Origin of the sequence: Azospirillum brasilense, assembly GCF_022023855.1 — a bacterium.
Lineage (GTDB): Bacteria > Pseudomonadota > Alphaproteobacteria > Azospirillales > Azospirillaceae > Azospirillum > Azospirillum brasilense_F.
Window position 1 is genome coordinate 567525 of record NZ_CP059451.1, and the last position, 115343, is coordinate 682867.

The window sequence follows — 115343 nt, forward strand, 5'->3', positions numbered from 1 at the left end:
TTGGGCTGATTGTGCTCGCGATCCTCCTGTACTTTTTCTTGCGCTAGGGTGCATCATGGCCAGCGACCGCGAAGAGGTCGTTCCGCTTCATGAGGAAACCGCCTCGGTTGGCAAGCGCCAGATCGAGCGCGGTCGTGTGCGGGTGACCACCAAGGTCACCGAGCATGAGGAACTCGTCCGACAGGCGCTGAAGCGCGAGGATGTCGAGATCGTTCGGGTGCCGGTGAACCGGGCCATCGATGCCCATCCGGACATTCGCCAGGATGGCACCACAACCATCATCCCGGTCGTCGAGGAGATGCTGGTGGTCGAACGTCGGCTGGTTTTGCGGGAAGAGATCCATCTGCGCAAGACCACGAGCACTGTCCAAGCCGAGCAGCCGATCACCCTCCGTTCGGAAGAAGCCATCGTCGAATTCATTGACGAACCTGGGGAGCGTGGTGCCAGGACCGACCAACCCAACGAGGACTAGGCTTATGAACAAGACCATCATTGCCCTTTACGATACGCGCGCCGACGCCGAAGCCGCCCTTCGGGATCTCGAAGCCGAGGGCTTCGACCGCAGCGTCGGTGAGATCGTCTCGCACAGCGACGCCGGTGGCGGCGGTGGCTTCCTGTCCCGCCTGAGCAATTGGAACGTCCCGGACACCGATGCTCACGTCTATGCCGAGGGGATGCGGCGTGGCGGCACGCTTCTGAAGCTGCGGTTGGACGATGAGGACGTGGACCGGGCCATCGCGGTTCTGGAGCGCGGCACCGTTGTCGATATTGAACACCGGGGCGAGGCGTACCGCTCGGCCGGATGGACGGGTTACGATGAGACCGCCGCACCATATGACGAAGCCTCGGCTGCCGAGGAGCGGGCACGCTATGCGGTTGGCGGGGCGGGAAGCAATGCCCAGCTCGGCAACGCGGCCGAAGCATTCCGCAGCGTGAACACGACCGACACCACGGCGGATGCTGCGATGAACACCGGGGTTGGCAGCGGTCGCGAAGAGGTGGTTCCGGTCACCGAAGAGGAATTGTCCATCGGCAAGCGCGCCGTGGAGCGCGGGGTCGTGCGCGTGCGCACCTATGTGATCGAAACACCGGTCGAGGAGCAGGTTCGTCTGCGCGACGAGACGGTTTCCGTCGAGCGCCGTCCCATCATGCGCGAGGTTGGAGACGTTCCGGCCGATGCGTTCCGTGAACGCACCATCGAAGTGAGCGAAACCGACGAGGAGGCGGTGGTCCAGAAGCGCGCGGTGGTCAAGGAAGAGGTGGTCATCCGCAAGGATGTCGAGGAACGCGCCCAGACCGTGTCGGATACGGTCCGCCGTACCGAGGTTGAGGTCGAGGACAACCGAACCGGAACGTCGCGCAGTGGGGTGGAGAACACCGGACGCCGGGACGACATCGAGCGGTAACGCTCACAGTGGTGCCTCACAAAGATAAAGGGGCGGCCGTCGCCGCCCCTTGTTCAGCACACAGACCGGCCCCTAGGGCGCAGCGCGTACGGAACGTTCAACGAATCTGCCCACTCCGTTGGGAATGAATGGGCATCCGGCTGTTAAGAGCCAACCATCCCTGTTTCCCCTGACGCAGTGTGCCATGCCTGACTCTGCATCTTTGATGCAATCCGACCGCGCCGCTTTCCGCTTGGACCGGTCAATCACCTGCGCCGCCCCGGCCGAAGGCGCCCTGGCAATTGAGCTTGCCAGATGCGCCGCCTGTGAACAGGCGGCGCCATTGGTCGTGACCCGCAGCGACACCCGGGCTGTCCGGCTCGCCAGGGCGATCCGGGACGTCGCGCCGGACCTGGACGTCGTGCTTATTCCAGGTTGGGACGTCCCCCTTGGCGAGCGGGGCCAGCCATCGCGGGCCGTGCTTGGGCAACGGGCCGCTGCCCTCACCGCCTTGTCCCGACCGGCCAAAGGCGCCAAGCGGCTGGTTCTGGCGACCGCCGAGGCGGCGCTGCAGCGTCTTCCGCCTCCCGACGCTTGGCCCGACGTCGCGTTGGTCATCGCGACGGACACACCTTATGAGGAGGAGACTTGGCGGAACCGACTCGTTGCCGGCGGCTACATCCTCGACGACCGGATCGACGAACCGGGGGAAGCCGCGTTTCGCGGTTCCGTCGTGGAGATCTTTCCGGGCGACGCCGACCGCCCCGTCCGCTGCGACATCGTCGATGGCCGGGTCGCACGGATACGGACCTTTGATCCGGCAAGCCAGCGCTCGACGGGCGACTGCGACCGGATCACCGTTCTTCCGGTGACCGAAATCCCGGCGACACCGGAGATCGTCGCACGGTTGATCCAAGGGCTGGGAAGCCGCAGAGACCCAACGGCTGCGGGGCTCGCGGAGGAACTCGCCGCCGGACGGCGCCCCTACGCTTTCGAGCGCCTGCTGCCCCTGGCCTACGACCGCCTGCCGAGTTTGCTTGAGCTTCTTGCCGACAGTCCGGTCGTCATTGACGAGGGGGTCGGCGATCGGCTGGAGGCGCGGTTCGACGAGCTGGAGGAAGTCGACGCATCGGCCATGCACCTCGACCGCAACGCGTGGGAGACGGGGTTGCGTGGGCGCGCGGTTCTGACCCTGGAGCCCGACCGGCAAGCCTCGTCCAGCGAGGCACCGGCGGTGTCCGAACGCACCCTCCCCCGCCTCGCCGGAGAGAGGATTGCCGCGGGCGAATCCGTGATCATTGCCGCCGCGAACGCCACCGACGCGGCCAGGATGGCGGAGCGGGTGGCGGCGGCGACCGGCCGGGCGGTGCCGGTGCTCGACCGCTGGCCGGTGGACGGGCTTTCCGTGACGCCGGCAGCCCTGGTGCTTCGGGTCGCGGCGGGCTTCACGTTCGACGGCGTGACGGTGCTCGCCCAACGCCCCCGTCCGGAAGGCGGAGCCGGCCCGGTCGCCCCGCTGGCACCCGTCGACCTGTCGTGCGACGATCTTGCGGTCCATCTCGACTACGGGATCGGTGCGGTGCGCGGGCTCGAAACGGTCGAGGCCGGAGGCCAGCCGGAAGACGTTTTGGTGATGGAGTATGCCCGCGAGAATCGGCTCCTGGTGCCGGCGGCCGATCTCGACCGCGTGTGGCGCTACGGCAGCAGCGACGCCCAGGTGGCGCTCGATGGGCTCAAAGGCGGAAATTGGATCACCCGCCGTGCGGAGTTGGAGCGCGAGATCGGCCGAACCGCCAAAAGCCTCGTGCGCCAAGCCGAGCGCCGGGCCCGCAAGAAAGCCCCCGTGATCGCGCCGCCGGCCGGACCGATGCGGCGCGTGGCCGCCCGCTTCCCCTACGAGGAGACCGCAGGGCAGCGGCGCGCCATCACCGCTGTGATGGCCGAACTCGCCAGCGGGCGGCCCATGGACCATCTGGTCTGCGCCGACGTCGGCTATGGCAAGACCGAAGTGGCGTTGCGCGCCGCGGCGGCGGTCGCTTTCACCGGCCGGCAGGTTGCCGTTCTTGCTCCGACCAGCGTGCTCGCCCGACAGCACTTGGAGGTGTTCCGACGGCGGCTGGCCGGCTTGGGGCTGCGCATCGAGCCGTTGACCGGCGGCATGGCGGCGTCGGCCGCAAAGGCCGTGCGCGAAGGCCTCGCCGACGGATCGGTGGCGATCGCGGTCGGCACCCATGCCCTTTTGTCGAAGACGGTGCGCTTCGCCGACTTGGCGTTGGTCGTCGTCGACGAGGAGCAGCGCTTCGGCACCGTGCAGAAACGGGCGTTGGCTCGGCTTTCGGCCGGCGTCCACTGTCTGGCGCTCAGCGCCACGCCGGTTCCGCGGACGCTGCAGGGGGCGCTGGCGGGACTGCGGGGAGTCAGCGTCATCGATACCCCCCCGGTGCGGCGGCGCCCGGTGCGCACGCGGGTCACCCCCTATGACCCTTCGGTTCTGCGGGCCGCCTTGATACGCGAAAAGGCGCGGGGCGGACAGAGCTTCTGCGTGGCACCGCGGATCGCCGACCTGCCGGCGCTGGAGGCCGAGGTGCGCGCGCTCGCGCCCGATCTGTCGGTCGCCGTCGCGCACGGCCGTCTCCCCATTGCCGAACTTGATCAGGTCATGTTCGATGTGGCGGAAGGAACGGTCGACGTGCTGGTTTCAACCCCCATCATCGAGACCGGCATCGACATTCCCCGTGCCAACACCATCGTAATCCGCCGCCCCGACCTGTTCGGGCTCGGGCAGCTCCATCAGCTCCGCGGCCGGGTCGGGCGCGGAGGAGCGCAGGCCTACGCCTATCTGCTGACCGATCCGGACACTCCGCTCGGCGAGCGAACCGAGCGGCGGCTGGGCTCGCTTGAGGCGATCGAAAGCCTGGGCGGTGGCTTCGCCCTCAGTTTGCTCGATCTCGACCAGCGCGGGGCGGGCGACCTGCTGGGAACCGATCAGAGCGGCCATCTGCGCTTGGTCGGAACCGAGCTGTACCAGCATCTGCTGGCCCGCGCGCTGGCCGGCGCCGAGACGGACGATTCCCCCGAACTGCGCCTGGGCGTGCCGCAGACCATTCCCGCCGCCTACCTTCCGGAGGAGGAATTGCGCATCGGCCTGCACCGCCGCCTCTCGCGTCTGCGCGACGAAGCGGCGGTCGAACCGTTGCGCGAAGAGATCGAGGACCGCTTCGGGCCGTTGCCGGAGGAGGTCGAGCTGTTGCTGGCGGCCGCTGCGCTCCGCGCGCGCTGCCGGCGGCTGGGCGTCGCCGCCTTGGCCGCCGGGCCCTCGGGTGTATCGCTGACCCTGAACGACACGCCCTGCCGGGCCGTGCGCGAAGCGGCGCTGGAGCGTCTCGGGACTGGACAGGTGCGCCGGACAGACGACCGCCTCGTCTTTGCGCTGAGCGCCGACGGACCGTCGGAGATCCTGGACAATGCGCGCACCCTGCTCGATCAGCTTCCGCCTATCGGCACGGCCTGAGCGGCATGAGGCGATTCACGGGCTCCCGGCATGAGGGCGGTGGCGATCCGGCGTCCACCGCTGTCCCATCACTCACCACGGTGCCAGTGTACTTCGTGCCATGTCGGCTCTGAAGGCAGCCTTGTGGAGCCATGTGCGGAAATCCCCCGTTATGATGGCCGGGAGTGTCTGATCCGGTGGATGGCCCATGCCGAGGCTTGGCGAGCGGAATGGCAACGAAACGTGGCGGATCAAATCTGCGCCCCGGCGAGGCCGGGTCCTTCATGTCCGCTCCGGAATGTCGGCGGAACAGACGCTCGCCCTTCGTGTCGGGCTCGTTGTCGTCCTGATCGCCCTGGTCATCGCGGTGTTCTGGTTCGACCGCGATGGCCTGAAGGACCAGATCGACGGCCATGTCAGCTTCCCCGACATCCTCTACTTCGCGATGATCACCGTCACCACCGTCGGTTACGGCGACATCGTTCCGGTCAGCGATACCGCACGGCTGATCGACGCCTTCGCGGTCACGCCCATCCGCATCTTCATCTGGTTCATCTTCCTGGGCACCGCCTACGAATTCGTCGTGCAGCGGATCATCGAGGATTTCCGAATGAGCCGAATTCAGAAGCATCTGCAAGGGCATATCGTGCTGTGCGGCTTTGGACACAGTGGATTCATCGCCGCGCAGGAGACGGTCGCCAAGGGACATCCGGGCGAACGGATCGTCGTGATCGACCAGTCGAAGGAACGCATACGGCTGGCGGCCGAGGCGGGGTTCATCGGGTTGCTCGGCGACGCCACCAGCGAAGAAATGCTGACCCGGGCCTGCGTGGGAAGCGCCAAGGCAGTGATCGTCAGCTCGGGCCGGGACGACACCACCATTCTGGTGATCTTGACCGTCCGCCATCTGTCCGCCAGCACCAAAATCGTGGGCAACATCAAGCAGGAGGAGAACATCAAGCTGGCCAAGCTGAGCGGCGCCGACCTGGTGGTGTCGCCGCCCAGGATCGGTGGCTATCTCATGGCCGACGCCGTGGAAACCAGCCATGCAACGCCATTCCTGTGCGACCTGATGTCGGTGGGTGGCCAAATGGTGCTGACGGAGCGCCTGGCGGCCCAGGACGAAATCGGCAAGACCATGGCGGAGACAACCGCCGGCGTGGTTGTGCAGATCCACAGCAACGGCCGCGCCATTCCCTTCACGGAACGTCACCGCCATATCATCCAGCCCGGAGACCTGCTGCTTGTGATCAGTCCGGCGCACGGTGACGAGAAGGCAGAAGGCCAATGACCGCACTTCGTTTTCGATGACCCTGCCCAGATCGGCTGTGCACGGAGGCCACGATCGCCAGGAACGCTCCAAGCCCGAAAGTAATGCTCGAAGCGGTGGTTATGGGGTGACGGTGGGAGGTGGGGAGCGCCCGCCACGGCCCGCTTGCCGTTTCCAAGCCTCCTCGTAGAAGCGGCGCATCGACGCCGCTCCCGCATCGGAGGAGGCGAATGACCAATAGCCGATCTGGAAGGCGAGATAGCAGGGAAGATGGAAGGCCACCAGCCGCTTTGATGCACCCACTGCGCCGCACAGCCGGTCGGCTTCCGCCCCCGGAAGGCCGAATTCGACGATGGCCCCCGCCACGTCCCAAGCGATGTCCTGGCATCCGATCAGGTCATGCGCGTCGGCATGATCGAGCGAGTCGGTCTTCAGCAACCGGCCGTCGGTGGTGCGCAGCCACTCCCAAATGTGAAGGCGGTTGTCGGTGACGACGCGCCGGCCCTCGGCGTTCAACTCCCTCAGTATGTCCGGCGTCCAGCGATCCAAGAAGACGGTCGCGGCGGTGCCAAGCGCTTCGCCGATGTTCACGCGCGCCATCGCCAGCAGGTCCGGAAGGCTGGCGCCCGTGTCACGCTCCGCCGGAAAGCGTTGGGCGCGGAACAGGAGATAGTCGGCCAAGCGCTCCAGAGACATGGTGGAGGGCGGTTGCGCGCCGTCCAACCAACGCTCCGCCAGGAAGCCATGACGGAGTGCCATGGGTTCCGTCGTGAAACCCGCCTGATGCAACGCGCGGGCCCGGTCCAGCTTGGCCTCGCCCAGGCGTCCGAGGCCGGCGAATTTCAAAAGCCAGGAGCCGGAGATGGTGCGCAACAGGAACTTGCGGCGCTCCTGCTGCGCATGGACCGGCGGCCAGTCCGCCGCATCCGCCGCAATATCCGCCGACGCCGTCCGCCATGCGCTGCCTGACAGATCGCGCAACGGCGCGACCGCAGGGCCGAGCGTGTCCTCGAACCAGCACTGCAACGGCGGCACCGGGCCATGCGCAACATGCACCAGTTCATCGAAGACGATCACCGGACGCACCGCCTCGGCCCAGCGGCGGCGGTGCCGGTCGGATGAGCGCGGCCCCGAATCACCGCCATGGCTTGGAAGGAACACAATCCGCCGGGGCGGCACGCCCGCCTCCTCCAACCAATCGGCGACGGCGCCGAACGAACTGCCGGACAGACCCGGCCCTTCATCGACGATCACATAGGACGCGCCCGCGTCGGCCAGCAGGGCGGCCCGCTGGCGGGCCGACACGCGGACGGCGCGTTGGAACGGATGACCGATCGGACGCAGAGTGACCGGAGGCGCAGCGTCCAGCGCAACCGCCGCCATCGCCGCCAGCCCGGTTCCGATGCTGCGCAGGCCAATCACGACGACCGGAGCGGGCAGATCCGGCGGAAGCCGGGCCGCAGCCTCCAGATAGGCTTCCGGATAGAGGCCATAGAAGGCATAGCCTTCGGGCCGGCGTATCCGCACGGTTTCGGGCAAAGGTTGCGCCGACAACGTCTCCAGTTCAGCCGCCAGCGCGCAAGCGCCCGGCTGCGGCTCGCCGCGCCAGGACCGGGCGACGGCGCGGGCCAGGTCCATCACGACCGCCATCGCCGCGTCGCGGCAAGGGGTGCAATCGTCCTCCCCCAGCGCGGTGAATTCCGCGTCCGCGAGGCCCTGCGCGAGTTCCGCCGCCTCGATGAACAGGGACACCAGCAGGGCATGACGGATCAGCCCGCCAGGCTTGGCGGCGGCTGTAGGACAGGCGGCGGCGATCTGCGCCACGACGACGCGTGGGTCCTCAAGACGATCGCGATCTCCGTAAACCAGCATGGTTCAACCGCTCAACGTGGCGAGGTGTCTTGGTCTACCGTCTCCTATTCCATCGCCAGCAGGGGGGACGGCGCTACCGGAGCGGTGCTGGCGTAGCGGCGGACCATGGCGGCGCAAAAATCCGCGAACTCCTCGGCGACGTGGGGCGGGCTGGTGTGGTGTGGTTCGATTCCACGATGCTCGGGCGTGAAGCAAAAGGTGATGGTGACATCGAAATCGGCCAGCGCTTCCATCTGATAGTCGAACCAGGCGAGCGCGTTCGGCCGGAAGCTGTCGGCCCAGGACAGGCCGGTGCGCAGGTGCCGGACGCCCAGCCGCTTCATCCAGGACACCGCATCGTTCAGCCGGTGATCCTCGAAGTGAAACCATTGGCAAATTCCCATCTCGGCCGCATAGGGCGCGTAGGCGTCGAGCGCCGGCTTGGGCGTACCGTCCGCCCGCAGCAGCCCCATATGGAAATGACGGTAGTAGGAGGAACCCTCCGCCTCCTTGTGGCGCGTCGTCGCCTCCCAAGCGCTGGGCAGGTCATAGAGGCTGTACCAGTGAATGCGCGGAACCCGGCCGATCAGCAGCTCCGCGGTGCGGGTGACGCCCCAGGCCTGCACCTCCTCGGCGCCGAAGGACGAAACGCCGGCCTCCGTCACCCAGATGGGCTTGCCGGTGACGGCGCGGATTTCCTCGATTTTCTCCGGCCACTCGTGGATCTGCCAGAGATTCCAGTCGAGCGGAAAGCCATGCACCGCAACCACGTCCACATGGTCCAGCGCGCCGCGCTCGTCCAGGCGGCGGATGAAGGAGGGATCGATGGGCGAGATGCCACCCAGCACACGCGTGAGCGCACTGTTCTCCGCCCGGATCGCCTGCCCGGCCAGGATCGTCATGCAGGCGAACCGATCCCATTCCGGATCGAGATCGGGATTCCAGTGGGACTTGTTGTTGGGCTCATTCCAGATCTTGGCGGCTTCGATCATCCCTGGTTTCCCGTCTTGGCGTGGTTTTCCAGTGCCGGTCCGGCGGATGGTGCGGCGGAGGACGGCAGGGCGGGATAGACGGCGCCCGCCGCCGTCGGCCGTGCTGCGCGGCGGCAGACATAGACCTCCTGCTCCGGATGCTCGACGACCCGAAAGCCGGCGCTGCGCAGCATGGCCTCGGCGCAGGCGGCGTTCGGGACCCACCAGTTTGTCCAGTCGCCGGAATATTGATGTTCGATGAAATGCAGCTTCGGATAGCCGGGCGCGTTGAAATGGTCCTGCTGGCGGAAGTCGTAATCGATGCCCACCGGCTCGACCGTCTCGGAGCCGCGCTGCATGGATTGGAAGATCATCAGGTCGCGGGCGGCATGCTCGTGGATCAGGTCGAGAGCCAGCAACGGGTGGCGCAGATGGTAAAGCACCCCCATGAACAGGACGACGTCGAACCGCTCACCCAGCCGCGCCAGATCGTAAACAGACAGCTTGCGGAATTCGATGTCCTGGCGGGTCACTTCGGCGGCGAAGCGCGCCTGTGCGAGATAACGGTCGTCGAAGTCGATCCCCACCACCCGCTCGGCGCCGCGCCGCTTCATCTCGATGGAGTAGAAGCCACCGTTGCAGCCGATGTCGAGCACCGTCAGGCCGCTCAGATCCTGCGGGACCGCATGGGCGAACCGCCGCCACTTCACGTTCGGGTAGTCGTGAAGGAAGTGGTCGGGGGCGGTGCTGACGCCGTTCAGATCGATGTTGTGGAACCAGTCCCCCAGCGCGGCGACCCGGGCGCGGATCTGGTCGGTCGTCAGATTCGTCATTCCGCCGCCTCGTTGATGCTGTGGACCTTCAGGCCCCATTCCCCGGCGATCAGCACGCTGCGGGACGCCGGAGCAATCTCGAACCGGGCGTGGAAATCCACGGAAAGCCCCAGGGCGTGGGACAGCGCCGCCTTGATGACGTCAGCGTGGCTGACCAGCGCCACGGTCCGGCCGGCGTACCGGCGGCGCAGCCGCTCGATGCAGCGCGTCATCCGTACCTGAACCTCCGTCATCGTTTCGCCCCCAGGCGGGCGGGCGTGCGACCGCGCGCTGTTCCACACATTCCAAGCCGGGTCGCCGCGCAGTTTCTCGAAGCGCATGCCGGCCCAGGCGCCGAGATCAAGCTCGTTGAGATCCTCCTCCACCTCCACGGGCAAGGCCTGTGACTCGGCGATCGCCGCCGCCGTTTCCACGGCACGCTCCAACGGGCTGGACAGCACGGCGGCGAACCGGTGCCGCGCCAATGCAACGGCCAGCGCGTCGGCCTCGCGCCGGCCGGCCTCGCTGAGCGTCACACCGGGCATGCGTCCGCACAACACGGAGCCCAACCGGTCGTGCGACGCGTGACGCAGCAGGACCAGGATCGTTTCCACGCAGCCGCTCACGCGCGAAAGCGCGGGCCGTCCACCGCCTCGCCGGCGATGAAGCGCAGCGTGCGCTCGCGCGCTTCATGGTCGGTGAACTGCTCGGGGGGCGATTTCATGAAGTAGCTCGACGGTCCGATCAGCGGCCCGGCCATCTTCCGGTCCAGCGCCAGCTTGGCGCAGCGCACCGCGTCGATCACGATGCCGGCGGAGTTCGGACTGTCCCAGACCTCCAGTTTGAGTTCCACACTCAGGGGCACACCCCCGAAGGCGGTGCCCTCCAGCCGGATGTGCGCCCATTTCCGATCGGTCAGCCAGGGCACGTGATCGCTGGGGCCAATATGGACGTCGTCCGCGTCGAGCGGCACATCCAGTTGGCTGGTGACGGCGCGGGTCTTCGAAATTTTTTTCGATTCCAGGCGTTCACGTTCCAGCATGTTCTTGAAGTCGGTGTTGCCGCCGAAGTTCAGCTGATAGGTGTGGTCGAGCCGGACGCCGCGCTCGCGGAACAGGTTCGCCAGCGTGCGGTGGATGATGGTGGCGCCCATCTGGCTCTTGATATCATCGCCGATGACCGGCAGACCGCGTTGTTCGAACCGCTTCGCCCACTCCGGGTCGGAGGCTATGAAAACCGGGATGCAGTTGACGAAGGCGCAGCCGGCCTCCAGCGCCTGCTCGGCATAAAACTCCGTGGCCCTCTGCGAACCGACCGGCAGATAAGACACCAGGATATCGGTGCCTGAGCGGCGCAGGGAATCGGCGATGGCAACCGGCGCCTCCTCCGACTCCTCGATGTCACCGGCCAGATAACGGCCGATGCCGTCCAGTGTCGGACCGCGCTCCACTTGTACCCCCGAAGCACGCGGGGTCGAGAAGCGGCAGGTGTTGTTCGGAGGGGCAAAGATGGCGTCGGACAAGTCCCGCCCGACCTTCGCGGCGCTTACATCGAAGGCGGCGGACATTTCGATGTCGCTGACCCGATAGCCACCGAGATCGAGAGTCATCAGCCCGGGCGGCGGCTCATTAGCTTGAGCATCGGCATAATAGCTTACACCTTGCACGAAGGATGAAGCGCAATTTCCGACACCGGCAACCGCCACCCGCAGCTTTTTCCCAGTCACGGGATTCTCCTCATCCTGAAAATTTCCTTAATGGACCAGAATGATATTTGTATCTTGGAATAATAATTGCTGGAAGATCGTCCAATCTGACCACGCCTTTTGGGTAAGGTGTCGAAAATCAAACGGCGGTGTTAACATTGACGCGACCATGCTTCTTTTCACGAAGCGAACATGACGATTTCCCACGTATGTAAGTGAGAATTTGCATTACTTTAAAAATAAGAATCATGGGTATTTTTATCAATTTTATACATAACCAACGCAACCGGAAATAGCAATCACAAACATCACCATCCATCAGCGGAGGGGCTCGTGGGAGAATCCGTTCTTGTCACCGGTGGCGCCGGTTTCATCGGCCGCCACGTCGCCAGGGCACTCCTCGCCCGCGGCGACCGGGTTCGGGTTCTCGACAGTCTGATCGCGCAAGTCCATCCCACTCGGACGCGGCCCGACGAACTGGACCCGGACGTCGAATTGCTGATTGGGGACATACGCGACGAGGCTATGGTCGGCCGGGCGCTGGAGGGAGTGGATTCGGTGATCCACCTCGCCGCCGAGGTCGGTGTCGGCCAGAGCATGTACGCGGTGGGCCGCTACACCTCGGTGAACGACCATGGGACGGCCGTGCTCTTCCAGCGGTTGATCGACCGACCGGTCCGCCGGGTGGTGGTCGCCTCCTCGATGAGCATCTACGGCGAGGGGCTGTACCGGACCGCCGACGGCACGCCGATGGAGGATGTGGTGCGCGGCGCGCGCAATCCCGACGGTTCCTGGGACCCGCGGGATTCCGACGGACGGCCGCTGATCCCCGTCCCCACGCCGGAGAGCAAGCGCCCAACCCTGAGGTCCGTCTACGCCATCGGCAAATACGTGCAGGAGCGGCTGACTCTGACGCTCACCGCCCAATACGGGATGGAAGGGGCGGCGTTGCGGCTTTGGAACGTCTACGGCCCCGGGCAGGCGCTGTCGAACCCCTACACTGGGGTGCTGGCGATCTTCGCCTCGCGCATCGCCAACGGTCAGCGGCCGATGATCTTCGAGGATGGCCGTCAGCGGCGCGACTTCGTGCATGTCGGCGATGTGGCGCGCGCTTTCCTGCTGGCGCTCGACCAGCCAGCCGTCAACGGCGGAGTCTTCAACATCGGGTCCGGCGAGGACCGCACCGTGGAGGAGGTGGCGTGGCTCCAGGCCGCCTCGATGGGCCGGCCAGACCTGACGCCGGAGATCACCGGCCAAGCCCGCGCCGGCGACATCCGCCACAACGTCCCCGACCTGAGCAAGGCGCAAACGGTCCTGAACTACGAACCGCGGCAGGATTTCGCCGATGGGCTGGCCGAACTCGCCGAATGGGTTGCCCGGCAGGAGGCGCAGGACCATGTCGCCGAGGCCCGGAGCGAACTCGAAGCGCGGGGGCTGGTGGCATGAACCGCCGGTCCGGACCGGCCTTGGTGGAGGCGGCGTGATGCGTGTGGCGTTGGTCAACCCGGCCTGGACCTTCGCGCACAGCATCTATTTCGGCTGCCGCGAGCCGCATCTGCCCCTTGAACTGGGCTACGGCAAGGCGCTGCTGGAGCAGGCTGGACACGAGGTCCTGCTGCTCGATGGGCCGTTGACGGGATTGTCGAACGGCGAACTGGCGGATCGGGTGGCCGGCTTCGCACCCGGCATGACCGTGGTGACGACCGCGCCGACCTACCTGTTCTGGCGTTGTGCCCCGCCGGAGCTGCGCATCCCCCGTGATTTCCTGCTGGCGCTGGATGGACGCGGCGGCCGGACCGTCGCGGTGGGGCCGCATGGATCGACCACCCCCGGTGCAGCCCTGGACAAGCTGGGCGTGGACGTTGTCGTGCGGGGCGAATGCGAGGAGATCGTGAGACGGCTTGCCGACCGGCTGGATTCAGGACAGCCAGGGTTGGACGGCGTTCCAGCGCTGGCCTTCCGCCGCGGCGGCGGAACCGTCCTTACCGGCGGCGGAACCGTCCTTACCGGCGGCCCGCACACCGGCCGCTTCGTCGATCTGCCGGCGCTGTCGTGGCCCGCCGAATGGCTGAACCGCCACCCCCACCATCACCACCGCTACGGCACCGAACCGATCGGTGCGGGGGCCGAGGTCGAGGCTTCACGCGGTTGCCCCTACACCTGTTCCTTCTGCGCCAAGATCGACTTCCGCGATCAGTACCGCCGCCGCGGCACCGCCATCGTGCTGGAGGAGATCGACCGGCTGACCGCCGCCGGCGTGCGCTACGTCTATTTCATCGACGAGATCTTCCTGCCCCGCCGCGACCTGTTGGAAGCGCTGGTGGAGCGGCCGGTCGAGTTTGGCATCCAGACCCGCATCGACCTGTGGAAACCCGATCTGCTGGATCTCCTGGGGGCCGCCGGCTGCGTGTCGATCGAGGCCGGGGTGGAAAGCCTGACCGAGGAGGGTCGCGCGGCGCTCGACAAGAACTGCCGCATGAGCACCGACGCACTGGCCGACCGCCTGATCCACGCCCGGCGCAGCGTGCCCTTCGTCCAGGCCAACCTGATCGCCATGGCCGGCGACGACGCCGGGCTCGTCGCGCGATGGCGGGAGAGGCTGCACGGTGCCGGCGTCTGGGCCAACGATCCGGTGCCGCTCTACCCCTACCCCGCCTCGCCCGATTACCGCCGCCTGTGGGGAGAACCGGACGACCGGGCATGGGAAAGGGCGCACGAGCACTATCTGCGCCAATTCGCGCGACTGAGCGACATTCAGGAGGAGCAGCCCCTGCCCTTGCATAAGCTGGAGGCCGCATGCGGTTGCCGGTGACGCCCCCGGCAGCCCCCGCGCATCCAGCCCCCGCGCATCTGCTGATGACGGCGGACAGCGTGGGCGGAGTGTGGACCTACGCGCTCGACCTCGCGCAGGAACTGGCGGCAGGCGGCCTGCGCGTTACGCTGGCGGTGCTTGGGCCGTCACCGCAGGATGACCAGACCGCGGCGGCGCGCGCCATCCCCGGCCTGGAACTGATCGACACCGGCCTCCCGCTGGACTGGATGGCGGAGGACCCGGCCGCGATCCGGCGCGGCGCCGAAGCGCTGGGAGCGCTCGCTCGGCGGTTGGAGGTGGATCTCGTCCACCTCAACAGCCCGGCCCTGGCGGCGGACGCCGGATTCACGGTTCCGGTCGTGGGGGTCTGCCATTCCTGTCTGGCGACGTGGTGGGCCACCCTGCGCGGCGGCCCCCTGCCGGGCGACTTTCTCTGGCGGATCGAGGTTCTGGCGCGGGGCTACCGGGCCTGCGACGCGCTGGCGGCGCCGAGCGCCGCCTTCGCGCAGGCCACCGCCGCCGCCTACGGTTTGCCGCCACCGGTCGTGGTGCGCAACGGGCGCCGTCCTCCAGGCGGTGAGCCGTGCGGACGGGAGCGTTTCGTCTTCACCGCCGGACGCTTGTGGGACGATGGAAAGAACATCGCAACGCTGGACGCGGCGGCAGCGCTGCTGAAAGTGCCGGTGGTCGCCGCCGGCTCGCTGGAAGGTCCGGGCGGGAATCGCCGGACCCTGCGTCACGCCGCGGCGCTCGGACGCCTGGATACGGCATCGGTCGCGGCGTGGCTGGCGCGGGCACCCGTCTTCGCTTCCGCCGCGCTCTACGAGCCGTTCGGCCTGACGGTGCTTGAAGCCGCGCAGGCCGGCTGTGCGCTGGTGCTGTCGGACATCGCGACCTTCCGCGAGCTGTGGGACGGCGCCGCACTCTTCGTGGAGCCGAGGGACAGCGCAGCCCTCGCCGCCGCGATCCGCCGCCTGCTGGACGATCCGCGGAAGGCCGGGCGCCTCGGCGAGGCGGCGCGGCTCAGGGCCGGGCGATACGGCATGGAGTCGATGGCCTCCGGCATGCGCAGTCTCTACCGCAGCGTCCTGGAGCGTCACACCCCCACCCCCTCCCGCAAGGAGGCCGTTGCGTGAAGATCGTCTATTTCACCCATTCTCTGGCGTCCTGCTGGAACCACGGCAACGCCCATTTCCTGCGCGGCGTCCTGCGGGAGCTGATCATCCTTGGCCATGAGGTCCGCGTCTATGAACCCGAGGGCGCATGGAGCCTGCGGAACCTGCTGGCCGATCATGGCGAAGCGGGGCTGCTGCCCTACCGGACCGCCTATCCGGAGCTGACCTCGCTGACCTTCACGGCCGACGCCGACGCGGCGGCGCTGTGCGACGAGGCCGATCTGGTCATCATGCATGAATGGAACGACCCGGCTCTGGTCGCGGCGGTGGGCCGGGCACGGGCGCAGGGCGGTCGCTTTCTCCTGCTGTTCCACGACACGCACCATCGCGCGGTCAGTGATCCGAAGGCCATCTCCGCCTTCGATCTCTCCGGCTACGACGGCGTCCTGGCCTTCGGCGAAACTCTGGCCGCCGTGTACCGGCACTGGGGCTGGAAGGATCGGGTCTTCGTCTGGCACGAAGCCGCCGACATCCGGCTGTTCCACCCGCCGTCCGGAGCGGAGCCGCGCAGCGGAACGGTGTGGATCGGCAATTGGGGCGATGGCGAGCGGACGAAGGAGCTGGGGAGCTTCCTGTTCGCTCCCGCCCGCGCCGCGGGTCTGCCTCTGGACGTCTATGGCGTGCGCTACCCCGCGGAAGCCCTGGCGACGCTGAAGCGGCACGGCATCGCCTACAAGGGCTGGCTGCCCAACGTCCGCGCCCCCGCGACCTTCGCCCGCCATCGGGTCACCGTCCATGTGCCGCGCCGTTTCTACGTCGAATCCCTGCCAGGCATCCCGACCATCCGCGTGTTCGAGGCGCTGGCCTGCGGCATCCCATTGGTCACCGCGCCGTGGAGCGATTGCGAAGGCCTGTTCCGACCGGGAACGGATTTCCTGGTCGCCCGCGACGGCGCCCATATGACCGCCCACCTGCGCGCCTTGGACAGCGACGCCGACCTCCGCGCGGCGTTGGTCCGCAACGGCTTGGAAACGATCCGCGCCCGCCACACCTGCGCCCACCGTGCCAGTGAGCTGCTCGCCATCGCCGCCGCTCTGGCTGGCACGCCCACCCCCTCTTCAATGCTGGAGCCTGTCCGATGAAGATGGCCTTCTACGGTTCGAGCCTGCTTTCCTCCTACTGGAACGGCGCCGCCACCTACTATCGCGGCATGCTGAGCGAACTCGCCAAGCGGGGTTGGAACGTCACCTTCTACGAACCGGACGCCTTCGACCGCCAGAAGCACCGAGACATCGAGCCGCCCGGCTGGGCCAGCGTCGTCGTGTACGAGGCCACCGCCGAGGCCTGCCGCACCGTGATCGCCCGCGCCGCCGAGGCCGACGTGGTGGTGAAGGCGAACGGCGTCGGCGTCTTCGACGACGAGTTGCTCAACGGCGTGATGGATGCCGCCGGTCCCCACGCTCTGCGTGTCTATTGGGATGTCGACGCCCCCGCCACCCTGGCCGAACTACGGCAGGCGCCGGGCCATCCCCTGCGCCGTCGGCTGCCTCAAATCGACGCCGTGCTGACCTACGGCGGCGGCCCGCCGGTGGTAGCGGCCTACGAGGCGATGGGCGCCCGCCTGTGCCGCCCCATCTACAACGCTCTGGATCCGGCGACACACCACCCGGCACCGCCCCAACCGCGCTTCGCCGCCGATCTCAACTTTCTCGGCAACCGACTGCCCGACCGCGAGGAGCGTGTGGAGCGCTTCTTCCTGGAGCCCGCCGCGCACAACCCGCAGGGGCGCTACATCATCGGCGGCAGCGGCTGGGAGACGAAGGGGCTGCCGGCCAACGTCACCCACATCGGCCATGTCGGCACCGCCGACCACAATGCCTTCAACAGCTCGGCGCTGGCGGTTCTGAACATCGCCCGCGACAGCATGGCCGAGGTCGGCTTCTCGCCCGCCACACGGGTGTTCGAGGCTGCCGGAGCGGCGGCCTGCCTGATCACCGACGCTTGGACGGGGGTCGAACTGTTCCTCACCCCGAACGAGGAGATCCTGGTCGCCCGCGATGGCCAGGACGTGACCAATCATCTGCGCGCCCTCACCCCGGCCCGCGCCCGCGCCATCGGCGATGCCGCGCGACGTCGCGCCCTTGCGGAACACACCTACGCACGGCGCGGCGCGGAGGTCGACGTGTTGCTGCGCGACGCCCTGGCGGCCCGGCGGGAAAGGAGCGCGGCGTGAAGCTCGTCGTCCTGGGGCTGAGCCTGTCCTCTTCCTGGGGCAACGGCCACGCCACCACCTTCCGCGCCCTTCTCAAGGCGTTCGCCGCACGCGGCCACGACATCCTGTTCCTGGAGCGCGACGTTCCCTGGTACGCGCAGAATCGCGATCTCGCCGATCCCGGCTATTGCCGGCTGGCCTTCTACGAGGATCTCCCTGGCTTGCGACGGTGGGCCGGAACGGTCGAGGAGGCCGACGCGGTGCTCGTCGGCTCCTACGTGCCCGATGGTGTCGCCGTCGGCCGCTGGGCGCAGGAAACCGCGCGGGGGATCGTCGCCTTCTACGACATCGACACGCCGGTGACCCTAGCGAAGCTGGAACGCGGCGACGAGGAGTACCTCACCCCTGCCCTCATTCCCGGCTATGATGTGTATTTCTCCTTCACGGGCGGACCGACGCTGGAGCGGCTGGAATCCCGCTACGGCTCTCCGGCAGCGCGCGCGCTCCATTGCTCCGTGGATGCCGACGCCTACGCGCCCCTGCCAACGCCCAAGCGCTGGGATCTGAGCTATCTCGGCACCTACAGCCCCGACCGGCAACCGACGCTGGAGCGGTTGCTGCTGGAGCCGGCCCGGCGTGCGCCGTCGCTGCGCTTCGTCGTCGCCGGTCCGCAATACCCCGAAGGGATCGCCTGGCCCGGAAATGTCGAACGTCGGCATCATATTCCTCCAACCGAGCATCCCGCCTTCTATGCGGCCAGCCGTTTCACCTTGAACGTGACGCGCGAGGACATGATCCGCGCCGGCTACAGCCCCAGCATCCGGCTGTTCGAAGCCGCCGCCTGCGCCACTCCGATCATCTCCGACTGTTGGGACGGCCTCGACGCGCTGCTGGAGCCAAACCGCGAGATCATCCTCGCCCACACCTCCGGCGATGTTCTGCACGCCCTTCACCAACTGGACGAAAACACCCGCCAAGCGATGGGTTCACGGGCGCGGCGGCGAATCCTGGAACACCACACCGCCGCGCATCGCGCGGAAACGTTGGAGCGGGAACTGGAAGGCGCGATGCGAAGGACCGGCCGGAACACCAGTGCGGTACTGCCTTTTCAATAAAGCGGCGCAAACAGTCCATCACGGCTCCCGGTCCGCGGGCTTCTTCGAAGACTTCTCAGCCTCAATCTGGTCGAGCACCGCTTCGGGGGCGACATCCTGCTTGATGATGTCCAGATCGGAGTCGAAGTCCGTCTTCACCCCCATGTGATCGGCCATGGACGACACCAGGGCCGTCAGTTTGGTGATTTCGTGCTCCGCCAACAGGCTGATTTGCAGATCGAGATCAGCCCGCTTGCTGGCGACCTCGGACATCCGATTCTGGCTGATGAGCACGAAGGTGGACAGAAAGATGGCCTCCACGGACGCAATCATCGCCAGGACGACGAAGGAGGGATCCCAGCGCGGAACGCCGGGTACCCACCCCAAGTTGGCGATGATCCAGAAACCAAAGAATGCCAAATGCAGATAAACGAACGTCATGCTGCCGGTGAAGCGGGTGATCGCGTCGGCAATCCGCTCCTCCGCGGTCGCCTCGACCTCCTCCCGTTCCCTGCGCTGGTGCAGCGCCTGGATGTTCCGCTCGAGCACGGCGCTCAAGCCGGGGGATGGTGGCGGGTAGGTTGGTGGGCTTACGGACGTCTCCGCGCGATCTCCGCCATGCTGGGACGGTTGTGTGTTCATGGCGTCTGCCTTGCTTAAGTGAATCGTCTTTGCTTCGTTCCTCTTCCAAGATTGGGATTGCGGTCGACCCACAGGCTGCGCTCAATGGCGCTTTCGATGTCGCCCCCCGGTTGCTGGAGGTGGTGGAGGTTTTGGCCTGGGCCAGTTTCAGATCCCCCGGGAAAAGGGGTTGTGCAGCGGTAGGTTGCCGGTGACCGGCACCATCGACCGACGGACCGCGGCCATGGCTTGCAGCCCAGTCGTCCAACCGGCGAATCAGAACTCGCTCACCACAACATTAGGCGGAGACTGCCTCTTTTTCTCACGAGCGACCGCTTCCACGTCCGAACTTACGCTCCCTTTTCCGGCGTCAACAGCAGGCGGGGCACTTTTCGCCACCCCGGCGGCACGATATTTTGCGCCGCCGAGGTGGCGAAAAGTGCCCCGCCTAGTTCCTTGGGAGTGCCTTTAGCAAGAACCCGCATGTCCAGCGTTGCTGCGCCCATAGCGGCCTGACGGGCCAACCATTTCCCGGCAATCAAACAACCGACAAGGTGGCGGCGCCATTCATGCAACTTTGCAGGTGTGATCACAGCCCGATCATCAATCAAAGATCAGCGTCTCGCGCTTTAAAGTTGCTTCATTACCGCTCGATGCTTACGGCCCGATGCATTTGATCCAAGCCCGATCCAGCCCAGCTTGCCTCTCAGACGCGCCCGCTGCATTGTCTTCTGCATTGCCACCGCTCCTCCCCCCGTTTGAAAACTATGACTGGAGGTATCATGCCCTTCGGTCGACTTCCGGGCTCCAACTCGGTGTCGTACTCTGTGGCACCGTTTCCCTTCCGTTGCGATGGTCACATGTCCAGGCGCATCAGCCAGAGCATCTCCCTCACCCCGGAGCTCGACCGCTTCGTCCAGACTCTGGTGGCGTCCGGTCGCTACCAGACGGCCAGCGAAGTGGTGCGCGACGGCTTGCGCCTGCTTCAGGAGCGTGTTGCGCTGCCGCCGGCGTCGCTTGCCCAGCCTCCTGCCACAAGCGGCGGCCATGATCCCTGACGGCATCGGTTCGGAACTGGATTGGCCCAGTGGAGGCGGGGCCATGGGAGCGCTGATCCGGACCCATGATTGGGCTGCAACGTCCCTCGGACCGAAGGCGAACTGGCCCCTGTCCTTGCAGGTTGTCGTCGACCTGATTCTTGCCTCCCCGCTTGGCATGATTGTTCTCTGGGGACCAGACCTCATCCAGATCTACAACGATTGCTACGCCGAAATCACCGCCGGCAAACATCCCCGCGCCCTCGGCCAACCCACCCGCGAGTGTTGGCCCGAGGTTTGGGACTTCAACGGACCGATCTACGAGGCCGTGCTCCACGGTGAATCCCGCGGGTTCGACGACCAGAAGCTGATCCTCGAGCGCAACGGCGTCGCGGAGGAAACCTGGTTCGACCTCACCTACAGTCCGGTTCGCAACGATGCCGGAACCATCGCGGGCGTCCTTGTGACAGTGCATGAGGTGACCAACCGCAAGCGGACCGAACTCGCCTTGCGCGACAGCGAGAGCCGCTTCCGCGCCCTGGTGAAGGCCTCCTCCTACGCCATCTACCGCATGAATATCGACTGGACGGAACTGCGGCAGCTTGACGGGCACGGCTTCCTCACCGACACGACGGACGGCAACAAGGCGTGGCTCGAGGAGTACATCCATCCGGACGATCAGCCGCAGCTTCTCGACGCCGTACGGGAAGCCATCCGGACCAAGAGCGCCTTTGATCTGGAGCATCGGGTCCGGCAGGCCGACGGATCACTGGGATGGACGCATTCGCGGGCTGTGCCGATCCTGGATGCGGACGGCGAGGTCTGCGAGTGGTTCGGGACCGCCAGCAACATCACCTCCCGCCGGAGCACCGACGAGGCCCTGCGGCGCAGCGAGGCGCGGCTGTCCGCCCTCTTCGCCCGCGCGGCGGTCGGCCTGTCGGAACTCACGCCGGATGGCCGCTTCCTCCGCGTGAACGACGAACTCTGCCGAATCCTGGGACGTCCGCGGGAGGAGGTCGTGGGCTTGTCCGTGGCCGACGTCACCCACCCCGATGATCTTGCGGCGAGCCGCAACGCCATTGAACAGGCCTTGCGGACGGGTGAGACCGTGGCGCTCGACAAGCGCTACCGGCGGCCCGACGGGACGGACGTCTGGGCGAACAGCGGCATCACGATCGTGCCCGGCAACGACGGGGACGAGAGCCATTTCCTGGCGGTCACGGCCGATCTGACCGTCCGGCGGGAGACCGAAGCGGCCCTGCGCGAAAGCGAGGCGCGGTTCCGTCTGATGGCGGACGCCGTGCCGCAGATCGTCTGGATCACCGACGCCGAGGGACGGGTCGAGTTCTTCAACCGCCAATGGACCGACTATACGGGTGTCGCTTACGACGCTCGGACGGCGCCAACCACGGTATCGGACGTCATCGCCGACTTCATCCATCCGGACGATGCAGCGCTGACGACCGAGCGCTTCCAAGAGGCCCAGCGGGCGGGCAGCCTCTTCCTTGCCGAGCATCGTCTCCGTTCGAAGACGGGGGAGTACCGTTGGTTCCTGGTCCGCGGCCTGCCCTACCGCGATCCGCACGGTGGCGCGATCCTCCGCTGGTTCGGCACCTCGACCGACATCCACGACCGCAAGCACGCCGAAGCCTTGCTGCAGCAGGCACGTGACGCGGCCGAGGCCGCGAGCCGGGAGAAGTCGAACTTCCTCGCTTCGGTCAGCCATGATCTGCGCCAGCCGGTGCAGGCGGCCAACCTGTTTCTCGAGCTTTTGCGGCGGCAGCCGCTCGACCCGAAGGCGCACGAACTGCTGAAGCCGCTGTCGGACAGCATGACCAGCCTGACGGGCATGCTGAGCGGGCTGCTGGAGGTGGCGCGACTCGACGCCGGCCTGCTCACGGCGCAGGAGCGGGTCTTCGACCTCGACGAGTTGCTGAGGCGTCTTTACGGCGAGTTCCAGGGCCCGGCGCGCGAGGCGAAGCTGTGGTTGCATATGCCGCCGGCTGCCAGATCGGTCCGGTCCGACCCGCTGCTGGTGGAATTGGTGCTGCGCAACCTGATTTCCAACGCCATCAAATACACCGAACAGGGCGGCGTCACGGTGGAGACGCGGGTCGAAGAGAACCAGCTGGCGATCGACGTGACCGACACCGGGCGAGGCATCGCCCCGGAGGAGATGGAGCGCATCTTCGATCCCTATTACCAGATCGGAAACGCGACCCGTGAGCATGCACGCGGCTTCGGCATCGGCCTCGCCACCGTGCAGAGGGTCGCCGATCTGCTGGCGACCCGGGTGACGGTCCGCTCCGAACCCGGTAAAGGGTCCACCTTCAGCCTGACGCTTCCGTTGGCAGAAGACGAAGCGCAGGTGCCAGCCGCTGGACGAGAGGCGCTCTACGGGACGTTGCGGGGCCGGACGGCCCTGGTGGTGGACGATGAACCAATGGTGCTGAAAGCGTTGGAGGTCACCCTAGGGAGCTGGGGCGTGTCCGTGCGCACTGCCCGCACGCTGGCGCAGGCCCGGATCATGCTGAAGGAGTTTGAGGCTCCACCGGACATCCTGATCGCCGATCACTCCCTGGGTGCGGGAGAGACCGGCGTGGTCATCATCAGCGAAGCCCGCCGACGCGGCACGCCGATCACGGTTCTGGTGACCGGCGACACCTCGGCTGAACGGCTGGCCGAGGCCGGGCGGACCGGCATTCGCATGCTGCACAAGCCAATCGATCCCGCCAGACTGGAGGCATTGCTCGAGGAAGGGCTACGGGGGCGATGAGACCGCTTTATGTGATCGGGCCGGTTCGGTCGAGCCTCTTCCCACCGTGATATCGTCGCACCGCTCATTCTTCTGTCGGTGGCTGGCATGGTACCTCCTCATCATGCAATTGGAGAGGCGTTGTCACGGGAACCGAGCCGGGGTGCAGAACTTCCTGAATTCGCAGCTTTACTCACGCTGCGGCGGTTGCGGCCTGCCAGTCGGCCCTGGCCTGCGCCCGGAAGGTGCGCAGGGTGCGGCGGCCGACCAGGCGGCGCTGAGGGTTGAAGCAGTTGTAGACGGCGGCGTGCAGGGAGACGAAGCGCTGGGCGGACCCCGGCGATTTGAAGCGCTGGATTTTCCGTTCGCGTCGCCGTAGTGGCTGGTGCGAGACCTCGGCGCGGTTGTTCTGGCGGCGGCCTTGCTCATGGCGCGCCGTCAGGCCAATCTCCCGGAACGCCGCCCCATAGGAGCGCAACTGGTCGGTGGTCACCTGGGTGGGCGCGAAGCCGTGCTTCTTGAGGATCGACTGCCCGCCACAGGTACATCAGCCGGCCACCAATCCGGATGATCATCTCACCCAAGTGCCAGCGCGGGCTGGGCTTCGGCCGGAGCCGCCGCAGGTTGCCGGCGATGGCCGGGCCAAACTTCACGACCCAGCGCCGCACCGTCTCGTAGGACACGTTCACGCCGCGTTCCGCCAGCAGCTCCTCGACATCCCGGTAGCCCAGGGTGAACCGCAGATAGAGCCAGATCGCATGCCGGATGACGGCGGGCGGAAATTGATGGCGGGCATACAAGAGTGGCGACATCCGAGCAAGATAATGCCGCGAGCCGTCATCAACATCGTGGTCGGTCAGGGTCACCGCGAGGATCTGCCCGGTCACGGCAACCAGACCGACACGCAGCTTCTTCCACCCGCGGCGGCGCTGGGGCCCTTGCTTTTCGACCAACCATTTTCCGGGACCACACAGCTTCACGCCCGTGCTGTCGACCAGCAGCTCCACAGCGCCGCCCGAAGATACTGGCTCCGGTGGGAGGCCCAGGGTCTGGGCGCGGCGGCTGAAAGTGGAATGGTCCGGAACGGCAAAGTCCACGCCAACCAGCTGGACGATGGAGCCGACCAAGCCTTCGGTTTGGTGCAACGGCCGCCGGACCACGGCGCGCAAGGTTCAAGGCCGTCGTGATCGCCAAGTCCGAGTAGAGGCGCTGCCCGCCGGGCGTGGACGCTATCGCGTTTTTCTCTCAGAGCGTGCGCTACGTTTTGCATCATGCGTTAACAGCGCTGTTTTCAACATTTTATGACTCTCTTTGCCGTTTCGTGCGCCGCCACACGGTGCTATCGTTTCGCCGTCAGTTGTCCAATTGTTGGACCAAACTCAGGCGGCGCGATCATGAACGGCGTCTCAACCGTCAAGGCCATCTTCGAAGAGCTTCGCAAGGAGATTCCCGAGCGCTACCAGCCCGGCGATCTGCTTCCGAACGAACGCCTGCTGGCTGAACGGTTCGGCGTCAGCCGCAACACGATCCGCGAAGTCATCATCTTCCTCGAAGCCTATGGCTTGGTGGAGAAGACGCAGCGTGGCCCGCGCGCCAGCAAGCCGGACATCGAGGCGATGTTCCGTATTCTCGATCAATGCTTCGACCGCAGCGTCAAAACCTGTCGGGAAGTCTTGCAGTTCCGCAGGATCATCGAGATCGGCGTGCTGCCTGAAGTGGTCCGGCACATCACCGATGCGGAGATCGACGGGCTCAACCGTCTGGCCGAAGACATGGAGCACCAGTTGACGGTGCGCGAAGCGGCGGAGGTGGACTTCCGCTTCCACGCCGCCATCGTCGCCGCATCCCGCAACTCCATGTTGCAGAAGATGTATCAGGCGATGTCGCAGCCGATGATCTATTACATGGAGATCGGCAAGAGCAATGCGGTGATCGGGCCGACCACGGTCGATTATCATCGCCAGATCATCGCAGCGCTGCGCGAGCGCTCCGTCGAGAAGGCCGTCGAGGCCAGCAACGCACACTTCCAATTCAGCGAAAGCGTGTTCAACCAGGAGGCGCAGCCTTCAGCTACGCCCATGCCCTGAACACGGCCGCTTCCTAAAAAAGGACATCACCTGTGAAAGCACTGATGATCGAAGGCGTGGACGTCTGCGCGATCCACGAGGTGGCGGAGCCGACTCCCGGCCCCGGCGAGGTGCTCCTGGCCATCCGCCACGTCGCCCTGTGCGGCAGCGACCTCAGCACCTTCAAGGGGCTGAACCCGCTGGTTTCCCTGCCGCGCATCCCCGGCCACGAGATCGGCGGCGAGATCGCCGCTGTGGGCGAGGGCGTTCCGGCCGAATACACCGTGGGCCGGCGCGCCATCGTCATTCCCTATACCGCCTGCGGCACCTGCCCGTCCTGCCGCAAGGGTCGGGTCAACGCCTGCCGCAGCAACCGCACGCTGGGCGTGCAGCAGAACGGCGGCCTGGCCGAGCGCATCGTCCTGCCCTACGGCAAGCTGATCCTGAACGACACGCTGGCGCCGCGCCATCTGGCGCTGGTCGAGCCGCTGTCGGTCGGCTTCCACGCAGCGGCGCGCGGCCGCGTCGAGGCGGCCGACACCGTGCTGGTGCTGGGCTGCGGCATGATCGGCATGGGCGCCATTGCCGGCTCCGTCCATCGCGGCGCCACGGTGATCGCGGTCGACATCGGCGAGGCGAAGACCGGTCTGGCCCGCCGCTACGGCGCCGCCCACACCATCGACGCCGCCAAGGAGGATGTGGCCACCCGCGTCATGGAGCTGACCAACGGCGACGGCGCCGACGTGGTGATCGAGGCGGTCGGCCTGCCCGCCACCTTCACCCAGGCCATCGACCTCGTGTCCTTCGCCGGCCGCGTCGTCTACATCGGCTACGCCAAGGAGCCGGTGTCCTACAAGACGCAGTTCTTCAACCTGAAGGAGCTGGACATCATGGGGTCGCGCAACGCGACCTCCGAGGATTTCCAGGCCGTCATCCGCTATCTCGAAACGCTCGACCACGCCCCCGACGACCTGATCTCCAAGGTCTTTCCCTTCGAGGAGGCCGACAAGGCCCTGCCCTACTGGGCCAAGGAGCGCGACACCACGGTCAAGGTGATGATCGAGCGCTGACCGTTCCGGCGGCGCCCGCAAGGCGCTGTCGTCATCAGAACTGCCGCGGCGGGGCGTGCCGGTCCCGTCGCCGGGTTCCGCCCTGTTGGCGGAATCTGCCTATGGGCGCCGTCCACAGACGGGCCCTCCGGCATCCACTATGGAGGAAATAATGAAGCGCTTTCTGGCGTCCGCCCTTGCCGCGTGCGTGCTGTCCATCGGTGCCGCGTCCGGCGCCATGGCCAAGACCGAGATCATGGTCGCCTACGAGAACAACCCGGGCGAGCCGCTCGACCGGGTGATGCATCACTGGGCCGACCTTCTGAAGGAGAAGAGCAAGGGTGAGGTCACCCTGAAGCTGTTCCCCAGCTCCCAGCTGGGCGCCAAGAAGGACGTGATGGAACAGGCGATGATGGGCATGAACGTCATCACCCTGTCCGACGTCGGCTTCCTGCAGGATTACGATCCGGACCTCGGCGTTCTGTTCGGCCCGTACCTGACCGACGACCCCCAGAAGCTCTTCAAGATCTACGAGAGCGACTGGTTCAAGAAGAAGGACGAGGCGCTGCGCAAGAAGGGCGTGCACATCGTCATGTCCAACTACCTGTACGGCGTGCGCCACATCCTCGCCAAGAAGCCGATCAACACGCCCGAGGACCTCAAGGGCATGAAGATCCGCGTCCCAAACAACGTGATGCAGATCAAGACGATCGAGGCGATGGGCGCCACCGCGACGCCGATGCCGCTGGGCGAGGTCTACCCGGCCCTGACCACCGGTCTGATCGACGGCGTGGAGAACCCGATCTCCGTGCTGTACGGCGCCAAGCTGCATGAGCAGGCCAAGTATCTCAGCCTCGTCGGCTACCTGACCAACACGTCGGTATGGGTCGGCGGTGAGGCCTTCTTCAGCAAGCTGCCGGCGGACGTCGTGAAGATGGTCCACGAGACCGGCTACGAGGCCGGCCTCTACAGCCAGAGGCTGGCCGCCGAGCAGGACGCCGAGTTCATCGAGAAGATGAAGGCGTCCGGCGTCACCGTGATCCAGCCGGATCCGGCGCCGTTCCGCGAGGCCACCAAGGTCGTCTACACCCAGTTCCCCAAGTGGTCGGCCGGCCTGTACGAGCAGATCCAGAAGGACCTCAAGTAAAAATAAGCAAATCCGGGCGGGGTTGCCGCTCCGCCCGGATCGTTAGGAGGAGTATGCCATGGAGTTGATCCGGCGTCTGCCATCGGTCGTCGCGGGAGGCGCGCTGGCCGCTCTGGTGGTGATGACCATCGCGGCGGTGTTCGCGCGCTACATCTTCGACGCCCCGCTGCACTGGGGCGAGGAAATGTCCGGGCTTCTGATGATCTGGATCATCATGATCGGCGCCATCGTCGCCGAGCGTGACGGCCAGCATCTCGACATCCCGCTGTTCGTGGACCTTCTGCCCACCCGCATCCGGGCGGCGGTCGATCTGGCCGTTTCGGCCCTGTCGATCGTGGTTCTGACCTACGCCGGCTGGCTCGGCTATCTGCTCGCCCAGAGCGCCCAGTACAAGCTGACTGAAATTCTTCAGATTTCGTGGTTCTGGATCGACATCGCCGTTCCGGTCGGTGCAGTTGGCCTCGTCGCCTATCTCCTGCGCCGCTGCTTTATCGACATCATGGTGATCGCGAAGGGGAAGGCGCCATGAGCTGGCCCGTCATCATTCTTATCATGCTTTGCCTGTTCGCTTTGAACATGCGGCTCTACATTGCTATTTTCGCATCCGTTCTTGTATACTTTGTGTTCTTCAGTCCGGTTCCGGACCAGATCGCGGTGCAGCGGCTGATTGGCGCCTCGCAGAATCTGTCCCTCCTGGCGATTCCCTTCTTCATCCTGCTCGGCACGCTGATGGACCACACCGGCGTGGCGAAGCGCCTGCTGCGCGTGGCCGACCTGCTGGTCGGCAAGTTCACCGGCGGCATGGCGCTGACCAACATCATGCTGAGCACGCTGCTGGGCGGCGTCAGCGCCTCCAACCTCGCCGACAGCGCCATGCTGACCCGCATGCTGGTGCCGGAGATGGAGCGCAAGGGCTACAACCGCGCCTTCGCCGCCGCCGTCACGGCGTCGGGCGCGCTGGTGACGCCGATCATCCCGCCGGGCATTGCGCTGATCATCTACGGCCTCGTCGCCGACGTCTCCATCGGCGCCATGTTCATGGCCGGCATCCTGCCCGGCATCGTGATGGCGGCCATGCTGATGGTTGCCGCCTACATCGTCTCCAAGCGCAACGGCTATCCGCCGTCCCGCGACAGCTGGCCGACCCGGTCGGAGACCACCAGCGCGCTGGTCGGGGCTTGGCCGGTGCTGGTCCTGCTGGTTGCCATCATCGGCGGCATCCGCGCCAACATCTTCACCCCGACCGAAGCCGGCGCGGTGGCCGTGCTGATCGTCCTGGTGATCGGCTTCGTGATCTACCGCGAGATGCGCGTCGCTCATGTGGTGGACGCCCTGGTCGGCACCTTCAAGGCGACCTCGTCGGTGATGCTGGTCATCATGGCCTGCTCGGCGCTGGCCTGGATCCTGTCGCTGGAGCAGGCGGCGCAGCAGTTGGCGACCTACATCACGGCGCTGACCGACAACAAGTACGTCTTCCTGCTCATCCTCAACCTGCTCCTGCTGTTCCTCGGCATGCTGATCGAGGGCAACGCGATCCTCATCGTCATGGTCCCGCTGCTGATGCCGACGGTGCACCAGCTCGGCATCGACCCGATCCATTTCGGCATCGTGGTGATCGTGAACCTCGCGGTCGGCTGTCTGACGCCTCCGGTGGGCACGGTGATGCTGCTGGTCTGCAACCTCGCCAAGGTGAAGATCTCGGACTTCATGAAGCAGTCCACCCTGCTCTTCGTGGCGCTGTTCGTAGCTCTGATGATCGTCACCTTCGTGCCGGAACTCTCGCTGGTCCTGGCCCGCTAAGCCCTCCTGCCGCCCTCCCGCTTCCCTCGCTTCTCCCCCAAGGGGCCTGACATGTCGAAGTACCTGAAGATCCATTCCAGCGACACCGTCGCCGTCGCCCTGGAGCCGCTGGCCCAGGGCACCGCGATCGACGGTCTGGGCGTCGTCCTGCTCGACGAGGTGCCGCAGGGCCACAAGTTCGCCGTGACGCCGCACCAGCCGGGCGACCGGGTCATCAAATACGGCAGCGTGATCGGCCTCGCAAAGGAGGCGATCCCGGTGGGGCGGCACATCCACACCCACAACATCGGGACCGCGCTGGGCGGCCTGCAGGACTACGCCTACGCCGGACCGGCGAACGACGCGACGCCGGCCAAACGGGAGGCGCCGACCATCCAGGCCTTCGTCCGCGCCAACGGCGAGATCGGCGTGCGCAACGACCTGTGGATCATCCCGCTGGTCGGCTGCGTCAACGGCCTCGCCAAGAACGCGGCCAAGCGCTTCGAGAAAATGGGCCTGCTGCCCGAGGGCTCCCGCGTCATGGTGCTGGAGCATCCCTATGGATGCTCGCAGCTCGGCGGCGACCTGGACAACACCCGCAACATCCTGCGCGACTTCGCCATCCACCCCAACGCCGGCGGCGTGCTGGTCATGGGGCTGGGCTGCGAAAACAACACCCGCGCCCTGTTCACCCAGGGTTTCGAGCATCCCGACCCGCGCCGCCTGCGCTATCTGACCACCCAGGAGGTGTCGGACGAGCAGGAGGCGTCGCTGGAGGCGATGACCGAGCTGGCCGCCGTCATGCGCGAGGATAAGCGCGAGCCGGTCGGCGCCGACCGCCTGCGCATCGGGCTGAAGTGCGGCGGCTCGGATGGCTTCTCCGGCATCACCGCCAACCCGCTGCTGGGCGCCCTCTCCGACTGGCTATGCGGGATCGGCGGCGCCACCGTGCTGACCGAGGTGCCGGAAATGTTCGGTGCCGAGCATCTGCTGATGGAGCGGGCGGAAAACCGCGAGGTCTTCGAGGGCGTCGTCACCCTGATCAACGACTTCAAGCAGTATTTCCTCGACCACAACCAGCCGATCTACGAGAACCCGTCGCCCGGCAACAAGGCGGGCGGCATCAGCACGCTGGAGGAGAAGTCGCTGGGCTGCACTCAGAAGGCCGGCCTCTCCCCGGTGCGCGACGTCATCCGCTACGCCGAGCGCATCCGCAAGCCCGGCCTGACCCTGCTGGAGGCGCCGGGCAACGACGGCGTGGCGGTCACCGCCCTGGCCGCCGCCGGCTGCCACATCGTACTGTTCACCACCGGCCGCGGCACGCCGCTGGGCGGCGTCGTGCCGACCATGAAGATCGCCACCAACACCGCCATGGCCGAGAAGAAGCGGCACTGGATCGATTTCAACGCCGGCCCCATCGCCGAGGCCACCGCCACGGTGGACAGCCTGCTGCCGTCCTTCATCGACAGCATCCTCGCCGTCGCCAACGGCAAAGAAGCGCGCAACGAGGAGAACGACGTCCACGACCTCGTGATCTTCAAGTCCGGCGTCACGCTCTGAACCCCACCACCACCCTTCAGACAAGGACGCCGACCATGCAGCGCCTGAACGCATCCTTTCTCAACGGCCGGCCGCGCCCGACGACGACGCGGATCGTGCAATTCGGCGAAGGCAATTTCCTGCGCGCCTTCTTCGACTGGAAGGTCGACCGCCTGAACGAGGCCACCGGTGGCGACTGGGGCGTGACCGTCGTCCGCCCGATCGCCGGCGGCTTCCCGCAGACGCTGAACGAGCAGGAGGGCGTCTACACCGTCCTGTCGCGCGGCGTCGACGAGGCCGGCCAGAAGGTCTCGCAGGCTCGGCTGATCGGCTGCGTGCGCAACGAGATCGCCGCGCACGGCGAATGGGCCTCGGTGCTGGAGCTGGCGCGCGACCCGAACGTCACGGTCGTCGTCTCCAACACCACCGACGCCGGCATCGCCTATGTCCCGTCGGTGGCCTACGCCGACGAGCCGCCGGTCTCCTTCCCCGGCAAGATGACCCGCTTCCTGCACGAGCGCTGGAAGGCCTTCGACGGCGCACCGGAGGCCGGCCTGCAGATGCTGGCCTGCGAGTTGATCGACCACAACGGCGAGGAGTTGAAGCGCATCGTCCTGCTGCACTCCCGCGACTGGGCGCTGGAGCCGGCCTTCATCGAGTGGATCGAGACGGCGAACGCCTTTTACAACACGCTGGTCGACCGCATCGTCCCGGGCTTCCCGCGCGCCGAGGCCGACGACCTGCGCCGCGAGCTGGGCTACGACGACAGCTTCATGGCGGCGGCGGAGCTATTCCACCTCTTCGTGATCGAGCGCAAGGAGGGAATGCCGGCGCTGCGCCTGCCGCTGGGCGAGCATGACGAGGGCACCGTCGTTACGGCGGACGTCACCCCCTACAAGGCGCGCAAGGTCGCCATCCTCAATGGCGCCCACACCGGCCTGTGCGCCCTGGCCCTGCTGGCGGGCGTGGAAACGGTGGGCGAGGCGGTGAGCGACACCGCCGGGGCGCGCTTCCTCGACCGGCTGCTCAACGAGGAGGTCATCCCCTTCCTCACCCTGCCGAAGCCGGAACTGGAGGACTTCGCGGTCGCCGTGCTGCGCCGCTTCCGCAATCCCTACATCCGACACCTGTGGTATGACATCAGCCTGAACGGCCTCGTCAAGTACCAGACCCGCAACCTGGACCGGCTGCTCGCCTACCGGGAGCGGTTCGGCCGGCCGGCGCCGCTGATGAGCCTGTCGCTGGCCGCTTGGCTGGCCTTCTACCTCGGCCGCTTCCCCGGCGCCGACACGCTGCCGCCGCGTGACTCCGCCGAGATCGTCGAGCGCGTCCGCGCGATCGGCGCCCTGGACGACGGAACCCCGGCGGGGCTGGAGGCTATGGTCGCCGCCTATCTCGGCGAGACGGCCTTCTGGGGCCGCAGCATCGACGACCGCTCGCTGCGCGCCCAGGTGATCGAGGACATCCGCTTCCTGACGGATGAGCCCTTCACCTTCGCCCGCCTCGCGACGCGCCTGGAGGTCTGACAGCAAAAGGCCCCGACCGCCAATTACGGAAGGGGCCTCCTGCTTTCAACTTCGCGGTCTGCATTATCACGTCTTTATTGGACATCGTTTGGTTTCGTCATATTCTGTCGTGTCGAACGCTATCATGCCCCTGACAGCCTGTTTGGATGCAAACAAGCAAGCCTCGGGAGTCCCCTGGATTTGTAGTGCCGGCATTTGATGATGCATTGTATGACATGGTCCCTGTTTCCCGGACCTCCCGCATTTTGCGTGGATCAGGATCAGGCTGCGAGGAGGACGCGACGGCGCAGCAGATCGAAGCTGCCGCGTCCGTATATGTGACGCTTGATCAGCTTCAGCTTGTTGACCTGCCCCTCCGTCTGCCCGTTGCTCCAGGGCATGCTGAGGCCCGCATTGACGGCTGCCTCGTCCTGCCTCACGCCGTCGGCGAAGGTTTCGATAGCCGGAATGCCGCAGGACAGCGCGTCTTTGAGCCAAGGACCCAAAACGGCGGAGCAAGCCGCGACCCTTGGCGACCTCCGGGTCCTGAGAAGTTCGGGCGATGGCCTCAGTTGCGGCGGTGTCAAGGCTCTGCGGCGCATGCACCCCTCCGCGCCGCCGATTCCTGAGCGCTGCCTGCGTTGAGGCCTGGACTTTCGCGACCACCCTCCCCTCCCGACCTTCGATATCCGCTCAGTCCAGTTCTGTCGTTGTACTTTTGCGACCGAGCTGAGCCGCGTTGCTGCGCTGGGCCGTCTGCGTTAAAGTCGGTCACCTGCAACTGCGCAGTACGCGCTTTACGGCGGACAGTTGGTCTGTCGAGTGGCTGGTCAAGCCGGTTAAGGACCTCCCCTCCTTTGCCAGTTTGGAGGTCGCTGGACATCGCGCATGGCATAGCGATTTCCGCCGCCACGCTGCGACATCCAGCCTGAAGCTCGAATACGACAATGACCGGCGCCAAAGCGCCGCCAGGGATAGGAGTGGTGGTGAAGACGATCCTCGTCACGAACTGGAAAGGCGGGACCGGAAAGACCACGGTCGCGACCAACCTGCTGGCTGCAATCGCTAACTCCGGTCTGACTGTCGCTGGCTTGGATACCGATGCGCAGCCTCAGCTTGCTGAGTGGTGGGAGGCACGTCCGGAACAGGCCCCCGCCCTCTCCGTTTACATCCAGCCCTTGGCCGACCTCGAAGAGGCTCCTACCCCCCCGGAGCCTGTCGACGTTCTCGTGATCGACACGCCGCCTGGTGTCGAGGCCTATCCCGAATCCTATAGGCGGTTGATCGAAGCCGCCGACCTTATCGTCGTTCCGAGCAGCGGCACCAGCAACGACCGACGCTCCACCTCAAAGGTGCTGGAGTTCCTGCACACCACAGGTAAGCCCGTTGTGGTCGTGCTCAACCGGCTGAAACCGCGCGCCCTCGACAATGCGGAGACCAAACGGGATCTGGCACGCATCGGCGCCGACCTCTGCCCGGTCGAACTGCCGGATCTCAACGAGTTCCACAGAGCCTTCGACATTGGCGTCGGCGTGGTTGAGGTGGATGGGGCAAAGGCGTCCGACGACGTCGACGCGCTTTGGGCATATCTTCGTAAGCGGCTGGGGATTGCATCGTGAAGCTGGTCAGGAAGGGGCAACTGCTCGACCGCCGAGCCGAAACCATTGCGGGGCGGCCCACTCAGCCGGCCGGCGCCGCCAAATCTCTAGCCGGCGAGAGTTTTGAGGACTCGATCAATCGGCTGCTCGAAGAGAGCCGGGAGCGCTTCGTCCTGGTGGGCGACCTGCTTCTGGACTGGAAGGAATCCGTACCGCATGGCCAGTTCATGAAGGTACTGGCCGAACGGATCGATGCCGGTGCCCTTCGCCACCTGAGCTACCAGAGCGCCAACCGCTACATGACCGTGGCCGCAGCGCTCCGCCAGGGGGCTGTCGCTCCAGACGAACTTCCCAAGGAGTCGGAAGCCGCATACCTCCTGACGTCGCTCAAGCCCGATGAACTTGAAGCGGCAAAGCAGGAGGGGCTCGTCAGGCCGACGGTGAAAAAGGCCGAGTTGGCGCAGTTCCGCAAGCGACTAAGGTCCCCTTCCCTCTCTTCCGAGCCAAAGGATCGGAAAACGATCTTGGAAGAACGCCGTGCCGAACTGCGCGAGAAGCTGAAATCCATCAAGGCCGAGTTGGCCGGCGTGGAAGCAGAGTTGAAAGCGCTGGATTGATCGGCGCCTTCATTCCCCCGCGCAGATCACTTCAGCGATAAACAACCCGACACACCGCCTCGACCTTATCCAGGTCCAGCCAGTCGTCGAACCGGACCCTGCTTTCCATGTCGAGCCGGTACGGCCCAGTGGCGGCGATCCTCCTCAGCACCTTGGTCACATTGTCCGGGCCGAACCGGCCGGCATAGCTGACCAGCCGGGCGCCGCCGGGATGCTGTGGCCACTCCTACGACGCCCTCCCCTCCCCGGTCGAGCGATCGAACAGCCAGTCCACCGCCGTGCTGGCTGGAAACTCCAGGTCACGAGTCTGAGCAATGCGCTGTGCGCCGACCTCGGCATTCCACCGCGCCTGCGGGATGTCGGCATGACCGAGGACCGGCTGGACGAGATGGCGCGGCGCAGCCACACGACCGACCGCAACCGCTGGAGCCCGCGGCACACCAGCGGCGAGGATTTCCAGGGGCTGTTCCGCGCGGCGATCTGATCCGAACGCCCGTTCACGGACCTGCGCCGGGCGTGGGTGGATCGGCACCGCCCAGCTGCTCCGCGAGGCTCTTGAGCGGCACGGGGCCGAGGAGGTCGGCGATCCCCAGATCGACCGACCAGTCCGCGGCGATCCGCATCTGGATCTCCACCGCCATCAGCGAGTCCGCGCCGGACGAGGACAGCACGCTGTCCCCCGTCAGGTCATCCACGGAAACTCCCATGACCCGCGAGGCCAAAGCCCGCAGATAGTCCGTCGCCAGCGCGCGACGGGCGGCCGGGGAGCCGCCGGTGCGGGCGGCGTCCGCCAGGGTCGCCAGGTCGTGGCGCGGCGCGGCCGCCGCGACCGGCCCCGGCCCCCCGCCCCGGGACAGCCAATGGCCGGGCGGCCGGTGCATGGCGAGCGCCGGCCAGTCGGCGGCCACCAAGCAGAGCTGCGGGTCCGGCGACGTCCAGACCATGTCCAGAAGCTGCCGGCCCTCGGCGGGAGCGAGCGGGAAGAACCCACGGGCGCGGAAGCTGGCGGCGAGAGACGCCTCCTCTCCCATGCCGGTGGTCCAAGGCCCCCATCCCAGCGCGCGTGCGGGCACGCCCTGGCGGCACAGCCAGTCGGCCATGCCGTCGAGATAGCCGTTGGCCGCGGCGTAGACCGCCTGCCCGTAGGCGGGCAGAAGGCTGGCGATGGACCCGTAGAGCAACAGGAAATCCAGGCTACCGCCGTCGCAGGCGGCGAGAAGGTTGTGGAGGCCCGACACCTTGGGTCCCAGGACACGGGCGACGTCCGCCGGACCGGTGTCCGTCAGCGCCTTGTCGGCGATCGCCCCCGCCGCATGGACGATTCCGCGCAGCGGCGGCAGGCCTTGCGCCGCCAGCGCGCCCGCCAAGGCCGGCGCGAACGCCGGCTCGGCGATGTCGGCGGCGATGACGGCGACCCGGATGCCACGCTGCTCCAGGCTTCGGACCCAGCCGATCCGCCGACGAACATTCTCGGGGTGCCCGTCGTCCCAGGCATCGCGAGGCGGCAGGGGCCGGCGGCCGACCAGCACGACAGCACGCGCACCGTGATCGGCCAGATAGTCGGTGACCAGCCCGCCGAGGGCGCCGAAGGCGCCGGTGACGAGGTAGCTGGCGTCCCGGCGCAGCACCGGCGGCCGCGCCGCGGGGCGCGCGCCGGCGGGCTCCACTCCCGGCTCCCACCAGACGCCCGCGCCGTCCAGCCGGAATTGGCCGCCGGGGTCCGCTCCGCTCATCCGGTCATGGAGCCGCGCGCACCAGTCCGGGGGCAAGGACGCCGGAAGATCCACGAGACCGCCGAACATCTCGATCCGTTCCGCCTCCGCCACCGTGCGCCCGGCACTCCACAGGGACCGCGCCACCGGCGACCCCGCATCGCCGTCGGCGAACGCGGCGCGCGTCACCAGCCACAGCCGGGACGGCCGCCGCAGGCGCGTGCAGCTGTCCCGAAGCTGGCCGATCAGTCGGCCGATCCGTTCGCCGTCGTCGCGGCCCGGCGGTCCGGCGAGATCGAGCGGACGGAAATCCACCACCCGATCGCCGCCGGCCGCGTCCTCGGCGCTGCGGCATACGCGGACCTCCGCGACGCTCCGCGCGGCGAGGTGATCGGCGAACCGCTGGCCGAGGCCGCCCTCGTCGGCCAGGACGCGCCACGACAGCTTCGGCCGCTCCACGCTTGGCCGCTCCTCGCCGTTATGATCGGCGGCAGAGACCGGAAGCGGCCGCCAGACCGCGGTCAGGACGGCATCCGCCGGGTCGCGGCCACCGGAGAACGCCGATGGCGGTTCGATCGGCGACAGCGTCACCCCGCGCAGTTCGACGATCACCCGCCCCCGCGCGTCGGTGAGCACGGCGTCGCCGACGGTTTCCCGATGGTCGCGCCGCACCAGCCGGGTTGCCGCCGCGAGCGGCAGTTCGGCGGCCGTGATCGGGTGATGCAGGCGGACGTCGGCGATGCCGCCGAGAACACGGTCCGGCTCGCGCCGGCCGTCGGTCGAGCGCGCCGCCAGTTCCACGAAGAGGAGGCTTTGCAGCAGCCCGTCGAGAAGCACCGGCGGGAAAGCGAGCCCCGCGACGGCGGCCGCGCTGATCCGGGAGACGCTCCGCGCGGCGTCGAAGCGGATCGTCTCGATGCAGCGGTAGGTCGGCCCGTAATCGTGCCCGAGCCCGACGAGGGCGTCGTAGTAGCGGTCCCCGGACCACGCGCGGGCCTCCTCCCCGCACCAGCCGTCGAACCGTTGCGCGGCGTGGCCGGACGCGCAGGGCAGGGCGGTCGTCGCCACCGCGTCGGCAAGGCGCCCGCCGTCGTCCCGGTCGTCAACGCGGAGGTCGCCGCGCTCGGGGTCGAAGGTGAACCGCAGCCTCGCCTCGCCGGACCGGGCCAGCGCGCCCTTGTGGAACCGCAGGTCGGCGAAGCGAATGGACGCTCCACCCGGCGCCGTCCCCCGCACGGCCACCATTGCGGCGGCCATCGCCTCGATGAGCAGGGCGGCCGGCATGCGCGCCCGTCCCAGCACCTTGTGGTCCTTCCAGTCCCAGGCGGCCTCGGGCGCGATGTCGGCCTCCCAGACCCAGTCCCGCGCCGAGCATCGGGCACCGAGGAACGGATGGTCCCCGCGGCGCAGCCGGAAGGCCCGCATGCCGGCCGCCTCGCTCCAGTAGGGCTGCTCCCGCCAGGCATAGGGGGGCAGCGTCGCGACGGCGCCGGCTGATGGCGCCGGCAGGAGCGCGGACCAGTCGGGCCGCCCCCCCAGCGTCGCCCAGCGCGCCAGGCTCTCGACGAAGGCGTCCCGGTCCCGCCGCCCCCGCTGCAGGGTGGCGACGACCGGGGCACCGATCGTCTCCGTCACCGTCGCCAGCAGCGTCGGATGCGCGCTGATCTCCTGGCACACCGCCGGCCCCGCGGCGCCGATCCCGGCCACGGCCGGGGCGAAGAGAACGGTGTCGCGAAGGTTGCGCCACCAGTAACCGGGGAAATCACCGCCGATCACCGCCTCGTCGACGGGGCGGCCGGTCACCGTCGACCACAGCGCGCGGTCCGGGATCCGGAAGGAGAAGGGCGCCAGTCCCGCGCGGAACTCCTCCTCAAGGCCGTCCATCGCCGCGCTGTGATAGGCGACGCCCGCCGCCAGGGCGCGGTGGGGGACGCGCCGCCTCTTCAGCGTGAGGGCCAGGGCCGCCAAGGCCGCGCGCGAGCCGCTGAGCGTCACCGATGACGGACCGTTCACCGCCGCCAGCGCAATGCCGGGATGTCCGGCGACGAGGGCTTCCGCCTCGCCCACCGCCGCCCGCAGGGCCAGCATTCCGCCGGTGCCGTCCAGGCGGTTCTGCAGCCGGCTGCGGTGATGGACGATGGCGACCGCGGTGGCGAGGTCGATCGCACCGGCGGCGTGGAAGGCGGCGATCTCGCCGACGCTGTGGCCGACCGCCACGTCGGCCCGCACGCCCCGGGATTCCAGCAGACGGGCCAGGGCGATCTGCAGGAACAGCGTCAGCGGCTGGGCCGGCACGGGCGCCAGCCCGGCTCCGTGCGCGTCCGCCGTCGCGCTGTCGGCGAGCAGGGAGATTCCCGACAGCGCGGCGTAGCGTTCGTCGCACGCGCGCAGCGTATCGCGGTAGACGGGAAAGGCATCGGCCAGATCCGCCCCCATGCCCCGCCATTGCGGGCCCATGCCGGCGAAGATCCAGACCAGCCGGTGGCCGGCGACCTCCTCACCCTGCACCCAGTCCGGCGTTTCGGGAGCAGCGAGATAGGCCTCGCACTCCGCGCGCAGATCCCTGCGATCCGACGCCATCAGGTGGAGGTGATGGGTGAAGAGCGACCGCCGATGCAGGGTCGCGGCCGCCAGCGCCGCCACGGCCTCGTCGGCGGCGGGATCGCCGTTCCCGTGATCGTCGTTCCCCGGGTCGGCCTTATCGCCGTCACCCTTTCCGGCTGCGCCCCCGGCCGTGGTGTCGAGGAAGGTCCGGAGGGCTTCTACCTGCAAGGGCAGGTGAGCGCGCGTCGGTCCCGACAGCCGGACGACCAGCCCGTCCGCAGCGGCGGCGCTCAGCCGGTTCTTGGGCTGGCTTTTTCGGGACGGCAGGGGAGGGGGGGAGGAGGGGGCCGTCACGATGGCGTGGGCGTTGGTTCCACCGAAGCCGAAGGCGCTCACCCCGGCGAACGGGGCACGGTCCGGCCAGGGCTCCGGCCGCAGCGGCAGCCGCAGCCCCGACTCCGCGAGGTCGAGCCCGTCCGGGTCCCGCTGCCAATGCAGGTGGGGCGGGATCCGCCGGTGCGAGAGGCTGAGGACCGTCTTGAACAGGCCGGCCATTCCCGCCGCCGCCTCCGCGTGCCCCATGTTCGCCTTGACGGACCCGATCCACAACGGGCCGGAGCGCCGGCCACCGAACACGCCCGCCAGGGCGCCGGCCTCGGCCCGGTCGCCCGCGCGCGTGCCGGTGCCGTGGGCCTCGACGTACCCGACCGCGTCGGGCGACAGCCCGCCCTGCTCCAGCGCGGCCGTCACCAGCCGTATCTGCGCCGCCGGGTCGGGCAGCGTCACCCCCGTCACCGGCCCGTTGTGGTTGACCGCGGTGCTCACCACCTCCGCCCGCCGCCGCCAGCCGCGCCGCACGGCCATGTCGAGCGGGGACAGGAGAACCATCGCGACGGACTCCGCCCGGACATAGCCGTCGGCCCGATGGTCGAAGGCGCGGCAGCGTCCGGACGGCGACAGGAGCCCGGCCCTTCCCTCGATCGCGGTGTAGTGGGGGGCCAGCTGCAGTTGGGCCGCCCCCACCAGGGCAAGCTCGCATTCGCCACGGCGCAGGCTTTCCACCGCCAGATGCAGCGCCACCAGGGACGACGAGCAGGCCGTGTCGATGGTCATGCTCGGGCCGGTGAAGTGGAAGCAATGGGAGATCCGGTTGGACAGCAGCGTCTGCATCACGCCGGTCGCGGTGTGCGGCGAAACCGGCGGGTCCTCGGAGTCGCCCAGCTGAAGGAGCTGGTAGTCCTGGGTGAAGCCGCCGACGAAGACGCCGACCGGCCGCTCCCGCCAGTCGGCGGCGGCGAGGCCCGCGTCCTCCCAGCACCGCCACGTCGCCTTCAGCAGAAGCCTCTGGGCCGGGTCCATCGCCTCGGCCTCGCGGGGGGCGATGCCGAAGAAGGCCGCGTCGAACCGGTCGATGCCACGCAGGAAGCCGCCCCACCGGCTGGGATGGACGAAATCGCGGCCCGCCGGCTCCCCGGAGGGAGTCGGCCGGTGGAAGGAGTTCACCCGCCAACGTTCCGGCGGCACCTCCTCGATCAGGTCGCGACCGCCGAGCAGCGCCTCCCACAGGGTGTCGGGGAAGGCGGCCTCGCCGGGAAAGAAGCCCGCCATCCCGAGGATGGCGACACGCCCGGCCGTCGTCATCGGCGCGATCATCCCTGGCGTCCGTAGTAGAGCTGGCGGCTGAAGGGACCGCGGATCTCCTCCGTCTGCTTGCGGAACTCGGTGTTGAACGAGCCGTTCCGGGTGATCGTGTCCTCGTACCGACCGGTGACCGGCTGGTAGGGCTGCGCCGACGCCGACGATGGCGTGCTCCCGTTGTCCAGCGGCGTTTCGCGCTGGCCGTTGCCGTTGGCGCCGCCGGTGTCCGCGCCGCTGCCGGCCCCGACGATGTCGACGATGCCGAGCGCCAGCGTCGTCGCGCCCAGGCCGAAATTGGCGAACCCGGTCACCGCCAGGATGGCCGCCTTGTCGTAGCCGAGGAGTTGGCCCATTCCGGACAGCGCGCTGCGGCCCAGGAGCTGACCGCCCGACATCGGACCGATCTGAACGACGTCCCCCGCGGTCGAGCTGAACCGCACCAGCGGCGCGTAGTCGCCGGCGGCCGGCCGGGAGAAGAAACGGGCGCCGCGGGTCAGGTAGGGCGAGAATTTCTGCGAGGTCAGCAGCCCCTTCCAGACTCCCGCCCCCACCGACATCACCATCGCCGCCGCTCCCAGGATGGTCGAGATGATCCCCAGCGTGCGGATCGTCCCTTCCCGGTGCTGGCCGGTCCTCTCGTCGTCCACGGTCATGGCGGCGCTGGCGACGCCGAGGGTGGCGCCGGCGAGGCCGGTGATGGCGCCGGCCGCGTTGAACAGGGCAAAGGCGCCCGCCATGGAGAAGAGGGAGGCACCGCCCGTCGGAACGGCCGCCGCCACGGCGACAACGGCGATGACAAGCGCCGCCACCAGCGCGGCGACCGAGATGATGAGATTCCACAGGCTGCTCAACAGCCCGGAGGGATCGGCGCGGTTGATAGGGTCGCCCTTGCAGTAGGCGTAGCAGCTGAACCCGCCGCCGGAGAACGGCGCCAGCGGATCGGGGGTCAGGAACATCATCAACTCGGGGCTGTAGGCGCGCCGCCCGTGGCCGAGGTGGTAGAGGTTGGCCATCGCGTCGAACCGCTCGCCGTTGAAGGCGATGCGCTGGCGTTCGATCAGTGGGGTCCCCGGTTCGACGCCCGGCTGGCCCGATTCGCCGTAGGGCGTGTACATCCGGCCAAGGACCTGATCGCCCGCCTCGACGGCGGCGGCGACGGAGCCGGACGGGTCGACGGCGTACAACTCGCTTTCGGCCGGGCTCCCGCCGGACGTGCGCCGGGTCCGGCCGCGGACCGCCTCCTTGTCGCGCCGGTACCGCACCGACGCCGTTCCCTGGCTCTCCTCGGCGAGGCTGCCGCTGGCGTAATGCAGGTCGAGCGGCTGCGCGTCGGGAATCGCCTGGCGGATCAGCCGGCCTTCGGCGTCGTAAACATAGGAGCCCGACCGCGAGCAGTCCGTCAGATGGTTGAAGTCGTCGTAAGCGAAGGTCCGCCCGGCCCCGTCATCGATCAGGTTGCCGTTGGCGTCGTATTTGAGAACCCGCTGCGCCGCCGGCAGGCTGTCGTCGATCCGCTGCAGCTGGCTCGGGATCGCGGGGTTGTAGACGCGGGTGCTGGTGTTGACCGTGCCGTCGCGGAAGCGGGTCACCACCGAGGTGATGTTGTCGAGCGCGTCGAGCCGGAAGCTCTGCAGCGCGATCTCCCGGCCCCGGCTGTCGCTGGGGAAACGGCTGCCGGAGCAGCCATAGACGAGCAGACGGGAATAGGCATCGTAGGCGAAGGTCTCCTGGCTGAGGATCGCGTTGGCGCCGTCCCGCGTCGTCCGGTTCGCCAGGGTGCCGTTGGGGTGGTAGCCGCGCTGCACGCTCGATAGGACAGCACCGCCCAGACGGAAGGTCCGGGTCTGCTCCCGGCCGAAATCGTCGTACTCCACCGTCGTGGCGATGGTCGTCCCGTCCTGGGTCACCTGATTGCTGGCCAGCCGGCCGAAGGCGTCGTAGGTCTGCTGGATGGTGGCGGAGCCGTTGACGATCTCGCGCACGCGGCCGGCCGAATCGTAGCGGCGGACCTCGATGTCACCGGACGGTGCCTCGGTCCGGAGCAGGCGGCCGGCCGGCGAGTGGGTGTAGCGGCAGACGGAGGACGCGCCGCCGAGCGTCACCGTTTCCGTCGTCGGGTAACCCTGGCCGTCATAGCCGTAGCTCCGCGTCGCGGCGGCGTTGTGGGCGCGCAGCGGCTGGCCGCTGACCGGATCATACTGGAAATCGTTGACGGACTGCTGCTGGCGGCTGACCGCGGTCACGGCATCAATGGCGGCGTCGTAGCGGTAGGTGAGGGTGACGTTCGCCGGCGTCACCTTGCGGGACGGCCGCGTGGCGCCGCCGTCATACGCGAAGGTCGACACCGCCATCCCCGCCCGGCTTTCTGACAGCAGGCGCCCCAGCCCGTCGTAGGCGCGGCTGCCCAGCGTGATGCCGTTGACCGCCATCGACGCCACCAGCTCCGCGCTGGTGTGCGGAGCGTAGGTCACCGCCGTGGTGCGGGCGGCGGTGCCGTCCGCCGGTCGGGCGCGCGTCACGCTGACGCGGTCGAACGCGTCGTAGTCGTATTCGGTGACATGGCCGTCGACGTCGGTCACCCCGACGCAGCGGCCGAAGCCGTCGTAACGCCGGGTCAGCGTCTGCAGGCGGCTGCCGGAACGCCCGACCTGGGTGACGGAGGCCACCTGGTTGAAGGCGTTGTAGCTGTTGACGGTGGTGTTGAGCCCCTGGACCCCCGTGGTCAGCGTGTTCCCGACCGGGTCGCGCCGCGTCAGCGAAACGCTGCCGTCGGGGTTCGTCGTCCGCGCCACCTGGTTCCAGTCGTCGTAGGCGTAGCTGGTGACCAGGGTGAGTTCCGTGCCGTCGACCTGGTCGAACACTGTGTCCGACGCCTTGCGTTCGAAGCGGTCGTAGACCGTCGCGCGCATCCGGCGCTCCGTGGTTCCGCCGACGAGCTGGGCGGCGGACACCTCGCGGCCGAGGCCGTCGAACCGGCTGACGAACCGGTTGCCGCCGGCATCCGTGACCGTCACCCGGGCTTGGACGCCCTGTGCGGCATAGGAATACTCGTAATGCCGGGCCGCCGCGCTCGCCGTGCCGGGGGCCGCGGTCTCCGCCGTCACGCGGCCCATGACGTCGTAGTCGTAGCGGATCGCTACCCCGTCGGATTTGCGGACTTCGAGGGTCAGGTCGACCGCCGGGCAATAGCGGTGCACGGCATCGCTGCGGGTTCCGTCATAGCCAACGGTGGTGCAGGTCTCCGTGACGTCCGCCGAGCCGGCCTGATAGGCGTATTGGCAGGTGGTGGTGCGACCGCCGATCGCCACGTCCTGCGTCTGGATCCGGCCGTGGAGCGTCGGTTTGGACGGATCGTCGAGGTAGGTGGCGGTGGTTGTGACGTCGGCGCTGGTCGTGCTGGTCCGCGGCAGGACGAGATAGCCGTTGCCGAGGCGGGGGAACTGCAGATATTGGAAATCGGTCTGCCGGACCGACCCGCTGCCGGCGGGGACGATGCTCTCCCGCTTGCGGAACCGCACGAACAGCCCCAGCGGGTCCGCCGGGCAGCGGCCGGACTCGCCACCGACCGGGTAATAGTCCCACTGCGTCATGATCCCCGTCGGTTCCAGCCGGCTCAGGTCGTTCCCGAACTCGTCGGTTTCGATCCTGGTCTTTTCGCTCCGCGCTCCAGACGACGCGGTGGCGTAGGTCACCGTCGTCTCCCGGACCAGCTGAAGGTTGGCGGGCTGCTCGGAAAACGGCTTTCCCGGAACGTCGTTGTAAAGCATAGCCGTCGTGGTCGTCGCCTCCCCCTGCCGGACCACGGTCGAAGTCGTGAGGTGGAACTTGTTGAACGCGGTGCGTGTGCTGGACATCACGGAGTTGCCGGCGTTGGAATCGACGACGCTCTCCTCCGACCAGTACTCGTAGGTGCCGGAGACGCGGTACAGGTTGTCGGTGCCGGCGGTGAAGCCTCCGGAATAGGGATAGCCGGTGAAGTTGGTGGTGGGACTGTAGGCGTAGCGCCGCACCGAACTCGGCTGCCCGGCCGCCGGAATGCGTTCCCAGCGCGTCACGAAGGGCAGATAGGTTCCGTTGTAATAGGAGTGTCCCCGCTCCTGGTAGGCGATCGTCTCGCTGCCCCCCATCGGGTTGTCGATGCGGGTAATTCCGTAATACCCGGCGGCGAAGCGGAGATATTGGTAGACGAACACCGCCTGGGCGCCGGGATTGGCGGTGCCGCCGGTGTTGTCGTAGGGAACGGTCACCCGCTGGATCAGGTTGTTGACGACCGTGAAGGCGATCTCCGCCACCCGGCCGGCCGAAGCGACGGACCGGGCGCGGGAGGGGCCGCCGCCGCCGTAGGACAGGCTGAGGAATTCGGTTCCCGTGGTGGCGTTCCGTATCCGCGATAGCCATCCCCCGGACGTGTATTCGAAGACGAACCTCTCGCCGTTGGCGAAGGTCAGCCCCGTTGTCTTGTAAGGGCCGCCGGCAACCGGACGCGTCAGCATCTCCGTCGTTCCCTCGCTGCTGAGGATAAGGAGGGTATCGGCATCGCTTCGCCTCACCTCGATGTTTCTCAGCTTCTTGTCCCGGAAATTCAGGAGGTTTCCCGGCGGAGGCAGCGGGTCGCCCTGGAACCGTTCGCCGGTGGCGAGCCGGAGTTGCGAGGTCTTCAGGTCGAACTCGCTGATTCCAAGGGACCAGCCGATCCCGTAACCGTCATTGCCCGCCTTCATCATGGAGAAGGTCAACGCGACCTCGCGCTTGGCCTCGCCGCCTTTCCCGTCTCCGCCCCCGCCTTCCGGACGCAACGTCGTCAAATGGATCCGGGCACTGTATTGTCCCGTCCGCAGATCGACCTTTCCGCTCTGATTGGACTGGAAATTGAACGCGTTCGAATAGACGTCGTTGCTCATGTCGTCCCCCTCGCTGATTGGGCGCGGATCGGGAAGGTCGGATGCGGGGACGTGGTTGGCGCAGTCCACCAACCACGCCCGGTCGCCGGCGTGTTTCCCTGATGCGGCGGCTGAAGGATCGCCGGGAAAGGCGTCCGCTCAGCCCTTCTCAGGCCTGCTCAAGGAGCAGGGTGTTGCCCGAATCGCTCGGATTGCTTTTGAGCACGAAGCGGCTGACGCAGCCGAGATTGTCGGTGATGCTCCAGTGCAAAAGATTGTCGTAGAGCCCGCTGGAGGTGTCGGTGCGCAGATAGCGAACCCCCCGCATCATGTTGGCACCGACGCTGATGTTGATGTTGGTTGCCGGATCGACGTTGGACGGCAGATGCCCGATGTCGCCCAGCGTCAGCGACGTCACATCGTGGTGCATCGCCATCCCCATGAAGAAATTGCTGTCATTCTTGGCATACGCCCACACCAGCTTGGGCGTGGCGTAGCCCTGTCCGCTAAAATAGTCGGACATGATTTTGAGATTGTTCGGAAGCGTCCAGTAATAGACGTCCACGTCGACGTACTTTCCCTTCGCATATTCGTAATTGTAAGGATCGTCGCGGCGCGCGGCCAGTTCGCTGACGCGAATGGCATAAGGACGCTGTGGGCAAATGGTGATCTTGGACTCGAAGCTCACATTGCCGTCATCGTAGTGCGTCGTATAGGTCTTGCCGTTGTCGAGCGTGATGCGCGCCATGAACTGGTAGTTCTGCAGCGGCGTGACCGACGTGCCGCAGCGGATGTAGCGCGTGATCGAATCCCAGGTCTGCGTCCGACTGGACGCCTCCCCATCGTTCAGCGAGCGGAGCGAGGCCGAGTAACCCTGCCCCCGCAGTCCCGAATCATATTGATTCTTGCTCGTGTCGCACGACCATCCCGAGGGGAGGGGGGCATTGATGTCCGAAGAATACATGCACACGGTGATGCTGTTCTTCTCGCTCTGCGACAGCGGCACGGTGGTGTAGCTTCCGGTCGAGTCGTCGTAGACCTGTTTCTGCACATTGATTGCCACCGAGCACTGCTGGTTGCCATTCGCGTAGATCTGGTTCGTGTAGCCCTCGTTGGCCCCGATGACGGTGATGGTGAAATACTTGATCGAATACGTCTTCATGAAACGAATCCTTCTTATCAGAGGGCATCGGACGTGATCGAGAAGCCGTACAGAGGCTCCTTGAGATCGGTGTGGGGTTCGATGCGGAATTTCCCCGACAATCCCTCCGAAATGCTGGTAACCGTGTTTAGAAGTATTTCTTTCGCCTCATGACTGAACATGAAAAAGAACTGGTTGGCATTCGGGTAGTTTCTGTAATATAAAACCACCGCATCTTGCAGAGTTTTAATGAATTCGCCGGGATTGGGGATGGACGAAAGATCCTTGACGCTGCACAGATTCTGAGTCAACGCGCCATCGGCACTGATTATGTCGATGTAGCGATGCTCCAATTTGGGAATGAACACGCCCCCGTCCCGGGTTTCGAGCAGGATGCTCTCGTAGGGCTCGTGCTGCGTCAGGAAGTACGGGATGTTGAAGCGTATCAGATAGCGGTCGTTGCCGATCTTGCAGGGAACGCACTCCACATTCCGCTGCAGGCAATGCACTCCACCGATCCACCCCGGTCCCGCCGCATTCCGGAACAGGGAGTCCACCACTCCCGATCGCAGTATGATCATCGCGCCTCTCCATCGTGTGATTGTTAGTGTTCTACACAGTATTACAAATGTGTTCGATGTCTTGACGTTTCCTATAATGAGCATAACTTTGATAATTATCCGTGCAAAGGCGGAATCTTTCCTGCCCGGATTCTTTTTTATTTCTTCAATGTCTTTATTGAAACTTCTGAATACAACAGCATTCCCTGCGCACCGGATGCCGCAGTGCACCATTGGACTATCCACACTTGGCGCTTCACTTTTTCGTCCGGCATGTCACGTCTCGGCCGCCAACCCAGCTTCCTACCGCTCTCCATCCACAGCCGCCTCGACGGCCGGAGAGTCGTGAACCACACCCAATGGGGATCCAGGGAACATGTCGAGAGCGTCATGAAAGCGCCCGAGACACAGGCGCAGCTCAGGCAACTCGTGGGTTGCGCAAAATCGGCCGCACCGGAACCGTTGCTTCAGCGCCCGAACAATGCCAACAAACCGTCGCCAAGGGCGCCGCGCCATGCGAACCGGTCGTGCCCGGAGGCATAGTCGCGGTAGGCGACCTTGTAGCCTTTGGCCTCCAGCACATCCCGCAGATGGCGGGAGCTTTCAAGGATGCCGATCTCACCGTCGCTTCCGGTTTCAAACAAGCCGGCACTGAGAAAAAAGCGCACCGGACGGCGATCGCGCGATGCCACCAGACCAGCCATATGTTCCGGACGGTCCGCCGACGCGTCGGCCGGATGCCACCAGAAGGAGCCGGACATGGAAAGCGCGTTTCCGAACCGCTCCGGATGGGCCAGCGCCGCGGACACCGCCGCCAGTCCACCATAGCTGGACCCGGCCAGAACCGTGCGGTCGGGGCGGGATCGGATGCCCATCCGCTCTCTCAACCAGGGGAGAAGCTCGTCGGCAAGCATCGCGGCGAAAGCGGGATTGGCCGGCAGTTCGCGTTCCCGCGCTTCGGCCGTGGGGTTGGCGATGAAGACGGCGACGGTCGGCGGCAGGCGGCCATCGCCGATCAACCGGTCGAGCATCATCGGAACCGGCGCGTGCCGGTCGAGATAGTCCGGCCCGTCGAACAGCAGCAGCAGAACGGTGTCCTTCCCCTTCGGATCGACGCCGGGCGGTGCGTAGACCGCGACGTCGCGCGTGTTCCCGAGGGTGCGGCTGGTGAACCGTTCGGCGAGGAGCCGTCCCGCCGGTTCGGCCCAAACGCCTTCCAGTCCGGGCTGGAGCGGGGCGCCAGGCAGTTCCACCAAGGAAACCTGATTGTAGGGGTCGGGTGCGTCCGCCGGCCAGGGATGACGGTTCAGGGGATCGGCCTGAAGCTGCGCCAGGATCGCCATCCGGCATTCGCGGCAGGTTCCGGGAAAGTCCGGCACGTCCGCCGCGATCTGGTAGGACAGGCGGGTGGAGGCGGGGACGACGAAGCTCTTGAACCAGACGTCGCTCCGGCCCAGCCGTTCGAGATTTTCATGGTTCGAGGTCGGCCCTCCGAGCAGGCGCACGTTGTGGCGGGCGCCCCGCGCCAGGAAGGTCATCATGACCCGGTCCGTTCCCGTCGCGCCCATCGTCGGCTCTACCAAGGGCGTGCCGCGCCGGGCGACGTCCTGCCAGAAGGCCTCGGTTCCGCCGCCGTTTTTCACCGTTTCCGCCAAGGCGGCGATGGTTGGGCTCAGATGCCCCTGAAGGACGGGGTGCTGGTCGGCCACGGCGATGCGGCGGGTCAGCGCCAGTCGATAGCTTCCGGCCCCGCGCAACGTGACCCGCAGCGCCGCGGTGCCGGGTCCAGCGACGAAACGGAAGACCTCCCGTCCCGCCGTGCCGTTCAGCAGCAGCCGGACAGGGCGTCCATCCCGGTCGATCAGCCGCAGCTCCGCCGCATCCGCTCCGGAATCGAGCACGCCTTCCACATAATCGCCGTCGTCGAGGTCCAAGGGAAGGACGGCGCTGCGCTCCGTGCCGGACACAGGAACGTCAAGGGTCAGCGGGGAGTCGTCCGGCACCCCCACGCAGGCGTTCAGAGCCGTCATCACCATTCCTATGAACATCAGGCGCCTCCATCGCCCTTCCTTTCCGCCGATCGCCCCACGCCCCAAGGGCAGAAGGGGAGGGGAGGTCCGCACCGTCATCCACCCACCGCGGCACGGACCGGTTCCACGTCAGCCATCGCCGTGGCGATCACCCGGTCGAGCAGGGGGCCGACGATCCGCAGGGACGCCGGGGCGATGATGTCCTCGTGCGCGCAGTGGGACAGGCGGTGGACGGACAGGCGCCCGACGCGGCCCGTCCAGCTTCCCTCGGGGTCAATGTCTGGCGGGATCGACTTCTCCGCCACGAACAGCGTCAGTTCGCCGTCGTAAACGGGGGTGCGGGCCTTCGAGAGAACTCGGACGGCGTCCTTGTAATTGCCGAAGATGTGGCCGAACATCTCCACCTTCTCCCGCCGCAGATCCTCGTCCATCACGTCGGCCAAGGCGTCGCCGAGGAACTGTTCCTGCTCCCGTTCCGCCGCCTGATCGGCGTCGGTGCGGCCGAGTCCGCTCCAGTCGTGGGCCTCCGCCGGATAGGTGTCGAGCAGGCCGAGGAAGTCCACCCGCTCCCCCAGCCGCCGCAGCCGCACCGCCAGCCCATAGGCGACCGTGCCGCCCAGCGAATAGCCCAGCAGATGGTAGGGACCCTGCGGCTGCACCTCGCGCAGGATGGCGAGCTGGCGGTCGCACAGCTCGTCGAGGTCGGCGCTGAGCGCCAGCGGGCCGTTGGGGCGCGGCGATTGCAAGCCGACGATGGGCCGGTCGCCGCTCACGTAGCGCGACAGCACGCTGTACTGCCAGGACAGGCCGGACCCCGGATAGAGACAGATCAGCGGCGGCCCCGCCCCGTCGCGCAGGCGGATCACCGGCGCGAAACCGAGATTCTCCGGCTCGTCCCGCTCGCCCGCTTCGGCCAACAGGGCGGCCAGCCGGGCGACGGTGGGGGCGACCATGATCTGGCTGACCGCCACCGGCTGACCCAGGTCGCGGCGGATGCGCGCCGCCAGACGCATCGCCAGCAGCGAATGGCCGCCGATGGCGAAGAAATCATCGTCCGCACCGATCCGCTCCAGGTCCAGCAGCTCGGCGAAAATGGCGGCCAGACGGCTTTCCAGCCCCGGCGCCGGTGGACGGCCCGACGAGGCCGCTTGGGCGCCCACCGCGGGCAGGGGCAGGGCCTTGCGGTCCAGCTTGCCGTTCGGCGACAGCGGGAGGGCGTCCAGAGTCACGTAGGCAGCGGGCAGCATGTGCGGCGGCAGCGTGTCCCGCAGGGCCGCGCGGATGGCGGCCTCGTCCACTGCGTGGCTTTCCGCCGGAACGAGGTAGGCGACGAGCTGGCGCCGGTCCATGCCGGGTTCGGATGCGCCTCCGCCCAGCTCCAAGGCGGTCACCACCGCCTGGGCCACGCCGGGCAGGGCGGCCAGCGCGCACTCGATCTCGTCCAGCTCGATGCGCTGGCCGCGGATTTTCACCTGATGGTCGGTGCGGCCCAGATACTCGACCGCGCCGTCCGGCAGCCAACGGGCGAGGTCGCCCGTGCGGTACATGCGCCGTCCATGGTCGAAGGGATCGGCGACGAAGCGCGACGCGGTCAGGCCGGGGCGACCGAGATAGCCGATGGCGAGCTGGTCTCCGCACAGATGCAGCTCCCCCACTGCGCCCGGAGGCACCGGGCGCAGGGCGTGGTCGAGGATGCGGAGCTGCGTGTTCCACACCGGCCGGCCGATGGGAACGCCGCCGTCCCCCGCGATCCAGGCGCCGGACGCCGGGCAGTAGGTCACATCGACCGCCGCCTCGGTCGGACCGTAGAGGTTGTGCAGCGCCGCGCCGAAGCGGCCGGCGAAGGCGCGCGACAGGCCCCGCCCCAGCGCCTCGCCGCTGCAGAAGACGCGGGTCAGGCTGGGGCAGACGGGCGTTTCGGGACCGTGGCTTTCGACCACGCTGGCGGTAAACAGGGCCAGCATCGACGGCACGAAATGGATTGTGGTGATGCGGTGATCCTCGATCAGCCGGACCAGCGCCGCCGGGTCGCGGTGGGCCTCGGGCGGCGCCATGACCAGCCGTGCCCCGACCAGGAAGGACCAGAAGAACTCCCACACCGACACGTCGAAGCCGCAGGGCGTCTTCTGCAGGATCGCGTCGTCCGGCCCCAGGGGATACTCGTTCTGCATCCACAGGATGCGGTTGACGATGGCGCCGTGCGACACCGCCACGCCCTTGGGCCGTCCCGTGGTGCCGCTGGTGTAGATGATGTAGGCCGGGTGCTCCGGCGTCAGCCCGTCCGCGAGGACAGGCGATTCATCGATCACGCCAGCCACCGCGCCGCCGTCCTCATCAACGGACAGCACCGGCACCGCGTTTCCGAACAGCGGGCGCGAGGCCGCGTCAGTCATCAGGGCGCGCGGGCGCGCGTCGGACAGCATGAAGGCCAGCCGCTCCGCCGGATAGCCGAGGTCGAGCGGCAGATAGGCCGCCCCCGCCTCGATGACCGCGAGGATCGACAGGCTGAGGGATGCGGAGCGGGGCACGCCCACCGCCACCACGTCGCCGGAGCGCACGCCCAGGGCGTGCAGCCGCCCGGCCAAAGCGGTCACCCGCCCTCGAACGTCGCGGAAGGTCAGGCTGTCCCGCTCGTCGACCAGGGCGACGGCGTCCGGCGTGCGCGCCGCCTGCGCGACGAGGAGGTCGCGCAGCGTGGTCCGGGGCACCGCCCGCGCGGTGGCGTTCACCGCGGCGAGGTGCCGCCGCTCCGTCTCGGTCAGGGTCGGCAGGGCGGCCACAGGCGTCTCGGGATGGCGGGCCAGCATGGTCAGCAGGCCGCGGACCCGCTCCGCCAGCGCCGCCGCGTCGGGCACCGCGCCGCGGTTCTCCACCAGCAGGGTCAGTTCCCGGCCCGGCAGGACCAGCAGGGCCAGCGGATAGTGGCTGTAGCCCCGGTTGTGGACGCCGGAAACGCGGACGCCGCCGAGGTCGAGGGACTCGCAACCGCTGTCCGGGTAGTTCTCCACGACCAGCAACGTGTCGAACGGTGCGCCGCCGCCCGCCATCGCCTGGAGTTCCGGCAGGCCCAGACCGTCATGCTCCATCAGGGCGATGTGGCGTTCCTGGATGGCCGGAAGCTGCTCCCACAGCGGCTGCGCCGGGTCCAGCGCCACCCGTACCGGCACCGTGTTCAGGAACAGGCCCACCTGCTCCTCCAGGCCGGGAACGGCGGCGGAGCGTCCGGAGACCGGCGTGCCGAACAGCACGTCGTCGCGCCCCGCCAGATTGCTCAGCACAAGCCCCCACACCGCCTGCATCAGCGCGTTCAAGGTCAGCCCCTCCACCCGCAGCCGGGAGAGCAGGGCGTCGGTCAGCTCCGTCGGCAGGGCCAGCTCCGACTCCTCCATCGACGTGTCGCCGCCGGACCGGGCCGGATCGAACAGGACGGTCGGGGTGGCCCCGGCCAGCGCCGCGCCCCAGGCGTCCCGGCTCGCGGACAGGTCGCGGGCCAGCAGGCCGTTGACCACCGCCGGATAGCCGATAGGCAGAGGCGTCAGCGCGTCGGGACCCTGCCCGTAGGCGGTCAGCAGGTCGCGCAGCAGCAGCGGCGTGGACCAGCCGTCCACCACCAGATGATGCACGGCGATCAGCAGCCGATGACGGTCCGGCGCGGTGCGGACGAGGATGGCCTTCACCAGACCCAGGAAACGGTCGGTCGGGTTGGCGCGCTCCGCCGCCACGGCCTCGATGCGGGCCAGTTCCGCGGCGCGGGTCTCCGGCGCACAATCCGACAAGTCGTGGTGCTCGAAGGGCCACAGCCCGGCGCCGCCATCCGGCAGGGCCGGGATGACCAGCAGCGGCTCGCCGCGCCCGTCATGGTCGAACAGCCCGGCAAGCTGCGGGTGGCGGCGCAGCACCGCGTCGAAGGCCCGCTCCAGCCGCTCCGCGTCCAGCGGCCCGTCGAGGTCGAGCGCGGTGAAGGCGTTGTAGGCGCTGGCCTTTCCGCCGAGCTGGCTCTGGAACAGCATGCCCTTCTGCAAGGGCAGCAATGGCACCGCCGCGGCGACCGGGCCATGACGGGTCACCAGCGCCGCCAAATCGACGGCGGGCGGCGCCGTGGCCGTCCGGCGTTCGGGAACCAGCGCCTTCAGGGCGAGCGCCATGCGCCGCGGGTCGCGCCCGGCGAAGACGTCGCGGGGGCGCAGCTCGAACCCGTGGGCGCGCAGGGCGCTGCCCAGCGCGATGGCGCTGATGCTGTCGCCGCCGAGCGCGAAGAAATCGGCGTCGGCGCCCACCGACGGCAACTGCAAAACCGTCGCCATGGCGCGGCAGAGCAGCTCCTCCGCCGGGGTGGCGGGGGCCGCACCGCCGTTCTCCGCCGCCGGGGCGGGCAGACGGGCGCGGTCCACCTTGCCATTGACGGTCAGCGGGAAGGCGTTCAGCACCACCAGCGCCGAGGGCACCATGTAGTCGGGCAGCCGCTCGCGCAATCCATGCAGCAGGTCGCGGGACGTCCGATCCGCCCCCTCGGCCAGGGTGCAGTAGGCGACCAGCCGGTGGCTGGCGTTCACCGCCTCCGCCACCACCAGCGCGCCGGACACGCCGGGCAGGCGGTGCAGGGCGGCCTCGACCTCTGGGATCTCGATGCGGTAGCCGCGGACCTTGATCTGGTGGTCGGCGCGCCCGATGAAGTCGATCTGCCCGTCGTCCGTCCAGCGCACCAGATCACCGGTCCGGTAGAGCCGCCCGCCGGACCCGAACGGATCGGCGACGAAGCGCTGGGCGGTCAGCCCCGGGCGGCCCACATAGCCCGCCGCCAGACCGGCGCCGCCGATGTAAAGCTCGCCCACGGCACCGACCGGCACCGGGCGCAGCCGGCTGTCCAGCACATGGACCCGCACATTGCCGACCGGGCGCCCGACGACCGGCCGCTCCGCCACCGTGACGGGCGCGCGCAGCGTGTCCACCGTGTTCTCGGTCGGGCCGTAGAGGTTCACCGCCATCAGATCGGCATGGCCGCGCAGATCCGTCCACAGGGCGGGGGAGGCCGCCTCGCCGCCGATCAGGATCAGCGTCGGGTGATGGTGGCCCGGCTCCATCAGGCCGCAGGCCAGCATCTGCGCGCAGAAGGACGGCGGCAGATCCATGGCGTCGATGCACCGGCCCCGCACCTCCTGCACAAGCGCGTGGGCGTCGCGCCGCATCTCCTCGTCGAAGACGTGAAGCTCCTGCCCCAGCAGCATCCAGAAGATCTGCAGCCAGGAGGAATCGAAGGCGAAGGAGTGGGTGTGCGCGGCCCTGAGGACGCGCGCACCGTGGCGCCGCCGGACGGCCTCCAGCGCGGGTCCGTAGACCGTCGCCGTGTGCGACAGCAGCAGGTTCAGCAGCGCGCCGTGGGTGTTCATCACCCCCTTCGGGCGCCCGGTGGAGCCCGAGGTGAAGATGATGGTGGCGATGTGGGCGGGCGTCAGGGGCGCCTTGCGCTCCGCGGCCGTGACGGGGCCGCCGGGCAGGGCGGCGCAGGCGGCCAGCAGGTCGGCATCGTCCAGGCACAGCGCCTCCAGCCCGGCGGGCAGCCGCCCGGCCACCGAGGCCCAGGTCAGCGCGCAGCGCGGCCCGGCGTCCTCGCACATCATCGCCAGCCGCTCGGTGGGGTAGTCGAGGTCCAGCGGCAGGTGGGTGGCGCCGCTCGCCAGAACCGCCAGCATGGCGACCACCGCGTCGGCGGAGCGCGGAACCGCCACCGCCACCACGTCGCCGGGACCGACGCCGCGCGCGATCAACAGCCGCGCCAGCCGTGACACCGCGCCCGACAGCTCCGCGAAGGGGATGCGGGTGTCGCCGAACACCAGCGCCGTGGCCTCCGGCGTCTCGGCGGACTGGCGGTCCAGGACCTCCACCAGGGTCGCCGGGCGCTCCGGCGCGGCGAAGACGGGACCGCTGGACCAGGCGGCGATGGCCGCTTCCTCGTCGGCGTCCATCACCGGCAGGCTGTCCAGCGGAGCGCCGGCCGCCGCGGCGTCGAGCAGCCGGATCAGGCGCCGGGCGTGACGGGCCAGTTCCGCAGCATCGTAGCGGGTGCGATCGGCGCGCAGCTCCAGCGCGATGCCGCCGCCGCGGGTCATCAGCCCGAACTCGAAATCGTCGACCGGGCCGGTCGCCAGATGGTGGGTGACCGCCTCCACGCCCGCGAAGTCCAGGTCGTAATCGAACAGGCGGTAATTGACCACTGGGCCGTAGAGCGCCTTGCCCGACCCGACCTGCCCCAGGTCGCGGGGGATGCGCTCCGCGTCGTAGCGCTGGTGCTGGCGCGCCTCCCGCAGCGCGGCCCGCACCCGTCCGGCGGCCTCGGCCAGCGTGCCGGCGCCGGTCAGGTCGATGCGCACCGGCAGCACGTTGACCACCGGAGCCACGGAATGGACGGCGGCGGAGCCCATGCGCCGCATGAAGGGCACGCCCACCACCGGGCGGGGATCGCCGGACAGCCGGTGCAGATAGACGGCGATGCCGGCCATCGCCAGATCGGCGACCGACACGCCGCAATGCTCGGCCAGCCTGGCGAGCGCGCGGGCCAGCGGGGCGGGCAGGGCGGCGGCGTGGGCCACCACCTCCGACGTGGCCTGCTGCTCGGTCGGTTTGGCGCCCTGAACCGAGAGAGTCAGCGGCGCCGGAAAGTCCCGGCACAACCCGCTCCAATAGGCGCGGTCGCGGACCAGCGCGTCGGAGGCGAGATAGGCCGCTTCCTCCTCCGCCACCGCGGCGATAGAGACGAAGGGGCAGGGGGCCGGCCTCCGCCCCTCGACAGCCACGCCGTACAGGTCCGCGATGTGGCGGGTCAGCGCGTTGAAGCTGTAGCCGTCCAGCATGATGTGGTGGTAGCGCTGGTACCAGATCCACCGCGGCGCCCCATCCGCCCCGGTGACGTCGAACAGGATCTGGCGGCACAGCGGACGCTCGCCGTCGGCGGGCAGGTCGCCGGCCAGATCGTCGGCCATGACGGCGCGCGCCGCCTCTTCCGGGTCGGGAACGCTGGTCAGATCGATGCGCTCCGGCTCCGTCGCCGCATCGCCGCCGCCGAGAATCTGGACGACGCGGCCGTCCCGCTCGGCGAAGCGCGCGGTCACCGTGTCGGCCTCCGCCAGCCCGTCGCGGATGGCCCGGGACAGACGCGCGGCGTCGATGGCGCCGTTCAGCTCGACGGCGTGGGCGATGACATAGGCGTTCTTCCGGGCCGCGACCTGATCCGCCAGCCAGATGCCCAGTTGCGTGCCCAGCAGGGGGATGATGCGCATGGCCCTGTCCTCGTGAGTGCTTTGAAAAGCCGTCAGGCGGCGGCGGGGGTGAGGTCGGTCCAGGCGGCCTCGATGTGGTCGAGGCAGGCGGCGCGCCCGGCGGGGCCGAAGACGGCGGTCCAGCCCTCCGGCACCGCGGCGAAGCACGGCCACAGGCTGAACTGGCCGGCATCGTTCGCCAACGCCAGGAAGTCGTGACGCTCGTCGTCGAAGGGATTCACATACTGGTCGTTCGTCATTGGATCATTCCTGGAAACGAAAAGGATCAGCGCCCAAGCGTCGCCCCGCCGTCCACCAGCAGGTCGGCGAGCGTGATGTGGCCGGCGGCGGGGGGAGGCGAGGAAGACGACCGTCTCCGCCACGTCGCGCGGCGTGGCGAGCTTGCCGAGCGGGATGCCGAGCTTGTGCTGGCCGGGATTGCCCTGGATGGTCTTCGCCGCACCGTCCGGCCCGCTCCACAACGCGCGTTGCATCGGCGTGTCGGTCGAGCCGGGGGAGACGACGTTGCAGCGGACGCCGTAGGGCGCCAGCTCCAGCCCCACCGTCATGGTCAGGCTGGTCAGCGCCGCCTTCGACGCGCCGTAGGCGGCCATGCCGATCCGCGGCACATGGGCAGCGTTGGACGACACGCTGACGATGGCGCCGCCGCTCCCGCCGTTTTTGAAGGCCGGGATCACCGCCCGCATCATGTGGAAGGGACCGGCCACGTTGACGGCGAAGGTGTCGCGCCAGTCGGCGTCGGTCATCGCCTCCACCGGTCCCATGCGCAGGATGCCCGCGACGTTGGCCAGCGCGTCGATCCGCGTGCCTTCGGCGAACAGCGCCTCACAGGTTCCGGCGACCGCGTCGGCGTCGGCGATGTCCAGCGTCACGGCGCGGTAGGGCCGCTCCCCGCCGTCGTGCCAGTGACGGTCGAAGGCGACGACGATGGCGCCGCGGGCGTGGAACAGGTCGGCCACGGCCCGCCCGATGCCCTGCCCGGCGCCGGTCACCCAGACGGTCCGGCCCCCGAAGTCCATCATGCCGCCACGCGCCCGGAAGCGGCCAGCCGGGGCTCGATCAGCGCCCACCAGCCGTTGATGCTCGGCTGCGCGGCCAGTTCGGCGAAGCCGACCTCGACCCCCGCGGCCTTCCAGCGGTCCACCACCTGCATCACCGCGATGGAATCGAGGCCGAAATCCATCAGGTTGTCGTCGTCCCCCGGCACCTCGTCCAGCGAGGCGAGCAAGATGCGCCGCAGCCCCTCCTTGCTCAGCACCGCCGCGGGAGCGGCCAGAACGCTGTCGGAATGGATCGTCCGCCCGGCGTTGCGCGCGACGTAGCGCAGCGCCATCATGTGATCCTCGCGTGAGAAGTCGGCGATGGCGTCGGCGACCAGGAAGGGCTTGATGCCGCGCATGAAGGCGTCCAGCGCCGTCTGCATCACGCCGATGTGCGCGTAGATCCCGCAGATCAGGAGCTGGTCGCGCCTCGCCTCCGCCATCATTTCGGCCAGCGGGGCGCGGAAGAAGGCGCTGTAGCGCCATTTGGTCAGCACCCGGTCGTCGGCGTCCGGGGCCAGCGGGGCGACGATGCCGGCGAGGTCCGGCTTGGCCGTCAGGCCTGGCCCCCACATGTCGTTCAGCAGGCCGCGGTCGGCGTCGGACTGCTCCGGCGGCTGGGCCGTGTAGAAGACCGGCACCAGCGCCTTCAGATGGCGCTTCAGCCGGACGATCCGGTCGATGCAACTGACGATGGCCGGGTTCGCCGTGCCGTAGAAGCCGACGAAATAGTCCTGCATGTCGTGGATCAGCAGGACCGCGCGGGCTGGGTCGACGCTCCAGGACACCTTGTCCTGCGGCAGGTCCGCCGCGGTGGGCAGGGCGTAGGGGGCGATGGATCGGATGGTCATGATGCGGTCGTTTCCGTGAGAGCGTTGTCTTGGCGCGCCCGCTCGCGCAGGGTCTGCTTGTCGACCTTGCCGACGGCGGTCTTGGGCAGGTCCGGGACGAAGACGAAGCGGTCGGGCAGCTTGAAGTCGGCCAGCCCCTGGCCGCGCAGGAAGCGGCGCAGCTCCGACGGCTTCGTGCCGGGGCGGGGCGATCACGAAGGCGCAGGACCGCTCGCCCATCAGCGCGTCGGGCATGGCGACGACGGCGGCGTGGCTCACCGCGGGGTGGGCGGCCAGCAGGTCTTCGACCTCCTGCGCGTCGATCTTCTCGCCGCCGCGGTTGATCTGGTCCTTGTTGCGCCCACAGACGACGAGGTTGCCGCCCGGGGCCAGGCTGACCAGATCGCCGCTGCAATAGAAGCCCTCGGCGTCGAAGACACGGGCGTTGTGCGCCTCGGCCTTGTAATAGCCGCGAAAGGTGTAGGGACCGCGGGTCCACAGCTCGCCCACCGCGCCGGGCGGGACCGGGTGGCCAGCGGCGTCGAGGATGCGAATCTCGTCGTCGGGGCTCATGGGGCGGCCCTGGGTGTTGACCACCGTCCATGGATCGTCGTCGAGCCGCGTGTAGTTCACCAGCCCTTCCGCCATGCCGAAGACTTGCTGGAGACGGCAGCCCAGCCGCTCCGGCACCCGCTCGGCGACGGCGGGGCTGAGCTTGGCGCCGCCCACCTGGACGACCTCCAGGCTCGACAGGTCCTCGGCGCCGCCGGCAGCCTCCAGCCAGACCGACAGCATCGGCGGGACCAGCGCCGCCCAGGTGACGCGGTGGCGCGTGATCAGCGGGAAGCAGGTGGCGGGACTGGGATCGCCGGCCATCACCACCGTGCCGCCGGCATGGAACACGCCGAGCGCGCCGGGTGAGCTGAGCGTGAAATTGTGCGGCGCCGGCAGAGCGCAGAGGAAGCGGCAGGACCCGTCCAGCCGGCAGATTTCGACGCTGCGGCGGACGCTGTAGAGATAGTCGTCGTGGGTGCGCGGGATCAGCTTCGGCGTGCCGGTGCTGCCGCCGGACAGCTGGAAGAAGGCCACGCCGGCCGGGTCGGCGACGGGTGGCGGCCCGGCGGCGTCCTCCGCCAGCGCATCGCCATCGGCCCAGGCGAAGCCGCCGATCCCGTCATCCGCCGGAGCGCCGAGCAGGAGCAGCCGCTCCGGCCCGACCGTCTGCGTCATCAGGGCGACCAAAGCCTGGTCCGCCGCCGGCAGGATAGCCAGCGCCGGCTCGATCTGGCGCGCGTAGGCGGTCAGCTCATAGACGCCGTGGCTGTTCAGCGCATTGACCGGCACCACCCCGCAGCGCAGCAGGGCGAAGAAGACCAAGTAGAATTCCGCGCGGTTGGGCAGCCGGACCAGCGCCGTGTCGCCGGGCCGCAGGCCGCGGGCGCGGAAGGCGGCGGCCAGACGGAGCGACAGGCTCTGCAGGTCGGCGTAGCGGAACCGGCGCTCCCCGCAGAGGATCGCGGTGGCCTCCGCCGCCGCACCCTGGTGGCGGTCGATCACGTCGGTCAGCGGGTTGCCGGTCCAGTAGCCCTTGGCGCGGTAGCGCTCCGCAAATTCGGCGGGCCAGGGCGTGAAGGGAATGGTCACGACGCCAGCTCCACCGGAAGGTCGGTGTTGGAGGGCCGGGCGGACGCGACGCCGAACAGGTTCAGCATGGTGGTCAGCTTGGCCGCCGTCTCCTCCCACTCCGCCGCCGGGTCGGAGTCCACGACGACGCCGGCCCCGGCGTAGAGGCGCAGATGCCGACCCTGGACCAGCCCGCAGCGGATGGACAACGCCCACTCGCCGTTGCCCCGGCTGTCCATCCAGCCGACCATGCCACCGTACCAGTTGCGGGCGTAGCCCTCCAGCCGGTCGATGGCGTCACGGGCGAGGTCGGTCGGCGTGCCGCAGATCGCCGGAGTCGGGTGCAGCGCGTGGGCGAGCCGCAGCGACGACACCGCGGGATCGGCCAGCTCACCGGTCAGTTCGGTGGACAGGTGCAGCATGGTCGGGGTGCGGATCACGCTGGGCGCGTCCGGCACGGACAACGGGTTGCAGAAGCCGGCGAGCGCCGCGCGCACCGCGTCGACGACGTAGCGGTGTTCCGTCCGGTCCTTCGTGGACGCGAGCAGGGCGGCGGTGCGCTGGCGCTCCACCTCGGCGGACGGGTTGCACGGGGCGGACCCGGCCAGCGGATTGCTGACCACGGTCCGCCCGGTCTTGCGGATCAGCAACTCCGGGCTCGCCCCCACCAGGGTCTGTCCGTAGGCGACCGGGGCTGCGAAGACGTGGGCGCCGGGATTCTGCCGCAGCAGGGCGCGCAGCAGGCGGCCCGGCGCGAAGGCCTCGCGCGCTTCCACGTCGAGCGGGCGCGACAGAACGACCTTCTTCAAAGCGGTGTCGCGGAACAGGTCGATGGCCTGGGCTACCGCCGCTTCGAAGGAGTCGCGCCCCACCGTCTCCTCGATGGCGTTCAGCGCGACGGGGTCGGGGTCGGCGGCCATGCGGCCGGCGTCCTCGCAATCGCAACGCTTGGGGATGAACAGGCGGGCGTGCTGGCGTCCGTCGAAGGGGACGGCGCCGACCAGGATGGGATTCTCGACGCCCTGGGCCTTGCGGCGGCGGAAGGCGCGGTCCAGCGCCTCCTCCCACCGGCCATCGGCGAAGCTGCGGTCGTCAAGGGCGACGTCCAGCCGCTCATCCACGCCGTAGGCTTTCAGGACGCGGCCGCACGAGGCGAAGGCGAAATCCGGGTCGGAACGGCCGCCGAGCGGCCGCTCCCCGGCAGGCAGGGGTAGAACGTCCATGGAAACACGAGCCTCCACTGTCCATCCGCCAGCGCGGACGACGTTGACATGTTCGGAAAAAAGGCGCGCCGCCATCAGTCCGTGTGGGCGCGGGAATCGCCACCGGCGTTCTGCCGGAGCCATGAGCGGCGTCCGCATACATTTAAATGCGAATGATTCTCATTCGCAATATAGGGATATGTCCGATCCCGCGCAAGCGCTTTCTGCAACCGGCGCGGGATTTTTGTCTCTCGGAATTAATCGCCCGCTTCCGCAATCCTCTGGTCGGGCGCTAAAGCGCCCAGCCGGTCGGACAGGCGGAAGACCAGCGACAGCACCACGGGCAGGACCGTCACCGTCACGAGGCTGGAAATCAACAGTCCGCACAGCACGACCAGCCCGAGCCCGCGGTACAGCTCCGTCCCGGCGCTGGACACCGCGACCATCGGGATCAGGCCGGCGACGGTCGTCACCGTGGTGATCAGGATGGGGCGCAGTCGGCTCTGCAAGGCGTCGGCAATGGCCTCCACCCCGGACATGCCGTGTGTCCGGCGGTTCACGGCGGCCTGTTCGACGATCAGGATGGGGTTGTTCACCACCGTCCCGACCAGCACGAGGAAGCCCATCATGGTCAGAACGTCGAAGGGCTGCGGCGGGCCGATGCCTCCGGGCAGGCCGGCGACGAGGTTGTAGAGCCACAGCCCGACCAGCCCGCCGCCGATCCCGGTGGGCACCACCGCCATGATGATCAACGGATAGCCCCAATGAGAGAAGACGGCGACCAGAACCAGATAGGTGACGGCGAGCGCCAGCAGGAATCCGCCGGTCAGGGCGGAGCGCAGCTCGTCCAGCGACCCGCCGGCCCCGGTGATGCGGGTGCTCATCCCGTCGGGAATCACGCCCTCGGCGCGCAGCCGGTCCACCAAATCGGTCCGCACCGCGGCGATGCCGGATTCCAGTGCCACCGACCGCGGCGGGATGATGGTCAGGGTGACCGTCCGGAACCCGTCGATCCGCGCGATGCTGGAGGAACCCACGGTTTCCCGCAGTTCCGCCAAGCTGGACAATGGCACCGGGGCGCCGCGGCCGGTGTGGAGCACCAGATCGGCGAAGCTCTGACGGTCGCGGCCCATGCCCCCGGCGACCCGCAGATAGACGTCCAGCGTCTCGTCGTTCAGCAGATACTCGTCGGCGAAGGCACCGTCCGAATAGGCGCGCAGCGTGTAGCCCAGCTCGGCCAGCCCGATGCCCATCTCACCCGCGCGCTCCCAGTTCGGGTGCAGTTCCAGGAAGGGCTGCGACATGGCCAGAGTGGGCGGGGAGGGGTCGCTGTTGACCTGCCCGTCGGGGAACAGATCGCCCGCACGGTCGAGCACCGTCAGCGCCGTGGCGTAGAGCGTGGTCAGGTCACCGCCGCTCAGCTCCAGCCGGATGGCGCGGGCGCCGCCGCTGTTGCCGGAGAAGATCGACCCGCGCGCGGCGAAGCCGCGCATGCCGGGAATCGCCCGCATCCGCTTGGTGACGTTGGCGATCAGCGCGTCGGTGTCGGCGGGGTTCATCGGCTCCGTCACGAAGCGGATGAAGCCGGGGCGGATGAAGCTCAGATTGACGCGCAGCGGCGGAATACCGGTCTCGGCGTCGGTGTCCGCGGCGCCCACCTGACGGCTCAACAGCGGGTCGATCTGCCGCCAGACCTCCTGCATCGAGTCCATGCTGTAGCCGGGCGGGGCGGACATGAAGCTGAAGACGGTGGCTTCCTCGCCCTCCGGCAGATATTCGGCGGGCGGCACCATGGTGAGCATGACGGCCGCCATGGCCGCGGCGGAGACGGCGAGGATCGCCAGCTCCCGCCGGGCGCTGCGCAGCATCCAGCGCACCGCGACGCCCAGCGCGCCCTCCTTTTCCGGGCCTTTCACCGCCGGGGGCGCCACCGACCAGCGCCCGGCGACGACGGGAACCAGGACGAGGGCGGCAAACATCGACATGACGACGGCGCCGGTGATGGCGATGGCGATGTCGGAATAGAGCTGCCCGGCTTCCGCCGTGATGAACAGCACCGGCAGGAAGACCAGGACGGTGGTGAGGGTGGAGGACAGGATCGCCGGCCACACCTCGGCGATGCCGTCCTCGGTCGCGGCGGCCTTCGACTTGCCCATGCGCAGATGGCGGGCGATGGCGTCCAGCGCGACCACGCTGTTGTCGAGCGTCATGCCGATGGCGAAGGCGACGCCGGACAGCGAGATCACGTTGATGCTGCGCCCGGCGGCGGCCAGGACCAGCAGGGTCGCCAGCGTGCAGACCGGCATGCTCGCCGCCGCCGCCGCGGTCGCCGGGATGGAGCGCAGGAACAGCAGAAGCACCGCCGCGGCCAGGACGCTGCCGGCGATCAGGTTGCTCAGCACGTTGTCGATGGACCGTTCCATGTAGCGCACGTCCTCGGACAGCAGCCGCATGGACAGACCGCGCTCCTTCAGGGCGTGGCGGTTCAACTCCTCCACCGCCCCGGTCACCGCCTCCTTGACGGCGATGACGTTGGCGCCGGCCCTCTTGCCGATGGTGACGAGCAGGGTGGGGCGCCCGTCGGCGAAGGCGACGCTGCGCGCCTCCTGGGTCGCCATGGTCACCGATCCGACGTCGCGTAGGCGGATCGCCGTTCCGTTCTCCCGCGCGACGATCAGGTCGGCCAGATCCTCCAGGTCGGCGAAGCGCCCGATGGTGCGCAGGAAATAGCGGCGCTTGCCGAAGTCGCGGTCGCCGCCGGAGACGTCGCGGTTGCGCGCCCGCACGGCGTCGCGCACCGTCCCCACATTCAGATTGCGGGCGGACAGTTTCAGCGGGTCGAGCAGGATGTGGATCTCCTGCGCGGCCCCGCCGATCACCTCGGCTTTCGCCACGCCGGCCACACGCTCCAGCCGCGGGCGCAGGACGTTTTCGATCCAGTTGGTCTCGCGCTGGATGGACAGCGCGTCGGTGGCGCCGTCCAACCGCTCGACGCCGAAGAACAGGAAGGGCTCCGCCGTCGCGGATTCGGCGACGATGCGCGGGCGGTCCACCGTCTCCGGATAATCGGTGACCTGCGACAGCGCGTTGTCGATGTGGATCAGCGCCTCGTCGACGGAGGTGCCGGAGGGGAACTCCAGCTCCACCTGGCCGCCGCCGAACTCGGCGCCGGAGGAGAGGCGGACGAGCCCGGGAATGGCGCGCAGGTACTTTTCCTGCTCGATCAGGATTTCCTGCTCGACGTCCTGCGGGGTGGCGCCGGGCCAGTTGGTTTCCACCATGATCCGGCGCGGGCTGATGTCGGGGATCATCTGCACCGGAATGCGGAAGACCGACACCGCGCCCAGCAGGCACAGGATCAGGACCGACACCAAAGCGGCCAGCGGGTTGCGCAGGATCAGGCGGGTCATCATGACTCCGGATTGGAAACTTGCGGTTTCCCCTCTCCCAGGGGGGAGAGGGGGTCTCCTCACCCCACCATGTCCGGGACGACCGGCTGGTCGGGGCGCAGGCCCTCGTTGCCCTGGACGACCACCAGATCGTCGGGGCGAAGCTCGGGGCTGAGGACCTCCACATGGTCGCCGGAATGGCGGCCCGTGCGCACCGCCACCGGGCGGGCCACCGCCCCGTCGTCGCCGCGCTCCACCACCCAGACGCGGGCGCTGCCGTCGGGATGGCGCTGCACCGCGTCCGCCGGGACCTGGAGCGCGATCTCCGCCATTCCCGGCGCCGGGCCGAGCGCGACGCCGACGCGCGCCGACATGCCGGGCATCAGCCGCCCCTCGGGGTTGGGAAGCGCGATGTGGACGCGGAAGCTGCGGCTGACCGGATCGGCGGCGGGCACCACCCGCTCCACCGCCGCGGCGATGCCGGCCCCCTCCGCCGCATCGGCGACCAGAACGGTGACCGGCGTGCCGGCCTCGATGCGCCCGTGCTGGCGCTCCGGCACGTCGACGACGACGCGCAGCGGGTCGGCGGCGGTGAGCTGAAGCACCGAGACGCCCGCCCCCACCCATTGCCCGCGTTCGGTGCGCCGTTCGGTCACCACTCCGGCGAAGGGCGCGGTCAGCCCGTGACGCGCCACCTGCTCCCGCTGGATGGCGACGGCGGCGCGGAGCTGGCGGACCTTGGCCTCCTCGATGGCGGCCTGGGCGAGCTGCGTGCGATAGCGGGACTGCGAGACGCTCTGCACGCCGGCCAGCGCCTCCGCCTCGCGGGCCAGCCGCAGGGCGTCGCGTTGCAGGTGCTCGGCCTCGGCCAGGGAATGCTCCAGCCGCTCCAGCTCCAGCCGGGCAACGGTGTCGTCCAGCCGCAGCAGGGGTTGCCCGGCCTCCACCCGGTCGCCGGCCTCGACCAGCAGGGTGTCCACCCGGCCCTCGACCTGGGCGGACAGAGCACTGCTCTGCGGCGACACCAGCGTGCCGGGGAGCTGCAGCGTCTGGCGGACGGGGGCGGCGACCACCGCCGTCACCTTCACCCGCGTCTGGGCGGCGGCGGGAAGCGCTGCGGCAAGCAGGGCGGCAGTCAGCAGGATCGGCATGGCGCGCGTCATCATCCGGTTCCCTCCAGGGCGGGGTCGCTCATCGGCGCTCCGCGCATCGTGGTGGCGGTGGCGGTCACGGCGGCGGCGAGCGCCAATGCGCCCAGACCCAGCGCCAGGATTCCCACGGCGGGGCTCAGCAGCGTCGCCAGCAGGCCCATGCCGACGGTGCCGGCGCTGTCGCCGAACACGTCCTGGGCGGTCCACAGGCTGTTGACGCGGCCCAGCAGCCGGTCGGGCGTGTGGCCCTGCACCATGCTGTATTCCAGGAGCGAGGCGATGGAGGTGGCGTAGCCGAACAGCACCAGCAGGGGCAGCGCCACATAAAGGCTTCCGGCGGCCCCGATCACGGCGACGCAGGCGAAGGCGCCCATGCAGGCGCCGCCCATCGCCAGACCCGGACGCTCCAGCCGCGCGGCCCAGCCGCTGAGTGCCGCGCCCAGCGTCGCCCCGATGGGAACGGCGCTGTACATCAGCCCGGTCTCGAAGGCGCCGCCGCCGAACACCTCCTCGACCAGAGCCGGGAAGAGGATGCGGATGGAGGTGGTGACCGTGCTCAGACAACCGAGAGCGACCACGCTCAAGATCACCTTGTGGCCGAACAGGAAGGCGAAGGCCTGCGCCATGGCGCGCAGCGGATTCTCCCCGGCCTCGCCCGGCGGCATCATCCGGGGCAGGCCGAGCAGGGTCAGGACGGTCAGTCCGGTGCCCAGCGCCGTCAGCAGATAGACCCAGCCGACGCCCAGCCCGGCGATCAGCAGGCCGCCCAGCGCCGGCGACAGGATGGTGGCGACGCGCATCGACAGCATGCCCAGCGCGCGGGCCTGCACCAGATTGGCGCGCCCGACGAGATGGGGCATCGCCGCCAGCAGGGCGTTGACGCCGATGGCTCCGAAGAAGCCGTCCCAGAAGGACAGGGCGTAGATCGCCGGAAGGGACGGGGAGGGCAGCGCCGCGTTGGCCGCCAGCCCGAGGAAGCCCAGGCCGCAGACGCTGCGGGCGAACAGGATCAGCCGGCGGCGGTCCATCCGGTCGGCCAGCACGCCGCCCAGCAGAAGCCCCAGGAACATGCCGACACCGTCGCAGGCGGCGGCGACCCCGACCTGAAGGCTCGACCCGGTGAGGGCGTAGACCTGGAGCGGCACCGCCACCGACAGCAGGCCGAGCGCCATCAGCGAGATCGTCCGGGCGATCAGCACGCGGCGGAAATCGGGGTTGGTCTTCAGAAGACTGATATCGACGAAAAGGTTCGACAGGGTCATGGGCGGGCCTTTCCGGCATCGCCGAAGGCGTCTTTGGAAAGCGGACGCGCCCGCCCCCGGCGCAAACCGGGGACGGGCGGCGGCGGATCAGAAGCGGTAATTGGCGGAGACGTAGTAGTTGCGTCCCACCTCCACCGACGTGAAGTTGACGTTCTTCTCGCTGAGGATGACGTCGGTGATGTTCTTGACGCCGGCCCCGACGGTCAGCGCTTCCGTGACGTCGGCGCTGACGCCCCAGTTCAGCAGGGTGTAGCCGGGCATCTTGCTGGTGCCCTGCAACTGCGGGCCGGTGTAGCTGGTCGACACCGACGTGCTGACGGTGTCCAGCGCCTGCCACGTCAGGGAGGCGTTGACCTTGTGGCGCGGACGGTAGTCCAGCTCTGCACCGTTGCTCTGCTCGGTGTAGAGGTAGGTGTAGTTGCCCGACAGCAGCAGCTTCGGAGTCAGGCTGACGGAGCCGGTCACCTCGACGCCCGAGATGTCCACATTGTTGATGTTGCTCCAATTGCGGGCGACGGCCACCGGATCGTAGACCGCCTGGATCATGTCCTTGACCTTGTTGTGGAACAGCACGACGCTGCCGTCCCAGCGGTCATAGCGGGTTTCCAGGCCGATCTCGTAGTTGGTGCTGGTCTCCGGTTCGAGGTCCGGGTTGCCCGACAGGAAGCAGCGGCCGCCGCAGCTCACGACCCGGTATTCACGGCTGAGCTGATAGGCGTCCGGCGCCTTGTAGCCCTGGCTGACGCCGGCCTTCAGCGACAGCGCGTCGGTCAGCGCGTAGACGACGTTGGCGCGGCTGGTGAAGTTGCCGCCGAAAATCTCGTGGTGGTCGTAGCGGGTGCCGAGCGTCAGGGTCAGCCCGTCGATCAGCCCGATCTGATCCTGGAGATAGACGGCCTTCTGCCCGATCTCCGACTTGCCGGACTGCAGGAAGGTGTTGGGGTCCTCCACCGTCTGCTTGCGGTATTCCGCGCCCGCAGTCAGCCGGTTGAAGCCGAGCTGGAAGTTGGAGCGGCCGTGCAGGAAGAGGTTCTTCTCCTTCAGATGCCGCTGCTGCGGCGCGTTGAAGGACGAGTTGTAGTCGTCGATGCGGCCGTCTTCGTAGTTGGCCTCCACCAGCGTGTCGCCCCAGCCCCAGTTGCCGCGGTGGGCGGCGCCGAAGGTGTTGCGGACGATCTCCTGTTTCTGGGAGGAGAGCCAACGGTCGTAATAACCGCGGGGCCGGTTGTCGCGGTTCAGGCCGTAATTGGCCTCCAGCGTCTGGTTCTCCGTCACGTCGAAGGCCAGCGTGGTCAGCAGGTTCGCCAGGTTCTTCTTTTCCAGGACCGGAACGACGCCGTTGTAGCGGGAGTCGTCGTACCAGGCCTGCCGGTTGAAGTATTCGGCGGAGACCGAGGCCGACACCTTGTCCACGATCGGGCCGGCGGCGTAGAGACCGGTGCGGTACTGGGTGCCGCCGCGGCCCGGCTCGACGACGCGGTAGTCGCCGTTGATCTCGCCCGACCACTTGTCGGTCGGCTTCTTGGTGATGATGTTGACCACGCCGCCAATGGCGTCCGATCCGTAGAGCGACGACAGCGGGCCACGCACGACCTCCACCCGCTCGATGGCCGACATCGGGATCGAGTGGTAGTCGAAGTCGCCGCCGCGCCACAGCGCGTCGGAGGTGGACACCCGGCGCCCGTTCACCAGCACCAGCGAGTAGTTTTGGCCCATGCCGCGGATCACCACCTCGTCGCGGCCCGTGGCGTCGGTGCGGTCGTTCACGCCCACCGAGCGGCCCAGGACTTCCGGCAGGCCGGAGGAGGCCACGCCCTCCCTCTTCAGATCCTCAGACGTGATGACGGTGGTGAAGGCGGGAGCGGTCAGCGTGCTTTGTGCTGTGCCGGTCGCCGTCACCGTCACCGGTCCCAGCGTCTGGACGGCGGGCGCCCCTTCCGCGGCGGCCTGCTGGGCCAGCGCCGGCGTTCCCCCCGCCAGCGCGGCCACCAGCGCCACACCCACCATGGTTGCGGATTTCACCGCAGCCACCGGATGGACGGCCGCCGTCCCTTCCTCTGCACACGCCCCCGATGTGCGATTGGTCATACTCATATCCCCTGATTAGACAAATGCGTAGTTGCTAATGCGACTCATTCTCAACTACCTCTTTCGATTGTTAGTGCATATCCCTTTTCGCTGCAAGGACTATGACTCGTCCGGGTTGTTTTTCAGGAAGGGTCGGTCACTCAGCCGGGTGGGCCAGCGGCTGCATGCCCATTTCCGATTTCGGGTGCCCGACCGCGGCCGCCCACACGCTGTCCCGCGGGCCGGTCTGGGCGCGCCGCTCCGCGCTGCGGGCCATGGCGGCGAAGGCCAGGGCGCCGGCCAACGCCACCAGATCGACTCCGATCAGCCCATCCGACAGCCAAAGACCCGGCATGACGAGGCCGAGCAGCGAGGTGGCCGGGATGGCCGCGGTGGCCACCGCGCTGGCCCACAGAAGTTCTACCCCGGCGCGGGACGCCCCCCGCAGGAAGGCCCAGGCGCAGGCGCCCAGAAAGACCGCGTAGTAGATGCCCCAATGCCAGGCGTGCAGGTCGTCCACCAGCCCGCTCAGCCACTTCCCGGCGGCGATGGTCAGAGACAAACCGGCCACGCAGCCCAGGCAGACTCCGACCGTCCCGGCGGCCAGTAGGCGGGTGGCACGGCTCTGCTCGACCGGACCGACGGCCGACCGGCCTTTCGCCTGCCGCTCCGTCCGCCGCCGCGATTCGATCCACAGCAGGTTGCCGGTGTAGAACAGGGCCGCCCCGGCCAGCCCGAGCAGGAAGTAGGACCAGCGCACGATGCCACCGCCAAAGCTCCCGAAATGCAGCGCGAAGAAGGCGGAGACGGTGGCCGACCATCCGTTCTGGTGCCCCGGCATGTATTCGGTGTCGATGATCCGGCCGTCCACCGCCCCCATCAGCACGAAGCCCTCCCGCCGCACCAGATAGCGCGGGTCATGACCCCAGACGCGCACGGTGGCGGCCCCGGTGCCGGCGTCGTGATACTCCAGGCTGACCGGCTGGAAGCCCGGGGCGAGGCTGTGGACGCGCGTCAGGAACTCCTTGGGCGGGAGCATCCCCGCTGGGCTCATGTCCTTCGACACGGTGCGGAAGGGGCTGCTGGACGCCGCCACGGCGCGCATCTGCCCGCCATAAACCACGCGGTCCAGCGTGTCGTAGATGTGGTCGTGCAGCCCGAACACCACCGCCGACAGGGCGATGACGATGTGGAAGGGCAGGCTGATCAGCCCCAGCACGTTGTGGGCGTCCAGCCACAGGCGCTTCACGTTCCGGGTGACGCGCAGGACCAGGAAATCCTTGACCAGCGACGGCAGCAGGATGATCACGCCCGACACCAAGGCCACGACGTAGAGCGCGCTGGCGATGCCGGTCACCGTCGTGCCGATGTCGAGATCGCCCGGAATGCCCACGGTGCGGTGCAGAAAGTCCACCAGCAGCCCGATGCCGGATGGGTTGAGCTGCTCCACCGCCACCGATCCGTCCGGCGCCAGGGTGGCGGCCCAGGGGGCGGGGTCGAAGCGTTCCTCCGTCCAGGTCAGGCGCAGCGGCACCTCTCCGGCCAGGGCCGGCCCGACCGCCAGGGTGAAGTCCCGCACCTCCGGCCGCAAGGCGCGCGTGGCGGCGACCAGTTCCTCCGCCCGGTCGAGCGTGGCCGGAGTCACCGCCACCGGCGGCGTGATCCAGCGTTCCAGCGGTTCCTTGAACATGGTGAGGGCGCCGGCATAGAAGCAGACGAACAGGATCAACCCGGTCAGAATGCCGGTCCAGGTGTGGACCTGCCGGTAGAGGCGCACGACGTCGGTGCGGATGGCCATGGCTCGGCTCGCGGCTGTGAGGGCGGGACGGGTGGGCAAAGGATCAGTGCAGCAGCGGACTGCGCGCGGCGAGCAGCGCCGTGTGGGCCAGGATGTTGGCGCAGCCCAGCCACAGCCAGGCCTGACGCCCGCTGCGGAACAGGAAGCAGACGCTGGCCACCCCCAGCCAGATCGGAACGACGAGCCACATGATGAATTGCAGCTTGTTCACCGCGGCCGGCCCGCCGGGGCCGATCCAGGCGAACAGTCCCGACATGGCGATGGCCAGCGAGAATCCCAGGACCACCCCGGCCACACTCTTGCTCCACCAATCCGGACGGATCGGAGCCTGCGTGTGGCGGGCGGAGGATGCGTCGGTCATCGTTCAGCCCTCCCGGCGCGCAGGCATGGCTCCGCGGGCGGCAGCGGCAAACGGCAGGATGGTGAGGACCAACATCGCGATGGTGAGGCTGGTGAACAGCGCGGTCACCGGATGCATCACCACCGACCACAGCAGCCACCCTTCCAGCAGCGCGAGCGTCCCGATTATCCGGCTACGGCGACCGGCCAGCGGGCGGGTCAGCCATTGCTGGCGCGGTGCCGAAAGATAGAAGCAGGCGATTCCGACCACGGTCGCGGCCAAGGCCAGCCCGTGAAAAGCGGCTTCTGCCATCGGTGCGGTTCCAATCATGGCGCGCCAATCCGATTTGGTGGAGAAAGGCCATGTTCTGCCAATCAGGAATTGAAATTGCAAGTGATTCCTATTTGCATTAAAAATCGTAGCCGCGGTCGGTGACCGGCGCTCGCTCCGCGTTCTTTCAAGAAGCCTCGGAAGTTGGCTTTGCCCATGACCGTGAAGCGCGGGCGGACGGGCCGCCGCGTGACATCGCTCAAACCGAAGCGTTTCTCATCCGCCCACCGAACGCGCAACGCCGGCTTCAGGGCGTTTGCAATGGCAGGTTCAGGCTGGTTTCAGGTCAGCCATTGCGTCATTCCGGCGTTGCTGGACACCACCGCGTCGATGCTGTCGCGCAGCTTGGCGAGGCTGATCGGTTTCACCAGATAGCCGTTGACGTTGTGCTCCTTGGCGAAGCGCACGGTGCTGAGGTCGGCGTCGCCGGTCAGGAAGATCACCGGGGTCTTGTCCACGTCCTTCACCTTGATCCCCCGCACCCCCTGGAGGAACTGCTTGCCGTTCATCGGCGCCATGTGGATGTCGCAGAAGACGATGTCCGGGCGCGTGCGCACCACCTCCATCAGCCCGTCCTTGCCGTTCGAGGATTCCAGGATCGAGCGGACACCGATCTCCTTCAGCACCTTGCGGATCAGGCCGCGGGTGAAGTTGTCGTCCTCGACGATCAGGATGCTCAGCTTCGAGTAATCTACCGCCATGGTGGGCTGCCCTTGTTCAAGACGTCGGTGCAGGACTGTGCGACGCCCGCATCGCGGCGGTCGCGGTGATCAACTCATCCAGGGTGGCGTCCAGCATGCTGGCGAGAAGCGCGGCGGTCTCCGCGTCCCCGGCGTCCAACAGGTCCTGGGTGTCGGCGGCCAGCCGGCCCAGCCGGGCCGCCCCGATCGAAAGGGCCGCCCCTTTCAGCGTGTGGACCGCGTTGCGGGCCTCCCCGGCGGCTCCGGCCTCCAGCGCCGTCACGGCGGCCTGGATCAGCCCCGGCGCCATGCCCAGGAAATCGCCGAGGAAGACCATGGCGTCCGGGTCGTCACGGCTGAAATTCTGGCTCAGCTGGCCGAGGTCGAAGATCTGCGGGTCGATGTCGGCGTCCGCCCAACTCGATGCGGGGGGCGCTTCGGCCACGGCGGCCGGCTCCGGCTTGGCAGACGTCCGGCGGGCCGGCAGGCGCAGCGAGCGGGCTTGCGGCAGGAAGCGGTCCAGCGTTTCGGCCAACAGCCGGGATTCGATGGGCTTCGTCAGATAGCCGTCCATCCCCGCTTCCAGACAGCGCTGCTGCGTGCCCGGCAGAGCGTCGGCGGTCAGTGCGACGATGGGCAGCCGCATCACCGTACCGGCGCCCAACGCCTCCACCAGCTCCCGCTCGCGGGCACGGATGGCGTGGGTCAGACCGAAGCCGTCCATCTCCGGCATGTGGAAGTCGGTCAACAGCAGGCCATAGCGGCCGGGCTGCAGCATCTCCAGCGCGCGGGCGCCGTTGTCGGCCATTTCGATGGCGTAGCCACGCTTGTTCAGCATGCGGCGGATCACCGTCTGGTTGATCGGGTTGTCCTCCGCCACCAGGATCAGCGCACCGGCCGCTATGGCGGTCTCGATGGGCGGCGGTTCCCAGCCGGCGGCGTCATGCTCCCGCGGTTCCGACCGCCGTTCCAGGCTGGCCCGGCCCAGCGCCGCCGCGATGGCCAGCCAGACCCGCCGCCGCCGCAAAGGCAGATTGACGGCGCACAGCAACCCGATGCGGTCGGCTTCCGACATGGTGGAGGCCAGTGCCCGCGGCACGGCCAGGATGACCGCGGGGGCCGGACCGTCAGCGAAGGCGGGGGACTGCACGATGGTGCGGCAGCAGGCGATGGCGGTTTCGGACTGCACCCCGCCATTGACCAGCACCACCAGCCGCCCGCTCTCACCGCCAAGAGTGGACTGCTCCACCGGACCCGCCTGGGCCTTGGTTACCGCCTCAAGGCCGTCGTTCAGATCGTACCAGCCCAGCGGGGCTATGCCGGCGGCGTCCAGGATGCCTTGCAGCGCCCGGCGGCCGGCGCCGTCGAAGCCGACGGCCACCACGCGGGCGTCGTCCACCGCCACCGCCGGGGCCGCCGGCGTTCGGGGCTGCGGACAGTCGGCGGTCGGGGCGGCCACCGCGAAGGGCAGCTCGAACCAGAAGGTGGACCCTTCGCCGAACACCGAGTCCACCCCGATGCCGCCCCCCATCAACGTGCACAGCTTGTGGCAGATGGTCAGCCCCAGCCCGGTGCCGCCGAAGCGGCGCGAGGTGGAGCTGTCGGCCTGCTGGAAAGGCTGGAACAGCTTGGCCCGCTGCTCCTCGGTCAGGCCGATGCCGCTGTCGGTTACGGCGAAGCGCAGCATCACCCCGCCATCCGCAATGGAGCGCGGCTCGGCGCTGACCGTCACGGCGACGCTGCCTTTCTCGGTGAACTTGACGGCGTTGCCCATCAGGTTGATGAGGATCTGGCGCACGCGCGTCGGATCGCCGGTCAGCCGATCGGGAACGCCCGGCCCGACGTCGACGGAGAGCTGAAGCCCCTTTTCCTCGATGCGCCCGGCCACCAGCTCCGCCGATTCCTCGACCACCTCCAGGGGGGAGAAGGGGACGGATTCGATCTCCAGCTTGCCCGCCTCGATCTTGGAGAAGTCCAGGATGTCGTTGATGATGATGAGAAGTGCCTGGGCCGACGACCGGATGACGCCCAGCATGCCGTGCTGTTCCTCGGTCAGGTCGGTCTGATCCAGCATCTCGGCCATCGCGGTCACGCCGTTCATCGGCGTGCGGATCTCGTGGCTCATCACCGCCAGGAAGGAGGATTTTGCCCGCGTCGCCTCCTCCGCTTGGTTCTTGGCCTCGTGCAGGGCGGTTTCCCGCTGGGCGATCTCGGTGACGAAATGCTGCACCGAGCGGGCCATGGCCCCGACCTCGTCCCGACGTCCGGTGTCCACGATGGCACCGGTCAGCGGGTTCCGGGCCAGATGGACCATCTGCCTTTGCAGGCGGTCCAGCGGGCGGGTGATCGAGCGTGCGGCGTGGAAGGCCCCGGCGATCGCCAGCAACAGGCCGGCGGTGGCCCCGAGCACAAGGGCGGACCGCAGGAAGGCCCCGATGGTTTCGGCGTTGCTGCGGAACGTATCGTTCAGCGCGCTCGCGCCCGACGCCATCTCCTTCGCGTCCGCGTCCATCTGGGCGATCATCAGGTCCTGGACGCTCAGCCCCTCGCGCACCTTGTCCAGGCTATCCCGCCAACCGGCCACGGCGGAGATCATGCCGCCGCGAACCAGCGGGGGCAGCGCGATCCGCTCGATCTGCTCCTCCACCGCCGTGCCGTCCGCGATCAGCGTGATGGTCGCGCCGATATCCCGGTGGCTCACCGCGTCGGCTGTGGCGTGCGCCAGCTTCAGCACGGCGATGGTCACGCCTTGCGCCTGCTGTTCGGTCTCGTTGGCCGACACGGCGTGGGCGGTGAGTTCGGTGACCTCGTTCAGCGTGGCGGCGTAGGCCGTGCCGTAGACGTTCAGGATCTGGTCGATGCGCTTTTCCAGTTCCTGCGCGCTGTCCCGGATGTCGCCGCCGTCCATCAACGCGCTGGACACCTGCGAGACCGCCGCGACGATGCGTTTTTGCCCGCGGCTCCCGCGCCCTTCCGCGGCGGCGGCCCGCTCCAGCGCCTCCTCCAGCGCTTCCGCGCTGTTGCTCAGGCGCAGCATCAGCACGCCGGTGTCGTGCGTACCGGAACTGCCGGGTGCACCGCCGCCTTGAGCCTGACCGTGTTCGCGGGACAGCCGGGCCGCCTCGTGCCGCCACAGACCGGCCAGCGCGGCGTAGATGCTGCGGGCGTTGTCCAGCACGTCGCGGTGCAGGCTCAAGCGCCGGTCGGAGTCCGCCACCGTCTCGGCATAGCCGAGGTTGGCAAGGTTCTGGCGCTGGCGGGCGGCGTCGGTGATGTCGATCAGCCGGGCCGCCTGCTGGGCCATGGCGCCGATCAGGGCGTCGTTCTGCTCGGTGACCGCCTTCAGCTCCTCCATCTGCGTGGCGTAGCGGTCCAGAACCCGCCGCGTCTCGCTGACGGCGCTTTCCAGCGCATCGTCCTCGGTGGCGTCGGCCAGAGCGTCCAGATGGCGGCGCGCCTCGCCGGTGTGGGCGTCGAAACGGACGGCCTGCGCCGCCCGCCGGCTGGCCGCGGTGTTCAGATAGTCGGAGCGCGCCGCCTCCGCCCCCAACAGTTCACGGTAGATCGTGCCGGCGGTGACCACTGAACCGTTGGCGCGGTCGGACTGCTGCAGCAGGAACCACGAGACGATGGCAATGGCCGCCGCCACCAGCACGGGCATGCCGCCGACCGCGGCGATCCGCTGGGCGATGTTGGTGCGGATCATCACCTCGCGCCGCCGCTCACTGGGCGAGATCGACGCGGTGGAACAAGTGCAGGCCGAAAGGATTCATCCGATAGCCCTTCACCTCCTCGCGCAGCACCATGAACACCATGGAATGGGCCAGCGGCAGCCACGGAGCCTGGTCTTTGAACACTTCCTGCGCCCGATGGTACAAGGCGGTGCGCTTGGCGACGTCGGTGGTCTGCTTGGCCTCGATGATGAGGTCGTCGAAGGAGCGGTCGCACCATTTGCCCATGTTGCCTCCGCCCTTGCGCGCTCCCTCGCAGCTCAGCAGCGTGTAGAGGAAGTTGTCCGGGTCGCTGTTGTCGCCGGTCCAGCCGATCATGCCCAGCTGGTGATCGCCGTTCATCAGCCGCTTCATGTAGACCGACCAGTCGTCGGTCACCAGGGTGGCCTTGACGCCGACCTGGGCCAGATCGTTGGCCATCATTTCCGCTGCCCGCTTGCCGGCGGGCATGTAGGGCCGGGCCACCGGCATGTGCCACAGCTCGATCTCGAAGCCGTTGGCGTAGCCGGCCTCGGCCAGGAGCTGGCTCGCCCCCTTGGGGTCGTAGGGGATGTCAGTGATGGCGTCGTTGTAGCCCCAGCTCGTCGGCGGCAGCGGATTCTTCGCCGTGCGCCCGGTATCGCCGTAGAGCGCGTCCACCAGCGTTTCCTTGTCGATGGCCATGCTGATCGCCCTGCGCACCCGCACGTCGTCCAGCGGCTTCCGTTCCACGTTGAAGGTGAGGAAGGCGACGTTGTAGCCCTCCTGCCGCAGCAGGGTCAGCGACGGGCTGTTCCGGATCTTCGGCAGGTCGGTCAGGTTGGGATAGGGCATGACATGGCATTCGCCGGCCTGCAGCCGGTTCAAGCGGACCGTGGCGTTGGGGGTGATGGCGAAGACCAGGTTGTCCAGCGGCGGGCGCCCCGCCCAGTGCCCCTCGAACGCCTTGTACTGAAGCAGGTTGTCCTTCTGATAGGAGAGAAGTTGGAAGGCGCCGGTCCCCACCGGCTCCCGATCGAACAGCTCCGGCGTGCCGCGCTTGGCCATGGTGTCGGCGTATTCCGCCGAGGTGATGGCGGCGAAGACCATCGACAGGTTGGCCAGGAAGGGCGCCTGCGGCCGGTTCAGGGTGAAGCGCACCGTCAGGTCGTCCACCGCCTCGATCGACTTCAGGATCGAGCCCATGGAGAGATCGTTGAAGTAGTTGTAGGCCCCGTTTCCGACCGAGTGGTACGGATGGTCCTTGTGCCATTGCCGGAAGAAGCTGAACAGCACGTCGGCGGAGGTCAGCGTGCGCGTCGGCGTGTAGCCGGACGTGTCGTGGAAGCGCACACCGGGGCGCAGCTTGAAAGTGTAGACGGTGCCGTCCGGCGAGATGGTCCAGGATTCCGCCAGCGCGGGCACGATGCTCTTCGACTCCGCGTCGAAGCGCACCAGCGTGTCGTAAGCGTGCAGGATCGCATCGAAGCTGGTGTTGGTGCGAGCCAGCGCCGGGGCCAGATTGTCCGGGTTGCCTTCCGAACAGAAGACCAGCGTCGATGCAGCCTCGGCCTTCTGCTGCGCTCCGGCGCCCGCCAGAGCTGTCGCCGCGATCAGGAATGCCCCGCCCAACCGGGCCCACCCATTCTTCAACAAACCTGCCTTCACTGCACCGCACTCCTTCAACCGATCACCTGCCCGAGCCCCCAATTGGTTTGCGGAGATTAAAGCCAACGAACGCCCACTTGCAATTGATGATATCTTTCAAAAGACAATCTTTAAGTTTCTCTGGGGAAACAATGCTTCGCCGTCGAAATTTTCTATAACGATCCGAATGCATCGAGGGTGGAGTGGCGAGAAGCGCACCATTTCATTGAGCGGCCGGACAGGCACCGATACGGACTGCCGCTAAAGTGGCGCGGTTCAGCCGCACGGAAGCGGACCGGTGTGAGGTTAAGTCGACTTAAGCTCGCAAAAAGTGCGCAAAGCTAGCCGGTTCGCAACTTTCCATATTAAAAAGCCGAAACCTCTCTGTTGAGGCAATCTTTGGAAAATCCGTTGACAATGTTGAGGGTTTGACGAAGGATGCGGCCGGACAAGCGGACGGGAGACCCCACGAACCATGGCCGGAGAAAGCCTCAAGGGGCTGCGCGAGGAGCGCGGGTGGAGCCAGACCGAGCTGGCCGCTTGGCTCAACAATAGCCTGGGCCGCAAATACGACCGGGCACAGATTTCACGCTGGGAAAGCGGATCGGAACGGACCCCCAAAGCGGTCGTGGACGCTGTCGAGACCGAGCGCAGGACCGACCGGCCGCGCCACGCCACCGTCGTGATGTGCGGCTCCGCGAAAGGAGGCGTTTCGAAGACGACCTCAGCCCTGTGCATCGCCTATTGCCTGCTCGCCCAGGGGTCGAAGGTTCTGCTGATCGATTGCGACAGCCAGGGCAGCGCCACCGTCCATCTCGGCTACTCGCCCACCCAGATGGACCAGATGGAGGTCGAACGCCGGACCTTGTACTACGCCCTGGCGGACGACAAGCCGCTCGCCGACTACATCATCCAAACCCCGGAGCCGCGGCTCGACCTCCTTCCCGCCTTTATGAGCCTGGCGGATGCCGACGTCGAACTTGCCCTTGGCAAGCTGGCCCCCCTCCGGCAGCGCATCGGCGAAGTCCGGACCCAGTACGACTTCATCGTACTCGACACCGCCCCGAACCTGGGCGCCGTCACCGTCAGCGCGCTCGAGGCGTCGGACCTTCTGCTGGTGCCGTGCCAGACCGAGGCGTTGGCGCTCGTCGGCCTGCGAAACGTGCTGCACTCCCTGGAGAACCTGCGGCGCCGCCGCAATCCCGGACTGCGCATGCTGGGTATCCTTCCCACGCTGTTCTCCGCCCGCCTGACCCAGGACCAGGCGACGTTGGAGGATCTGCGCCGGGGTTATGGCGATCGTTATCGCATCTTCGATCCCATTCCGAGGGCGACCGTGTTCGCCCAGGCGGCGGCGTCGGGCGTGATTCCTCTCGCCGCCGTCAAGAACATCCCCGGCCGCGCCGTCTTCGAGGAAATCGCCGCCGCCGCCCGCGCCGCCGCCAAGGAGATGAAGGCCCATGTCGCGTAAGCTCGCCCGCCGCACCGACCTGACCGCATCGGCCGAGGTGACAGGACCGGCGCCGAAGGCGTTCGACCTCTCCGACGACTTCCCCTCGGTGCTCGAACTGGACATCGACCGCATCGACCGCCACACGCACCAGCCGCGCGCCGTGCAGGATGATGCCTCCCTCACCGAACTGCGGCGGTCCATCCTGCGGCATGGCCTGATGTATCCGATCCTGGTGACCCCCGGAGGCGGAGGCGGCTACGCCCTGGTCGGCGGCGGACGGCGCCTGCGGGTTTTCGAGTTGCTGGGCCGAACCACGATCTTCGCGCGGGTGCTCTCGGGAGACCCCGACGAGCTGGCGCTGGTCGACAATCTGCAGCGCAAATCACTGAACGCGGTCGAGACGGCACGCTCGCTCGACGGCCTTCGCAACAAGCACGGCTACACCCAGGAAAAGCTGGCCGAAGTGATCGGCAAGACTCCCGCGGCGATCTCGCGGGCGCTCGGCATCCTCACTCTGCCGCAGGACGTCCTCGACGAGTACATGACCCTCGCCGACCGCGTCCCGCAAACCACGCTGGAGGAGGTCGCCGCCGCGCCCAGCGAAGACGGGCAGCGTAAGCTGTGGAGGCTCGCCAGAAGGGGAGCGACGGCGAAGGCGATCACCGAGCAGCGTCAGGAGATGAAGCGCAAGGAGCCGGATGGCCTTTTGCTCAAGAGACGCGCGGCCGGCGCCGCGGTCCGGGGGCTCGTCCAGATGGTTGCCAAGCTCGAGGAGAACCGTGAGGGCATCGGCGCCGCCGAACGGTCCGCACTCGAAGCGATTCAGAAGAAGCTGGCGGCGCTCCTCGCCGATTGAACGGCTCGCCGCACCACCCGGCTTGCTTCATCGGGCGGGCAGGGGAGGGCGGGGGCTGTTCACATTTGCCCCCTTGCCTGCGCTTACTTGACGATGTCCAGCAGAGGCATCTGCCCGTCGCCACCCTTCGGCAGCGCCGCGCGACGGCGACGGCGGCTTTGGTTGGCCACCTCGGGAGTGACCGGAACGAAACGCTTGGGGCGGCCGCTCTCGTCGAGATCGTCGTTGTTGACGACCAAGGTGAGCTCGCGTTCGTTGACGGCCCGCTCCGCCACCGCACGGCGGATCTGGTCGAGGAAGGACTGGGAGGGATAAAGGTTGTACTCGACGTCGACGTACTTCCGCCCCTCCTTGATCTCCTCGATCTCAATACGGTCGAGCGCCCCGATCTGCGTGTCGGCGAGCGCTTTGACGACGTCGTGAATCCGCAGCCGCATGTCGCGGAACCGCGACCACTCCGACATTCCGGAATCGCGGATGATGTCGCGGGCGGTGATGCTGACGACCGACTGCGAGGGATCCTGCCTCAGCGTCTCCGCGATGCGCTTGAACAGCCAGCGCGAAAACGGGTTGCGGATCTTCATCAGAGCTTCGTAGGAGATTGAGTGCCAGTCGACCCGGCGGATCGCCTCGCGGAGCATCATGTTGAACTGGACGAAGGTCTCCGCGTCGCTGCTCTCATCATCGAGGATCGAGGAATCATCGGTGTCGTCCGTCTCGCTGGGACGCTGCCGCAACCCGAGGCCGGCGAAAATGCCGGAATCCATCATGACCTTGCGGCGGCCGCGGCGTTCGATCTGGACCGTGCAGCGCCGCATGATCATCAGCGCTTCCTTGATCTCCGGAATGCTGAGAGTGTGCCGGACCGAGCGAAGCTCCTGCCAGACCTCGTAGAGCGAGAAGCGCAGGATCGCCTCGCCATTGTCCACCGACAGGCGCGCCGGGTCAGAGGCCAGCTTGCGGATCACGTCCTCGATGATCTGTTCGCGCTCACCCGGATAGGCGTCGATCTCCTCCACCACCTGAGCCCCGCTGGCATCGCGGACGAAACGGCCGTCCTTGCCCTTCACCCGGCGCTGGATGCGCGCCGGAACGACCGTGAGGTGGTAGATCTGATCGGCGAAGGAAAACTGACGGTGGATCATCGGCAGGCGGTCGTCCTGAGCCGCCGGGTCACGGGGCTCCAGGCTGTGCGCCGCCTGCCCGTTGGCCTTCGATTCAGGGCTGTCGAAAATATACTTGGGAGCCAGATCGTACAGAGAAACCATGTTGACGCTGTGGCGTCGGCCCGTGGTGGCGTCGATGTGTTCGAACAGCGTGCCTTGGACGGTCTGCCCCTGCGTCTCCATACGGCGCTGCTTGACGACGATCTGCCCCGACATCTGGTGCCTCTCCGAAATCCTGAACACCAAGCCTATGTCTCTTCCACCGTCCAACGCAACGACGTCGCGCGTGGAACCATAGGTGACAGGCGCGCTTGCAGTAGGTGACAGGCGCGCTTCCGATAGGCAACGGGCGCACAGGCAGTAGGTTGCAGGCGCGTTTGCCGAACGGCTCCCCGGTACGGGACCGAATCGGACAGTCGTTTCCTCGACACGGGGATGGCGTCGCGCCGCACTTCGCCATTGCGCGGGCCCCAAAGACCAGCCCCGGCGCAGGAGCGCCCCGGCAGGGCTTTTCCAAAGGCTCCGCAGGCTGGAGATTCAACACCGCGGCGAAGCGCGCCTGTCACCTACCGAACGGTCCGGCCGGTGAACGCGCCTGTCACCTAGAGAATCCAACGAGTCGAAGCGCGCCTGTGACCTATTCCAAGCCTCCCGAAACGCGCCTGCCTCCTATAGATTGGGGCAACTCCGGAGTCTCTTCGACACACCGATAGGTCTCAGGCGCGTTTCGCCGCGTCCCGAGTCGCGGTGGTTACCGCGCCTGACACCTCCATATGCGCGTCTGCCGCCTGCCGATGCCGCGCCTGCAACCTTCGCAGTTGCGCCTGGCACCTACCACGAGCGCGCCCGTCACCTGTCGATAGGAGACGGGCGCGCTTTGCTGACTCCGAAGCATCCGGGGAATCCTGCCTGCAAGAACGCCGGCCGACGCCGGTTCCACGATCTCGCGGGAGCGCCGCATGACCACCACGACCGAGAGCAACAGCCGCTGGGGCAAGATCCCCGCTTGGTGGCTCGACCATCCTGACCTCGAGGCGGATGGATTCGCCGTGCTTGCGGCGCTTGCCACTTTCGCCAACGAGAACGGCGTCTGCTGGCCGTCGCAGTCGACGCTGGCAGCGAAACTGAAACGTTCACGCCCGACCATCAACCGCATCCTGCAGCGCCTTCACGACATGGGTCTGGTCACCATCGAGCATCGTCGCGGCCGCGACGGCTCACGGCTGTCCTGCCTGTACCGGCTGCGCGTCGCCCAGTGCGAGGAGACCTTCCCTCAAGCCGCTGGCGACCAAGCACCGTTGCGCCCTGTTCCGACCAGCGACAGGGATGACTCGCTGACGAACGTCCCCTGTCCAGCACCGAGTCACGAACACCATCATCCTGAACAGAATCCGGACTCGCTCGCTTCGGGCGGGCGCGGACCGGTGTGTGAGGTGCCCGCGGATTGGATGCCCAACGCCGACGACCTCGCCTGGGCCGGGAGCCGTTTCGGCACGGTCGATCTCAGACGGCATGTCGAAGGATTCGTCCTGCGCTGCCAAGCCCATGGCTACCGGTACCGCGACATCTCCGCCGCCTGGCGGGCGTGGCTTGCCCAGGACGTGGCGGCCGGCAAAGCGCCGACGGTGAAATCCGCCCCGTCCGGCGGGACGGCCGTCATGAACACCAGCCATGCCCGCCAAAGCGTCGCCGAACAGCGGGTCGATGCCTGGATGACCGTTGCCGCGAGGCTCAAGGGCGTGCAGCCCGCTCCCCGTTCCCGTTTCTGAGGAGATCGTCGATGTCCGTCGCCATGATGCCGCTACCGGAACGGTCCCCGCTGCCCTTCGACCCGGCGATGGCTCCGGCCGAACGTTGCCGGCTTCTCGTCGCCGCTTTTCCGGGAGCGGTGCGCGAGATTCTGGCCGCCGGTACCCTGGAACACCGTCCGCGCTTCGGCGATAACGGGTTCGAGGGGCTTCAGGAAAACTGGTTACCGCCGGTGGCCCTTTCCGCCCGGCAAGTCGCCATGGCGCAGCGGGTGCTGGCAGATCTGCAGGATTCCATCCTTGCGCCGGCCGAGCCCGACCATCTTCTTGGCCGTGTGCTGGCCTTGCTGTCCCATTTCCCAGCCAAGGGACTGCCCCCCGACGTCGAGCGGCTGGTCGCCATGGACTGGGTCGAGGACCTGGGCGAGTTTCCGGCCTGGGCCATCGACGACGCGGCGCGCGCGTGGCGCCGGACGAGGAAGTGGAGGCCGAGCATCGCCGAGATGCGCGCGCTGTGCGAGGAGGCCTGCGCGAAGGAGCGCGTCGTGGCGCAACGGCTCCGGCAAATCGTTCAGGCGTTTCAGGCTTCCGATGCCGGAAACGGGCTGGCGGAGATCCGCCGGTTTCCATGAGCCGGTGCCAGAATCTCCGAATGCGGGATCCTCAGAAGGATGATCCGATCGAATACAGGTTGGCACCGCCGCCCCCAACGGAGCGGCGATGCCGGGACGCGCTGAATGGACTGTGGCGTGTATGGTCACCACTTGAGCGCGGCGTGCACCAGGAAGGAACGGCCGGCTTCCAGATAGCGGCGGCGGTCAGGCGAGGTCTCGCTGACGCCGACGACGTTGACGTAGTTGTAATAGCCCTGATTGAACAGGTTGTAGACCGAGGTGCCGAGGCTGATGTTCTCCGTCGGGTTGACGTAGGCCGCCAGATCCACCGTGGTGTAGGGCGGAGCCTTGAGATAGGTCGGGTTGCTCACGTCATCGGCCTTCTTCGCCATCACATGGGTGGCGGCGACCTGCGCGCCCCAGAAATCATCCGGCGCGGTGTAGGACAGGCCGGCGTTGACGGTGAAGGGCGCCACCTCGTCGATGGCGGTGCCGGCGTCGATGTCGAAGCCGCGGGCGAAGGCCGCCGCGCCGAACAGCGCCCAGCCCGGCCGGAACCGCCACTCGCCCTTGCCCTCGGCGCCGAAGATCTCGACCTTCGAGACGTTCTGCGCCTGATAGCGCAGGATGCCTCCGGCGCCGGTGCCGACCGCCCTCTGCAGGATGAAATCGCTGTAGCGGTTGTAGAAGCTGGACACCTGGAAGCTCGACCCGTCGCCGAACTTGCCGCGCAGGCCGGCCTCGACGCCGTCGCTGCTCTCCGGCTTGAGGTCGGCGTTGGGCAGCACCTCGTAGCCGTAGGTCGGGTTGGAGAAGCCGAGGTTGGCGTCGTCGTAGGGCGGCGCGCGGAAGCCGTGCGCGTACTGTCCGAACAGGGCGTACTGCTTGGTCAGGTCGTAGGTGGCGCCGAACTTCGGCGACAGGGCCAACTTGTCCAGCTTCTCCGGCTGGGTGGAGGGCCGGGCGGCGAAGTAGGCGGCGTCCTTGTCCGGGTCCATCCGGTAATAGTCGAGCCGCAGAGCCGGCACCAGCCGCAGCCGGTCGATGGTGATCTCGTCCTGCACATAGGCCGAGGCCATGAGCGTGTCGGTGTTGGGGAAGGTGCGGCTGGGGTAGGTGTCGCCGTTGTAGCTCTTCGCGGTGGCCCCGGTCGCGAGGTTGGTCAGCGTCACGTCGCGCATCCGCTCGGTGCGGATGGAATCGACGCCGATGCCATAGGAGATGCTGTTGCGCAGCCCGAACAGCTGGGTATCGGAGCGCAGGTTGACGGCGCCGCCGATGATCGTCTGCTTGGATTCGTTGCTGGTGGATTCCCGCAGGCCGGTGCCAGCGGCGAACAGCGGGCTGGTGGACGTGACGACGCGGGCGTTGCGGGTGCGCTTCTCCTCGCGGTCGAACTGGGTGCCGTAGAGGCGCCAGTCGATGTGGTCGATGAAGCCGATGGGCGCGTCGTGCGCGTGCTCCAGGCTGACGCGCCAGCGGGTCGCCGTGTCGTCGGCGGTGGAGCCGGTGAAGGCGCCGCGCGTCATCCGCATCGGCACCATGGAGAAGATGTAGCTGGCGCTGCCGCCGACGTCGTTGCGCAGCGTGGTGTCGGTGCTGCGGTGGAAATACTCGCCGGTCAGGGTCACCTTGTCCGGCCCGCGGTCCCAGACCAGCTTGGCGAGGCCGTTGTTGCCCTCATAATCCTGCGGGTTGCGGTAAGCCTTGTCCTTGGACTTGTACTCCTCCCCGTCGCGGCGCGTGTAGATGCCGAGCAGGGAGAAATCGCCGGAGCGCAGCACCCCCGTGCCGGTCTCCGACAGGCTGGAATCGACGCTGTCGTAGGTCGTCTTCAGCGACACGAAGCTGTCGCGGCCGGGCCGCAGGTAATCGGCCGGGTCCTTGGTCACATAGGTCACCACGCCGCCCAGCGCGTCCGATCCGTAGAGCGCCGAGGCCGGGCCGCGCACGATCTCCACCTGCTTGACCGAGTCCAGATCGACCACGTCGCGGTTGTAGCCGGCGGACGGGGCGGCGGAGGCCGGCGATTCCGGCAGGCGCGTGCCGTCGACCTGCATCAGGATGCGGTTGTTGCTGATGCCGCGGATGGTGAAACCGCCGGCCCCCGCGCGGGACGGGGAGTTGCTGACCGTCACGCCGGGTTCGTAGCGCGGTAGGTCCTGGAGGCGGTGGACGCCGCGCTTCTCAAGCTCGTAATCGGGGATGACCGACACCGTGCCCGTGTTCTCGCCTACGCTGCGCAGGCCGCGCTCGCCATAGACCGTCACCGCGTCGAGGATGGTCGGGGGCGGTGAGGTGGTCGCCTGCTGAGTCTGCTGCTGCGCCTGGGCGGCGGGGGCCAGCAGCGTCAGGGCGGAGGCCGACAGCCACAGCGCCGCGCGCAGGCGGGAGCGGGACGGTGGGAGGGAGGGCGGTGGGACACGGGTGGCACGATCATCTCTGTCTCTCTGCACGAGGTTTTTCTGGCGTGTTGTTATTGTAGAAATGCGATTGCGTCTTATTCGCAATTGACGGGCTGAAGCTGCCCCGGCGCCGGCGCTGACTCAGGCGGTCTGGCCCGGCGCCCCGCACAGGCGGGCCTTCAGCGCTTTGAACCGCTCCACCTGATCGGGCAGAAGCTGGCGGGCGTCGTCGCGGCCGACGAAGACCTTGAACATCGCTTCCCCGTCGCCGTTGAAGAAAACGACGGAGGCGCTGTCGGCGCTGCCCATGAAGGGCCGGCGGACGAATCCGACGGTGCGGCAGCGGTCCAGCCGGATGTGGCCGCCGATCGGGCTGCCGCCGGCGAGGTTGTAGAAGCCGCGCCCGAACTGCCCGCGCGGCAGCGGCCCCTTGCACTCCAGAACAAGGTCGGCGCTGTGCACCAGCACGGTGACCGTGCCCCACTCCGCCATGTCCAGCATCGCCGCCTCGGCCGTTCCCCCCGGCGCGAAGGCGCGCAAGCCGTCCGGCAGGCATTCGGTGACGGCGAGCAGGCTGACGCCCGTCTCGGCCGCGACCGCCTCCAGCACGCCGTTCGGCGCGGCGGCGAGGCGTTCGCGCAGGGCGGCGAGCGTGTCGGGGGGCGGGGCGGTGGGGGTGCTGTGCGGCATGGAAGCGGTCCGAAGCGTCGGTTGTGAACTAATTTGAGAATAGTTCTCATTCGCAAATTGGCTCAACGGCGCTTCGCTTAATTTCGCTTAATGGAGAATGCCGGTGATGGCGCCGGGAACGGCGGAAGCCGGGGAGGGGACCGGACGTCCGCGGCGTTCCAGCCGGACCACCGCGCGCAGGCCCGGCCCGTTGTCCTCCAGCCGCAGGGCACCGCCGTGCAGCCGGGCGATGGCGTCCACGATGGCGAGGCCGAGCCCATGGCCGGGCACCCGGTCCGACGGGTCGAGCCGGCAAAAGCGCTGCACCGCGAGCGCACGCTGGCCGGGCGCCAAGCCCCGACCGCGGTCGGCGACGGTGATCTCGTTCCAGCCGTCGCGCCGCCCGGCCGACAGGTGCAGCGCTCGGCCCGGCGCGTATTTCAGGGCGTTGTCCACCAGATTGGCGACGGTCTGGAACAGCAGCGTGCGGTCGCCGCGCAGATCGAGGTCGCGCTCCACGGCGACGGTGATGACCGTGCCGGTGCCCTCGGCCAGCGGCAGGTAGGATTCGGCCACTTCGTCGAGCAGTGCCTTCGCGTCGAGCGGCTCCACCGCCAGGGTGCAGCGCCCGGTCTCGATCTCGCCCAGCCGCATGATGGCGCGGAACAGGTGCTGGATGCGCCGCGTCTCCTCGATCCCTTCCTCCAGTTCGCGGCGCAGGGCGTCGTCGGGGCAGTTCTCGGCGATGGTGACCAGCCGGTTGTGCAGGTGGGTCAGCGGCGTGCGCATCTCGTGCGCGATGCTGCTCGACACGCTGGACACCTCCTCGACCAGCCGGGTCACGCGGTCGAGCGTGCGGTTGACCTCGCAGCCGAGGCGGGCGAACTCGTCGTCCGGCCCGGCGATGGCGACGCGGCGGTCGCGGTCGCCCGTCGCGTAGGCGGTCAGCGCCATGGTGATGGCCGACACCCGGCGCAGCGTGCCCGCGCTGAAGCGGATGCCGAAGGCGACGCTGGTCAGCAGGAACACCAGCACGCCGCAGCCCGCCGCCAGAGGCACGGCGCGGAGCTGGTCGAGCATGGGTTGGAGGTCGTAGGCGTTGATGTAGCGCCCGCCGTCGCCCAGCCGCACCACCATCCCGCGGACCTTCCAACCGTCGCCGCGCTGGTCGATGCGGCCGGTCTCGCAAGGGGCCGGGCCACCGCAGGCGATGACGGCGAGCAGCCGCCGGGCCATCGCCTCGTCGCCGTAGAGCACATGCCCGTCGCGGTCGATCACCATGCGCCGCCGCGCGCCTTCCGGCGCGAAGCGCTCGCGGCGGCGCAGTTCGGCAACCAGAGCGGCGGCGTCACCGAAGCCGCCGTGCAGGCGTTGCGTTTCCTGGTCGCGCTCCAGCAGGTCGCCGACATGCTCGTTGACCAGCTCCACCAGCAGATCGCGGCTCCACAGCACGGCGGCGCCGGCCACCACGAGGAAGACCGCGCCGATGGCCATGGCCTGGCGGAAGCTGCGCGTGTCGAGATGGCGGCGGAACCTCCGGACCCAGGATGGGCCAACGTCGCGCGGCCTAGCCCAGGACATAGCCGATGGCCCGCACGGTCTTCAGAAGCGGCGGGTCGAAATCCTTGTCGATCTTCGCCCGCAGCTTGAAGACATGGACCTCCACCAGGTTGGTCGGCGGGTTGAAGCCATAGCCCCAGGCCTTCTCCAGCAGCATGCTGCGGGTCACGGTGCGGCCGGGGTTGCTCATCAGGATGTGCAGGAGCTTGAACTCCTTGTCGGTCAGCTCGATGGGCACGCCGCGCCGGGTCACCTGCCGGCGGGTGACGTCCATCACCAAATCGGCGACCTCCAGAACGTCGCCGGCCCCGGCCAGGGCGGCGCGGCGGGTCGCCAGATGCTCCAGCCGGACCAGCAGCTCGGCGAAGTCGAAGGGCTTGCCCAGATAGTCGTCGGCCCCGGCGCGCAGCCCGGCCACCCGTTCCGTCGTCTCGTCCAGGGCGGACAGCACCAGGACCGGCGGGTGGCGGGTGCCCTGCAGGCGTTTCAGCACCTCCATGCCGTCCAGCTTGGGCAGCATGCGGTCCAGCACCACCACGTCGAACGCCTCCTCGCGCAGCAGGCGCAGCGCGTCCTCGCCGTCGCCGGCGAAGCGGCAGGAATGGCCGGAGCCGCCGAGCTTCGCCCCGATCCAGTAGCTGACCGCCGCGTCGTCCTCAACGATCAGAACACGCACCGTCCCCTCCCTCCGACGCCTCTTTCGGGCGCCCCGTCTCGTCCTCGGTTTGCTATTAATAATCATTCGCAATTGACTTTTCCAGACGCCGCGGCGCGTCCGGTGGCGGCATAGACCACGCCCTCCTCCTCCGGCAGGTCGAGCCGGACGAAGGCCGTGCCGAAGACGCGCTCCAGCACCGGCACCGGCAGGTCGGCCATGGCGCCGGCCCAGGCGACGCGCCCGCCGGCCAGCAACAGCCCGTCGTCGGCGTAGCGCGCGGCCAGCGTCAGGTCGTGCAGGATCACCGCGCAGCCGCCGCCGGTCCGCTCCACCCAGTCGCGCGCCGCCCGCAGCAGATGGTGCTGGTGGGCGGGGTCGAGGCTGGCCGTCGGCTCGTCCAGCAGCAGGTAGGACGGCTCCGCCACGTCGCGCCCGTGCCGCCCCGCGGCCAGTTGGGCGAGCGCGCGGGCGAAGGCGACGCGCTGGCGCTCGCCGCCGGAGAGCTGGGGCATCAGCCGGCCGGCCAGCCCGCCGGCCCCGGCCCGGATCAGGCAGTCGGCGATCAGGGCGCGCCGGTCGCCGGGGCGGATCAGCCAGGGCTCGGTCGCCAGTTCCATCACCTCCTCCACCGAGAAGGCGAAGGCGACCTGTTGGTGCTGCGCCACCAGGGCGCGGCGGACGGCCAGCCGCGGCGCCGGGATGGCCGCCATTTCCACCCCGTCGAGCAGGGCGCGGCCGGCGGTCGGCCGCCGCTCCCCGGAGAGGAGGGAAAGCAACGTGGATTTGCCGGCCCCGTTGGGACCCAGGATGGCCAGCACCCGGCCGGGCCGCACCGCGGCGGTGACGCCGTCGAGCAGGCGGGCGCGGCCGATGGTCAGGCCGACGTCGATCGCTTCCAGCATGGCTCAGGTTCCTCCCAGCGCGCCGACGCGGCGGCGCAGAAGCCACAGGAAGAAGGGACCGCCGACGGCGCCCAGCAGCAGGCCGGCCGGCACGTCGGCCGGCGCGGCGATGGTGCGGGCCACCGTGTCGGCCAGGACCAGCAGGACCGCCGCGGCCAGCGCCGTCGCCGGCATCAGCCGGCGGTGCACCGGTCCCAGCAGAATCCGCATGACGTGCGGCACGATCAGCCCGACGAAGCCGATCAGGCCGGACACCGCCACCGCCGCCCCGACGCCCAGCGCCACCAGAAGCACCGTGCGCACGGCGAAGCGGTGCGGGTCGAGGCCCTGGAGGAAGGCCTCCCGCTCGCCCATGGCGAACAGGTCGAGCCGCCGCGCCCCGGCCAGCAGACCGGCGGTCGCCAGTCCCATCAGGAGCATCGCCGGCCCGATCTGCGCCCAGCTCGACCCGCCGAAGCCGCCCATCATCCAGAAGGTCATCTGGCGCAGCGCGAGGTCGTCGCCGAGGTAGCTGAACAGCCCGATGCCGGCCCCGCCCATGGCGTTCACCGCGATGCCGGCCAGCAGCATGGTGGCGGGAGAATTGCGCCCGTCGCGGCGGGAGATCGCCAGGATCAGCACGGTCGCGGCCAGCGCGCCGAGGAAGGCGGCCAGCGGCAGCACGGTGGCGAGCGACAGGCCGCTGCGCGCCAGCCCCAGCCCCGACACCCCCAGCACCATGGCAGCGGAGCCGGCCAGCGCCGCGCCGCTCGACATGCCGACCAGCCCGGGATCGGCCAGCGGGTTGCGGAAGACGGCCTGGAGCGCCACCCCCGCCACGCCCAGCGTCACCCCGACCGCGGCGGCCAGGACGATGCGCGGCAGGCGCAGCATGGTCAGCACCATCCAGTCGCGTTCGGACAGCGGCGTTCCGGACAGGCCGAGCAGGGCGGCGAGGTGGGACAGGCTGCGGTCGAGCGGGACGGACACGCCTCCCGTCGCGACGGCAATCAGCACGGCCAGCGCCAGCGCCACGGCCAGCGCCACCAGCACCGGGACGAGGGGCGGACGCCGGAAAGACGGCGCCGCCCGGTCCCCTTTCCGGGAGGACGGCATGGACAAGGTCAGGCTCATGGTTGCTCTTGAGGAGAGGTGCTCTGGACGCGGGTGAGTTCGGCGACCGCCTCGGCCGTACGGGGGCCGAGCCCCATCAGCAGCGCGCCGTCCACCACCGCCACCCGCCGGGCCTTGGCCGCCGGGGTCAGGGCGAGCTGCGGCGTCGCCAGGAACGGGTCGAGCCCGCCCGAGCGGTCGACCAGCGACCGGCTGACCAGCAGGATGTCGGGCGCGGCGGCCAGGACCGACTCCGACGACATCGGCACATAGTCGCGCTCCACTTCCAGGGCGTTGCGTGCGCCGGCCATGGCGATCAGCGCCGCGGGGACGGAGCGGCTGCCCGCCGCCATCAGACCGCCGGGCCCGCCGCCGACCACGCCGAGGATGACCGGCGCGCCGTCCTTCGTTCCGGCTTGGGCGGCGACGGCGGCCAGCGCGGCGAGGTCGCGATGCAGCGAGTCCGCCAGGCGCCGCCCCTCCGCCTCCCGGCCAAGCAGGCGGGCGACCCGCTCAACCTTGTCGAGCAGACCGGCCAGCGTCGGCGTTTCCGGCACGACCTCCACCGTGACGCCGAGCGCCCGCAACTGGTCGAGCGTCGTCTCCGGGCCGGCGCCCTGGATCGCCAGGACGTGCGTCGGGGCCAGCGACATCACGCCCTCCGCCGAGAGGGCGCGCATGTAGCCGACGTCGGGCAGGCCGTTCACCGGCTGCGGATAATGGCTGCTGGTGTCGCGCCCGACGACGGAGCCGCCATCGCCGAGCGCGTAGACCAGCTCGGTCACCGGCGGGCCGACGGTGACGATCCGCCGCTCCGCCGCCCCGGCCAGGGTGGCGGCGGTGAGCGCGAGGGCGGCGGCGATCGCCGCGGGGAGAAAGCGCAGGCGCCTCATCGGCCGGTCCCCGCCCGTCACAGGGACGCGGCGAGCGCGCGCCACTCCGCCCGTTCCGGCTTGTCCTCGTCGCGCTGGCCGCACAGGATGGCCGCGTTGTCGCCCCGGTCGTCGTACAGCTCGACGGTGGTGATGCCGCCCTTGTCCGTCGGCTTGTGGACGACCCAGGCGCTGGACAGCCGCGCCTGGATGGCGCGCAGGGTGAAGCCGGGGTCGTCGATGCGCAGCAGCCCGTCGGCCGTCGTCGGGTGGTCCACCGTGCCGGTGTGGATCTGGATGCAGCCGGCGTTGCCGACGAAGATCATGATGTCGAGGCGGCGGTCGCGCGCCGCCTCCAGCAACGGCAGGAGGGTGGCGGCAGGCAGCTCCCGCGCGAAGCCCGGCCCGGCGAGGCGCAGCGCCTGCCGGCGCCCGACCCCGAAGGTCCTCAACATGCCGAAGAACTCGTGCACGTCGGTCATCTCGCTCCAGGCGGCGCGCAGCCCATCCACGTCGATCTCGGCGTCGGGCCGCTCGGGGGCGGGGGCGGGCAGCGGCTCCAGAGCTGGCGCGTCCTGGTCGGCGGCGCGGTGCAGGATCAGGAAGGCGTCCCAGGCGGCCGCGTTGGTCTCGGCGGTGCGGTGGACGGCGTGAACGGCGCGGCCGTGCCGGTCGAAGACGCGGATGGCCTCGGCCTCGCCCTCCGTCTCCGGCGTGTGGACGGTGATGGCCCAGTGGCGCGGGAAGACGCGCAGGTCGACCTCGCGGTTCAGCACGATCAGGGCCGGGCCGTTGCCGTCAACGTTGCCGAAGCGTCCGGTCTTCTCGTGGGTGATGCTGCGGTTGCCGGTGACGACGCGGACCGTCCCCAGGACGTCCAGTTTCCTCAGGGCGTCGGTCCAGTCCACCTCAAGCCGCGTCGGGCGGGCGGTGGCGCCGTTCTCCCAGCCGGGGAGAGTGGACTGGATCGGATCGACGGTCGGAAGGACAGTCGGCAGGCGGGTGTCGGGCATTGGGGGCTTCCCTTGACAAGATGCGGTGTGGTCGGCCCGTCCGGACAGGGCCAAATCTCTTCCGCAAATGATCATGAGAAGCATTATCAGTTACAAGGCGCCGATCATTAACCGGCATTAATCGCCCGTCGGGCCAGGGCAATCGCATTTGACCTTCATAACCCTCTCCCCAGAGGGGAGAGGGAATTTTAAAGGCGATTACCGTGCCCGTCAGGCCGCTTCTTCGACCTTCTCGTTGCGCTCCGGAAGGGCGGCCTCGCGCACCGTGGCGACCGGCGCGCGCGGGGTCTCGTCAACGCGCATGCTGAACAGGTCCGGCCGCGCGTAATGGCCCACCGGATCGAAGTCGAGTTTGGCGCCGACCAGATCCTCGACGTCCACCTCGGCGGTCAGGATGCCCTCCGCGTCGACCAGCGGACCGGCCAGGATCTCGCCGAGCGGCCCGACGATGACCGAGCGGCCGTGCATCATCCACTCGTCCGGCCCGGCGTCGATGCGGCTGGCGTAGTCCTCCGGGAAGTCTGAACGGCGCATCACCTGGCAGGCGCCGATCACGAAGCAGCGCCCCTCCATGGCGACGTGGCGCATGGTGGCGATCCAGCTTTCGCGGTCGTCCGCCGTCGGGGCCGCCCAGAGCTGGACGCCCTTGGCGTAGTAGGCCGCGCGCATCAGCGGCATGTAATGCTCCCAGCAGATGGCGCCGCCGACACGGCCGAACGGCGTGTCCATGACGGTGAGGGTCGAGCCGTCGCCGAACCCCCAGACCAGCCGCTCCGACCCGGTCGGCATCACCTTGCGGTGCTTGCCCATCCGGCCGTCCGGCGACAGGTAGAGCACCGTGCAGTAGAGCGTTCCGCCGTCGCGCTCGATGACGCCGACGACCGCGTGGATTCCGTGCCGCGCGCAGGCCGCCGACAGCGTCTCGGTCTCCGGTCCCGGCACGGTGATCGCGCCGCGGACGTAGCGGGCGAAGTCGGCGCGGCCCTCCGGCGTGCGCCGGCCGATCGAGCAGCCGAAATCGAGCCCCTTCGGGTAGCCGCCGATGAAGGCTTCCGGGAAGACGGCGAGCGATGCGCCGGTGGAGGCGGCCTCGGCGATCAGGTCGACCGTGCGGGCGGTCGCCGCGGCGGCGTCGAACGGCACCGTCGCCGCCTGCACCGCGGCCACTTTAACCTTGGTCATGCTTGTCGTTCCTTGCAGTGTGTTTCGGTGGATTGGGGCGCGGTGTCGGCCCAGACCGGCCTCACCAGATCGAAGACGTCGCGGGTGCGCAGATAGGCCGAGGGGCCGTGCATGCGGGCGACGAGGTCGAGCGCCTCATGGTCGATGCGGGGGCGTTCAGGATTGCCGGTCAGAACGCGCGTCGCGACATGGGCGTGCAGCACCTCGCCCACGAACAGCCATTGTCCGGGACCGCTTTCGAACTCGTGGATCAGCCGGCATTCGAAGGCGACCGGCGATGCGGCGATGCGCGGCGGCCGGATCTCGACGCTCGGCAGGGTGGCGAGCCCGGCGAGCCGGGTTTCGTCCACCTCGGGCGGCGCCTCGACGCAGGTGAGGTTCATCGCCTCTGCGAGGTCGAAGGGGACGAGGTTGATCACGAACTCGCGCGTCGCCCGGATGTTGACCGCCGTGTCCTTCGGCCGGTCCGGGCGTGCCAGCACGCCGAGACAGACCACCGGCCGGTCAGAGCCGAAGACGTTGAAGAAGGAGTAGGGAGCCGCGTTCACCCGGCCCTCGGCCGAGCGGGTGATCGCCCAGGCGATCGGCCGCGGCAGAACCGCGGCGGTCAGAAGGCGGTAGCGGTCGGGCGCCGGCAGCGTGGCGAAGTCGAAATGGCGCGTTGGAGGGGCGGGGGCGTCGTCAAGTCGTAAGGTCATGAAGTCTCCTTCGGCGCGGCCCGGCACGGCCGCCGCCCCGTCCTGCGCGCTGCGTCGGGATCGCCGGCCGATCAGCCGACGATCTTGACCGTCTTCGGATCGAAGTTTTGGGCGGCGAAGGCGGCGTCGACCTTGCCGGCGATGGTCGTGTCGACGAACTTCGAGACGTCGGGCAGGCGCGGCAGCAGCTTCGCCTCCACGCCCCATTCGGCGAGCTGGTTCAACTTATTGACCTGCTCGTCGGAGAGCGCCGCCTTGATGTCGGTGGGCGCCTTGGCGTTCCAGGCGGGGTCGTAGCCCGACGCCTTTTCGAGCACGGCTTCCGGGATGTTCTTCGCCGGCTCCAGCGACCGGAACCAGCCGTTGACGAGGTCGTGGTTCTGGCTTGCGAAATACAGCGCCTGGGAGTTGGCGAGCAGGAAGCGCTCCGCCACCTCGGGCCGGTCCTTGAAGAAGCGGTTGTTCGCGGTCAGCACGATGACCGGGGTCAGGTTCTCCGAAATGACCTGGGCGAAGCCCGCGTTCTCGAAGAAGCTCACGAACGGGTCGTAGGTGAAGAAGGCGTCGATCCGCTGCGCGCCCACCGCGTCGGCCAGCTCCGCCGGCCCGACATTGACGAAGGTCATGTCGCGGCCGGGGGTGAGGCCGGCCTTGATCATCGCCTCCTGGGCGTTCTGGAAGGCGGTGATGCCGAAGGTGCCGTAGACCTGCTTGCCCTTCAGCCCGGCGACGTCGGTGATCCCCGACTTCTTGGTCACCAGCACCGCCGAGCGGAAGCGCGCCTGCGAGGCGATGGTGGTGACCGGCGCCCCGACGGCCATGGTGGTGACGGCGGCGAAGTCGGACAGCGTGCCGACATCGGCCGCGTTCGACACGATCGCCTCGTTCACCGCCGGCGAGGCGTTGAGCTGGATCATGTTCATCCGCAGGCCGTTGCGGGCCGCGATGTCCGTGCGCATCAGCACATGGGCGATCTGGGCCGACACGGTGGTGGTGTTGAACCAGCCCATCTTGACGACGTCCGCGCCCTGCGCGCGGAGGATCGCCGGCTTGGCGAGGGTTGCGGCGGCGGCGATGCCGGCGGCGAGCTGGCCGAAACGACGGCGCGAGAGTGTCGAGGTCACGTTCATTCCCCTTTTTGCCATTCGGGTTTCAGGGTCTCCCACAGGTCGTTGACCGTGGAGACGAACCAGGGATCGGAGCGCATCTCGGCCGTGCGGGGCCGCGGCAGCGGCACGGCGACCTCCTCGCGCACCCGGCCGGGCCGCGGGCTCATCACCACCACGCGGTCGGCCAGGAACACCGCCTCATCGATGCCGTGGGTGACGAAGATCACCGTCTTGCCGGCCTCGGACGATATGCGGGCGATCTCCTCCTGCAGCAGCACGCGGGTCTGCGCGTCCAGCGCGCCGAACGGCTCGTCCATCAGCAGGATGTCGGGGTCCGGGGCGAGCGCGCGGGCGATGGCCGCCCGCTGCTTCATGCCGCCGGAGATCTGGTGCGGGTACTTCTCCTCGAAGCCGGTCAGCCGGACCATGTCGATCAGCGAGCGGGCGATCTCCGCGCGCTCCTTCTTCGCCATGCCCTTGGCCTTCAGGCCGAACTCGACGTTCTGCTGCACGGTCATCCAGCCGAACAGCGCGTAGTCCTGGAAGACGACCGTGCGGGACGGGTCCGGCCTGACGATGGGGCGGCCGTTCTGCAGGAGCGTCCCGCTCGACGCCGACTGGAAACCGGCGACGATGCCGAGCAGGGTCGACTTGCCGCAGCCCGAGGGGCCGAGCAGTGAGATGAACTCGCCGCGGCGGATGCGCAGATCGACCCCGTCGAGGGCGACCACCATGTTGTCGGACGAGGTCCCGCCATAGACCTTGCCCAGATTCCGGATGTCGATCTGGATGTCGGCCGGCTGGGCCTGCGGCGCGCCGGGGGGCGGGGCGGGGGTCTTGCGTGCGGTGTTGGCGGCCATGATTCTTCGCCTCCTGCTCAATTGCGCTCTGAAGGTGCCCAGGCGTTCACCCGACGCTCGATCCGCTCGAGGACGGCGGACATGGCGAAGCCGACAAGACCAATGGCCACCATGCCCGCAACGACGTTGTTGATCTGGAAAAGCATGCGCGACTGCTGGATCAGGTAGCCGAGGCCGGTCTGCGCCGCGATCAGCTCGGCGGTCACCACGCACATCCAGCCCACGCCCAGCGCGATCCGCAGCCCCGGCAGGATGATCGGCAGGGAGGCGGGGATCAGCACGTCGGTGAAGAGCTGCCAGGGCGTCGCGCCGAGGCAGAGCGCCGCGTTCATCTGGTTCCGGTCGAGGCCGCGCACCGCCGTGTAGGTGGCGACGAAGGCCGGGAAGACGGCGCCGAGGAAGACCAGGAAGTAGGACGCGGCGTCACCGAGCCCGAACCACAAGATGGTGATCGGGATCCAGGCGAGCGGCGGGATGGGGCGCAGCGCCTCGACCACCGGCCGCACGAAGTCCGCGACGCTGCGCCACCAGCCGCACATCAGCCCGAGCGCCATGCCGACGACGCAGGCGAGCGCGAAGCCGACGGCCACCCGCTGCAGGCTGGCGCCGAGATGAACCCACAGCGAGCCGTCGAGCGCCATGTCCCAGAGCGCCCCCGCCACCGCGACCGGCGACGGCAGCAGGAAGGCGTCGATGATGCCGAGCGAGGTCAGCGCCTGCCAGACGGCGAAGAAGGCGGTGAGGCCCATCGCCGCGCGGAAGGACCGGTCCGTCAGAATGCGGGGAGTCACGGCGCGGCGCGGCGCTCTCTGCATGAAGGGCGGCGCAGCCGCATGCGCTTTCGTGTTCGCTTCCATCACCTTCCCTCGTTCCACCGTTCGGTGCCGCCTCGCGGGACGTCAGCGTCCTTGGACGACGACAAAACGATGACAGTGTCGGAAAAATCCGTCAATTCGAAAAATACAAATGAATGGCGCCTTAAAGGCATAAACTTGCCGTTTTAACGGGCATTTGGCGGGAGAAAAGCCCATTTTATCGTCTTCTCTTCAAAGCAGTGACGCAAAGAGACGGGATTTTATCGGCAAAAACCGACGATGGACGGGTGGCGCGGAATCGGGCATGTTGCGACGCGATTCAAAAGGGAGCACGTGGGTGAATCTTGAGGAGAAGCTGTCCCGGATCGGCATATCGGGGACGCTCTACAAGCTCTATCTGACGACGATCCGCCTTGGCGGCGGCTCCGTGACGGAGGTGGCCGCGGGCGCCGGCATGGCCCGCACCACGGCGCACGACGCTCTCGCCAAGCTGGAGGCGGAGGGGCTCGTCCGCTTCGTCGATCACGGCAAGCGCCGCTTCGTGGTCGCCCAGGACCCGGGGATCCTGCTGGAGCGCAGCGAGGCCCGGCGGCAGATGCTCGAAGACGTGATGCCGGTCCTGCGGTCGATGTACCATCACGAGAACGGCCAGCCGAACGTCCGCTTCCACCCGGGCCCCGAAGGCATCCGCACCGTCCTGTGGGAGACGCTGAGCGGCGAGGAGAAAGAACTGCGCGCCACCCTGTCGATGCGGGAGCTGATGGTCGAGCCGGGGCTGGAGGAGATGGAGCGCTATTTGAAGGAGCGGGCGCGGCGCGGCATCTGGCTGCGGGTGATCCGCTCGGAGGAGCGCGACATCGCCCCGATCTGGCCGTCGAGCCAGGAGGAGCGGCGCGAACTGCGCTACGCGCCCGCCACCTACAACCTGGCGATGACCTGCTTCATCCACGGCACCAAGGTTTCGGTCATCTCGTCCGCCCGCGAGAGCTACGGCCTGATCCTCGACAGCGCCGATTTCGCGGCCTTCCAGGCGTCCATGTTCGACGCCATGTGGAGCCTGAGCACCCCGGCGCCGACCATTCCCTGAGCGCGCCGGCCGCGGGAAGCGCCGGGTTGGCCCGGCGCCCGCTTTTTCACACAGCCCTCAAATCCGGTCCGCGGCCGTCCACTTGACCGCCGTCAAGGATAGTCGCACCAAATCGGTCAACTTTCTCCGTCATGGCGCACGGCCAACGCTGCTCAAGGCCCCTCCGTTCCACGAAGGTCTGCCTCGGGGGCCTGACCCAGGAGAAACGAACGCATGACGGAACGCTTCACCAAAGCGGCCGCCCGAAACATTTTTTACGGCGGATCGCTCTTCTTCTTCGCCGCCTTCGTCTCGCTGACGGCGGCAAGCCACATCTACGTCGTCAACACCGGCACCGACAGCAAGGGGCTGACCGACAGCGTCGCCCGCGGCAAGCATGTGTGGGAGAAGAACTCCTGCATCAACTGCCACACGCTGCTGGGCGAGGGTGCCTATTTCGCGCCGGAGCTGGGCAATGTCTGGATCCGCTACGGCGGCGACAAGGACCCGGAGGGCGCGCGCGCCGCGTTGGCCGGCTGGATGGCCGCCCAGCCCAGCGGCATCGAGGGCCGCCGCCAGATGCCGCAGTTCAACCTGACGGAGCAGGAGGTCAACGACCTCGCCGCCTTCCTGGAATGGACCAGCCGCATCAACACCCAGAACTGGCCGCCCAAGGTTTCCGGCTGACGAAGGACGAAAGGCCATGAAATACGAATCCCAAAAGGTCGCGCTGCCCTATTTCTACGGCGCGCTGGCCCTGTTCGGCGTTCAGCTCCTGGTCGGCCTGCTGGCCGGCACGGTCTATGTGCTGCCCAACGTCCTGTCGGAACTGCTTCCCTTCAACATCCTGCGGATGATCCACACGAACGCGCTGATCGTCTGGCTGCTGATGGGCTTCTTCGGCGCCGCCTACTACCTGATTCCGGAAGAGGCGGAGCGCGAGCTGCACAGCCCGAAGCTGGCCTACATCCAGTTCGGCCTGTTCATGTTCGGCGCGCTGGCCGCCGTCGTCGGCTACGTCTTCCGCATCCACGAGGGACGCGAGTTCCTGGAACAGCCGACGTGGATCAAGGTCGCCATCGTCGTCGTCGCGCTGATGTTCCTCTACAACATCTCCATGACGGTGCTGAAGGGCCGGCGCACGGTCATCACCAACATCCTGGTGATGGGGCTGTGGGGCATCGCGATCTTCTTCCTGTTCTCCTTCTACAACCCGACCAACCTCGCGCTGGACAAGATGTACTGGTGGTACGTCGTCCATCTCTGGGTCGAGGGCGTGTGGGAGCTGGTCATGGCCTCGATCCTCGCCTTCCTGATGATCAAGATGACCGGCGTCGACCGCGAGATCGTCGAGAAGTGGCTCTACGCCATCGTCGGGCTGGCCCTGTTCTCCGGCCTGCTGGGCACCGGGCACCATTACTACTGGATCGGCACGCCGGGCTACTGGCAGTGGATCGGCTCGCTGTTCTCGACGCTTGAGGTCGCCCCCTTCTTCTTCATGGTCGTCTTCGCCGTGAAGATGGTGCTGAAGGGCGGGCGCGATCACCCGAACAAGGCCGCCCTGCTGTGGTCGGTCGGCTGCGCGGTGACGGCCTTCTTCGGGGCTGGCGTCTGGGGCTTCCTGCACACGCTGTCCTGGGTCAACTATTACACCCACGGCACGCAGGTGACGGCGGCGCACGGGCATCTGGCCTTCTTCGGCGCCTATGTGATGATCAACCTCGCCATCTTCAGCTACGCCATGCCGCATCTGCGCGGCGTCGCGCCCTACCACCAGACCCTCAACAAAGCCAGCTTCTGGCTGATGACTGGCGGCATGACGGTGATGACCTTCGCCCTGACCTTCGCCGGGGTCGTGCAGGTCCACCTGCAGCGCGTGATGGGCATGGACTATATGACCGTCCAGGCGGAGATCGCTCCCTTCTACTGGGTGCGTCTGGCCGCCGGTGCCGCGGTGTTCATCGGCGCCGTCCTCTATCTCTACGCTCTGCTCGGGCCGGTGCCCGCGGGCCGCAAGAGCACCGGAATCGGTGCCGCCGTGCAGCCCGCCGAGTGACCAGGGCCTTCCCCTCCTCCGCACGCCGGGGGAGGGGACCCTTCTTTTCCGACCTCCGTTTTGGCCTTCCGTTTTCGAGGAGACACCCATGACCCGCAGCGCCCTGAAGGCCGTCGCGGACGACCTCGACATCCCCTACTACAAGGCCGTCGGCGACGAGTGCGAGCTGTTCGAGCACGCCTTCCGCCACCGCCTGCCGCTGCTGCTGAAGGGGCCGACGGGCTGCGGCAAGACGCGCTTCGTCTCGCACATGGCAGCACGTCTGGGGCGTCCCCTCTACACCGTGTCCTGCCACGACGACCTGACCGCCGCCGACCTGACCGGGCGTTACCTGCTGAAGGGTGGCGACACGGTGTGGGCGGACGGCCCGCTGACCCACGCCGTGCGCGAGGGGGCCGTCTGCTACCTCGACGAGGTGGTGGAGGCGCGCAAGGACGTGACCGTCGTGCTCCACCCGCTGACCGACGACCGCCGTCTGCTGCCGCTCGACCGCACGGGCGAACTGCTGGAGGCACCGGACGACTTCATGCTGGTGGTCTCCTACAATCCCGGTTACCAGAACGTCCTGAAGACCCTGAAGCCCAGCACGCGTCAGCGCTTCCTCGCCATCGAATTCGACTTTCCGGCGCCGGAGGACGAGGCCGCCATCGTCGCCCGCGAGAGCGGCCTGCCGGAGGCGCGCGTCGCCCCGCTGGTCCGTCTGGCCGGCGCGCTGCGCGCCCTCAAGGGCCAGGATCTTGAGGAGGGTGTATCCACCCGCCTGCTCGTCTATTGCGCGACGCTGATCCGTTCCGGTGTCAAGCCCGAACGGGCCATCCGCACCGCGCTGATCGAACCGCTGACCGATGACGCCGACGTGCGGCAGGCGCTGCTGCGCGTCGCCGACATCGCCCTGGGCTAAGGGAAATTCGGGTAAGGGAAACGGACATGCTGTCGCTGCTTGAGCCCGAGGAGTTCATCGGCCGCCACTGGCACCGCCTGGTCGGCGGCCGGTCGAGCCTGCCGCACCATCCCGATGCCGCGGTGACGCTGGAGGCGATCCGGCCCCGGCTGGCGGTGTTCTTCCGCGGGCTGGGTGGCGACCGGGGCGTGCGGCTGGCCGCCTCGGCGCGGGCGTCCTCCGGCCACCGGCTGTCGGTGCTGGAGCGCATCGGCCTCGGCACCGAACGGCTGGAGCGGCCGGCGCTGGACGGCGATGTGTTGCAGTTGCCCGCCCTGCTCGACGTGTTCCCCGACGCGGCGCTGAACGAGCGGCTCTACGAATGGCTCGCCGCTTATTTCGCGCACGCCGAGGCCGATGGCGAGGCTGCCGCCGGTCCGCTGCGGGCCGACCCGCTGCGGGCCGATCTGCGGGCGCTGCGGCAGGCCCACGCGACCACCGCGCGGGTTCTTGCGCGCTGGCCGGGTTTGACCCGCCTGCATGGCGAGCTGTGCGCGGAGCTGGTCGCCGTCCGGCCCAAGCGCTCCCTGCCGAAGGACGAGGCGATGGTGGAGGCGGCGGTGCTGGCTCTGCTGGGCGCCGGTGACGGCGGCGCGGCGCTGGACGGGACGATTCCCCTGGACCGCTTCACCGCTTCCGCCGGCTACAAGCCTTTCCTGCCGGTGCCGCTGTGGGGTGAGGTGTCGGGTCCTGTGCCGTCCGGTGCCTCGGCTGCGTCCGATGCGGCGGAGGACGAAGCCGCAACCCCTTCCGCCGAAAGCGACGGCCAGCGCCGGAAGGCAACGCGGCGCGACAGCGATCAGGTGCAGCGCGAGGACCCGCTGATCCTGAACCGTTTCGAGAAGATCTTCGGTTTGGCGGAGATGCTGAACATCCCCCGCCCGGTCGATGACGACGACGAGGACGCCGCCCGCCAGGCCGCCGACGACATGGAGGAGATCGCGCTCGCCCAGCATCAGCGCAAGCCCTCGACCCGGCTGAAGCTCGATCTCGATCTGGCGCCGGCCGCCGTGGACGCGGCGCCCCTGACGGCGGTGCTGACCTACCCGGAATGGGACCATCGCCGCCGCGCCTACCACCCCGCCCATTGCCGCGTCGTCGCCGAACCGGCGCCGGAGGACGGCGAGGACTGGGCGCCCGACGAGGCCGCGCTGCGCCGCATCCGGCAGGTGCGCCGCCAGTTCGAGGCCCTGCGCCCCAAGCGCATGATCTTCACCGGCCAGCCGGATGGCGACGACCTCGACCTCACCGCCCTGGTGCGCCGCTGCGCCGACCAGCGCGCGGGCGGGGCGGGCAGCGACCGCGTCTATCAGGCGGCGCGCAACGCGGCGCGCGATCTGGCGGTGGCGGTGCTGGTCGACACCTCGCTGTCCACCGACGGCTGGGTGGACGGGCACCGCGTGCTGGATGTCGAGAAGGAAGCCCTGCTGGCGCTGTCCAACGGACTGAACGCCTGCGGCGACCCGCACGCCATCTTCGCCTTCACCTCGAAGAAGCGCGACTGGGTGCGGGTGCAGACCGTCAAGGAGTTCGACGAGCCCCTGAACGCCCGTGTGCAGCGTCGTGTGCAGGCGTTGAAGCCGGGCCATTACACCCGCATGGGGGCGGCGCTGCGCCACGCCGCCGCACGTCTGGCGGAGCGGCCCAACCGGCACCGCCTGCTGATCCTGCTGTCGGACGGCAAGCCCAACGACGTGGACCATTACGAGGGGCGCTACGGCATCGAAGACACCCGCGTGGCGATCCAGGAGGCCCGCCGCCAGGGCATCGCCCTGTTCGGCATCACCGTGGATGCCGAGGCGCGCGACTATTTCCCTTATCTGTTCGGCCGGGGCGGCTACGCGATCTTCCCGCAGGTCACGCACCTGACCAAGGCCCTGCCGGCGTTGTACCGGCAGGTGGTGGGGTAGTTTCTTACCCCCTCGCCTCGATCCGCTCCGCCAGCAGCGCGAGGTGGCCCACCACGGCCTCCTGAAGGCGCAGGGATTCGGTCAGGACCAGCTCGTCGGACGCCTGGGCCGCCACGTCGCCGAAGGCTTCGGCGAGCCGTTCGGAGGCGGCGACCGCCGCGCGCAGGCAGGCGGGCGTGGTGTCGGGAACGGCGGCCTGCGACGCCGCCGCGTCGGAGCCGGCCGGAATCAACGCCCGTTCCTCTTCGGCAATTTGGCTCAGCAGCGCGGCGCCGTCACCGTTGCCCAGGGCGAGCAGGCGCACCGCCAGCGCGCTGTGCTCCGCGGCAGTGGCGGACAGCAGGGCGACGGCCAGCCGTTCCAGTTCCGCCGGTGTGTCCGCGCGGGTCGGCTTGTGCTCCTCCCGGCCCCGTTCGCGGCGGAAGGCCTTGCGGCGCTCGCGGCGGAGCAGGGCGGCGTGGCGGAGTTCCTCGCGGGCCAGCGCCTCGGCGTGGGTGCGGATCGGCTCGTCCGGGGCGCTGGCGGCGATGTAGCTGTAGAAGGCGAAGGCGCGCTGCTCGTTGACCACCGCCAGCGACAGCGCCTGATAGGGCGTCAGCCGCGTGCGCTCGGTCAGCTCCTCCCAGGAGGCGGCAAGCTCCGGCGGCAGGCGCCAGAGGAAGGCCGGAGCGTTGGGGGTGGGGCGGCCGAGGCGGTGCGCCCAGCTGTCCACCGCCTGCACATGGTCCTGCTCCTCCGCGATCAGGGCGCGGAAGGTGGTGGCGGTGTCGGTCTCGCCGCGGCGGTCCATCAGGGCCGCCAACTGGGTGTAGCGGCGCACCGCCTCCTGTTCCAGCGCCAGGGCGATGCCCAGAAGATCGTCCAGCGAGCGGACCCCACCCTGTGGTTCGTGGCGCAGCAACGGCATGGAAACCCCCGGTCGCGAGTGAATTTCGCCTAAAATGCAATCGATATTCCCGCCCGATCAGCAATCGTACGGACCCTGGGGAGGAGGATAACCCGGCTTCATTTTTCCGCGACTTGACGATGGTCAAGAACAGCGGCCCGAACCTGCGGTCTCATGGGCGCGTCAACGGGGCATGCGGCCTCTTGATCAAGATCAAGACTTCAAGGCAAGGGCGATGGTTGCGGACTTCTTGCGGGGAACACGCGCGTTGGTGGTGGGGCTGCTGATCCTGCTGGCCGGGTTCGGCACGGCGGACGCCGCCGAGGCGCTGCTGGCGCGGTATCTCGGCATGGTGCAGCCGGGCGATGTCGCCGCCGGGGCGGACCGCTTCGGCGCTCCCTTGCCGAACGCGCCGATGGTTCCCGTCTACAAGGGCGACGCGCTGGTCGGCCACGCCTTCCTGACCTCCGACTTCGTGAACACGACCGGCTATTCGGGCCGTCCGATCCATGTGATGGTCGGGCTGGCGCCGGACGGCACGGTGACCGGGGCGAAGCTGGTCGACCATCACGAGCCCATCGTCCTGATCGGCATCCCGCCGGCCAAGGTCAACGCCTTCATTGACGGCTATGTCGGCAAGAACGTGCTGACCCTGGCCTCGCAGAGCGCGTCCAGCCCGCCGGTGGACATCGTGTCCGGCGCCACCGTGACGGTGATGGTGATCGGCGATTCGATCATCCGTTCCGGCAAGAAGGTATTGCAGGCGCTGGGCGCGCCGGGAGCAGCGGAGGCCGCGCCGACCGTGACCCGCAGCCTCGACCTGTCCAAGACCGGAGTCGAGGACTGGGCCACGCTGGTCGGCGACGGTTCCGTGCGCCGCCTGACGCTGACGGTGGGCGAGGTCAACGCCGCCTTCGAGCGCACCGGCAAGGCCGAGGCCGCCGCCCGTCCCGAGGCCGGCGATCCGAACGACAGCTTCATCGACCTCTACGCCGCGCTCGCCACCATTCCCGCCGTCGGCCGCTCCCTGCTGGGCGACGCGGAGTACGAGGCGCTGGTGCAGCGGCTGAAGCCGGGCCAGCACGCCATCGTCGTGGCGGGGCAGGGGCGCTATTCCTTCAAGGGCTCGGGCTATGTGCGCGGCGGCATCTTCGACCGTTTCGAGCTGGTTCAGCACGAGGGCGCCATCCGCTTCCGCGACCGCCTGCACAAGCGCCTGGGCTCCCTGGCTGCGGCGGGCGCGCCGAATTTCCCCGAGATCGGCCTGTTCGTCATCCCCGAAGAGGTCGGCTTCAACCCCGCCGATCCGTGGCGCCTGCAGCTGCTGGTCCAGCGCGCGACCGCGGCGCTCGACAAGGCCTTCGTCACCTTCGACCTCGGCTATCAGCCGCCGGAGAAGTTCCTGAAGGTCAAGCCGGTGGCCGCTCCTGCCGCTGCCGCGGCACCGGCCTCCGTGATGCCGGCCGCCGTGGCTCCGATGGCCGCCGCCTTGGCGGAACAGGACGCGGCCGACGAGATCCCGCTGTGGCAGCGCATCTGGGAGAACCGCCTGTTCGACGTCGCCGTGCTGGCGAGCGCGATCCTGCTGCTGACCGGAATCTTCTTCTTCCAGGACCAGCTTGTGAAGCGCCCGGCCCTCTACGAGCGGGTGCGCACCGGGTTCCTCGTCTTCACGCTGGTCTGGCTCGGCTGGTACGCAACGGCGCAGCTGTCGGTGGTCAACGTGCTGACCTTCGCCAACGCGCTGCGCACCGACTTCCGCTGGGACTATTTCCTGATGGACCCGCTGGTGTTCATCCTGTGGTTCTCGGTCGCCGCGTCGCTGCTGTTCTGGGGCCGGGGCGCCTTCTGCGGCTGGCTGTGCCCGTTCGGCGCGCTGCAGGAACTGGCCTCCAAGGCCGCCAAGAAGCTGGGTGTCCGTCAGATCACCGTTCCCTTCGGGCTGCACCAGCGGCTGTGGCCGATCAAGTACATGATCTTCCTGCTGCTGTTCGGCCTGTCGCTGACCTCGCTGGCGACGGCGGAGAAGGCGGCGGAGGTTGAGCCCTTCAAGACCGCGATCATCCTGCATTTCGTCCGCGACTGGTGGTTCGTCCTGTTCGCCGTGGCCCTGATCGCCGCCGGCTTGTTCATCGAGCGCTTCTTCTGCCGCTACCTGTGCCCGCTGGGCGCGGCGCTCGCCATTCCCGGATGCGGATGTTCGACTGGCTGCGCCGCTACAAGGAATGCGGCAACCCGTGCCGGCGCTGCGCCAACGAATGCCCGGTCCAGGCGATCCACCCCGACGGCTCGATCAACCCCAACGAATGCATCCAGTGCCTCCACTGCCAGGTGCTCTACCACCACGACCGCAAATGCCCGGTCATGATCCAGAAGCGCCTGAAGCGGGAGCGCCGCGACGCCACCCAATCCACCAGCACCGCTGCGGAAGCCAAACCCCGCGCCGCCGTGCTGACCACCGATCCCGCCACCGGGCACCTGTCCGCCCGGCCGGAAGGACTTTGACCCACCAGGTCGAAACAAGAGCCCCGTAAGGGGACATCGAAGGAGTTCACCCATGTCGGAAAATAAGGCGTCGAACATCAAGGTTGAGCGGACGGGCGTGAACCGCCGCGATCTTCTCGGGGGCACCGCCAAGGCGGCGGCGCTGGCCGGAATCGCCGGCGCTGTGGCCGGCGGCACGGCGGGCGGCGCGCTGTTCGGCGCCGGGCCGGCCGCGGCCGCCGGGGCGGGCAACCAGAAGTACGAGGTCAAGCCGGGCGATCTCGACGAGTACTACGTCTTCCATTCCGGCGGCCAGTCGGGCGAGCTGCGCATCCTCGGCCTGCCCAGCATGCGCGAGCTGCACCGCATCCCGGTGTTCAACCGTTGCAGCGCCTCGGGCTGGGGCCTGACCAACGAGAGCCGGAAGATCCTGACCGAGGGTCTGACCGAGGAGAACCGGAAGTATCTGGCCAACCACGGCGGTACCTGGCTGAACGGCGACCTGCACCACCCGCACATGTCCTTCACCGATGGCACCTACGACGGGCGCTACATCTTTGTGAACGACAAGGCGAACACCCGCGTCGCCCGCATCCGCTGCGACATCATGAAGGTCGACAAGATCATCGACATTCCGAACGTCTCGGCGATCCACGGCCTGCGTCTGCAGAAGTACCCGCGCACCGGCTACGTCTTCGCGAACGCCGAGCAACTCGTGCCGATGCCGAACGACGGCAAGAACGTCGATCCGAAGAACTACCGGACGCACTTCTCCGCCATCGACGGCGACAGCATGAAGGTGTCGTGGCAGGTCCGGGTGGACGGCAACCTCGACAACACCGAGGCGGACTACCAGGGCAAATACGCCTTCTCGACCTGCTACAACTCCGAAAGCGGCGTGACCACCGCAGAGATGACGGCGAACGAGCAGGACTGGATCGTCATCTTCAACATCAAGCGCATCGAAGAGGCGGTGAAGGCCGGCAAGGTCGAGGTGATGCACGGCGTCCCGGTCGTGGACGGCCGCCACGGTTCGCCCTTCACCCGCTACGTGCCGATCCCCAACAGCCCGCACGGCATCAACGCGGCGCCGGACGGCATCCACGTCACCATCAACGGCAAGCTGTCGCCGACGGTGTCGGTGATGGACGTCCGCCTGCTCGACGACCTGTTCGAGGACAAGATCAAGCCGCGGGACGTCATCGTGGCAGAGCCGCAGCTGGGCCTCGGGCCTCTGCACACCGCCTATGACGGGCGCGGCAACGGCTACACCACGCTGTTCCTCGACAGCCAGATCGTGAAGTGGAACATCGACAAGGCCAAGCGCGCCTACAAGGGCGAGAAGGTCGATCCGATCATCCAGAAGCTGGACGTGCACTACCAGCCGGGTCACACCCATTCCTCGATGGGCCAGACCAAGGACGCCGACGGCAAGTGGCTGATGGTGCTGAACAAGTTTTCCAAGGACCGCTTCCTCAACGTCGGTCCGAGCAAGCCGGAGAACGACCAGCTCATCGACATCTCGGGCGACGAGATGAAGCTGGTGCACGACGGCCCGACCTACGCCGAGCCGCACGACACGCTGATCGTCCACCGCTCCAAGCTGAACCCGAAGAGCGTTTTCACCCGCGACGACCCGATGTGGGAGGAGGCCCGCCAGCAGGCCAAGAAGGACGGCGTCAACCTGGACGACGACGCCAAGGTGATCCGCGAGGGCAACAAGGTCCGTGTCTACATGTGGCAGCGCGCTCCGGCCTATGGGCTTGAGGAGTTCACGGTCAAGCAGGGCGACGAGGTGACGCTCTACATCTCCAACATGGACGATGTGGACGATCTGACCCATGGCTTCACCCTGTCGAACCACGGCATCGCCATGGAGATCGGGCCGCAGCAGACCAGCTCGGTCACCTTCATCGCCGAGCGTCCGGGCGTGCACTGGTACTATTGCCAGTGGTTCTGCCACGCCCTGCACATGGAGATGGGCGGCCGCATGATCGTCGAGCCGCGCGCGACCTGAGGCGCCGTTTGCCCCCACCCCAACCCCTCCCCCGCTTCGCAGGGGAGGGGACGAACTCCCTCCCCCGCCCAGCGGGGGAGGGCCGGGGTGGGGGCAATGGTCTTCGATTGCAGGATTTCGTAGATGCCCCACCACTCTCCACTCCCCCTCCTCGCCGTGGCGCTCGCCTTCGCCGCCGGGACAGCCTGCGCCGCCACGGTGACGGTGGCGCCGGGCGGGCTGGACGGTGCGCTCGCCGCGGCGGCGCCCGGCGACACGCTCGTCCTCGCCTCCGGCACGCACCCCGGCCCCGTCGTGGTCCGCAAGCCGGTCACGCTGCTCGGCGAGCCGGGCGCCGTCATCGACGGGGGAGGGGAGGGGAACGCCGTGACGGTCTTCGCCCCCGACGTGACCGTGCGGAATGTCGAGGTCCGCAATTCCGGCATCAGCCTGTCCGAGCAGAACACCGGAATCTTCCTGGGCAAGGAGGCGCACCGCGGCGTGATCGAGGGCAACCGGCTGCGCGACAACCTGATCGGCATCTATGTCTGGGGCGCCCACGATGTGATGGTCCAGCGCAACGACGTCATCGGTCGCACGGACCTGCGCCTGTCCGAACGCGGCAACGGCATCCAGCTGTGGAACGCGCCGGGCACGCAGGTGGTGGACAACCACGTCCAGGACGGGCGCGACGGCATCTTCACCACGACGTCGAAGAAGAACCTGTTCGCCCGCAACCGGTTCGAGCGGGTGCGCTTCGCCGTCCATTACATGTACACGAACGATTCCGAGGTGTCGGACAATGTCTCGGTCGGCAACCATGTCGGCTACGCGATCATGTATTCCAACAACCTCGTGATCCGGAACAACCGCTCGCAGGGCGACCGGGAGCATGGGCTGCTGCTGAACTACGCCAACAGCGCGCTCATTGAAGGCAACGTGATCGACGGTCCCCTGTCGCCCGAACAGGCGGCGCCGGTGGAGGTGGCCGCCGACAAGGACATGCCGGTGGCGACCGACGGCCCGGTGGAGGGCCAGCGCACCGGCACCTGGAAATGCGTCTTCATCTACAACGCCAACAAGAACCGCTTCACCGGCAACCGGTTCGAGGGCTGCGAGATCGGCGTGCACTTCACCGCGGGGTCAGAGCGCAACACCCTGACCGGCAACGCCTTCATCGGCAACCGCACCCAGGTCAAGTATGTCGGGACGCGCCACCTCGACTGGTCGGAGAAGGGACGCGGCAACTACTGGTCCGACAACGCCGCCTTCGACCTGAACGGCGACGGCGTCGCCGACGAGGCTTACCGCCCCAACGACGTCGTGGACCGTGTGATGTGGGCCTATCCGGCGGCGAAGCTGCTGATGAACAGCCCCGGCGTGCAGGTGATCCGCTGGGCGCAGAAGCAGTTCCCGGCGCTGCACCCCGGCGGCGTGATCGACAGCGCCCCTTTGATGAGCCCGCCGCCGTCTCCGGCGCTGCGCCAAACGGCGGAAAGGAACGCCCAATGACCGACACACCGACCATCCGTGTGGAGGGAGTCTCCAAGCGCTACGGCGACGCCTTCGCCGTGCGCGAGGTGGATCTGGACCTCGCCGCCGGAGAATGCGTGGCCATGGTCGGCCACAACGGCGCCGGCAAGAGCTCGCTGATCAAGCTGATGCTCGGGCTGACCACGCCGACCGCCGGCGGAATCCGCGTGCTGGGCGGCGACCCGGCGAGCGCCTCCGCCTCCCACATCCGCCGGCAGGTCGGCTTCCTGCCGGAAAGCGTCGCCTTCCACCCCAGCATGACCGGGCGCGAGACGCTGGACTTCTACGCCCGGCTGAAGCGGGTGCCGCGCGACGGCAACGACGCGCTGTTCGAGCGGGTGGGGCTGGAGCCCGCCGCGGTGAAGCGCCGCGTCGGCACCTATTCGAAGGGCATGCGGCAGCGGCTGGCGCTGGCCCAGGCGCTGCTCGGCGGGCCGAAGGTGCTGTTCCTCGACGAACCGACGACCGGCCTCGACCCGGCGCTGCGCCAGAGCTTCTACGAGATCGTGCGGGACCTGCGCGACGCCGGCACCACCGTCCTGCTGTGCAGCCACGCCCTGACCGAGCTGGAGGGACAGGCCGACCGCGTCGTGGTGATGAACCGCGGGCGCAAGGTCGCCGACGGCTCGCTCGCCACTTTGCGCGGGCTGGCCCAGCTGCCGGTGCGCATCCGCCTGACCCTGCCGTCCGGAGAGGTCGTGGAGACCGCCTGCGCCAACGACGACAAGGTGGCGACGCTCCGCCAGATCGCCTGCGAAGGACCGGAACTCGCCGACATCGAGGTCGTCCAGCCGAGCCTGGACGAGATGTACGCCCACTTCCTGCGCCGGGAGGCTGCGGAATGAACACGCTTCTGACGATCGCCGCCAAGGAGGTGCGCGACGGCCTGCGCAACCGCTGGGTCGTCGCCACCACGCTGTTGATGGCGGCGCTGGCGCTGACGCTGAGCTTCCTGGGGGCCGCCCCGACCGGCACGGTCGGCGTCGGCCGGGTGGAGGTGACCATCGTCAGCCTGTCCAGCCTGACCATCTTCCTGCTGCCGCTGATCGCGCTGCTGCTGTCCTTCGACGCGGTGGTGGGCGAGATCGACCGCGGCACCATGACCCTGCTGCTGTCCTACCCGGTGGCGCGCTGGCAGGTGCTGATCGGCAAGTTCCTCGGCCACGCCGCGATCATCGCCTTCGCAACCGTGCTGGGCTATGGCGCCGCCGGGGTGGCGCTGGCGATGAGCGGGACCGAGATCGGGCCGGAGAGCTGGCGCGCCTTCGCCGCCATGATCGGGTCGAGCGTCCTGCTGGGTGCGGCCTTCACGGCCATGGGCTATCTCGCCTCCACGCTGGTCCGCGATCGCGGCACGGCGGCGGGCATCGCCGTGGCGATCTGGCTGGTTCTGGTCCTGCTCTACGACATGGCGCTGCTGGGGCTGCTGGTGGCCGACGGCGGCAAGACGGTGAACGCCGGCCTGCTGAACGGGCTGCTGCTCGCCAACCCGGCGGACGCCTTCCGCCTCTTCAACCTGACCGGTTTCAAGAGCGTCAGCCAGTTCGCCGGCACCGCCGGGCTGGCCGCGCAGGTGCAGGTGTCGGCCTCCGTCCTGCTGGCCGTGCTGGCCGGCTGGGTCGCCGCACCGCTGGCGCTGGCCGCCGTCCTCTTTTCCAGAAGGCAGATCTGATGAACATCTCCCTGAGAGCCACGCTGCTGGCCGCCTGCCTGCTGCTGCCGCTGTCCGCCTGCCAGCAGCAGAAGGCGGAGACCGCCCCACCACCACCCGTCGCCATCACCGCCGACGCGATCGGCCATTACTGCGGCATGAACCTCGCCGACCATCCCGGCCCGAAGGGGCAGATCCTGGTCGGTGGGCGCGACCGTCCGATCTGGCTGTCCTCCGTCCGCGACACCTTCGCCTTCACCATGCTGCCGGAGGAGGCGAAGGACGTCCGCGCCATCTACGTCACCGACGTCGGCCAGGCCGCCGACCCGCGCAAGCCCGACCTGACCGTCTGGATCGAGGCGCGCAAGGCCTGGTACGTGGTGGGCAGCCGCGAGCGCGGCGGCATGGGCGAGGCCGAGCCTTTCCCCTTCGGCGACGAGGCCGCCGCCCGCCGCTTCGCCGCCGACAACGGCGGCACGATCAAGCGCTTCGCCGAGGTGACCGAGGACGAGATCCTCCACCCCACGCTTCCCTCCGAACAGACCGCCGCCGACGAGCCTGCGGAGCAGGGCGGCAATCATGGCGGCGGTCACGGCGCCGGGCATGGAGGCACGCCATGACCACCCGCCGCCGCTTTCTCGGCATCGCCGCGGTGGCCGCCGGGCTGGCGCTGCTGCCGGGCGGCCTCCGGGCGGCGGGCGTGCCGGTGCGGACGTGGCGCGGCGTCGCTCTGGGGGCGGATTCCGTCCTCCAGCTGGCGCACCCGGACCCCGCCGAGGCCGATCGCCTGATCGCCCTGTGCCTGGAGGAGGTCGCGCGGCTGGAGCGGGTCTTCAGCCTCTACCGGGCGGATTCGGCGCTGGCCCGCCTGAACCGCGACGGTGTGCTGGACGCACCCCCCGCCGATCTCGTCCGGCTGCTGTCCGAAGCCGCGGCCTTCAGCCGCCGCACCGATGGTGCCTTCGACCCGACCGTGCAGCCGCTGTGGCAGCTCTACGCCGGCCATTTCGCCCGCCCCGGCGCCGATCCCGCCGGCCCGCCGGAGGCCGTCCTTCGCGCGGCCAGGAACTTGGTCGATCACCGCAAGCTCCGCGTCGAACCGGGCCGCGTCGCCTTTGCCGCGCGCGGCATGGCGGTGACGCTGAACGGCATCGCCCAGGGCTACGTCACCGACCGCGTGTCCGAGCGCCTGCGGGCGGAGGGCATGACCGACGTGCTGGTCGATCTGGGGGAGATCCGCGCGCTCGGCCATCACCCCTCGGGCCGTCCCTGGTCGGTCGGCCTCGCCGATCCGCTCGCGGAAGGCCGCAACGCCGACACGCTGGAGATCGCGGACCGGGCGGTGGCGACGTCGGGCGGCTACGGCACGCCTTTCGATCCCGCCGGGCGCTTCACCCACCTGTTCGACCCGGCGACGGGCGGCTGCGCGCGGGAGTGGCTGGCGGTCACAGTGCTCGCCCCTGACGCCACCACCGCCGACGCCCTGTCCACCGCCCTGTCGGTCGCACCGGAAGCGCGGGCCGCCGTCCTCCTCGACCGTTTTCCGGGCACCGCCGCCCGCCTCACCCGCCGCGACGGCAGCGTCCTCGCGCTGCGCGCCTGACCGTCCTTCACCCAGGAGACCATCGTCATGGGAAGTTTCAGCCTGATGCACTGGGCCATCGTCCTGCTGCTCGTCCTGCTGCTGTTCGGGGCGGGCAAGCTGCCCAAGGTCATGGGCGACCTCGCCAAGGGCGTGAAGTCTTTCAAGGCCGGCCTGAAGGACGACGAGTCCGACGCTGCCCCGGTTCTGGTCACCCCGGTTCACGTTGGGGCGTCGCGCAAGCCCGCCTCCGAAGCCTGACCATGACACCAGAGCCGGGACGATGAAACAGGGCGCCCTGACGCTGATGCGCGACCTCCCGCTGTTCGAGGGGGTCGCCAACGAGACCTTGGAGGCGTTGACCTACGGGGCGCTTCTCCAGTGGTTCCCCCGCGAGACACGGCTGTTCGCGGAGGGCGAGATTCCCGACTTCCTGCACATCCTCGTGGAGGGCACGGCGATGCTGGCCGGCTGCGACGAGGCAGGGCAGGAGACGGTGATCGACATCGTGCGCCCCGGCGATTGCTTCGTGCCGGCGGCGGTGCTGGCCGACGCGCCATACCTGATGTCGGCGCGGACGCTGGAATCGTCGCGGATTCTCATGCTGGCCGCTCCCGTCCTGCGCGTGCAGGTCGCCCGCGACCACGCGCTGGCTCTGCGGGTGATGAGCACGCTGGTCGGGCAGTGCCGCGGGCTGGTGCGCGAGGTCAAGAATCTGAAGCTGCGCACGACGACCCAGCGGCTCGCCGCCTTCATCCTGTCGCAGGTCGATCCGTCGCCTCAGGACGAGGCGGAGGATGGCGCGACGTTCGAACTGCCGGTCAGCAAGCGTGTGCTGGCCAGCCGCCTCGGCATGACGCCGGAACAGCTGTCCCGCACCTTCACCAAGCTCTCCCCACACCAGCTCCACGTCACCGGCAACACCGTCCGGGTGCGGTCGGTCGAGCAACTGCGACGGCATTGCAACGTCGGCCATCCCAACGGTCATCACACCTCATGATTCAGCCAAGGCGGAGCGGGGCCTGACGGTGCCGTTCCGTCCCTTTTTTCTGCTGACCGCCCTGGACGCGCAGCTCGCGGTGGGGCTGTGGGTGCCGGTCCTGCTGGGGTGGGACGTGTCCGGCGTGATCGCCGACCCGACGGGGTGGCACGGGCGGGCGCTGCTGTTCGGCACATTGCCGGCGATGATGGCGGGATTCCTGCGCACCGCCCTGCCGCGCTGGACCGGGCGGCCGCTGGTCGGCGTGCGCCTCTGGCCGCTTTTGGTGCCTCTCTGGCTGGCGGGACGGGCGCTGTCGCCCTGGGTGGCCAGCGCGCACGCGCCGTTCCTTGCCGCGCTGGCCCTTCTCGTGACCCTGCAGGTCGCCGCCGCGCGGGACGGGCGCAACGCCGTTGTCGCGGCCCTGGCCGGAGCGCTGGCCGGGGCCGCGCTGTGCGACGCCGTCCCGTCCGCCTTGGCGCTGTCGCTCGGGCTGGTCATGGTGCTGGGCGGCCGCATCGCGCCGAGCCTGACCGCCACCCATCTGGGCCTGCCCAGCAAGGCGGCGCTGTTCACCGAGCGCCCTTGGTTTGAGCGTGCCGCCGCCTTGTCCGCGGCCTGCGCGCTGGCCGTCTGGCTGGCCGAACCAAGTTCTGGAACGACGGCCGCTGCAAGCCTTCTCGCCGCGCTGACGCAGACGGCCCGGATGGTCCAATGGCGGGGCTGGCGGACGCTCGACCGGCCATCGGTCCTCGCCGTGCACGCGGCTTATGCCTGTATCCCACTCGGCTTCGCCTCCGTGGCGGCGTCGCCCGGCATGACGATTCATCTCTGGACGGTCGGGGCGCTCGGGCTGATGGGCTTCGCGGTGATGTCGAGCATGATCCGCAAGCACGCCGGCAACGCCTTCGGGCGGTCGGTGGTGGTGACGGGCTGCTACGTGCTCACCGCGCTCGCCGTTGCCTTGCGCGCGGTTGCCGCGGTGGCGGGAGAGGATGGCCCACTGTGGCTGCTGGCCGCGGCCGGCGCCTGGAGCGCGGCGGCGATCCTGTTCCTGGCCGCCTTCGGCCGCCTTCTCGTCCGCGGCCGCCCTTGAGCGGAAAAAAGCCCACCGGCGGAGAGCCGATGGGCTTGAAAGGGGCAGAAAAACGGGAAGGTACTCGTCCAGCGGGGACGCAATCGATCAACGATTGTGCGGTTATCCTAGCGGCTGTTTGTCCTCCCATCCTTGACGGCGGTCAAGCCGGCAAGAAAACGCGACGATTTCGTCAGCTGTTCTTTTTCAGGAAGGCGATCAAGTCCTTGCGGGCCTGTTCGTTCTTCACGCCGGC

82 protein-coding genes and 5 pseudogenes (1 of these 87 only partly in view) are annotated in these 115343 nt (G+C 68.4%); 40 read left to right on the plus strand and 47 right to left on the minus strand.

Annotation, left to right across the window (positions count from 1 at the left end; all coding sequences use genetic code 11):
- Positions 1-55: 55 nt before the first annotated feature.
- The 4 genes from H1Q64_RS25350 (at position 56) to H1Q64_RS25365 (ending at position 6166) form a co-directional block, all read left to right on the plus strand.
- Positions 56-472: a YsnF/AvaK domain-containing protein gene (locus H1Q64_RS25350; RefSeq protein ID WP_237906636.1), complete on the plus strand. Its 417-nt coding sequence runs from the start codon at positions 56-58 to the stop codon at positions 470-472.
- A 4-nt stretch (positions 473-476) separates the two neighbouring features.
- On the plus strand, positions 477-1406 hold the full coding sequence (locus H1Q64_RS25355; RefSeq protein WP_237906637.1) for a YsnF/AvaK domain-containing protein: 930 nt from the start codon (positions 477-479) through the stop codon (positions 1404-1406).
- Between the two features lie 205 nt (positions 1407-1611).
- Positions 1612-4896, plus strand: coding sequence for a DEAD/DEAH box helicase (locus tag H1Q64_RS25360; RefSeq protein WP_237906638.1), 3285 nt, complete (start codon positions 1612-1614; stop codon positions 4894-4896).
- Positions 4897-5173: 277 nt separating this feature from the next.
- A complete protein-coding gene (locus H1Q64_RS25365) occupies positions 5174-6166 on the plus strand; it encodes a potassium channel family protein (RefSeq protein WP_237906639.1) in 993 nt (330 codons plus the stop codon).
- Positions 6167-6265: 99 nt separating this feature from the next.
- On the opposite strand, the gene H1Q64_RS25370 is transcribed toward H1Q64_RS25365, so the two are convergent.
- Genes H1Q64_RS25370 through H1Q64_RS25390 form a run of 5 tightly spaced genes read right to left on the minus strand, consistent with a single transcriptional unit; the run spans position 6266 to position 11505 of the window.
- Positions 6266-8017, minus strand: coding sequence for a hypothetical protein (locus tag H1Q64_RS25370; protein WP_237906640.1), 1752 nt, complete (start codon positions 8015-8017; stop codon positions 6266-6268).
- 44 nt (positions 8018-8061) lie between these two features.
- Entirely contained in the window at positions 8062-8988 is a 927-nt protein-coding gene (locus H1Q64_RS25375) for a beta-xylosidase (protein ID WP_237906641.1), read from the minus strand.
- Positions 8985-9800: a TIGR04290 family methyltransferase gene (locus H1Q64_RS25380; RefSeq protein ID WP_237906642.1), complete on the minus strand. Its 816-nt coding sequence runs from the start codon at positions 9798-9800 to the stop codon at positions 8985-8987. The genes H1Q64_RS25375 and H1Q64_RS25380 overlap by 4 nt, the downstream gene beginning before the upstream one ends.
- Entirely contained in the window at positions 9797-10393 is a 597-nt protein-coding gene (locus H1Q64_RS25385; protein WP_237906643.1) for a histidine phosphatase family protein, read from the minus strand. The genes H1Q64_RS25380 and H1Q64_RS25385 overlap by 4 nt, the downstream gene beginning before the upstream one ends.
- A gap of 8 nt (positions 10394-10401) precedes the next feature.
- A complete protein-coding gene (locus tag H1Q64_RS25390; RefSeq protein ID WP_237906644.1) occupies positions 10402-11505 on the minus strand; it encodes an inositol-3-phosphate synthase in 1104 nt (367 codons plus the stop codon).
- 312 nt (positions 11506-11817) lie between these two features.
- On the opposite strand from H1Q64_RS25390, the gene H1Q64_RS25395 reads away from it, so the two are divergent.
- The 6 genes from H1Q64_RS25395 to H1Q64_RS25420 are packed head-to-tail and all read left to right on the plus strand — an operon-like array spanning position 11818 to position 18738.
- Positions 11818-12930 carry an NAD-dependent epimerase/dehydratase family protein gene (locus H1Q64_RS25395; protein WP_237906645.1) on the plus strand — a complete coding sequence of 371 codons (1113 nt, stop codon included), beginning with the start codon at positions 11818-11820 and terminating at the stop codon, positions 12928-12930.
- Positions 12931-12967: 37 nt separating this feature from the next.
- On the plus strand, positions 12968-14296 hold the full coding sequence (locus H1Q64_RS25400; RefSeq protein WP_237906646.1) for a TIGR04295 family B12-binding domain-containing radical SAM protein: 1329 nt from the start codon (positions 12968-12970) through the stop codon (positions 14294-14296).
- On the plus strand, positions 14281-15432 hold the full coding sequence (locus H1Q64_RS25405; protein WP_237906647.1) for a glycosyltransferase family 4 protein: 1152 nt from the start codon (positions 14281-14283) through the stop codon (positions 15430-15432). The genes H1Q64_RS25400 and H1Q64_RS25405 overlap by 16 nt, the downstream gene beginning before the upstream one ends.
- A complete protein-coding gene (locus H1Q64_RS25410; protein ID WP_237906648.1) occupies positions 15429-16553 on the plus strand; it encodes a CgeB family protein in 1125 nt (374 codons plus the stop codon). Before H1Q64_RS25405 ends, H1Q64_RS25410 begins: the two co-directional genes overlap by 4 nt.
- On the plus strand, positions 16550-17644 hold the full coding sequence (locus H1Q64_RS25415) for a CgeB family protein (RefSeq protein WP_237906649.1): 1095 nt from the start codon (positions 16550-16552) through the stop codon (positions 17642-17644). Before H1Q64_RS25410 ends, H1Q64_RS25415 begins: the two co-directional genes overlap by 4 nt.
- Positions 17641-18738: a CgeB family protein gene (locus tag H1Q64_RS25420; RefSeq protein WP_237906650.1), complete on the plus strand. Its 1098-nt coding sequence runs from the start codon at positions 17641-17643 to the stop codon at positions 18736-18738. The genes H1Q64_RS25415 and H1Q64_RS25420 overlap by 4 nt, the downstream gene beginning before the upstream one ends.
- Positions 18739-18756: 18 nt before the next feature.
- Here the strand turns inward: H1Q64_RS25420 and H1Q64_RS25425 are convergent, their stop codons facing one another.
- On the minus strand, positions 18757-19359 hold the full coding sequence (locus H1Q64_RS25425) for a DUF1003 domain-containing protein (protein WP_237906651.1): 603 nt from the start codon (positions 19357-19359) through the stop codon (positions 18757-18759).
- 839 nt (positions 19360-20198) lie between these two features.
- Here H1Q64_RS25425 and H1Q64_RS25430 point away from each other — a divergent pair.
- On the plus strand, positions 20199-20396 hold the full coding sequence (locus H1Q64_RS25430; protein ID WP_237906652.1) for a type II toxin-antitoxin system ParD family antitoxin: 198 nt from the start codon (positions 20199-20201) through the stop codon (positions 20394-20396).
- Positions 20397-20439: 43 nt separating this feature from the next.
- Positions 20440-23151: a PAS domain S-box protein gene (locus H1Q64_RS25435; protein ID WP_237906653.1), complete on the plus strand. Its 2712-nt coding sequence runs from the start codon at positions 20440-20442 to the stop codon at positions 23149-23151.
- Between the two features lie 172 nt (positions 23152-23323).
- On the opposite strand, the pseudogene H1Q64_RS25440 reads toward H1Q64_RS25435, so the two are convergent.
- Both H1Q64_RS25440 and H1Q64_RS25445 read right to left on the minus strand, forming a co-directional pair.
- A pseudogene (locus tag H1Q64_RS25440) lies at positions 23324-23942 on the minus strand (IS6 family transposase).
- 213 nt (positions 23943-24155) lie between these two features.
- Positions 24156-24290, minus strand: a pseudogene (locus tag H1Q64_RS25445) (transposase); the annotation flags it as partial.
- A gap of 234 nt (positions 24291-24524) precedes the next feature.
- On the opposite strand from H1Q64_RS25445, the gene H1Q64_RS25450 reads away from it, so the two are divergent.
- The 7 genes from H1Q64_RS25450 (at position 24525) to H1Q64_RS25480 (ending at position 32236) form a co-directional block, all read left to right on the plus strand.
- Entirely contained in the window at positions 24525-25217 is a 693-nt protein-coding gene (locus H1Q64_RS25450; RefSeq protein ID WP_237906654.1) for a FadR/GntR family transcriptional regulator, read from the plus strand.
- 44 nt (positions 25218-25261) lie between these two features.
- Positions 25262-26266, plus strand: coding sequence for a zinc-binding alcohol dehydrogenase family protein (locus H1Q64_RS25455; RefSeq protein WP_237907196.1), 1005 nt, complete (start codon positions 25262-25264; stop codon positions 26264-26266).
- 217 nt (positions 26267-26483) lie between these two features.
- Entirely contained in the window at positions 26484-27392 is a 909-nt protein-coding gene (locus H1Q64_RS25460) for a C4-dicarboxylate TRAP transporter substrate-binding protein (protein ID WP_237907197.1), read from the plus strand.
- 58 nt (positions 27393-27450) lie between these two features.
- Positions 27451-27921, plus strand: coding sequence for a TRAP transporter small permease (locus H1Q64_RS25465; RefSeq protein ID WP_237906655.1), 471 nt, complete (start codon positions 27451-27453; stop codon positions 27919-27921).
- Entirely contained in the window at positions 27918-29192 is a 1275-nt protein-coding gene (locus H1Q64_RS25470) for a TRAP transporter large permease (protein WP_237906656.1), read from the plus strand. The genes H1Q64_RS25465 and H1Q64_RS25470 overlap by 4 nt, the downstream gene beginning before the upstream one ends.
- A gap of 51 nt (positions 29193-29243) precedes the next feature.
- The gene (locus H1Q64_RS25475) at positions 29244-30731 is read left to right on the plus strand and encodes a UxaA family hydrolase (RefSeq protein ID WP_237906657.1); all 1488 of its coding nucleotides are present in this window, start codon (positions 29244-29246) and stop codon (positions 30729-30731) included.
- A gap of 35 nt (positions 30732-30766) precedes the next feature.
- Positions 30767-32236 carry a tagaturonate reductase gene (locus H1Q64_RS25480; protein WP_237906658.1) on the plus strand — a complete coding sequence of 490 codons (1470 nt, stop codon included), beginning with the start codon at positions 30767-30769 and terminating at the stop codon, positions 32234-32236.
- Between the two features lie 260 nt (positions 32237-32496).
- Here H1Q64_RS25480 and H1Q64_RS25485 read toward each other — a convergent pair whose 3' ends face one another.
- Positions 32497-32817, minus strand: a complete 321-nt coding sequence (locus tag H1Q64_RS25485; RefSeq protein WP_419468859.1) for a transposase — start codon at positions 32815-32817, stop codon at positions 32497-32499.
- A gap of 381 nt (positions 32818-33198) precedes the next feature.
- Here H1Q64_RS25485 and H1Q64_RS25490 point away from each other — a divergent pair, with 381 nt between their 5' ends.
- Positions 33199-33834 carry a ParA family protein gene (locus H1Q64_RS25490; RefSeq protein WP_237906659.1) on the plus strand — a complete coding sequence of 212 codons (636 nt, stop codon included), beginning with the start codon at positions 33199-33201 and terminating at the stop codon, positions 33832-33834.
- Complete coding sequence (locus tag H1Q64_RS25495) at positions 33831-34430, plus strand: hypothetical protein (protein ID WP_237906660.1); 600 nt, start codon at positions 33831-33833, stop codon at positions 34428-34430. Before H1Q64_RS25490 ends, H1Q64_RS25495 begins: the two co-directional genes overlap by 4 nt.
- 31 nt (positions 34431-34461) lie before the next feature.
- Here the strand turns inward: H1Q64_RS25495 and H1Q64_RS33895 are convergent, their stop codons facing one another.
- From H1Q64_RS33895 to H1Q64_RS25600, 22 genes and pseudogenes are all read right to left on the minus strand, one after another.
- Positions 34462-34590 (minus strand): hypothetical protein, encoded by a 129-nt coding sequence (locus tag H1Q64_RS33895; RefSeq protein ID WP_269145406.1) that lies wholly within the window; start codon positions 34588-34590, stop codon positions 34462-34464.
- A gap of 337 nt (positions 34591-34927) precedes the next feature.
- A complete protein-coding gene (locus H1Q64_RS25500; RefSeq protein ID WP_237906661.1) occupies positions 34928-40339 on the minus strand; it encodes a type I polyketide synthase in 5412 nt (1803 codons plus the stop codon).
- Positions 40336-45225 (minus strand): RHS repeat-associated core domain-containing protein, encoded by a 4890-nt coding sequence (locus H1Q64_RS25505; protein ID WP_237906662.1) that lies wholly within the window; start codon positions 45223-45225, stop codon positions 40336-40338. Before H1Q64_RS25505 ends, H1Q64_RS25500 begins: the two co-directional genes overlap by 4 nt.
- Before the next feature lie 148 nt (positions 45226-45373).
- On the minus strand, positions 45374-46366 hold the full coding sequence (locus H1Q64_RS25510; protein ID WP_237906663.1) for a penicillin-binding transpeptidase domain-containing protein: 993 nt from the start codon (positions 46364-46366) through the stop codon (positions 45374-45376).
- A gap of 17 nt (positions 46367-46383) precedes the next feature.
- Positions 46384-46926 carry a hypothetical protein gene (locus H1Q64_RS25515; protein WP_237906664.1) on the minus strand — a complete coding sequence of 181 codons (543 nt, stop codon included), beginning with the start codon at positions 46924-46926 and terminating at the stop codon, positions 46384-46386.
- Positions 46927-47372: 446 nt separating this feature from the next.
- The gene (locus H1Q64_RS25520; protein WP_237906665.1) at positions 47373-48953 is read right to left on the minus strand and encodes an alpha/beta hydrolase-fold protein; all 1581 of its coding nucleotides are present in this window, start codon (positions 48951-48953) and stop codon (positions 47373-47375) included.
- A gap of 77 nt (positions 48954-49030) precedes the next feature.
- Positions 49031-56209, minus strand: a complete 7179-nt coding sequence (locus H1Q64_RS25525) for a non-ribosomal peptide synthetase (RefSeq protein ID WP_237906666.1) — start codon at positions 56207-56209, stop codon at positions 49031-49033.
- Positions 56210-56241: 32 nt separating this feature from the next.
- Entirely contained in the window at positions 56242-56448 is a 207-nt protein-coding gene (locus H1Q64_RS25530) for an MbtH family protein (RefSeq protein ID WP_109071752.1), read from the minus strand.
- A 26-nt stretch (positions 56449-56474) separates the two neighbouring features.
- Positions 56475-57231: pseudogene (dhbA, locus tag H1Q64_RS25535) on the minus strand (2,3-dihydro-2,3-dihydroxybenzoate dehydrogenase).
- Positions 57228-58100, minus strand: a complete 873-nt coding sequence (locus tag H1Q64_RS25540) for an isochorismatase family protein (RefSeq protein WP_237906667.1) — start codon at positions 58098-58100, stop codon at positions 57228-57230. Before H1Q64_RS25540 ends, dhbA begins: the two are co-directional and overlap by 4 nt.
- Positions 58097-59723 (minus strand): annotated as a pseudogene (locus H1Q64_RS25545) ((2,3-dihydroxybenzoyl)adenylate synthase). The gene H1Q64_RS25540 and the pseudogene H1Q64_RS25545 overlap by 4 nt, the downstream one beginning before the upstream one ends.
- Entirely contained in the window at positions 59720-60925 is a 1206-nt protein-coding gene (locus H1Q64_RS25550) for an isochorismate synthase (RefSeq protein WP_237906668.1), read from the minus strand. The pseudogene H1Q64_RS25545 and the gene H1Q64_RS25550 overlap by 4 nt, the downstream one beginning before the upstream one ends.
- A gap of 236 nt (positions 60926-61161) precedes the next feature.
- A complete protein-coding gene (locus tag H1Q64_RS25555) occupies positions 61162-64314 on the minus strand; it encodes an efflux RND transporter permease subunit (RefSeq protein ID WP_237906669.1) in 3153 nt (1050 codons plus the stop codon).
- A gap of 59 nt (positions 64315-64373) precedes the next feature.
- Positions 64374-65459, minus strand: a complete 1086-nt coding sequence (locus tag H1Q64_RS25560; protein ID WP_237906670.1) for an efflux RND transporter periplasmic adaptor subunit — start codon at positions 65457-65459, stop codon at positions 64374-64376.
- The gene (gene entS, locus H1Q64_RS25565; protein WP_237906671.1) at positions 65456-66706 is read right to left on the minus strand and encodes an enterobactin transporter EntS; all 1251 of its coding nucleotides are present in this window, start codon (positions 66704-66706) and stop codon (positions 65456-65458) included. The genes H1Q64_RS25560 and entS overlap by 4 nt, the downstream gene beginning before the upstream one ends.
- 87 nt (positions 66707-66793) lie before the next feature.
- Positions 66794-68728: a TonB-dependent receptor domain-containing protein gene (locus H1Q64_RS25570; RefSeq protein ID WP_237906672.1), complete on the minus strand. Its 1935-nt coding sequence runs from the start codon at positions 68726-68728 to the stop codon at positions 66794-66796.
- Positions 68729-68930: 202 nt separating this feature from the next.
- On the minus strand, positions 68931-70571 hold the full coding sequence (locus H1Q64_RS25575) for a PepSY-associated TM helix domain-containing protein (RefSeq protein ID WP_237906673.1): 1641 nt from the start codon (positions 70569-70571) through the stop codon (positions 68931-68933).
- 43 nt (positions 70572-70614) lie between these two features.
- Positions 70615-70932 (minus strand): hypothetical protein, encoded by a 318-nt coding sequence (locus tag H1Q64_RS25580; protein ID WP_237906674.1) that lies wholly within the window; start codon positions 70930-70932, stop codon positions 70615-70617.
- A 3-nt stretch (positions 70933-70935) separates the two neighbouring features.
- Positions 70936-71241 (minus strand): hypothetical protein, encoded by a 306-nt coding sequence (locus H1Q64_RS25585; protein WP_237906675.1) that lies wholly within the window; start codon positions 71239-71241, stop codon positions 70936-70938.
- A 281-nt stretch (positions 71242-71522) separates the two neighbouring features.
- Positions 71523-71942 carry a response regulator gene (locus H1Q64_RS25590; protein WP_237906676.1) on the minus strand — a complete coding sequence of 140 codons (420 nt, stop codon included), beginning with the start codon at positions 71940-71942 and terminating at the stop codon, positions 71523-71525.
- A gap of 16 nt (positions 71943-71958) precedes the next feature.
- Positions 71959-75627 (minus strand): hybrid sensor histidine kinase/response regulator, encoded by a 3669-nt coding sequence (locus H1Q64_RS25595; protein WP_237906677.1) that lies wholly within the window; start codon positions 75625-75627, stop codon positions 71959-71961.
- A 16-nt stretch (positions 75628-75643) separates the two neighbouring features.
- Positions 75644-77242 carry an ABC transporter substrate-binding protein gene (locus H1Q64_RS25600; protein ID WP_237906678.1) on the minus strand — a complete coding sequence of 533 codons (1599 nt, stop codon included), beginning with the start codon at positions 77240-77242 and terminating at the stop codon, positions 75644-75646.
- A 490-nt stretch (positions 77243-77732) separates the two neighbouring features.
- Between H1Q64_RS25600 and H1Q64_RS25605 the strand changes: the two genes are divergently transcribed.
- Together H1Q64_RS25605 and H1Q64_RS25610 are read left to right on the plus strand one after the other, a co-directional pair.
- On the plus strand, positions 77733-78728 hold the full coding sequence (locus H1Q64_RS25605; protein WP_237906679.1) for an AAA family ATPase: 996 nt from the start codon (positions 77733-77735) through the stop codon (positions 78726-78728).
- Complete coding sequence (locus tag H1Q64_RS25610; protein ID WP_237906680.1) at positions 78718-79566, plus strand: ParB/RepB/Spo0J family partition protein; 849 nt, start codon at positions 78718-78720, stop codon at positions 79564-79566. Before H1Q64_RS25605 ends, H1Q64_RS25610 begins: the two co-directional genes overlap by 11 nt.
- 83 nt (positions 79567-79649) lie before the next feature.
- Here the strand turns inward: H1Q64_RS25610 and H1Q64_RS25615 are convergent, their stop codons facing one another.
- Complete coding sequence (locus H1Q64_RS25615) at positions 79650-80948, minus strand: plasmid replication protein (protein ID WP_237906681.1); 1299 nt, start codon at positions 80946-80948, stop codon at positions 79650-79652.
- 743 nt (positions 80949-81691) lie between these two features.
- Here H1Q64_RS25615 and H1Q64_RS25620 point away from each other — a divergent pair.
- Positions 81692-82501: a helix-turn-helix domain-containing protein gene (locus tag H1Q64_RS25620; protein WP_237906682.1), complete on the plus strand. Its 810-nt coding sequence runs from the start codon at positions 81692-81694 to the stop codon at positions 82499-82501.
- Between the two features lie 11 nt (positions 82502-82512).
- Positions 82513-83112, plus strand: a complete 600-nt coding sequence (locus H1Q64_RS25625; RefSeq protein ID WP_237906683.1) for a hypothetical protein — start codon at positions 82513-82515, stop codon at positions 83110-83112.
- A gap of 125 nt (positions 83113-83237) precedes the next feature.
- On the opposite strand, the gene H1Q64_RS25630 is transcribed toward H1Q64_RS25625, so the two are convergent.
- The 13 genes from H1Q64_RS25630 to H1Q64_RS25690 all read right to left on the minus strand — a co-directional run bounded on the left by H1Q64_RS25630 (position 83238) and on the right by H1Q64_RS25690 (position 96971).
- A complete protein-coding gene (locus tag H1Q64_RS25630; protein WP_237906684.1) occupies positions 83238-85550 on the minus strand; it encodes a TonB-dependent hemoglobin/transferrin/lactoferrin family receptor in 2313 nt (770 codons plus the stop codon).
- 90 nt (positions 85551-85640) lie between these two features.
- Entirely contained in the window at positions 85641-86189 is a 549-nt protein-coding gene (gene hutX, locus H1Q64_RS25635; protein ID WP_237906685.1) for a heme utilization cystosolic carrier protein HutX, read from the minus strand.
- Positions 86190-86276: 87 nt separating this feature from the next.
- Positions 86277-87749, minus strand: coding sequence for a sensor histidine kinase (locus H1Q64_RS25640; protein WP_237906686.1), 1473 nt, complete (start codon positions 87747-87749; stop codon positions 86277-86279).
- A complete protein-coding gene (locus H1Q64_RS25645; protein ID WP_237906687.1) occupies positions 87736-88404 on the minus strand; it encodes a response regulator transcription factor in 669 nt (222 codons plus the stop codon). The genes H1Q64_RS25640 and H1Q64_RS25645 overlap by 14 nt, the downstream gene beginning before the upstream one ends.
- Positions 88405-88466: 62 nt before the next feature.
- On the minus strand, positions 88467-89288 hold the full coding sequence (locus H1Q64_RS25650) for an ATP-binding cassette domain-containing protein (RefSeq protein ID WP_237906688.1): 822 nt from the start codon (positions 89286-89288) through the stop codon (positions 88467-88469).
- 3 nt (positions 89289-89291) lie between these two features.
- On the minus strand, positions 89292-90401 hold the full coding sequence (locus H1Q64_RS25655) for a FecCD family ABC transporter permease (RefSeq protein ID WP_237906689.1): 1110 nt from the start codon (positions 90399-90401) through the stop codon (positions 89292-89294).
- Positions 90398-91273 (minus strand): heme/hemin ABC transporter substrate-binding protein, encoded by an 876-nt coding sequence (locus tag H1Q64_RS25660; protein WP_237906690.1) that lies wholly within the window; start codon positions 91271-91273, stop codon positions 90398-90400. Before H1Q64_RS25660 ends, H1Q64_RS25655 begins: the two co-directional genes overlap by 4 nt.
- Positions 91274-91290: 17 nt before the next feature.
- Positions 91291-92265 (minus strand): ChuX/HutX family heme-like substrate-binding protein, encoded by a 975-nt coding sequence (locus H1Q64_RS25665; RefSeq protein WP_237906691.1) that lies wholly within the window; start codon positions 92263-92265, stop codon positions 91291-91293.
- Positions 92266-92475: 210 nt separating this feature from the next.
- Positions 92476-93447: a carbon-nitrogen hydrolase family protein gene (locus H1Q64_RS25670; RefSeq protein WP_237906692.1), complete on the minus strand. Its 972-nt coding sequence runs from the start codon at positions 93445-93447 to the stop codon at positions 92476-92478.
- On the minus strand, positions 93444-94145 hold the full coding sequence (locus tag H1Q64_RS25675; protein ID WP_237906693.1) for a flavin reductase family protein: 702 nt from the start codon (positions 94143-94145) through the stop codon (positions 93444-93446). Before H1Q64_RS25675 ends, H1Q64_RS25670 begins: the two co-directional genes overlap by 4 nt.
- A 71-nt stretch (positions 94146-94216) precedes the next feature.
- Positions 94217-95275: an ABC transporter substrate-binding protein gene (locus tag H1Q64_RS25680; protein WP_237906694.1), complete on the minus strand. Its 1059-nt coding sequence runs from the start codon at positions 95273-95275 to the stop codon at positions 94217-94219.
- Positions 95272-96114 (minus strand): ABC transporter ATP-binding protein, encoded by an 843-nt coding sequence (locus H1Q64_RS25685; RefSeq protein WP_237906695.1) that lies wholly within the window; start codon positions 96112-96114, stop codon positions 95272-95274. The genes H1Q64_RS25680 and H1Q64_RS25685 overlap by 4 nt, the downstream gene beginning before the upstream one ends.
- A gap of 17 nt (positions 96115-96131) precedes the next feature.
- On the minus strand, positions 96132-96971 hold the full coding sequence (locus H1Q64_RS25690) for an ABC transporter permease (RefSeq protein ID WP_237906696.1): 840 nt from the start codon (positions 96969-96971) through the stop codon (positions 96132-96134).
- Positions 96972-97266: 295 nt separating this feature from the next.
- Here H1Q64_RS25690 and H1Q64_RS25695 point away from each other — a divergent pair, with 295 nt between their 5' ends.
- The 5 genes from H1Q64_RS25695 to H1Q64_RS25715 all read left to right on the plus strand — a co-directional run bounded on the left by H1Q64_RS25695 (position 97267) and on the right by H1Q64_RS25715 (position 102901).
- Positions 97267-98016 carry a TrmB family transcriptional regulator gene (locus H1Q64_RS25695; RefSeq protein WP_237906697.1) on the plus strand — a complete coding sequence of 250 codons (750 nt, stop codon included), beginning with the start codon at positions 97267-97269 and terminating at the stop codon, positions 98014-98016.
- A 213-nt stretch (positions 98017-98229) separates the two neighbouring features.
- Positions 98230-98682: a c-type cytochrome gene (locus H1Q64_RS25700; RefSeq protein ID WP_237906698.1), complete on the plus strand. Its 453-nt coding sequence runs from the start codon at positions 98230-98232 to the stop codon at positions 98680-98682.
- 16 nt (positions 98683-98698) lie between these two features.
- Positions 98699-100051: a cbb3-type cytochrome c oxidase subunit I gene (locus H1Q64_RS25705; protein WP_237906699.1), complete on the plus strand. Its 1353-nt coding sequence runs from the start codon at positions 98699-98701 to the stop codon at positions 100049-100051.
- Between the two features lie 88 nt (positions 100052-100139).
- Complete coding sequence (locus H1Q64_RS25710; RefSeq protein ID WP_237906700.1) at positions 100140-100952, plus strand: CbbQ/NirQ/NorQ/GpvN family protein; 813 nt, start codon at positions 100140-100142, stop codon at positions 100950-100952.
- Positions 100953-100978: 26 nt separating this feature from the next.
- Positions 100979-102901 carry a nitric oxide reductase activation protein NorD gene (locus tag H1Q64_RS25715; protein ID WP_237906701.1) on the plus strand — a complete coding sequence of 641 codons (1923 nt, stop codon included), beginning with the start codon at positions 100979-100981 and terminating at the stop codon, positions 102899-102901.
- 4 nt (positions 102902-102905) lie between these two features.
- On the opposite strand, the gene H1Q64_RS25720 is transcribed toward H1Q64_RS25715, so the two are convergent.
- Entirely contained in the window at positions 102906-103808 is a 903-nt protein-coding gene (locus H1Q64_RS25720; RefSeq protein WP_237906702.1) for a ferritin-like domain-containing protein, read from the minus strand.
- Positions 103809-104022: 214 nt separating this feature from the next.
- Between H1Q64_RS25720 and H1Q64_RS25725 the strand changes: the two are divergent.
- The 10 genes and pseudogenes from H1Q64_RS25725 to H1Q64_RS25770 all read left to right on the plus strand — a co-directional run bounded on the left by H1Q64_RS25725 (position 104023) and on the right by H1Q64_RS25770 (position 115108).
- Positions 104023-106292 (plus strand): annotated as a pseudogene (locus H1Q64_RS25725) (4Fe-4S binding protein).
- 52 nt (positions 106293-106344) lie between these two features.
- On the plus strand, positions 106345-108288 hold the full coding sequence (gene nosZ, locus H1Q64_RS25730; RefSeq protein WP_237906703.1) for a TAT-dependent nitrous-oxide reductase: 1944 nt from the start codon (positions 106345-106347) through the stop codon (positions 108286-108288).
- A gap of 123 nt (positions 108289-108411) precedes the next feature.
- Complete coding sequence (locus tag H1Q64_RS25735) at positions 108412-109779, plus strand: nitrous oxide reductase family maturation protein NosD (RefSeq protein ID WP_237906704.1); 1368 nt, start codon at positions 108412-108414, stop codon at positions 109777-109779.
- Positions 109776-110645: an ABC transporter ATP-binding protein gene (locus H1Q64_RS25740; RefSeq protein WP_145675650.1), complete on the plus strand. Its 870-nt coding sequence runs from the start codon at positions 109776-109778 to the stop codon at positions 110643-110645. The genes H1Q64_RS25735 and H1Q64_RS25740 overlap by 4 nt, the downstream gene beginning before the upstream one ends.
- Entirely contained in the window at positions 110642-111472 is an 831-nt protein-coding gene (locus H1Q64_RS25745) for an ABC transporter permease (RefSeq protein WP_040137444.1), read from the plus strand. Before H1Q64_RS25740 ends, H1Q64_RS25745 begins: the two co-directional genes overlap by 4 nt.
- Positions 111472-112071 (plus strand): nitrous oxide reductase accessory protein NosL, encoded by a 600-nt coding sequence (locus H1Q64_RS25750; RefSeq protein WP_237906705.1) that lies wholly within the window; start codon positions 111472-111474, stop codon positions 112069-112071. Before H1Q64_RS25745 ends, H1Q64_RS25750 begins: the two co-directional genes overlap by 1 nt.
- A complete protein-coding gene (locus H1Q64_RS25755) occupies positions 112068-113054 on the plus strand; it encodes an FAD:protein FMN transferase (protein WP_237906706.1) in 987 nt (328 codons plus the stop codon). Before H1Q64_RS25750 ends, H1Q64_RS25755 begins: the two co-directional genes overlap by 4 nt.
- 27 nt (positions 113055-113081) lie before the next feature.
- Positions 113082-113294, plus strand: coding sequence for a twin-arginine translocase TatA/TatE family subunit (locus H1Q64_RS25760; protein WP_094303944.1), 213 nt, complete (start codon positions 113082-113084; stop codon positions 113292-113294).
- Between the two features lie 22 nt (positions 113295-113316).
- Entirely contained in the window at positions 113317-114033 is a 717-nt protein-coding gene (locus H1Q64_RS25765) for a cyclic nucleotide-binding domain-containing protein (protein WP_237906707.1), read from the plus strand.
- Positions 114034-114061: 28 nt separating this feature from the next.
- Positions 114062-115108 (plus strand): NnrS family protein, encoded by a 1047-nt coding sequence (locus tag H1Q64_RS25770; RefSeq protein ID WP_237906708.1) that lies wholly within the window; start codon positions 114062-114064, stop codon positions 115106-115108.
- A 172-nt stretch (positions 115109-115280) separates the two neighbouring features.
- On the opposite strand, the gene H1Q64_RS34170 is transcribed toward H1Q64_RS25770, so the two are convergent.
- Positions 115281-115343: the 3' end of a c-type cytochrome gene (locus tag H1Q64_RS34170; RefSeq protein WP_419468860.1), read on the minus strand. 90 nt of this gene lie beyond the right edge of the window; 63 of the gene's 153 nt are visible here — the last part of the coding sequence; the start codon falls outside the window, past its right edge; the stop codon is at positions 115281-115283.

What these genes read in the sequence shown, in the direction of transcription:
- H1Q64_RS25350 (WP_237906636.1), top strand. Translation starts at nt 56, where the DNA reads ATGGCCAGCGACCGCGAAGAGGTCGTTCCGCTTCATGAGGAAACCGCC.
- H1Q64_RS25355 (WP_237906637.1), top strand. Translation starts at nt 477, where the DNA reads ATGAACAAGACCATCATTGCCCTTTACGATACGCGCGCCGACGCCGAA.
- H1Q64_RS25360 (WP_237906638.1), top strand. Translation starts at nt 1,612, where the DNA reads ATGCAATCCGACCGCGCCGCTTTCCGCTTGGACCGGTCAATCACCTGC.
- H1Q64_RS25365 (WP_237906639.1), top strand. Translation starts at nt 5,174, where the DNA reads ATGTCGGCGGAACAGACGCTCGCCCTTCGTGTCGGGCTCGTTGTCGTC.
- H1Q64_RS25370 (WP_237906640.1), bottom strand. Translation starts at nt 8,017, where the DNA reads ATGCTGGTTTACGGAGATCGCGATCGTCTTGAGGACCCACGCGTCGTC.
- H1Q64_RS25375 (WP_237906641.1), bottom strand. Translation starts at nt 8,988, where the DNA reads ATGATCGAAGCCGCCAAGATCTGGAATGAGCCCAACAACAAGTCCCAC.
- H1Q64_RS25380 (WP_237906642.1), bottom strand. Translation starts at nt 9,800, where the DNA reads ATGACGAATCTGACGACCGACCAGATCCGCGCCCGGGTCGCCGCGCTG.
- H1Q64_RS25400 (WP_237906646.1), top strand. Translation starts at nt 12,968, where the DNA reads ATGCGTGTGGCGTTGGTCAACCCGGCCTGGACCTTCGCGCACAGCATC.
- H1Q64_RS25405 (WP_237906647.1), top strand. Translation starts at nt 14,281, where the DNA reads ATGCGGTTGCCGGTGACGCCCCCGGCAGCCCCCGCGCATCCAGCCCCC.
- H1Q64_RS25415 (WP_237906649.1), top strand. Translation starts at nt 16,550, where the DNA reads ATGAAGATGGCCTTCTACGGTTCGAGCCTGCTTTCCTCCTACTGGAAC.
- H1Q64_RS25425 (WP_237906651.1), bottom strand. Translation starts at nt 19,359, where the DNA reads ATGAACACACAACCGTCCCAGCATGGCGGAGATCGCGCGGAGACGTCC.
- H1Q64_RS25430 (WP_237906652.1), top strand. Translation starts at nt 20,199, where the DNA reads ATGTCCAGGCGCATCAGCCAGAGCATCTCCCTCACCCCGGAGCTCGAC.
- H1Q64_RS25435 (WP_237906653.1), top strand. Translation starts at nt 20,440, where the DNA reads ATGGGAGCGCTGATCCGGACCCATGATTGGGCTGCAACGTCCCTCGGA.
- H1Q64_RS25450 (WP_237906654.1), top strand. Translation starts at nt 24,525, where the DNA reads ATGAACGGCGTCTCAACCGTCAAGGCCATCTTCGAAGAGCTTCGCAAG.
- H1Q64_RS25455 (WP_237907196.1), top strand. Translation starts at nt 25,262, where the DNA reads ATGATCGAAGGCGTGGACGTCTGCGCGATCCACGAGGTGGCGGAGCCG.
- H1Q64_RS25460 (WP_237907197.1), top strand. Translation starts at nt 26,484, where the DNA reads ATGGCCAAGACCGAGATCATGGTCGCCTACGAGAACAACCCGGGCGAG.
- H1Q64_RS25465 (WP_237906655.1), top strand. Translation starts at nt 27,451, where the DNA reads ATGGAGTTGATCCGGCGTCTGCCATCGGTCGTCGCGGGAGGCGCGCTG.
- H1Q64_RS25470 (WP_237906656.1), top strand. Translation starts at nt 27,918, where the DNA reads ATGAGCTGGCCCGTCATCATTCTTATCATGCTTTGCCTGTTCGCTTTG.
- H1Q64_RS25475 (WP_237906657.1), top strand. Translation starts at nt 29,244, where the DNA reads ATGTCGAAGTACCTGAAGATCCATTCCAGCGACACCGTCGCCGTCGCC.
- H1Q64_RS25480 (WP_237906658.1), top strand. Translation starts at nt 30,767, where the DNA reads ATGCAGCGCCTGAACGCATCCTTTCTCAACGGCCGGCCGCGCCCGACG.
- H1Q64_RS25485 (WP_419468859.1), bottom strand. Translation starts at nt 32,817, where the DNA reads ATGCGCCGCAGAGCCTTGACACCGCCGCAACTGAGGCCATCGCCCGAA.
- H1Q64_RS25500 (WP_237906661.1), bottom strand. Translation starts at nt 40,339, where the DNA reads ATGATCGCGCCGATGACGACGGCCGGGCGTGTCGCCATCCTCGGGATG.
- H1Q64_RS25505 (WP_237906662.1), bottom strand. Translation starts at nt 45,225, where the DNA reads ATGAGCAACGACGTCTATTCGAACGCGTTCAATTTCCAGTCCAATCAG.
- H1Q64_RS25510 (WP_237906663.1), bottom strand. Translation starts at nt 46,366, where the DNA reads ATGAAGACGTATTCGATCAAGTATTTCACCATCACCGTCATCGGGGCC.
- H1Q64_RS25515 (WP_237906664.1), bottom strand. Translation starts at nt 46,926, where the DNA reads ATGATCATACTGCGATCGGGAGTGGTGGACTCCCTGTTCCGGAATGCG.
- H1Q64_RS25520 (WP_237906665.1), bottom strand. Translation starts at nt 48,953, where the DNA reads ATGTTCATAGGAATGGTGATGACGGCTCTGAACGCCTGCGTGGGGGTG.
- H1Q64_RS25525 (WP_237906666.1), bottom strand. Translation starts at nt 56,209, where the DNA reads ATGCGCATCATCCCCCTGCTGGGCACGCAACTGGGCATCTGGCTGGCG.
- H1Q64_RS25530 (WP_109071752.1), bottom strand. Translation starts at nt 56,448, where the DNA reads ATGACGAACGACCAGTATGTGAATCCCTTCGACGACGAGCGTCACGAC.
- H1Q64_RS25540 (WP_237906667.1), bottom strand. Translation starts at nt 58,100, where the DNA reads ATGACCATCCGATCCATCGCCCCCTACGCCCTGCCCACCGCGGCGGAC.
- H1Q64_RS25550 (WP_237906668.1), bottom strand. Translation starts at nt 60,925, where the DNA reads ATGGACGTTCTACCCCTGCCTGCCGGGGAGCGGCCGCTCGGCGGCCGT.
- H1Q64_RS25555 (WP_237906669.1), bottom strand. Translation starts at nt 64,314, where the DNA reads ATGACCCGCCTGATCCTGCGCAACCCGCTGGCCGCTTTGGTGTCGGTC.
- H1Q64_RS25560 (WP_237906670.1), bottom strand. Translation starts at nt 65,459, where the DNA reads ATGATGACGCGCGCCATGCCGATCCTGCTGACTGCCGCCCTGCTTGCC.
- entS (WP_237906671.1), bottom strand. Translation starts at nt 66,706, where the DNA reads ATGACCCTGTCGAACCTTTTCGTCGATATCAGTCTTCTGAAGACCAAC.
- H1Q64_RS25575 (WP_237906673.1), bottom strand. Translation starts at nt 70,571, where the DNA reads ATGGCCATCCGCACCGACGTCGTGCGCCTCTACCGGCAGGTCCACACC.
- H1Q64_RS25580 (WP_237906674.1), bottom strand. Translation starts at nt 70,932, where the DNA reads ATGACCGACGCATCCTCCGCCCGCCACACGCAGGCTCCGATCCGTCCG.
- H1Q64_RS25585 (WP_237906675.1), bottom strand. Translation starts at nt 71,241, where the DNA reads ATGATTGGAACCGCACCGATGGCAGAAGCCGCTTTTCACGGGCTGGCC.
- H1Q64_RS25590 (WP_237906676.1), bottom strand. Translation starts at nt 71,942, where the DNA reads ATGGCGGTAGATTACTCGAAGCTGAGCATCCTGATCGTCGAGGACGAC.
- H1Q64_RS25595 (WP_237906677.1), bottom strand. Translation starts at nt 75,627, where the DNA reads ATGATCCGCACCAACATCGCCCAGCGGATCGCCGCGGTCGGCGGCATG.
- H1Q64_RS25605 (WP_237906679.1), top strand. Translation starts at nt 77,733, where the DNA reads ATGGCCGGAGAAAGCCTCAAGGGGCTGCGCGAGGAGCGCGGGTGGAGC.
- H1Q64_RS25610 (WP_237906680.1), top strand. Translation starts at nt 78,718, where the DNA reads ATGTCGCGTAAGCTCGCCCGCCGCACCGACCTGACCGCATCGGCCGAG.
- H1Q64_RS25615 (WP_237906681.1), bottom strand. Translation starts at nt 80,948, where the DNA reads ATGTCGGGGCAGATCGTCGTCAAGCAGCGCCGTATGGAGACGCAGGGG.
- H1Q64_RS25620 (WP_237906682.1), top strand. Translation starts at nt 81,692, where the DNA reads ATGACCACCACGACCGAGAGCAACAGCCGCTGGGGCAAGATCCCCGCT.
- H1Q64_RS25625 (WP_237906683.1), top strand. Translation starts at nt 82,513, where the DNA reads ATGTCCGTCGCCATGATGCCGCTACCGGAACGGTCCCCGCTGCCCTTC.
- hutX (WP_237906685.1), bottom strand. Translation starts at nt 86,189, where the DNA reads ATGCCGCACAGCACCCCCACCGCCCCGCCCCCCGACACGCTCGCCGCC.
- H1Q64_RS25640 (WP_237906686.1), bottom strand. Translation starts at nt 87,749, where the DNA reads ATGTCCTGGGCTAGGCCGCGCGACGTTGGCCCATCCTGGGTCCGGAGG.
- H1Q64_RS25650 (WP_237906688.1), bottom strand. Translation starts at nt 89,288, where the DNA reads ATGCTGGAAGCGATCGACGTCGGCCTGACCATCGGCCGCGCCCGCCTG.
- H1Q64_RS25655 (WP_237906689.1), bottom strand. Translation starts at nt 90,401, where the DNA reads ATGAGCCTGACCTTGTCCATGCCGTCCTCCCGGAAAGGGGACCGGGCG.
- H1Q64_RS25660 (WP_237906690.1), bottom strand. Translation starts at nt 91,273, where the DNA reads ATGAGGCGCCTGCGCTTTCTCCCCGCGGCGATCGCCGCCGCCCTCGCG.
- H1Q64_RS25665 (WP_237906691.1), bottom strand. Translation starts at nt 92,265, where the DNA reads ATGCCCGACACCCGCCTGCCGACTGTCCTTCCGACCGTCGATCCGATC.
- H1Q64_RS25670 (WP_237906692.1), bottom strand. Translation starts at nt 93,447, where the DNA reads ATGACCAAGGTTAAAGTGGCCGCGGTGCAGGCGGCGACGGTGCCGTTC.
- H1Q64_RS25675 (WP_237906693.1), bottom strand. Translation starts at nt 94,145, where the DNA reads ATGACCTTACGACTTGACGACGCCCCCGCCCCTCCAACGCGCCATTTC.
- H1Q64_RS25680 (WP_237906694.1), bottom strand. Translation starts at nt 95,275, where the DNA reads ATGAACGTGACCTCGACACTCTCGCGCCGTCGTTTCGGCCAGCTCGCC.
- H1Q64_RS25685 (WP_237906695.1), bottom strand. Translation starts at nt 96,114, where the DNA reads ATGGCCGCCAACACCGCACGCAAGACCCCCGCCCCGCCCCCCGGCGCG.
- H1Q64_RS25690 (WP_237906696.1), bottom strand. Translation starts at nt 96,971, where the DNA reads ATGGAAGCGAACACGAAAGCGCATGCGGCTGCGCCGCCCTTCATGCAG.
- H1Q64_RS25700 (WP_237906698.1), top strand. Translation starts at nt 98,230, where the DNA reads ATGACGGAACGCTTCACCAAAGCGGCCGCCCGAAACATTTTTTACGGC.
- H1Q64_RS25705 (WP_237906699.1), top strand. Translation starts at nt 98,699, where the DNA reads ATGAAATACGAATCCCAAAAGGTCGCGCTGCCCTATTTCTACGGCGCG.
- H1Q64_RS25710 (WP_237906700.1), top strand. Translation starts at nt 100,140, where the DNA reads ATGACCCGCAGCGCCCTGAAGGCCGTCGCGGACGACCTCGACATCCCC.
- H1Q64_RS25715 (WP_237906701.1), top strand. Translation starts at nt 100,979, where the DNA reads ATGCTGTCGCTGCTTGAGCCCGAGGAGTTCATCGGCCGCCACTGGCAC.
- H1Q64_RS25720 (WP_237906702.1), bottom strand. Translation starts at nt 103,808, where the DNA reads ATGCCGTTGCTGCGCCACGAACCACAGGGTGGGGTCCGCTCGCTGGAC.
- nosZ (WP_237906703.1), top strand. Translation starts at nt 106,345, where the DNA reads ATGTCGGAAAATAAGGCGTCGAACATCAAGGTTGAGCGGACGGGCGTG.
- H1Q64_RS25735 (WP_237906704.1), top strand. Translation starts at nt 108,412, where the DNA reads ATGCCCCACCACTCTCCACTCCCCCTCCTCGCCGTGGCGCTCGCCTTC.
- H1Q64_RS25740 (WP_145675650.1), top strand. Translation starts at nt 109,776, where the DNA reads ATGACCGACACACCGACCATCCGTGTGGAGGGAGTCTCCAAGCGCTAC.
- H1Q64_RS25745 (WP_040137444.1), top strand. Translation starts at nt 110,642, where the DNA reads ATGAACACGCTTCTGACGATCGCCGCCAAGGAGGTGCGCGACGGCCTG.
- H1Q64_RS25750 (WP_237906705.1), top strand. Translation starts at nt 111,472, where the DNA reads ATGAACATCTCCCTGAGAGCCACGCTGCTGGCCGCCTGCCTGCTGCTG.
- H1Q64_RS25755 (WP_237906706.1), top strand. Translation starts at nt 112,068, where the DNA reads ATGACCACCCGCCGCCGCTTTCTCGGCATCGCCGCGGTGGCCGCCGGG.
- H1Q64_RS25760 (WP_094303944.1), top strand. Translation starts at nt 113,082, where the DNA reads ATGGGAAGTTTCAGCCTGATGCACTGGGCCATCGTCCTGCTGCTCGTC.
- H1Q64_RS25765 (WP_237906707.1), top strand. Translation starts at nt 113,317, where the DNA reads ATGAAACAGGGCGCCCTGACGCTGATGCGCGACCTCCCGCTGTTCGAG.